Source organism: Acidiferrobacterales bacterium, assembly GCA_028820695.1.
In the GTDB taxonomy this organism is placed as follows: domain Bacteria; phylum Pseudomonadota; class Gammaproteobacteria; order Arenicellales; family JAJDZL01; genus JAJDZL01.
The window spans coordinates 1-115,343 of sequence record JAPPIB010000045.1; the positions used below are offsets into that span (position 1 = coordinate 1).

94 protein-coding genes, 1 tRNA gene and 1 other RNA gene (1 of these 96 running past the window's edge) are annotated in these 115,343 nt (G+C 51.5%); 30 read left to right on the top strand and 66 right to left on the bottom strand.

Going from position 1 to position 115,343, the window contains the following annotated elements; genetic code table 11:
- Window positions 1–226 precede the first annotated feature (226 nt).
- The 3 genes from OXI60_06665 to OXI60_06675 all read right to left on the bottom strand — a co-directional run bounded on the left by OXI60_06665 (window position 227) and on the right by OXI60_06675 (window position 3,422).
- Window positions 227–1,012, bottom strand: coding sequence for an SDR family oxidoreductase (locus tag OXI60_06665; GenBank protein MDE0309499.1), 786 nt, complete (start codon window positions 1,010–1,012; stop codon window positions 227–229).
- Between the two features lie 16 nt (window positions 1,013–1,028).
- Window positions 1,029–2,219, bottom strand: coding sequence for a 2Fe-2S iron-sulfur cluster-binding protein (locus OXI60_06670; GenBank protein MDE0309500.1), 1,191 nt, complete (start codon window positions 2,217–2,219; stop codon window positions 1,029–1,031).
- A 111-nt stretch (window positions 2,220–2,330) separates the two neighbouring features.
- Window positions 2,331–3,422, bottom strand: a complete 1,092-nt coding sequence (locus OXI60_06675; GenBank protein ID MDE0309501.1) for an NADH:flavin oxidoreductase/NADH oxidase — start codon at window positions 3,420–3,422, stop codon at window positions 2,331–2,333.
- Window positions 3,423–3,541: 119 nt separating this feature from the next.
- On the opposite strand from OXI60_06675, the gene OXI60_06680 reads away from it, so the two are divergent.
- Window positions 3,542–4,351 carry a hypothetical protein gene (locus tag OXI60_06680; GenBank protein MDE0309502.1) on the top strand — a complete coding sequence of 270 codons (810 nt, stop codon included), beginning with the start codon at window positions 3,542–3,544 and terminating at the stop codon, window positions 4,349–4,351.
- Between the two features lie 50 nt (window positions 4,352–4,401).
- Here the strand turns inward: OXI60_06680 and OXI60_06685 are convergent, their stop codons facing one another.
- The 15 genes from OXI60_06685 to bmt form a co-directional block, all read right to left on the bottom strand.
- Window positions 4,402–5,358, bottom strand: coding sequence for a DMT family transporter (locus OXI60_06685; protein ID MDE0309503.1), 957 nt, complete (start codon window positions 5,356–5,358; stop codon window positions 4,402–4,404).
- A 62-nt stretch (window positions 5,359–5,420) separates the two neighbouring features.
- On the bottom strand, window positions 5,421–6,533 hold the full coding sequence (locus OXI60_06690; protein MDE0309504.1) for a dimethylsulfoniopropionate demethylase: 1,113 nt from the start codon (window positions 6,531–6,533) through the stop codon (window positions 5,421–5,423).
- Complete coding sequence (locus OXI60_06695) at window positions 6,526–6,876, bottom strand: hydroxyisourate hydrolase (protein MDE0309505.1); 351 nt, start codon at window positions 6,874–6,876, stop codon at window positions 6,526–6,528. Before OXI60_06695 ends, OXI60_06690 begins: the two co-directional genes overlap by 8 nt.
- Window positions 6,876–8,606, bottom strand: a complete 1,731-nt coding sequence (locus OXI60_06700) for a thiamine pyrophosphate-binding protein (GenBank protein MDE0309506.1) — start codon at window positions 8,604–8,606, stop codon at window positions 6,876–6,878. The genes OXI60_06695 and OXI60_06700 overlap by 1 nt, the downstream gene beginning before the upstream one ends.
- Window positions 8,607–8,624: 18 nt before the next feature.
- Window positions 8,625–9,761, bottom strand: a complete 1,137-nt coding sequence (locus tag OXI60_06705) for an alpha-hydroxy acid oxidase (protein MDE0309507.1) — start codon at window positions 9,759–9,761, stop codon at window positions 8,625–8,627.
- A gap of 228 nt (window positions 9,762–9,989) precedes the next feature.
- On the bottom strand, window positions 9,990–10,532 hold the full coding sequence (locus tag OXI60_06710; GenBank protein MDE0309508.1) for a cache domain-containing protein: 543 nt from the start codon (window positions 10,530–10,532) through the stop codon (window positions 9,990–9,992).
- A 580-nt stretch (window positions 10,533–11,112) separates the two neighbouring features.
- The gene (locus OXI60_06715; protein ID MDE0309509.1) at window positions 11,113–12,261 is read right to left on the bottom strand and encodes an ATP-binding protein; all 1,149 of its coding nucleotides are present in this window, start codon (window positions 12,259–12,261) and stop codon (window positions 11,113–11,115) included.
- Window positions 12,262–12,825: 564 nt separating this feature from the next.
- Window positions 12,826–13,161, bottom strand: coding sequence for a helix-turn-helix domain-containing protein (locus tag OXI60_06720; protein ID MDE0309510.1), 336 nt, complete (start codon window positions 13,159–13,161; stop codon window positions 12,826–12,828).
- Entirely contained in the window at window positions 13,136–13,435 is a 300-nt protein-coding gene (locus OXI60_06725) for a BrnT family toxin (GenBank protein MDE0309511.1), read from the bottom strand. The genes OXI60_06720 and OXI60_06725 overlap by 26 nt, the downstream gene beginning before the upstream one ends.
- A gap of 2,514 nt (window positions 13,436–15,949) precedes the next feature.
- The gene (locus tag OXI60_06730; GenBank protein MDE0309512.1) at window positions 15,950–16,558 is read right to left on the bottom strand and encodes a hypothetical protein; all 609 of its coding nucleotides are present in this window, start codon (window positions 16,556–16,558) and stop codon (window positions 15,950–15,952) included.
- Window positions 16,559–16,946: 388 nt separating this feature from the next.
- Window positions 16,947–17,387 (bottom strand): hypothetical protein, encoded by a 441-nt coding sequence (locus OXI60_06735; protein MDE0309513.1) that lies wholly within the window; start codon window positions 17,385–17,387, stop codon window positions 16,947–16,949.
- A gap of 8 nt (window positions 17,388–17,395) precedes the next feature.
- The gene (locus OXI60_06740) at window positions 17,396–17,833 is read right to left on the bottom strand and encodes a DUF4065 domain-containing protein (protein MDE0309514.1); all 438 of its coding nucleotides are present in this window, start codon (window positions 17,831–17,833) and stop codon (window positions 17,396–17,398) included.
- Between the two features lie 109 nt (window positions 17,834–17,942).
- Window positions 17,943–18,305, bottom strand: a transfer-messenger RNA (tmRNA) gene (gene ssrA, locus OXI60_06745).
- A 121-nt stretch (window positions 18,306–18,426) separates the two neighbouring features.
- A complete protein-coding gene (smpB, locus tag OXI60_06750; protein ID MDE0309515.1) occupies window positions 18,427–18,906 on the bottom strand; it encodes an SsrA-binding protein SmpB in 480 nt (159 codons plus the stop codon).
- 14 nt (window positions 18,907–18,920) lie between these two features.
- A complete protein-coding gene (bmt, locus tag OXI60_06755; protein ID MDE0309516.1) occupies window positions 18,921–19,925 on the bottom strand; it encodes a betaine--homocysteine S-methyltransferase in 1,005 nt (334 codons plus the stop codon).
- Window positions 19,926–20,374: 449 nt separating this feature from the next.
- Here bmt and OXI60_06760 point away from each other — a divergent pair, with 449 nt between their 5' ends.
- From OXI60_06760 to OXI60_06770, 3 genes are all read left to right on the top strand, one after another.
- Window positions 20,375–20,800: a hypothetical protein gene (locus OXI60_06760; GenBank protein ID MDE0309517.1), complete on the top strand. Its 426-nt coding sequence runs from the start codon at window positions 20,375–20,377 to the stop codon at window positions 20,798–20,800.
- Between the two features lie 62 nt (window positions 20,801–20,862).
- Window positions 20,863–21,294 (top strand): type II toxin-antitoxin system RatA family toxin, encoded by a 432-nt coding sequence (locus OXI60_06765; protein MDE0309518.1) that lies wholly within the window; start codon window positions 20,863–20,865, stop codon window positions 21,292–21,294.
- Window position 21,295: 1 nt separating this feature from the next.
- On the top strand, window positions 21,296–21,571 hold the full coding sequence (locus OXI60_06770) for an RnfH family protein (GenBank protein ID MDE0309519.1): 276 nt from the start codon (window positions 21,296–21,298) through the stop codon (window positions 21,569–21,571).
- A gap of 6 nt (window positions 21,572–21,577) precedes the next feature.
- Here OXI60_06770 and OXI60_06775 read toward each other — a convergent pair whose 3' ends face one another.
- From OXI60_06775 to OXI60_06855, 17 genes are all read right to left on the bottom strand, one after another.
- Entirely contained in the window at window positions 21,578–23,221 is a 1,644-nt protein-coding gene (locus OXI60_06775; GenBank protein MDE0309520.1) for an AMP-binding protein, read from the bottom strand.
- The gene (locus OXI60_06780; protein ID MDE0309521.1) at window positions 23,222–24,529 is read right to left on the bottom strand and encodes an iron-containing alcohol dehydrogenase; all 1,308 of its coding nucleotides are present in this window, start codon (window positions 24,527–24,529) and stop codon (window positions 23,222–23,224) included.
- A gap of 42 nt (window positions 24,530–24,571) precedes the next feature.
- Window positions 24,572–25,867 carry an O-acetylhomoserine aminocarboxypropyltransferase/cysteine synthase gene (locus tag OXI60_06785; GenBank protein MDE0309522.1) on the bottom strand — a complete coding sequence of 432 codons (1,296 nt, stop codon included), beginning with the start codon at window positions 25,865–25,867 and terminating at the stop codon, window positions 24,572–24,574.
- Window positions 25,868–26,341, bottom strand: coding sequence for a CoA-binding protein (locus OXI60_06790; GenBank protein ID MDE0309523.1), 474 nt, complete (start codon window positions 26,339–26,341; stop codon window positions 25,868–25,870). It abuts the gene before it with no gap.
- Between the two features lie 31 nt (window positions 26,342–26,372).
- Window positions 26,373–26,933: a DUF1285 domain-containing protein gene (locus OXI60_06795; protein MDE0309524.1), complete on the bottom strand. Its 561-nt coding sequence runs from the start codon at window positions 26,931–26,933 to the stop codon at window positions 26,373–26,375.
- Window positions 26,926–27,321: an acyl-CoA thioesterase gene (locus OXI60_06800; protein ID MDE0309525.1), complete on the bottom strand. Its 396-nt coding sequence runs from the start codon at window positions 27,319–27,321 to the stop codon at window positions 26,926–26,928. The genes OXI60_06795 and OXI60_06800 overlap by 8 nt, the downstream gene beginning before the upstream one ends.
- Before the next feature lie 40 nt (window positions 27,322–27,361).
- Complete coding sequence (locus OXI60_06805) at window positions 27,362–28,600, bottom strand: AMP-binding protein (protein ID MDE0309526.1); 1,239 nt, start codon at window positions 28,598–28,600, stop codon at window positions 27,362–27,364.
- A 95-nt stretch (window positions 28,601–28,695) separates the two neighbouring features.
- Complete coding sequence (locus tag OXI60_06810) at window positions 28,696–29,532, bottom strand: ABC transporter ATP-binding protein (GenBank protein MDE0309527.1); 837 nt, start codon at window positions 29,530–29,532, stop codon at window positions 28,696–28,698.
- A gap of 31 nt (window positions 29,533–29,563) precedes the next feature.
- Window positions 29,564–30,910, bottom strand: coding sequence for an ABC transporter substrate-binding protein (locus OXI60_06815; protein MDE0309528.1), 1,347 nt, complete (start codon window positions 30,908–30,910; stop codon window positions 29,564–29,566).
- Between the two features lie 113 nt (window positions 30,911–31,023).
- A complete protein-coding gene (locus OXI60_06820; GenBank protein ID MDE0309529.1) occupies window positions 31,024–32,151 on the bottom strand; it encodes a branched-chain amino acid ABC transporter permease in 1,128 nt (375 codons plus the stop codon).
- An 18-nt stretch (window positions 32,152–32,169) separates the two neighbouring features.
- The gene (locus tag OXI60_06825) at window positions 32,170–33,393 is read right to left on the bottom strand and encodes a branched-chain amino acid ABC transporter permease (GenBank protein MDE0309530.1); all 1,224 of its coding nucleotides are present in this window, start codon (window positions 33,391–33,393) and stop codon (window positions 32,170–32,172) included.
- Window positions 33,394–33,405: 12 nt separating this feature from the next.
- A complete protein-coding gene (locus OXI60_06830; protein ID MDE0309531.1) occupies window positions 33,406–34,227 on the bottom strand; it encodes an ABC transporter ATP-binding protein in 822 nt (273 codons plus the stop codon).
- A gap of 11 nt (window positions 34,228–34,238) precedes the next feature.
- Window positions 34,239–36,146: an AMP-binding protein gene (locus OXI60_06835; protein MDE0309532.1), complete on the bottom strand. Its 1,908-nt coding sequence runs from the start codon at window positions 36,144–36,146 to the stop codon at window positions 34,239–34,241.
- 272 nt (window positions 36,147–36,418) lie between these two features.
- Entirely contained in the window at window positions 36,419–36,844 is a 426-nt protein-coding gene (locus OXI60_06840) for an HIT family protein (protein ID MDE0309533.1), read from the bottom strand.
- Window positions 36,845–36,882: 38 nt separating this feature from the next.
- Window positions 36,883–37,923, bottom strand: a complete 1,041-nt coding sequence (gene queA / locus OXI60_06845) for a tRNA preQ1(34) S-adenosylmethionine ribosyltransferase-isomerase QueA (GenBank protein ID MDE0309534.1) — start codon at window positions 37,921–37,923, stop codon at window positions 36,883–36,885.
- Between the two features lie 4 nt (window positions 37,924–37,927).
- Window positions 37,928–38,770 carry a sulfurtransferase gene (locus tag OXI60_06850; protein ID MDE0309535.1) on the bottom strand — a complete coding sequence of 281 codons (843 nt, stop codon included), beginning with the start codon at window positions 38,768–38,770 and terminating at the stop codon, window positions 37,928–37,930.
- 39 nt (window positions 38,771–38,809) lie between these two features.
- Entirely contained in the window at window positions 38,810–40,114 is a 1,305-nt protein-coding gene (locus tag OXI60_06855) for an MATE family efflux transporter (protein ID MDE0309536.1), read from the bottom strand.
- 144 nt (window positions 40,115–40,258) lie between these two features.
- Here OXI60_06855 and OXI60_06860 point away from each other — a divergent pair.
- Window positions 40,259–40,346 (top strand) — tRNA-Leu (locus OXI60_06860).
- Window positions 40,347–40,357: 11 nt separating this feature from the next.
- Here the strand turns inward: OXI60_06860 and OXI60_06865 are convergent.
- On the bottom strand, window positions 40,358–40,531 hold the full coding sequence (locus OXI60_06865; GenBank protein MDE0309537.1) for a hypothetical protein: 174 nt from the start codon (window positions 40,529–40,531) through the stop codon (window positions 40,358–40,360).
- Between the two features lie 567 nt (window positions 40,532–41,098).
- Here OXI60_06865 and OXI60_06870 point away from each other — a divergent pair.
- A complete protein-coding gene (locus OXI60_06870; GenBank protein ID MDE0309538.1) occupies window positions 41,099–41,686 on the top strand; it encodes a septation protein A in 588 nt (195 codons plus the stop codon).
- A 50-nt stretch (window positions 41,687–41,736) separates the two neighbouring features.
- Here OXI60_06870 and acnA read toward each other — a convergent pair whose 3' ends face one another.
- The 5 genes from acnA to OXI60_06895 form a co-directional block, all read right to left on the bottom strand.
- Window positions 41,737–44,427: an aconitate hydratase AcnA gene (gene acnA / locus OXI60_06875; GenBank protein MDE0309539.1), complete on the bottom strand. Its 2,691-nt coding sequence runs from the start codon at window positions 44,425–44,427 to the stop codon at window positions 41,737–41,739.
- A 533-nt stretch (window positions 44,428–44,960) separates the two neighbouring features.
- Complete coding sequence (ligA, locus tag OXI60_06880) at window positions 44,961–47,027, bottom strand: NAD-dependent DNA ligase LigA (GenBank protein ID MDE0309540.1); 2,067 nt, start codon at window positions 47,025–47,027, stop codon at window positions 44,961–44,963.
- Window positions 47,024–48,724 (bottom strand): hypothetical protein, encoded by a 1,701-nt coding sequence (locus tag OXI60_06885; protein MDE0309541.1) that lies wholly within the window; start codon window positions 48,722–48,724, stop codon window positions 47,024–47,026. The genes ligA and OXI60_06885 overlap by 4 nt, the downstream gene beginning before the upstream one ends.
- A complete protein-coding gene (gene smc, locus OXI60_06890; GenBank protein ID MDE0309542.1) occupies window positions 48,724–52,227 on the bottom strand; it encodes a chromosome segregation protein SMC in 3,504 nt (1,167 codons plus the stop codon). Before smc ends, OXI60_06885 begins: the two co-directional genes overlap by 1 nt.
- Window positions 52,228–52,334: 107 nt before the next feature.
- Complete coding sequence (locus tag OXI60_06895) at window positions 52,335–52,940, bottom strand: glutathione S-transferase N-terminal domain-containing protein (GenBank protein MDE0309543.1); 606 nt, start codon at window positions 52,938–52,940, stop codon at window positions 52,335–52,337.
- A gap of 159 nt (window positions 52,941–53,099) precedes the next feature.
- Here OXI60_06895 and dksA point away from each other — a divergent pair, with 159 nt between their 5' ends.
- Entirely contained in the window at window positions 53,100–53,546 is a 447-nt protein-coding gene (gene dksA / locus OXI60_06900) for an RNA polymerase-binding protein DksA (GenBank protein ID MDE0309544.1), read from the top strand.
- 166 nt (window positions 53,547–53,712) lie between these two features.
- Window positions 53,713–55,038, top strand: a complete 1,326-nt coding sequence (locus tag OXI60_06905) for a dihydroorotase (protein MDE0309545.1) — start codon at window positions 53,713–53,715, stop codon at window positions 55,036–55,038.
- Window positions 55,039–55,069: 31 nt separating this feature from the next.
- On the opposite strand, the gene dtd is transcribed toward OXI60_06905, so the two are convergent.
- The 8 genes from dtd to OXI60_06945 form a co-directional block, all read right to left on the bottom strand.
- Window positions 55,070–55,519 carry a D-aminoacyl-tRNA deacylase gene (dtd, locus tag OXI60_06910; protein MDE0309546.1) on the bottom strand — a complete coding sequence of 150 codons (450 nt, stop codon included), beginning with the start codon at window positions 55,517–55,519 and terminating at the stop codon, window positions 55,070–55,072.
- Window positions 55,520–55,546: 27 nt separating this feature from the next.
- Window positions 55,547–57,643, bottom strand: a complete 2,097-nt coding sequence (pnp, locus tag OXI60_06915) for a polyribonucleotide nucleotidyltransferase (GenBank protein ID MDE0309547.1) — start codon at window positions 57,641–57,643, stop codon at window positions 55,547–55,549.
- Between the two features lie 31 nt (window positions 57,644–57,674).
- A complete protein-coding gene (gene rpsO, locus OXI60_06920) occupies window positions 57,675–57,944 on the bottom strand; it encodes a 30S ribosomal protein S15 (protein MDE0309548.1) in 270 nt (89 codons plus the stop codon).
- A 106-nt stretch (window positions 57,945–58,050) separates the two neighbouring features.
- The gene (gene truB, locus OXI60_06925) at window positions 58,051–58,965 is read right to left on the bottom strand and encodes a tRNA pseudouridine(55) synthase TruB (protein MDE0309549.1); all 915 of its coding nucleotides are present in this window, start codon (window positions 58,963–58,965) and stop codon (window positions 58,051–58,053) included.
- Window positions 58,962–59,327: a 30S ribosome-binding factor RbfA gene (gene rbfA / locus OXI60_06930; GenBank protein ID MDE0309550.1), complete on the bottom strand. Its 366-nt coding sequence runs from the start codon at window positions 59,325–59,327 to the stop codon at window positions 58,962–58,964. The genes truB and rbfA overlap by 4 nt, the downstream gene beginning before the upstream one ends.
- Window positions 59,328–59,354: 27 nt before the next feature.
- Complete coding sequence (gene infB / locus OXI60_06935; GenBank protein MDE0309551.1) at window positions 59,355–61,811, bottom strand: translation initiation factor IF-2; 2,457 nt, start codon at window positions 61,809–61,811, stop codon at window positions 59,355–59,357.
- Between the two features lie 8 nt (window positions 61,812–61,819).
- A complete protein-coding gene (gene nusA / locus OXI60_06940; GenBank protein ID MDE0309552.1) occupies window positions 61,820–63,328 on the bottom strand; it encodes a transcription termination factor NusA in 1,509 nt (502 codons plus the stop codon).
- A 15-nt stretch (window positions 63,329–63,343) separates the two neighbouring features.
- Window positions 63,344–63,820, bottom strand: coding sequence for a ribosome maturation factor RimP (locus tag OXI60_06945; protein MDE0309553.1), 477 nt, complete (start codon window positions 63,818–63,820; stop codon window positions 63,344–63,346).
- 913 nt (window positions 63,821–64,733) lie between these two features.
- Between OXI60_06945 and OXI60_06950 the strand changes: the two genes are divergently transcribed.
- A complete protein-coding gene (locus OXI60_06950; protein MDE0309554.1) occupies window positions 64,734–64,967 on the top strand; it encodes an NHLP leader peptide family RiPP precursor in 234 nt (77 codons plus the stop codon).
- 171 nt (window positions 64,968–65,138) lie between these two features.
- Here the strand turns inward: OXI60_06950 and OXI60_06955 are convergent, their stop codons facing one another.
- From OXI60_06955 to OXI60_06975, 5 genes are all read right to left on the bottom strand, one after another.
- Entirely contained in the window at window positions 65,139–66,440 is a 1,302-nt protein-coding gene (locus OXI60_06955; protein MDE0309555.1) for a hypothetical protein, read from the bottom strand.
- A gap of 37 nt (window positions 66,441–66,477) precedes the next feature.
- Entirely contained in the window at window positions 66,478–69,420 is a 2,943-nt protein-coding gene (locus OXI60_06960; GenBank protein MDE0309556.1) for an ATP-binding cassette domain-containing protein, read from the bottom strand.
- On the bottom strand, window positions 69,420–71,579 hold the full coding sequence (locus OXI60_06965; GenBank protein MDE0309557.1) for a cysteine peptidase family C39 domain-containing protein: 2,160 nt from the start codon (window positions 71,577–71,579) through the stop codon (window positions 69,420–69,422). Before OXI60_06965 ends, OXI60_06960 begins: the two co-directional genes overlap by 1 nt.
- A 325-nt stretch (window positions 71,580–71,904) precedes the next feature.
- A complete protein-coding gene (locus OXI60_06970) occupies window positions 71,905–72,534 on the bottom strand; it encodes a hypothetical protein (GenBank protein ID MDE0309558.1) in 630 nt (209 codons plus the stop codon).
- 398 nt (window positions 72,535–72,932) lie between these two features.
- Window positions 72,933–74,216 (bottom strand): tryptophan 7-halogenase, encoded by a 1,284-nt coding sequence (locus OXI60_06975; protein MDE0309559.1) that lies wholly within the window; start codon window positions 74,214–74,216, stop codon window positions 72,933–72,935.
- A gap of 480 nt (window positions 74,217–74,696) precedes the next feature.
- Here OXI60_06975 and OXI60_06980 point away from each other — a divergent pair, with 480 nt between their 5' ends.
- Both OXI60_06980 and OXI60_06985 read left to right on the top strand, forming a co-directional pair.
- Window positions 74,697–77,114 (top strand): fatty acid desaturase, encoded by a 2,418-nt coding sequence (locus OXI60_06980; GenBank protein MDE0309560.1) that lies wholly within the window; start codon window positions 74,697–74,699, stop codon window positions 77,112–77,114.
- Between the two features lie 206 nt (window positions 77,115–77,320).
- Window positions 77,321–79,636: a TOMM precursor leader peptide-binding protein gene (locus OXI60_06985; GenBank protein MDE0309561.1), complete on the top strand. Its 2,316-nt coding sequence runs from the start codon at window positions 77,321–77,323 to the stop codon at window positions 79,634–79,636.
- A gap of 123 nt (window positions 79,637–79,759) precedes the next feature.
- Here the strand turns inward: OXI60_06985 and OXI60_06990 are convergent, their stop codons facing one another.
- From OXI60_06990 to OXI60_07000, 3 genes are all read right to left on the bottom strand, one after another.
- Entirely contained in the window at window positions 79,760–80,896 is a 1,137-nt protein-coding gene (locus OXI60_06990; GenBank protein ID MDE0309562.1) for an amidohydrolase family protein, read from the bottom strand.
- A gap of 263 nt (window positions 80,897–81,159) precedes the next feature.
- Window positions 81,160–82,278, bottom strand: a complete 1,119-nt coding sequence (locus tag OXI60_06995; protein ID MDE0309563.1) for a hypothetical protein — start codon at window positions 82,276–82,278, stop codon at window positions 81,160–81,162.
- Between the two features lie 296 nt (window positions 82,279–82,574).
- On the bottom strand, window positions 82,575–83,270 hold the full coding sequence (locus OXI60_07000; GenBank protein ID MDE0309564.1) for a hypothetical protein: 696 nt from the start codon (window positions 83,268–83,270) through the stop codon (window positions 82,575–82,577).
- Between the two features lie 906 nt (window positions 83,271–84,176).
- Between OXI60_07000 and OXI60_07005 the strand changes: the two genes are divergently transcribed.
- Window positions 84,177–85,244: an agmatinase family protein gene (locus OXI60_07005; protein MDE0309565.1), complete on the top strand. Its 1,068-nt coding sequence runs from the start codon at window positions 84,177–84,179 to the stop codon at window positions 85,242–85,244.
- Between the two features lie 53 nt (window positions 85,245–85,297).
- Window positions 85,298–86,332, top strand: coding sequence for an agmatinase family protein (locus OXI60_07010; protein MDE0309566.1), 1,035 nt, complete (start codon window positions 85,298–85,300; stop codon window positions 86,330–86,332).
- Between the two features lie 144 nt (window positions 86,333–86,476).
- Here OXI60_07010 and OXI60_07015 read toward each other — a convergent pair whose 3' ends face one another.
- Window positions 86,477–87,379: a DMT family transporter gene (locus OXI60_07015; GenBank protein MDE0309567.1), complete on the bottom strand. Its 903-nt coding sequence runs from the start codon at window positions 87,377–87,379 to the stop codon at window positions 86,477–86,479.
- 88 nt (window positions 87,380–87,467) lie between these two features.
- Between OXI60_07015 and OXI60_07020 the strand changes: the two genes are divergently transcribed.
- The 9 genes from OXI60_07020 to OXI60_07060 all read left to right on the top strand — a co-directional run bounded on the left by OXI60_07020 (window position 87,468) and on the right by OXI60_07060 (window position 95,620).
- Complete coding sequence (locus OXI60_07020; GenBank protein ID MDE0309568.1) at window positions 87,468–87,641, top strand: hypothetical protein; 174 nt, start codon at window positions 87,468–87,470, stop codon at window positions 87,639–87,641.
- Between the two features lie 610 nt (window positions 87,642–88,251).
- Window positions 88,252–88,950: a hydrogenase nickel incorporation protein HypB gene (gene hypB, locus OXI60_07025; protein MDE0309569.1), complete on the top strand. Its 699-nt coding sequence runs from the start codon at window positions 88,252–88,254 to the stop codon at window positions 88,948–88,950.
- Window positions 88,943–89,338, top strand: coding sequence for a hydrogenase maturation nickel metallochaperone HypA (gene hypA, locus OXI60_07030; protein MDE0309570.1), 396 nt, complete (start codon window positions 88,943–88,945; stop codon window positions 89,336–89,338). The genes hypB and hypA overlap by 8 nt, the downstream gene beginning before the upstream one ends.
- A gap of 33 nt (window positions 89,339–89,371) precedes the next feature.
- On the top strand, window positions 89,372–90,451 hold the full coding sequence (locus OXI60_07035) for an agmatinase family protein (GenBank protein ID MDE0309571.1): 1,080 nt from the start codon (window positions 89,372–89,374) through the stop codon (window positions 90,449–90,451).
- A 90-nt stretch (window positions 90,452–90,541) separates the two neighbouring features.
- A complete protein-coding gene (locus tag OXI60_07040) occupies window positions 90,542–91,582 on the top strand; it encodes an agmatinase family protein (GenBank protein MDE0309572.1) in 1,041 nt (346 codons plus the stop codon).
- Between the two features lie 27 nt (window positions 91,583–91,609).
- Window positions 91,610–92,686, top strand: coding sequence for a spermidine/putrescine ABC transporter substrate-binding protein (locus OXI60_07045; GenBank protein MDE0309573.1), 1,077 nt, complete (start codon window positions 91,610–91,612; stop codon window positions 92,684–92,686).
- A gap of 188 nt (window positions 92,687–92,874) precedes the next feature.
- Window positions 92,875–93,756, top strand: a complete 882-nt coding sequence (locus tag OXI60_07050) for an ABC transporter permease (protein ID MDE0309574.1) — start codon at window positions 92,875–92,877, stop codon at window positions 93,754–93,756.
- Complete coding sequence (locus OXI60_07055) at window positions 93,756–94,544, top strand: ABC transporter permease (protein MDE0309575.1); 789 nt, start codon at window positions 93,756–93,758, stop codon at window positions 94,542–94,544. Before OXI60_07050 ends, OXI60_07055 begins: the two co-directional genes overlap by 1 nt.
- Window positions 94,544–95,620: an ABC transporter ATP-binding protein gene (locus OXI60_07060; protein MDE0309576.1), complete on the top strand. Its 1,077-nt coding sequence runs from the start codon at window positions 94,544–94,546 to the stop codon at window positions 95,618–95,620. Before OXI60_07055 ends, OXI60_07060 begins: the two co-directional genes overlap by 1 nt.
- Window positions 95,621–95,738: 118 nt before the next feature.
- On the opposite strand, the gene OXI60_07065 is transcribed toward OXI60_07060, so the two are convergent.
- From OXI60_07065 to OXI60_07080, 4 genes are read right to left on the bottom strand one after another with little or no spacing between them, the layout of a single operon-like run.
- Entirely contained in the window at window positions 95,739–97,109 is a 1,371-nt protein-coding gene (locus OXI60_07065; GenBank protein ID MDE0309577.1) for an amidase family protein, read from the bottom strand.
- Window positions 97,106–98,785 (bottom strand): choline dehydrogenase, encoded by a 1,680-nt coding sequence (gene betA, locus OXI60_07070; GenBank protein ID MDE0309578.1) that lies wholly within the window; start codon window positions 98,783–98,785, stop codon window positions 97,106–97,108. Before betA ends, OXI60_07065 begins: the two co-directional genes overlap by 4 nt.
- Window positions 98,786–98,830: 45 nt before the next feature.
- Window positions 98,831–99,943, bottom strand: a complete 1,113-nt coding sequence (locus OXI60_07075; GenBank protein ID MDE0309579.1) for a D-alanine--D-alanine ligase — start codon at window positions 99,941–99,943, stop codon at window positions 98,831–98,833.
- Between the two features lie 12 nt (window positions 99,944–99,955).
- Window positions 99,956–100,876, bottom strand: coding sequence for an aminotransferase class IV (locus tag OXI60_07080; GenBank protein ID MDE0309580.1), 921 nt, complete (start codon window positions 100,874–100,876; stop codon window positions 99,956–99,958).
- Window positions 100,877–101,010: 134 nt separating this feature from the next.
- Between OXI60_07080 and OXI60_07085 the strand changes: the two genes are divergently transcribed.
- Together OXI60_07085 and OXI60_07090 are read left to right on the top strand one after the other, a co-directional pair.
- Entirely contained in the window at window positions 101,011–102,009 is a 999-nt protein-coding gene (locus OXI60_07085) for a DUF1611 domain-containing protein (GenBank protein MDE0309581.1), read from the top strand.
- A 51-nt stretch (window positions 102,010–102,060) separates the two neighbouring features.
- The gene (locus OXI60_07090) at window positions 102,061–103,038 is read left to right on the top strand and encodes a dipeptide epimerase (GenBank protein MDE0309582.1); all 978 of its coding nucleotides are present in this window, start codon (window positions 102,061–102,063) and stop codon (window positions 103,036–103,038) included.
- A gap of 124 nt (window positions 103,039–103,162) precedes the next feature.
- On the opposite strand, the gene OXI60_07095 is transcribed toward OXI60_07090, so the two are convergent.
- Entirely contained in the window at window positions 103,163–104,560 is a 1,398-nt protein-coding gene (locus OXI60_07095; GenBank protein MDE0309583.1) for a sodium:alanine symporter family protein, read from the bottom strand.
- 553 nt (window positions 104,561–105,113) lie between these two features.
- On the opposite strand from OXI60_07095, the gene OXI60_07100 reads away from it, so the two are divergent.
- From OXI60_07100 to OXI60_07125, 6 genes are all read left to right on the top strand, one after another.
- Complete coding sequence (locus tag OXI60_07100) at window positions 105,114–106,190, top strand: extracellular solute-binding protein (GenBank protein MDE0309584.1); 1,077 nt, start codon at window positions 105,114–105,116, stop codon at window positions 106,188–106,190.
- A gap of 92 nt (window positions 106,191–106,282) precedes the next feature.
- Window positions 106,283–107,404 carry an ABC transporter ATP-binding protein gene (locus tag OXI60_07105; GenBank protein MDE0309585.1) on the top strand — a complete coding sequence of 374 codons (1,122 nt, stop codon included), beginning with the start codon at window positions 106,283–106,285 and terminating at the stop codon, window positions 107,402–107,404.
- A gap of 9 nt (window positions 107,405–107,413) precedes the next feature.
- The gene (locus tag OXI60_07110) at window positions 107,414–108,289 is read left to right on the top strand and encodes an ABC transporter permease (protein ID MDE0309586.1); all 876 of its coding nucleotides are present in this window, start codon (window positions 107,414–107,416) and stop codon (window positions 108,287–108,289) included.
- Complete coding sequence (locus OXI60_07115) at window positions 108,286–109,143, top strand: ABC transporter permease (protein ID MDE0309587.1); 858 nt, start codon at window positions 108,286–108,288, stop codon at window positions 109,141–109,143. The genes OXI60_07110 and OXI60_07115 overlap by 4 nt, the downstream gene beginning before the upstream one ends.
- Window positions 109,144–109,689: 546 nt before the next feature.
- Window positions 109,690–111,081, top strand: coding sequence for an amidase (locus OXI60_07120; GenBank protein MDE0309588.1), 1,392 nt, complete (start codon window positions 109,690–109,692; stop codon window positions 111,079–111,081).
- Entirely contained in the window at window positions 111,081–111,578 is a 498-nt protein-coding gene (locus OXI60_07125) for a thioesterase family protein (protein MDE0309589.1), read from the top strand. The genes OXI60_07120 and OXI60_07125 overlap by 1 nt, the downstream gene beginning before the upstream one ends.
- Before the next feature lie 10 nt (window positions 111,579–111,588).
- On the opposite strand, the gene OXI60_07130 is transcribed toward OXI60_07125, so the two are convergent.
- The 3 genes from OXI60_07130 to nuoL all read right to left on the bottom strand — a co-directional run.
- A complete protein-coding gene (locus tag OXI60_07130) occupies window positions 111,589–112,557 on the bottom strand; it encodes an arginine deiminase family protein (GenBank protein MDE0309590.1) in 969 nt (322 codons plus the stop codon).
- A 200-nt stretch (window positions 112,558–112,757) separates the two neighbouring features.
- A complete protein-coding gene (locus OXI60_07135) occupies window positions 112,758–114,242 on the bottom strand; it encodes an NADH-quinone oxidoreductase subunit M (GenBank protein ID MDE0309591.1) in 1,485 nt (494 codons plus the stop codon).
- An 18-nt stretch (window positions 114,243–114,260) separates the two neighbouring features.
- Window positions 114,261–115,343 carry the 3' portion of an NADH-quinone oxidoreductase subunit L gene (gene nuoL, locus OXI60_07140; GenBank protein MDE0309592.1) on the bottom strand. The gene runs 912 nt beyond the window's last position, so only the last 1,083 of its 1,995 coding nucleotides appear in the window; its start codon lies beyond the right edge, outside the window — the gene reads right to left on this strand; it ends in the stop codon at window positions 114,261–114,263.

The window sequence follows — 115,343 nt, forward strand, 5'->3', positions numbered from 1 at the left end:
AAATACTGGCCGGATTATACGATAAACAATATGGGCAATCAAGTATATAATCCCCTAAATGTTGATATCAACATTTGAACGACAGTTGTCGGGCGGGATTGGCACCCGCCAGATTAAGGTACCTTTGCCTAGGCTTTTAGTGACTTGCAATCAAGAATATGTGAAACACGGCTTGATTTCTTTGTCTGCATTTCAGCCCGAAAAACCCGCTGCAACCTGTGTCACATCAGTCGATCAACGAAAGCGATTCGGTATTTCCATCGACTGACAACGCCTGTCCGCTGATCTTCGCACCTCGCTTCGAACAGATGAAAAGGGCCATCTGTGCAATGTCCTCGGCCTCTACAAAACTCTTCAACGAAATCTGACTGACAAACTGTTCGCGGACTTTGCTCTGATCGACTCCTCTGGTTTTGGCCTCATCGTCAATCACACGATCCATTCTCGCACCTGACACGGGGCCCGGACAGATGGCGTTGACCCGAATTCCATATCCGCCGACTTCCATTGCCAGAGATTTGGTCAATCCAATGATGCCCCACTTTGCAGATGCATAAGGTGTCCGTAAAGGATACCCGTGGGTGCCGGCGGTCGAGGACAAATTGACAATCGAACCGCTGCGTCGTTCCTTCATTGCCGGCAAAGCCTGACGACAGCACAGGAATGTGCTGATCAGATTGACTCGCAAAGTGTCCAGCCACGACTGCAATGGCAAAGTTTCCAGAGGCCCGTTCGGACCGGATATCCCGGCATTGTTGATGAGAATATCCAGCTTGCCGTCAGTTTCGTTCCGGAGCGCAACGAAGAGGTCATCAACTTCCTGTTCAGAACCTGCATCGGCGACTTGGCCGCGAATTTTGCGACCACTTGCATTCAATTCGTCAATTCGGTCCCTGTCAATGTCGCACACCCATACCATCGCGCCTGCAGCTTCGAATGCATGTGCAATCGTATAGCCGATACCTGAGCCACCCCCGGTAACCAATACGTTTTTCCCTTCCAGGCTGTTCATCGGTTTCCCCTATCTCCTAGATGTCGAGTATCAGTCGATCCTCTCCCGCCGCAGCGCGGGATATACATACCATCATCAGACTGTCATGAGATTTTTCAGTTTCTGTCAGTACTGAATCACGATGCTCCACATTTCCAAACAAGACCTTGGTGCGGCAAGTTCCGCACAGTCCTTCGGTACAGGAAAAATCGGTTGTAATATCCTGCGCCCGCAGTGCGTCAAGTATGCTTTGGTCCTGCATTACCCTGATTGTTGTCTGCCGCCTGGCCAACACCACCTCAAACTCACTGTTCACCCAGTCGTCTGACGGTGCCTGTCGAAACTTCTCAGTATGGACGGAATCATCAGGCCAGGTCTTTGCCGCTGATCTCGCATCCGCCATCAATTGACTCGGTCCGCAGATGTATAAGTGCGCTCCCTCGGGTCGTTTTGACAGAACATCTTCCAATGGAATGCCCTGCTGTGGATCGCCGTCGTCGTAGTGAACTGTCAGACAGTCTCTGGCAACGTTCTGAATCTCATCGATGAATGCAGCCTCGAGCCGATTGCGCTCACAATAATGAACCTCATACGCGGCCCCGATTGAATTGAGTCGATGACACATGCTCAGGATCGGTGCGACACCAATCCCACCTGCAATCAACAGATGATACGGTGCGGATTCATTCAGGCTGAAGTTGTTCTTCGGATAGCCGGACTCGATGCTGGCACCAGGGCGAACAGTTTCATGAATCCACTCGGAGCCGCCGCGGCTGTTGCTGTCCCTCAGCACTCCAATCACATACCGATGTCGTTCAGAAGGATCATTGATCATCGAATAGGATCGCCGCTCGTCTCCTGCACCGACTATCAGGTCGATATGCGAACCTGCGATAAACTCCGGAAGTTCCCTTCCCTGCTCACCTTGCAGTTCAATTCTCAATGTGTCTTCGGTAGTTGGCTCGATACTCGACACTTTCAGTTTCAACCGTTGAAAACCAACCGAGTCCGGGAACTTCTGCCCATCTCTCAACATCAATCGGCTGACCGGCTGACCATGAACGATGTGACTGTCAAGTATCTCATCAATATCCGACTCACTTTCGTAGTGGTACCAAACGCCGTCAGGATAGATCACCATCGTGGGACCGAGTTCACAACGCTCGAGACAGCCGGAATTGTTGACACGGACATCATCAATACCGAGTTGCTTTGCGCGTCGTTTCATATATTCGCGCAACTCGACCGAGCCTCGTGCTTTGCAACAACTCCTCGGATGATCCGCTACGCGCTCGTTAACGCAGCAAAAAATGTGTTTTCTGTAGTGCAATCTGACCTCTTACTGATATGAAATGGGTTTGCATCTGAGATATTGGCTTGGATATCCAATATCTACGCCCAACCGGTCCGCCGCATGCCAGGGCCAACGTGGATTGTAGAGCATGCCTCTTGCCAGCGCGACGATATCCGCATCGCCATTCGCAATGATTGAGTTGGCGTGTTCGGCTTCCGTGATCAAGCCCACAGCAATCGTGGCAATTCCCGCACGTTGTCGAACCGCACGCGACAGATGCACCTGATAACCGGGCCCGGATGTAATGTCTTGATGCAACGATATGCCACCACTTGAAACATCGATCCAGTCGCAGCCGAGATCTTTCAGTTTCCTTGCAAATTCTACCGTATCGTCTAAACTCCAGCCGCCTTCAATCCAATCGGTAGCGGATACTCTTACACCGATAGGCTTGTCATTCGGCCACACATGCCGCACCGATTCGAACACACTCAGTGGAAATCGCATACGGTTTTGAACAGAACCACCATAACGATCCTTTCGCAAATTTGACACAGGCGACAGAAACTGGTGAAGAAGGTACCCGTGTGCGGCGTGCAACTCGATCGCATCAAATCCAATTCGCTGGGCGCGCTCGGCCGAACTGGCAAAGGCCTCAATCAAAACCGTCACTTCTGCTTGGGAGAGCGCCTCGGGCTGATGTGCGGTCTCATCGGCCGCAATTGCTGACGGGCCTACCGGTTGCCAACCGCCCTGCTCGGGAGGTACGTAGTGCCGGCCCTCCCAAGGAGGCCCGGTCGAAGCCTTTCTACCCGCATGGGCAAGTTGTACACCGATGGGAACATCGCCGTAGTTTGTGCAGAAATCCACCACTTTGCGCAACGCCTTCTCATTGTCATCACTGTAAAGGCCCACACAGTGGGGGCTGATTCTGCCACGCGCCTCGACGTTTGTCATTTCAGTAAACATAAGGCCGGCACCACTGATGGAAAACTGTCCCAAGTGCATCATATGCCAGTCTGATACGCAACCATCAACGGACGAATATTGACACATGGGCGAAACCATGATGCGGTTGCCCAGTTCGAGCTGACGAAAGGAGATGGGGGAAAACAGCGCGGGTAAAGACTTGCTCAACGGAACATCCTTGATATTTTCGTTGCTGATTCAGCGTACAATGCGCGGTCTGATTCCTGTATACGAACACGGATAATCAATACGGATTATATTTGTATTGGATTGTCTCAGGCTTGCCCATGAACGACACTGCCGCCCCAGACCACGCCCAATTGGCCGAGATGATTGATTTTGCGCAGTCTCTTGCAGATGGGGCTCGGGCTATAGCGTTGCGCTACCATCGGAAGGAACCGAAAAACTGGGTGAAATCCGATCATACCGACGTCACCGAAGTTGATTTGAGCATCGAAGAATTTATCCGGGAGAAGATCACTGCCGCCTATCCGAGTCATGGAATTTACGCAGAGGAACTCGGCGATTCTGATTACTCATTTTTCAAGTGGTGCATTGACCCGATCGACGGAACTGAACCTTTCATCTTCGGGCTTCCCACTTTTGGCGTGCTGATTGCCCTCACCTGTGATCTCATTCCGATTCTGGGCATCATCGAATCACCCGCAATGCAACAACGGTGGGTCGGAGCGGCAGGCTTTGGAACGACATTTCAGGGCGAGCCATGCAATACCAACGCAGAAGGCGTGCTAGCGCAAGCAGCCGTATTTTCAACATCGATTGACATGTTTACCGAAAGTGAGCGCGAAGTGTTCAATCGGGTTACTGCGAATGCGCGAAAGAGACGATTTGGTGCAGACTGTTATGCATATGGATTGCTTGCTTCCGGTCACATTGATGTCGTAATGGAATCCGATATGAAACCCTACGACATGATGGCTCTGGTTCCTGTCGTAACCGGCGCCGGCGGTGTGGTAACGGATTGGGACGGTCATCCAATCAACATCAAGTCGGGCAGCAGGATTCTGGCATCATCCAATGAAAGGATTCACGAACAATGTCTTGAACTCATCAGGGCAAGCGCAAATTCGTCGTGACTCGAGATATCAGCAATTCGGAAAACCGACAAAACAAGCCCGAATGAGTCTCATACCTTAAACGCCATCTGTCGGCGAATTCGTTCCCGCCATGCAGTCAGGACGCCAGCAGTCGCGATCAGAGTCATCCCGATGACACCATTGGTTGTGGGCAATGTATCAAATAGAGCCTTACCCCAGAATGCGGCAAACAGAAGGTAACTGAAATCCAGTGGGACGAGCCAGCTGCTTTCAGCCGTCTGGTACGCCCTGCTCAGACATATGTTGCCGATCAGATTGAGTACCGACGTGACGACTGCCAATCCTAACACGACCATTGCCAGTGTCGGCCATCCGGTAAATACGAAAGGTGCACGTTGCTGCAATGTCACAGGCAGGGGGAATATTGAAAGCAGCACACTGCCGAGTATTCCGGAGACCAGAAAGGCAACTGCAACGGCGAAAACCATCGCCAACGTGTTTTCCCACCTGCAGGCGCGACGTATGGTGAGAATGTTCAAGGCGTAGAAAAAACCCGCAAGGACTGGAAGGCATTGCACGAGTGTGAATCCCTCTTCCCAGGGAGAGAGCGCAAGAGCCGTGCCACCAAATCCGAGAACGACGGCACCGAATCGCCAGCGTCCTACCTGCTCGCCCAGCACTGGTCCCGCCAAGATGGATACAAACAGAGGATAGGTATACAAGCCAGCTGCCATCTGGGTCAGGGTCAGATAAGGCGCGCCGCCAAAGAAACAGAACATGCAAAAGGTCATCAATAAGGCACGAAAGTAGACTGCGCCTGCTCTTCGAGGAATCAGCAGGTACAATCCACCACCTCCCAATGCCAATAGGACGGCGAAGGTGAAATTGCCGGCGGCTCTCAGCGCTTGGAACTGCCAGTATGATGTCTGAGATGAGATGTCCTTGAACAACGCATCTTGCAAGGCAAGAACAAAAACACCAATGAGCAGCAGCGAAAGTGCTGTGATTGGACGGTCACGCGTTGGATGGCCAAAAAGTGAACGCATAAGGCTTGGATTGATCCATGCGGAATTATGCGAGACTTGCTTCCGGTCTGGGAGGCAGTTCTTCAGGCGAAGGGTAGAGCCGAAACCTCGCCCTTACGAGCGACGCCATCTGTGCTGTGCACGATCACCTTCTGTCCTGTACTCCAGAATTCCCTTTCAATCAGCGACAGGCCGACATTTCTTTCAAGACGCGGAGACCACACAGCACTTGTGATCTGGCCGATCTGACGAGTGCCTGCATGAACCGGCCACGGCTCGGTACAGGTGGGACAGGGACCACCATCAAAAAGGATGCCGCGGATCTGACGCTCTATGTCATGCTCGCAGAGCATTTGCAAGGCATCGCGACTGAGACAATCCACAGTGCCGTTCAGATTGCAAAGCCTGCCCATTCCGAATTCAAAAGGATTGTGTTCACGAGTCATCTCATTTCCATATGACAGAAATCCGCCCTCAATGCGATCGATCAGGTTGGGGTAACCCGGTGCGATCGCATAGGGCTGCCCCGCCTGCCAGACGGCGTCCCAAAGGGCGGAGCCCAAACGACTGTCATTCAGGAATATCTCGAAGCCGCCCTGCCTGGAATATCCGGTGCGAGCGATCAATTGCTGTGTACCGCTGAAGTCGACCCACCCGAATCTGAAAAACCCGATGTCGCGGATGTGGTCCCCGAACAGGTCGCAGACCAAAGACTCGGCCTTGGGTCCCTGCACCGCCAAAGGTGACACATCCGGCTCGCTGACTGTCACGTCAAACTTCCGTCCCAGCGCAAGCCCTTTTGCGAAAAGCAGCAGGTCGGAGTCCGCAACCGATAGCCAGAACCGGTCATCTGAAAGTTTCAGCAAAATCGGATCATTGATCATACCGCCCGTCTCATCGGTTATTGGAAGATAGAGACAATCGCCGGTCTTTGCGTGTGAGATGTCACGCGGAGTCATCCACTGAACAAGTTTCTCGGCATCGCGTCCTGTGATCTGCACCTGACGCTGGCAGGCGACGTCCCAGATTTGCACGTGCTCGCGCAGGTGCCAGTAGTCCTCTTCGATCGTACGGCCATATGAAGTGGGCAAAAGCATGTGGTTGACGACGGAAAAGGCAGTGACGCCAGCAGCCTCGACCGAAGCTGTATATGGCGTGCGGCGCAATCGGCGGGAAAACCTAAGCCCCTCAGCCATGCTCGGTGGAACTCCACAGGGAATAACCGTGCGGCGACAGGATCAGCGGAATGTGATAGTACCCATCAGGATCGGGCATGGTGAAACGGACGACAATCTCGTCCACGATACGCGCACCGCAGGTGCCTGCACTGCGACCCTCCCAATAGACTCCGGTCAAAAAAACCAGTTCGTAGCGAGCTTTCGGATCAGGCACTCCAATCTTCTGCTTCAGACGTCCGCTGTCGTCCATCCTGGTGTCAAATATGATCTGCCCCGAATCAAGATTGACCAGCCGTATCGGGATTCCGCCCGCGTGACTGCCGTCGACACCATTGAGTGTATGGGAGGAGACAACCGCCATCACTCAATCGATGCCTTGTCGCGTTTGTCCGATGTTGCCGCTACAATGGGAGAAATCACCCCGCGGCACTTGACGTTCACACAAGCCGTCTTGCCTGATGCCATTGCTCGCCGCAATGCAGGACCAAGTTCCGCACGGCTGTTTACCAATTCGCCATGTCCACCGAGCCCCTCGAACATGGAGTGAAAGGGAATATCACGGAAATCGGTGGCAAAGTGACTGCCATTGTCAAAGAGGCGTTCCTGTTGCTGACTGATGCAGTCGAGCCCGCCGTTGTTGTCGATGACAACAGTGATCGGCAGCCCTTCCTGAAATGCAGTCTCGATTGACAGTCCCCCAGACAGGTATGCGCCATCGCCGGAGATCACCACAACATTGCTGTCTGGGTGTGTGATCTTGGCTGTAATGCCGAAACTGACTCCGACACCCAGTAGCGAATAGTTGCCCGGGTGCATTATTCCGCCAAGTTTCTTCCCGCGCCAGCCGGCCATGTTCACGGCAATTTCGCTCCAGAAGTGCGTATTGCCACCGTCGAAAATCAACCAATCGTCTGCGGACAGTTCTGACTGCACATCGAGGGCGAGCTGCAGCGGATGCATCTTTCCGCCCGCAGTTTCATCATTGGCACTTTCTTCAGCGATATGCGTCTCCCAATCGGCAACCCACGAGGAGCGGCGCTCGGTCTGAAGGTCGAACCAGGGTTTGAAGGTTCGACCAATGCCGGAGAGGGCATCCAAAAACGTACCGGGGTCCGACAGCAGTACCTCATCCGCAGCATAGTTGTTATCGAGTTCTTCTGACGAGCCGTTCACGCAGATCAGCCTGGTTTCCTTGCGAAAAAAAGGCGGATTGCCAAAGTTCATCTGGTTGTCGAGCCGTCCACCGACCATCACTACAACATCCGCTTCGTGGATTGCGGGCTTCGATGGGTGGTACTGATGAAAGTCAGCAAGTCCCATGTAGGGTATGCTGCCCTCGTCGAGAAGCTTGGTGTGGTAGGGTACGTTGAATATCGGCATCTGCAAAACTTGCCCCATGAAGTCAAGTTTGTCCTCTGCGCCAGACCACCAGACTCCATGACCGCCGATCACAATCGGCCGTTCAGCGTTGCGGATGATGCCTAAGAGGCGATCGAGTTCGGTCGGATTGGGCCAAGCGCGCGGAGTTGGGCGCACACCGCGAATCCACGGCCGGTCGTCACAGCCCGCGTTCTCATCAAACGACGAGAACATGATGTCGACCGGCAAGCTGACGTGTACCGGCCCTGGATACCCGGTCGTCGCAGCCTGCCATGCACGATCGACAAATTCCCTGATGCGTTCGCCGTCAGTAATCTGAACGGAATACTTCACCAGCGGTGCGGCAATTGCAACATCGTCAATTTCCTTGAAACCACCCGCACCCTGCCGCTTGAGTGTTGACGATCCGGTGACAAATATCACTGGCGAACGTTCGCCGCCCGCCTCCAGCATAGCGGGTACGGCATTTGCAAATCCCTCGGGTCCAACCAGGCACACTGACGGCTTTCGGGTAATGCGTGTGTATCCGTCAGCCAGATGCCCCGCAACCTGTTCGTGGGGACAGTTGATCACCGGGATTCGGCATTCCATGAATCCCTCAAGGGCCGGATTGCAAAAGCCGCCTGCGAGAGTAAATACCTGATCCACCCCCTTGTCAGTCAGCGCACGGGCTAGCAACGCGCCGCCGCGAATCTGCCTGTCCTGTCTCATGCCGAGGCTAATCTATCTTCAATTTCTGATCGCCACTGCGAGCGGGCGCGACTGATCTGGTTTCCCATCACTCGTGTCGCGGTCAGGTTCAAATACGACGCCTGACCATAGTTCACCCGTCGAGCTAACCCCAAGCTGAGCGATTGCGGAGTCCAGGTCCTTGGTAAAACAATCGAAGAGCGACGAAAGACCGTTTGCGCCAGCGGCTCCCAAGGCGAACAGAATCGGGCGTCCGAGCATGACAAAATCCGCACCGAGTGCAAGAGCCTTGACCACGTCCTCACCGTTGCGGACACCGCTGTCAAAAAGCAGCGGTATATCGGTGCCAAGGGCATCACGAACTCTTGGAAGAAGATCGATTGACGCCGGCACACTATCCAATTGCCGGCCCCCATGATTTGAAACATACACGGCATCGACACCCCCGTCCCGGGCGCGAATCGCATCCCACGGACCGGTAATCCCCTTGACGATGAGGTGTCCCTTCCATTTTCTTCGCAACTTGGCGAGGAATTCCCAATCTGCTCCTGCCCGGCTGGCATCGCGAACAAAACTGTCGCCTGGGCCGATGTTTTTCGGAGAGGGGATGCCCGCTACGAGGGTAGACAGAGTCCAGCGCGGGTGTGACGCAAAATCAAGGAAGGATGTCACGGTCAGATGAAAGGGTACATTGAATCCATTTCGCTGATCGCGAACTCGTCGCGATACCTGCGGAACATCGACAGTCACCACCAAGGTATCGTAACCGGCACTGGCAGCACGATCCACTGCAGCCAGCGTTGACTCCTCGGATTGTCCGAAGTACAGTTGAAACCAAGCGCAGGACCCGGCCCACTCGCGCATCTCTTCGAGTGTACTTGACGCAGCGGAAGACACGCATACCGGCATGGAAATACGTGAGGCCGTCTCGGCGAGAATTCGATCTGCACCCGGACAGACCAGATTGCACATTCCCATCGGTGCGATTCCGAACGGAACGCCGAACTTCTGTCCCAGGAACTGTGTCACCAGACTGCGGGAAGCGACATTCTCCATGACACGCGGCTGCAGGCAGATATCGTCAAACCGCGCCTCATTTCGTTGCATTCCAACCTCTCTGCCTGCGGCGCCATCGATAAAATCGAACACCAGACGCGGCAATCTTTGTTTCGCCATTCGGCGCGCATCTTCGGTTGAATACAATCTGGTTCGAGTCGTCGACATAGGACGGTGAGTTTCGCAGGACTTACAGGTGTGGCGAATCAGACAGTTGTGACAATCGCAATATCAGGAATCAGGCTTGTTGAAAGGTAAAAAGTTTACAAATGTGTCTGATACAGATGGATTGCATGGGTGTTCGGATCGCGCTGAGCAGCGCTCATCCGGTGGAAAATTCGAACCCATTCACTGCGGATGTATTCCACAGCCGAAAATATACCCGTCATGCAGGACTGCCCAAGTCGATTTCGCTACGATTTCACCGGATGCTGGATCTATAGCCTGGTAGTCTGCCCAGGCACCGCCAGGATTGGCGGCATCAATAAGAACCTGGCCGACGTTTACTCCGGCCGGGTCAATGATCTCACGGATATCCAAACCGACAAATGACGGCGCTAGCGCATGGGCGACCATTTTGCCATCGGCGGCATCCATAACAAATATGAATAGATCCCAGTATCTGTAATCCGGTGCCGGCTCCTGATTAAACCGCTCAAATGCCGCGGCTGCACCCTTTAGGTCGTAAAGAACAATGGCTTGCGCAACCATAACCTTAGCTTGCGCCCGTGTACCTCGTTCTTTACCAGTCTCGGCAGCTGACGCTGGCGACGCTAACAGTAAAATGCACGCGATAAAGGCAACATAAGCCGCAGCCGCACGTCCCTTGTTGAGAATTTCTCTGCGCTTTGAACTGCTTTCGTTGTTAAATGGTATTGAATGACCTGTCACGTTGTTCTCCCCCTCTTCGGTCGTTGAATGTCTTTAATTTCAGCAACTGAACACCAAATAAATTATACAGTTCCTGAGAATGCTCATATAAAGCAATCCGTAATTCGGGATGCTTATGCACGATTGTTGTGGGAGTTGCAGATACCGGAATTGATATCGACAGGTGGTTTAATTGACGTAGAACATGCGTTTATTTCAGACAGGGATATGCAACCAGCGTTATACCGTCGCTCAAAGCCCAATCGATACGATCACCCTGCTCGAAAAAAAATCGTCTGAAACGGATGCGGACGATGGTTCGACTTCGTTACGCTGGCAGGTTTGAACGGTAAGAATTCGAGATCATGACGGATTAACGATTGTCAGTTTCTCAATGATTTGACCATTTGCAAGTCGTCGCTAAACAGGGTTCTACATTCAGCTAAAAGTGCAACAGCCGATTTTTACGAAAGGCGAGCCCTCCAACCGAAATTCATCCCATTTCCCACGTGCGGCCTCAAATTACGGTGATTGTGCAATGAGGCAGATAATTTTTCCCAATTGCAACCTTCGGTCGCTTCAATTTTCTAACGTGCTCATTTCAGAGGTCTTCCAGAATTCTGCATGCCGAAACAGCCCGAATTTGCTCACTCAGCGGGAATGACTTCTCCCCCGGATAGATCACATCAATTTGACTTAATTGAAGATCGTTGAGAGCGGAGCGCATGGACGGAGTAATCGCAGGTGCAGAAGTGCGTTTTACATCAAATCCTCGGAGTCTGCCCCCCTGCTCTACCAATAGATCAATTTCAGCGCCTCTATTCGTTGCCCAGAAATAACTCTCGCAGTCTCCAACCTGCAATATCTGTATTATGCTGTCAATGATGAAACCTTCCCAGGAAGCACCGATTTTCGGGTGATTTTTCAATTCTTCCATGCTTTTTAAATTCAATAACGTGTGCAGTAAACCTGGATCACGAAAATAAACCTTTGGAGATTTTACTTGCCGTTTAGCGATATTGGCAGTCCACGGCTTAAGGCAGCGTAACATAAATGTTGATTCCATCACATCGAGATATCGACGAACAGAAGTGTGTGACACGCCGAATGCCCGTGACAGCTCGGCACCATTCCAAATCTGTGCGTGATAGTGTGCCACCATCGTCCAGAACCGCCTCAGCGTTGAACTTGCAATTCCGATTCCAAGTTGAGGAATATCGCGTTCTAGAAAGTTTCGAATAAACTGGATTCTCCAACGAAAACTCTCTTCATCAGTGGCCGCCGTCAGTGAAAGCGGAAATCCACCGCGAGACCACAGCATATCGAACTGTCTGCGGTTTACTTCAGACATGGAAATCCCGGGCAGTTCATAGTATGCCAGTCGTCCGGCCAGCGATTCACTGCCTTGTTTCAACAAAGATGGTGCAGCACTTCCCAGAATAAGAAAGCTCGCTGGACGGTCTTTGCGATCAGCTAAGACTCTAAGAATCGGAAATACTTCGGGTAACCTTTGAATCTCGTCAAGGACAACTAGCCCTCGCAGTGGTGACAGAGTGAGCATCGGATCGGAAACTTGCGCCACATCCAAGGGCGATTCGAGGTCAAAAAAATGACTCTGTTCGTGCCATTGCCGCATCAGCATCTGAGCAAGTGTAGTCTTGCCAACCTGACGAGCCCCAATCAGTGCGACAACGGGAAATTGTCTGATCAGGCTTTTTATGTTTGCCAAGTGATTTTCGCGTTCAATCACCTGTTTTTTCCATATAGCTGCAATTCAAAGCGAATCGAGTCGGAGAACAGCTTCCGACTTTGATTCTCCACTCTACCCACCCCCATCCGCGATGGTGCTGTACATTCATCAATACAGTCAAAAGCGAACAATTCAAATGTAGTAATATGTACATATAATGTTCATATTACAACGTACGAAAGAAAGATCTGTGTTGATTATTTACGCATTTTTATGCTTTTAAAGCATGTTTCCAGATCGAATATCAGACTTTGTAAATTGATTGTTCTGCATCGGTAGAATCGCATTTACCGCGGAAAAAACCGAGCAAGCGCATAGTGAACTGAAATCTGAACTGAGTATTCGCATGATCAGTGAGGAAATTCAACCGGTATCGACAACCAAAACGTTCCTTCAACTTTGTCTTCAAATTCAAGTGAGCAATCGCATGATACTTGGACATCGATTCGATTCAAAATTGTTTGGTCACCGCCCCAGCAGATGACGACTGTACCGGTCAGTTCGTTGTAAGCAAAATCACATTCAAATTTCCTGTGAATATACTCATTGCAGATTGCTGGTGTTTCAGGTCAGCACACGAAGTGCTGTTTCCGGTGCTTTGTCGAGTATTCGTAACAAGGCGCGAGCGGCACCTGCCGGATAGCGCTTGCCCTGTTCCCAATTGCGGATTGTTTCCGGAGACACGTCGATACGCCGTGCCATTTCTATCTGACTGAGGCCCATCCGTCGTCGGATGCGGCGCGTATAACGCGCCATGTTCTGCAAATCCTCAATCTCATCTTCCTGTTCCTGCAATGTGATTTGCGCTTCCGTGGTCGCGTCTACCATCGCAAAGTCAATTTGTCCTTTGGGAATTGTCGAAGGATCGCCTGGATCAATCTTGATACGTATTGTGCTCATAGCATATAACCTCCTTTCGACTGGCCTTACGGGCCGAGATGATGCGAATAACTGGTCCGCGCACCGTGTAAACGACAACATAGGTCTGTTCGTCAATCATGTCGAGCAACCGGTAGCGACTTTCACCATAATCACGCCGCTCATCTTGAACAACAACTCGATGAGGATCGAAGAAAGCGCGTACAGCATAGGCGAAGCCGAAGCCGCGACGCTCGACACAGATATTGCTTTTTGTACCGTCCCATTCAAACTCCATTCTTAAAGCATAGGCCAATGGCCTATACTTGTCAAATTGTGATTTCCGGATTGATGTGAGCTTGAATGAACTCGATTGGCCACCGGCAGGATTCCTCAGCGCAGCCAGATTGCCCGGCCTAGTTAATGCCAGAGGGTACGCGGTGAGGCCATGAATTTGCTGATCACAAGACCAGCAAGGAGCTGAACTGGTCCGTGAAGACCGGTGCCTAGCGAACTTTATTGAATTCATTGCCGATGGTGCAAAAGCAATGCTGTGAGTAAAGCGTTGGAAGATACAGAAAAACGAGTCAACGCACTCCAAGTGGGATTGGAGGGTTTACGAAACGCCAGAAATAGACTCTTTGAAACCCCACCAAGGGAATGAATTGAGGCGAAATTCGAGAATGTAAAAAGTCTGTAAAAAAGGCAATTCTTCTCAAGCAGGTGAAGCACTGAGAGAGTTCTTGGGGCCGGCCAACCCTTGAAGCAATATATCCAGATATTGGCAAACCATACTTTGTTGCCAGGAGTTCAATCAATACAATCGCCCATCTCCAAAAAGCGTCGCATGGAAGAGATGCGGACGAAGGTTCGACTACGTTACGTTGGTGGACCTGGACGGTAAGAATCCGTACCATTATCGCAATTCCTATCCAATGTGCAGTCATTGGTACCAGACAAGCTCCGATTTACCAACATATTGCCAAGAAAGCTCTCCATCTTAAAGAACTCGGATTGAGTAACAGCAAAATTGCCAAACACCTTAATGTCAATGACAAAATCATTGCCAAAGCATTGAATTGCATCAACGAATGAGCCAAGTCAAAAAATTCATCGGCGATATCTTAAGCGGATACATTTCACGCTGCATTTTTGCGCGCAATAGCCAAATCGTAATTTGCCTGCCGTCGCATCCAAAATTCCGCGTTACTCCAGCCGATTCGTTCCAACGCCAAAGCCAAATTGGCCGTAATGGGCTGACGACCGGACAATACACGGTACAAAGTAGTTCTTGATATCCTTAGCTTGCGCGCCGTGTCCGTTACTGTCATTTCAGAATCACTTATACAATCGCGCAATGTTCCTCCGGGATGAGTTGGATAGTACGCACTCATAATTTCTTCGTCCCCCTTCAAATACTAGTGATAGTCAATTAGGTCCACATCTACAGCCTCTTCATCTTCAAATCGAAAAATCAACCGCCAGTTTCCAGATACTCGAATGCTCCAGTACCCCGTAAGAGTTCCTTTCAGAGGATGTAGTTGGTATCCGGGAAGATTAAGATCGCGCGGATTATTTGCCGTAGCCAAATCATCAAGTCGACGGGATAAACGATTAATCAAGATAACCGATATACCTCTATGATCCCCTGTCAAGTAAAACCGTCGCAGTTCTTTGTTCTTTATTCTCACCTCTATAGTTGTATCACATTATGATACATATGTATACATACGATTTACAATTATGGTTAAACTGATAATAAAGTGATAAATCCGATTGTCGGTCAACAACTGGGAATTGAGATTAAGTAAATGTTCTGAAGCAAACGAAGAGTTAAGAAACCCGTAGGCTCAGTTATTCTGAAGGCAGTTTATTCAGATTTTGGTAAACTTTATTTCGTTGCCAAAACCTCAATCAATACAATCGCACTTCTCGACAACACACCCTCTGGAAAAGATGCGGACAAAGGTTGGACTACATTGCGTTGGTGGAGGTGGTCGCAATGTATTCGAACCCTGTCTGTACTAAATTTTGAGTTCACTCTATTAGATACGGTAACCCAACCTCTCTACCAAGAAATTTCGGCTAAAGCAATCCATTAAAACTTCGGTTTTGTAAAGCAAATCGTTAACAGTTGCTATTCATCATCTGATTCAGTCGAATCTTGCAAATTCACGAGTTTTTGGAATAATTCAGCTGACTCACGCTGCTTTGTCAATCGGATTGAGCTGGCTGGGTGAATATTCAGTTTGACTGTTCAGCATTGCTACCGCAACACACAGCAACCGGTCAGCAACGCCACGTAAAGCGCGCATGGCGCTACATACAGCAGATTATCTCATTCATCGCAACAAAGGATTCGGAATCAGTCGAATTTGCTGATGATTTGAGTACCGTAGCCAGCCGATACGACAAAATTTCGGTGTTTAGTGCCGTGTCCTAAACGGTCACGATCGGTCTCAATCACCCCCCTTACAATGAAAACTGTTTTCAAGGTAAAAATTATTGAATAGTTATGTGTAGCAAGAGCACTTCGAACCCCTACCACGTTATCGGTTATCTCCTAAACAGATTTAACCCACACCAGCGGTCTGTAGGATCCACGCACATCGTCGTGCCGGTTGTTCGTAGAAGTATTTCGGCATCTGTTTGCGTTCAATGCCTGCAGGTAACTGTTTTTTCGATAAATTATCCCCTTTTACCTTTCCTTAGCAACTCTACGAGTAGTTTTCCGGTGAACTTGTAAGGTAATCGAATTCTTGACCATGCGATTATCACCAAAGTTTCAATCGATTAGATGCTTCGAAAATGTCCCATTACTTTCAGGAAGTCAGTTTTGGAATTGAGCACAAAGGTATTCTAGTGTTTCGAATTTCGTATTTTTAAGGTGTGGTTCCAGCATCTCCACCTTGATTTCACGAATTCGGACACCCGAGGTACGGAGGCTCTTTACCGCTTTGAGTATGTCCGGCAAGCAACTACGAACTAACTGTTCTGCGTTCGCATAGGCCGGAGAGAGTTCGTTGTTTTTGGCGATAAACTTTCGAATATGTTCGTCATGGTAGCATGGCTCATTCTGAAACCATGTCGCCAGGCCCTCCTCAAGAACATTGACTGTGCCAAACTTTCCGGGGTCCAAAAGATGGACACATTCGTGTGCGATTTGCCAAGGTCCCAAATCCTTGCGGCAATTTTCCCATGAATTTTTTGATATACAGATGTCTATCCGGCAATCACCATTCAAATGGAAACATTCTGGAAAGAATGTGTACGGACCATCGACCGCGTAACAAATGGAATTAAATTTGAACCTTTGGTCACGCGGCCCGAAGATCAAATCGAGAGTTTCAGAATACTTTGTCACGTACGTTTCTAGGTCTTTGATGTACCAGCATCGTTTATCAATAGATGTATTCGTGGGATTAGTTTCTTCCTTCATTTTTAGATTACCGATGAAAAGCCCAATACCCTAATACTTAAAATACCAAATTTTGATGAGAAATGGAAAAATCAAACTACTAACATTCCATTTAATTGATGCACAGTTACTGACAGCTAAATTGTAGAGTTTCCGAAGCCTTTTCGTTGGAGCGTTTTCTAACGCTCCGCACGGAAGATTATCTCACCCATCGCAGCAAAGAATGCGGAATCAGTGGATTTGTTGGCGATTCGGGCTTGTCCACGCAACGCCTCAAGCAAAGTCTCAGAGTTAGATTGATGAGATTTCTGCTTCATTTCGGTTCTTTTGGATGTTCAGTAAGTGCTTGAGAGTTAATAGACATGAAAGTGATGCAATTTTTTTATCAATTAATCGAATTTTATTTCCATTATTTGGTCACTGGACAAACTTCATGATTAGGATCCCACCACAGTACTTTCATAACTCCTTTCGATTGTTGCTGTTGAATGCACCAAACCCTCTCTTTCCCACTCAACCTAAACGACATTAATTGGTCTATATCATCTAATTCTATTTCTTGAAGCCGGTTCCTAGCGGGCTTTACTAATTTTCCGACGAGAATCGGGTGACTTCCGCTACTGATGATTTCATTCCAGTTTTTCTTCTCAAACTCTTGGAGTTTTTCGATGACTTGTTTATGCTTAACAGGATCTTCCAAATTCACCCAAGCCCAATTTCCGCCGCGGTCACAATTACTAAATTTCCAAGAAATTGAGAAGTGAGGAGCATCTGCGTGCCGAGCTCTTGGTTTTTTTTGAGGGTTAGGCAGCTCGTTGATTCTCGGCTTTTTCCTCCTACTCTTTGCCATAAAGATTCCTATAGACTTGAATAGTATTCAGCCATTGCAGCCTCTGAAATAATTGCCTGACCACGTTCACCGTCAGTAAGACCTGCTTTATATCGAGCTTCTTTCCAGGGTGTCTCCATATGGCTTAAGTCACTTAACCATTGGGAAGATTGCTCTCCATAAAACTCAAGAACTGCGTCAACGGTCTCTCGCTGCGTATCGTCAAGCAAATTTGAATCACCTTCTGGAATCTCAGTCACTATAAATTGCCCACGTAGTTTTTTATAGAGACTACGAACTACCGGGCCATTTGCCCAAGCTTCAATTCGATCTTGAAAGAGCGGTTTGTCATCCCAAACAAGGGACCATGCTTGTGAGTAATAGATGAGCTTTTGAAGCTTCATTGCAGGCATATCTCCCTGCTTCTGCAGGACATAAGCTGCAACATCAATTGCACTTACGCACATAGACCGTCTCCTCCTTGTTTACACCTTGTGGGCTAGTTCCCGACTTTCCTAGAATTGGCAACCTGCGTCAGTCAACACTTTTACGTGTTTTACTTTCGATTCAGATAGTTGGTGGAGGTGGCGGGGATCGAACCCGCGTCCGTGAGCCCTCTACTCGCTGGCGACTACATGCTTAGTCTATCCCTGATTCAACCACATCCAGTCAGGACAGACAATACGGAATGCGGTGGTTTCGTCTGCCGAAGCAGCAACTTCATATGCAAGTATACGAAACACTCCCTGCACACTAGTCCGAAATTATTGACCCTGATTCACACCTTTCAGACGAAGTGATCACAGGGCTCAGCGGTCAAGCCGCTAAGGCGTAGTTGTCGTCGTTGGCAACTAATTTTTTGCAGACGGTTTTACGAGGTACCTGCACCTCGACATGCTCCAACGGCTTTGCAACCCGCGTCGAAACCGAGTCACCCCCAATAGTAGCTACGTCCTACTATATAAGCCCTACGACCGGTTTTGCAACTTCAGTTGACACAAAATGACAATAAATCGATAAATACTGCAATTTGGTTGCATTTTTGCGATATTTCAGGTCGTCAACCAAGATTTGACGACTCGCGGGCTTGCTCCCGTTCAATGTCCCGCGCCTTGATCGAAGCCCGCTTGTCATATTGTTTTTTTCCCCTGGCAAGCGCAAATGCCAGCTTGACTTTGCCATTGCTCCAATAAAGCTGGGTCGGAATCAACGTGTACCCCTTGCGCTCTACCGCGCCTATCAGTCGATTGATCTCCAACCGATGGAGCAATAGTTTGCGATTTCGCGTCGGATTGACCGCTACATGCGTGGAGGTGGTCTTACCGGGCGAAACATGCGCTCCGACCAGAAAAAGCTCACCTCCTTTCGCTGTGATATGACTTTCTTTCAGATTTGCCCGATTCTCTCTCATGCTTTTGACTTCCCAGCCATCGAGCACAATCCCTGCTTCGTATCGATCCTCCAGGTTATATTCATAGGAAGCCTTCCTGTTGGTCGCAATGACGTTAGCGGACTCCTTGGATTTTTTCTTACGGGCCATATCTGATTTCTACGTCAGGAACGTCTTCTTGACCTGCGTCTCCGACTCGATTTTTTTTCAGCAGTATCGAACACCTCCCCCAGGTGTTCTGTCACATCAGTAATTGTCGGACGAACACCAGGTCGATATCCATCGATAACCTCGCGCATACGCCTGACGTGCTCGACACGTGTTCCACAACAACCCCCGACAATGCTGGCTCCAGCATCGCAGGCAATTCTCACATAATCAGACATCTGCTCCGGCGTCGCTGTATATCGGATTTTTGCACCCTCCCATACAGGAACACCGCAATTTGCCTTGGCAACATAAGCAAATCTTCCAGGCAGGGCTTCGACCATTTCCATGGCGGCAACAACCGTCTGGGCAGGCCCTATCCCACAATTCGACCCTACAGCAAACGGTCGGCGAAACTCAAGCTGCGCGCACACTTCGGCGAATCGAGCCGGTGTTACTCCCATCATTGTGCGCCCGTTGGTGTCAAAACTGCCCGTACAGGCGTACGGCAGGTTCGTACGGCACGCACCTTGTGCTGCTGCTTGCAACTCCTCCTCCGAAGAAAGAGTCTCAATCCATAAAATATCACAACCTGCCCTCTCGAGGGCCAGTGCCTGGTCGGTGAAAGCATTTACCGCTTCCTCTATACCAAGTGACCCCACCGGTTCAATCAGTTCACCCAGAGGCCCCATTGAACCTGCAACGAACACATTGCGTTCCGCCTTGCTGGCGGCCCGTCTCGCGATTTCTACCGCTTTTTCGTTCAGTTCGGAAACCCGGAACTCACTGGCGTGAAGTTTCAGACGCATCGCATTCGCCCCGAAGGTATTGGTCAGAACGACATCCGACCCCGCCTCAACAAACCCGAAGTTCAGTTCAAATATCCGTTCCGGATATTCGTCATTCCATAATTCTGGTGCGTCTCCCGATACCAGTCCCATATCAAAGAGATTGGTGCCCGTGGCACCATCCATCAGGAGAGGTCGCTCGCTTAAAGCTTTTTCAAATAAACTGTCGCTCATACTCACTTTCGCAGTCATCCCCGCAGCATCGCATACGGACATCAGGTCTCGGGGTAATCAGTTTTCGAAATTGGGTGATAAATAACGTGGAATATAATCCAACCTTGCTGGTACATAATAATGTCGAATCGGCATGTCGCAATAACTTTTCGCATTCTGCCGCCAAGGCCTGTCATATGGTTATGGTTATCCTGAACTGCAGGGAACGGATCACAGATACCAAGCACATACCGGATGATCGCTTGATGACCCTCAGGGCTGCGGCAGGACCGAATTGTGTCGATATTTCAACATTTTCATCTTGATGGCGATTTACGCGGAGCATGAAGTGAGAGAGAAATGCGCCGCGCAATCTCTGCGCTGCCGAATGCGGAACAGGGCAGGACAAGGGGAGTTTCCCGATCAGGGAAATATTTGTACGCTTGCCAGGTTACAACGATAGATATTCCATGACGACCACAATTTACAAATTTGGGGGAGCGGTCGTCTTCATCTTGACGCTTGCCTGCTCGTCGTTTGTTCCTGCATTTTCTGCCGATTCAGAAAGTAGACTGGTGATGTTTGATGATGAGTATTGCAGTTGGTGCAGGCAGTGGGACGAAGAAATCGGAGTGATCTATCGCTTCACACCAGAACACTGCCAGGCGCCACTGAAGAAGATTGAGTTGGGTGAAACCCTCCCCGATTCAATTGCACTTAGGGAGCCCGTCACCTACACACCGACGTTCGTGTTGGTTGTTCAAGGAAAGGAGGTTGACCGCATAGTTGGCTATCCGGGTGAGGATTTTTTCTGGTCGATGTTGGACGACATGATCAGTAACGGCATTCCAGAAAATATTCGAGAGGAGTTGGCCGTCAGATGCGAAAATGGTTAAAGCCGCTCGCTGATCACAACACTATACACAACCGGGACTGTATGCCTAATGTTCAAAAATCGATGATTACAGGTTACACACGTGAGCAGATGTATTCACTCGTAACCGATGTCAGATCATACCCGCAATTTATCAAATCGTGTACCGCCAGCCGCGTCAATCAGATCCATGAGGATGGATATACAGCCACACTGGAATTCTCATACTCCGGAATAAAGAAAAGATTTGCCACCCGAAACACGGTCGTTCCGCACTCGGAAATTTCAATGTCTTTGGTTTCCGGACCATTCAGGGAATTGTATGGCTGCTGGAAATTCACCGATCTTGGAGAAAACGCATGTAAGGTGGAATTTGAAATCACATACGATTTTGAGTCTTCCATGGTGGAAAAACTCAGCGCACCCTTGATGAAACATATCTCTGAGACTATGGTCCGCTCGTTTCATGAAGAAGCAAAACGAAAATACGGCGAACAAGCGGCAAATCAGAATTGAAGTGGCATTCGCAACTGCGACGCGTCAGGAAGTTGTCTTGCTGGATGTGAATGAGAGAACAACCGTCCGACAGGCAGTCAATCTCTCTGGGGTGGCGAAGTTGTTTCCTGATTACGATTTTTCAAGTTCGACACTCGGAGTGTTCGGCAAGACAGTTCCCGATGACCATATTCCCAGCGAACATGATCGGGTGGAGATATACCGACCCTTGCGTCAGTCTCCAACCGACGCGCGTCGCCAAAGAGTCAAGTCCGCACAAAAGCGAAACAGTCGATAGCCCCAGCTATGAATCGCTGCGGCTCTCCCTCGCACGCAGTTCGTTCCGCTTGACCTTGCCTGTCGTCGTAAGCGGAAGATCGTCAATGTACTCGATGATTCTAGGATACTCATAGGCAGCCAGCTGCCTGCGCACCGAGCTGCGGATATTCTCGGTCAATTCCCCCGAAGCCTGTTCACCCGGCTTGAGGACCACAAATGCCTTGACGATTTCCCCGCGCATCTCGTCCGGCACCCCGATCACCGCAACTTGTGCGATCGCAGGATGCTTGAGCAGGCAATCCTCAATCTCACCGGGACCAATCCGATATCCCGCACTTGAGATTACATCGTCCTTCCGACCGACAAACCAGATATATCCATTTTCGTCCTTGTAGCCGGTATCGCCTGTCACCCACCATTTGCCGACATATTTTTCCTGCGTAGCAGCCTCATTTTTCCAGTAACCGGAAACCATCACAGGATCATCCCGGTCGGCAGCCAATTCACCGATCGCGCCGACCTCGACTGCATTGCCCTCCTCATCAATGGGCTCAACTGTATGACCGGGATAACTCTTTCCGATAGAACCGGGGCACACAGGCATGATCGCAGAGCAGTTTCCACAGATGTAGTTGAACTCAGTCTGTGCCCACATTTCGTTGATATTGACACCAAATGCCTCTTGTCCCCAATGGTAGAGTTCCGACCCCAACGACTCGCCAGCCGACATGATTGATCGCATGTCGATGTCATAACCCTCTCGGATACCAGGTACCTGTCGCAACATTTTCAGGGCCGTCGGAGGAATGAATGCATTTCGAACCCGATATTTCTCCAGCAAGTGACAGATTTTTTCCGGATCAAACTTCCCCCCATCATACCCTAGGACGGGAACTGCGTAATACAGCGACGGAATCAACGCATCCAGCAGGCCGCCTGTCCAAGCCCAGTCTGCCGGAGTCCAGAAAAGGTCATGCTCCTGCGGGAAAAAGTTGTGAGACATCTCAAAGCCGGGAAGATTGCCGATCAGACATCGGTGAGGTGCCAGCGCACCTTTCGGAGGTCCTGTAGTGCCCGACGTATAGACCAGATAAGCTGGATCTTCAGACTTTGTATTGACCATCTCAAACTCATCGCTTGCCTTGTCCAACGCCGACCAGAAACCATTGTCGGCGTCGCAGTCAATGATGGTTTCCAACCCGGGCAACTGATCACGCATCGATTCGAGAAGTTCAAGATGCTCGGTGTCTGTGATGACAACCTTCGTTCCACTGTTGTTCAATCGGTAACCCACCGCCTCCGGCCCGAATAGAACCGACAGCGGCAGTGCAATTGCACCGAGTTTATAGATACCCATATGCGAAATCACAGTCTCCGACCTCTGGGGGAGAATGATTCCCACCCGATCGCCCTTTTCGACACCATGACCGCGCAACACATTGGCCAGACAATTGGACAGGCGCTTGAGCTGCCTAAAGGAATATTGCCTCTCGCTGCCGTCCTTGTTCTCACAGTAAATGGCGATTCTGTCCCCGTCGGCCTGCGCGTGACGATCGCATGCCACATAGGCAATATTGAAAAACTCAGGGACATTCCACGCAAAGCGCTCTCGAATGGCATCCCAGTCGCCCCATTCAGGACGAATCAGTCTCAAATGATCAGTCTTCATCTACCAATACCGAATTGCGTCACGATACATCTGTCGCAAGTTTTCGTGTGTGACCTCGCAAGGTGCGTTTCCGAGCAGGCGCTGTTGCATAAACGCACCATCCGCCAGATTGCCGATGTCGGAACTATCATAGCCGACTTGAGAAATGCCATTCGGCATGCCGGTCACTCTCATCATATTCTCCAAGTGCGCTGACAGCGCTTCGCCGGCCTCGGCAGGACCTGCATCGCCGATATCCGCTCCCATTAACCCACCTGCTTCCAGATGCCGTTCATGATTTGCAGGCCCCGTGAACCGAAAAGCCGCAGGCGCGTTGACAATCACAGAAATTCCGTGAGGAACCAAAGGATGTCCAGCCGGATAGCCATCCGGACAGTAGTCCCTGACCAGTCCGGCAACAGAATAGGACATCCCGTGAGGAATGTGAACACCGCTGTTACCGAATGCGATCCCCGCCAAGGTCGCCGCCAGCATCATACCGTGTCGCGCCTCGTCATCCCGCTCGTCGCTGACTGCACGAACCAGGTACTCACCCGTAAGGCGAATTGCCTCCCGGCATCCCATATCACTATACGGATTGGAGCCCTGACTCAAAGGACGGATACCAGCTTCGGAACGGGGACGTTGCGTATACGGCATCGCCGTATAAGACTCGAGGGCATGACATAACACGTCGAATCCGCTTGCCGCAACCACAGTGGCCGGCAATGACGCAGTGACCCGAGGATCAATGACGGCTCTCGCCGGTTTGAGTCGGGCAGAAGCGATTCCGGTTTTCACCTGCCTTGAAAGAAGATCGAAAACTGCAATTCCAGTGCATTCGCTGCCTGTTCCGGATGTTGTCGGACAGGCGATATGAGGTTTCAATTCACCGGGAATCGGGATTCCCTCCCCCACAGGTGCATTGACATAGTCCAGAAATTCTGCCGGATGGGTACTGTACAGATTGGCCGCTTTACAGGTATCGATAACCGAACCTCCGCCAATTGACACAAACCCATCAAACGGTCCCTCCTCTGTCGCAAACCGCGCCGCGGCGAGAAACGACTGGTCCGTCGGCTCGATACTGACCTCATCGTAAATCTCGAAGTCAAGTCGGGCCGCTTGCAATAACCGTATTGCGTCTTGAACCGGTTCCAGATTCCTGACAATCGAATCCGTAAACAATGCGACTCGCGACAGGCCAAGAAATCCGACTTCGAATGGGAGTTCCTCCAGTGCACCAGGTCCGTACTTGATCGGGTTGAAATCCACCGTAAAGATGGATTCGTTTCCCTCAGATAACAGATAGTGATGGCAGCATCCCATTTCGTCTGGCCTGACTTCGTTATTGAAGTATGTCGAAAACGGCTATTTCTGTGACACAGCCAAGGCCTGATCCAAGTCCCAGAGAATATCGTCAATCGTTTCAAGTCCGACCGAGATCCGGATCATGTTCGGTTGCACGCCAGCGGCAATCTGCGCTTCCTCGTCCAACTGCCGGTGCGTCGTCGAAGCCGGATGCACGACTAATGTCTTGGCATCCCCCAAATTGGCAAGATGACTCAGGAACTGGACAGACTCAACGAACTTGACACAGGCCTCGTTCCCACCCCTGATCCCAAAACTCAGGATTCCGCTAGCACCCTTGGGCAGGTACTTCTTGGCCAACGCGTAATACCGACTGGACTCAAGACCCGGGTAATTCACCCATTCAACACTCTTGTGATCCTCAAGAAATCTGGCAACTGCCATGGCATTGCTGCAGTGGCGGTCCATTCGCACAGGCAGGGTCTCTATGCCCTGCAAAAACAAAAACGAGTTGAACGGACTGAGTGTCGGACCGAAAGTACGCAGAATCTCACAGCGAGCCTTCATCGTGTATCCAAAATCACCGAACGTCTCATAAAAACGAATCCCGTGATACCCTTCGGAAGGCTCCATCATCGCAGGAAACTTTCCGTTGTCCCAGGGAAACTTGCCGGACTCGACCAGAACGCCCCCGATCGATGTTCCGTGACCACATATGAACTTGGTTGCCGAATGTACTGTAATGTCCGCGCCGTGTTCAAATGGCCGGCAAAGATAAGGCGTGGCAAACGTATTGTCAACGACAAAGGGAATGCCGTTGGCTTTGGCGATTTCAGAAACCGCCACAAAGTCCACTACGTTATTGGCTGGATTGCCGATGGACTCGGCGTAGAGGCATTTGGTCTGCGGCGTAATCGCCTTCTGGAAATTGTCCGGGTCATCCGCATCGACAAACTGGGTCTTGATGCCAAGTTTGCGAAAATTGAACGCGAACTGTGTGTGAGTTCCACCATAAAGCGTGTTGGAGGAGACAATCTCGTCGCCAGCCTCCAGGATTGTCAACAGCGCAACCATCTGCGCCGCCATGCCGGACGATACCGCCACGGCAGCACGACCGTTTTCCAATGCCGCCATGCGTTGTTCGAATACGGCATTAGTAGGGTTCATCAGCCGCGAATAGATGTTTCCGAATGTCTGTAAATTGAAAAGACTGGCAGCGTGGTCCGCTGAATCGAAGACATAGGCTGCCGTCTGATAGATCGGTGCAGCCCGCGATCCGGTGACCGGATCAGGCAGCTGACCGGCATGCAGACACAGGGTCTCGAAACCATATTCCCGATCTTGCTTGATGTTCACTTACACAATCCAGCGCGGGCGTTCCGATGAGATGACTTTTGTATCCACACCGATGAAATTCAAACCGCCAAACAGTCGTGCATGCTCAATCTTGATGCAACGATTGGCCACCACGTCCATCCCCGCCTCTATCGCCACTTTGACAGCCTCCTCATTATAGATACCCAGTTGCATCCACAGCACACTGGCATTCAATGCGACTGCAGAATGTGCGAACGGCAATACCGCATCGGAACGTTGAAACACATCCACTACATCGATTGACTCCGGAATATCCTCGAGTGAGGCATAGCATTTCTCACCGAGAATCTCATCGTAGTTGGGATTGACCGGAATGATGCGATAACCGTACTCCTGCATATACTTTGCGGCGAAGAAGCTCGGTCGATACCAGTTGGCCGACAGCCCGACGACCGCGATTGTCTGGTTCTGACTGAGAATTCTTCTCAGTGACTGAATGTCGTCACACAGCATGACTGATTGATCTCATTTCGTAACACTTCGCTCAGCTGACAGCTCCCAGCAGAAAAAATTCTCCACTGCTCCACACGCCGAATTCCCGATTGCCGCCAAACTGACGCTCCTCACCAAGCTCAACAAGCTGGTAGTACACATTCCTCGCAATCAATCCCCGCAAGCCATCGCGAACCTCGATATACGGTGAGGGCTCTCCGTCATTCGCCACCTCCACCCAAATCGGATGGTCATGATCAGCAAGCACGACATCGTCGTTCTTGGTCCTGAAATACAACACCTGCTCCTTGCCCGAACCTTTCTCCTCGACCTGCACAATCACGAATGGAGCATCTTCCACATTGATACGAAGTTTCTCAACAGGCGTGACCAGGTAATGCTCTCCGTCTGCATCCTTTCGCAACACGGTTGAAAAAAGATTCACCAGCCGCTTTCTTCCGATGGGGGAACCCATGTAAAACCATGTTCCATCCCGGGCAATCCGAATGTCAATATCACCACACAGCTCCGGATTCCATTTGTGTACAGGTGGCAGGTTCCTGTCGGAAATCTGGGCAACCAGACTCAAAGGATCAGAAGTTGAACTAGCCATCGGAAGTTCTCGCTACTGATCGCGGCCGCCCATTCTCGTCAATGGCGACAAACGTGAAAAGACCCTCGGTCACCTTCTCGTAGTCTTCGGATTTCCTTCGTCGTACCCAAGTCTCCACCATCACTGCAATAGACGTATTTCCAATTCTGACTGTCTCACAGTAACACGAAACAACATCGCCGACGTAAACCGGAAGGTGGAAAGTCATTGCATCGACCGCAACGGTCGCGACACGTCCTCCCGCCACCTCGTACGCATGAATCCCCCCTGCAATATCCATCTGCGACATGATCCAGCCACCGAATATGTCGCCACTTGGATTGGCATTGGCGGGCATCGCCACCGTCCGGAGCGATGCGGGTTTTGAATTGAGTGGTATCGCGTTCAATGATGCTGTCAGATTTGATCTCAACAACCCCTTGATACCGTCAGTCGTAGGTACGCACGTCCTCGATGACGATGCCATCATTGGCCAAAGCACCAAGCTCCTCAAGCACGACCTGTGCCCGAAGCTTGCAGACTTCCCGTGTACATGAGGCAATCTGATCGATCAGTCCGTCCGGCCTGTCGGCGACCTCGCAATGCAACACCATGCTATCCTGATGGTCCTTGCTTGACACAACCAGTCGAGCCTTGTCCACTTCGGAAATGCGACCGACAATCTGGGCGATCTGGGATGGATGTACAAACATACCCCGCACTTTCGTGGTCTGGTCGGCCCGTCCCATCCAGCCCTTGATACGGGCATTGGTTCTTCCGCAAGGGCTCTGTCCGGACATGATCGCCGACATATCACCGGTTGCGAACCGTACCAGCGGATAATCAGGATTGAGTACTGTGACAACCACCTCGCCGACTTCCCCTTCGGGCACGGGATCACCGGTACCAGGCCGAACAATCTCAACAATCGCGCCCTCATCCACGATCAACCCCTCCATTGCGTCAGACTCGTAGGCGATCAGGCCGACATCTGCCGTCGCATAGGCCTGCTTTACCGCCACTCCGTAGCCGTCAAGTTCCGATCGAAGAGACGGCGGCAGCGCCTCACCGGAAACCAGTCCGATCTCTAACGACGATACATCCGCACCAGTAGATTCGGCTGCTTGGAGAATGATTTTCAGAAAAGACGGCGTGCCAGTATATCCTTGCGGCCTCAATCTCTCGATCGTCTGTACCTGCAATTCGGTCTGCCCCACGCCAGCAGGAAAGACCGCCCCGCCGAGTGTGCCGATTCCACTCTCAAGCATCGCTCCCGCAGGGGAGAAGTGATAGGAAAACGTATTGTGTACAAGCATTCCCTTCCGGAATCCGGCATTGAAAAGTGCCCGCGACATCCGCCACGGATCTTCACGGGTAGTCTGCGGTTCGAAAATCGGTCCGGGAGATGCAAATATCCTGACCAACGTACTCGGATCGAAAGCCGCCATGCCGCCAAATGGCGGCGAACTTTTCTGCAATTCAGTCAGTTCCGACTTTCGGACAACATTCAGTTGTGCAAGTGCGGTGCGCGAATCAATTGAGTCAACGTCGACATCTTTCAGTTGCTGGCGCAGAAATGATGATCTTGCGGCCGCTTGTTCCAGGTGTTTTGGGAGCGCCGCGAAAAGTTCTCGATCGCGAACTTCAGGATTACGGGTTTCCAGGGAGTCGTAGAATTCGCAGACCACTGATTACTCCCCACAAATTAGATCGAACGCGGGTGTCCTTTGCACAACACTGATAGACATGGGCGGGGGCAGGACGACAAGATTGCAGGTCTGTCCTATGTCAGCCAGCGTTTGCGTCGTCGATAGTGCTTGACGTTGCGAAAACTTCTTCGGTTCTCGCCACTCACGCCGAGATAGAATTCCTTTACGTCTTCATTTCGCAACAACTCTGAAGCTTCCCCATCCATCACGACACGGCCATTTTCCAGAATGTATCCATATTGGGAGTAGCGAAGTGCCATGTTGGTGTTCTGCTCAGCCAGCAGAATCGTGACTTGCTCATTTTCGTTGAGCCGCTTGATGATCTCGAATATCTCTTCGACCAATGTAGGCGCCAGCCCCATTGACGGCTCATCAAGCAGAATAACCGATGGTTTCGCCATCAGTGCCCGTCCGACTGCGGTCATCTGCTGCTCTCCACCGGAGATATAACCGGCTACTCCGGTGCGTCTTTCTTTCAGTCTCGGAAAATAACTGTAGACCAATTCAAGATCCGCTTGAATAGCGCCGCGCCCATCGCGACGGGTGTAGGCGCCTGTCAGCAGATTCTCCTCAACTGTAAGATGTTCGAAACAATGTCGGCCTTCCATGACCTGGGTTACACCGCGCACAACCAGGTCTGAGGGTGTGAGTGCGTCGACGCGCTCACCGCGGTAAATGATCGATCCCTTGGTGACTTCACCGCGCTCGGCCCGCAATAAATTCGATATGGCTTTGAGTGTGGTGGTCTTTCCGGCGCCATTGGCACCGAGAAGGGCAATGATGCCCTTCTCGGGTACCTCAAGCGATACACCTTTCAGAACGAGAATAACCCGGTCGTAAATAACCTCAATGTTATTGACACTGATAATCGCCTCGCCATTCACGGCCGGCGTCTGGGACATCTCGTTCATATCAGGATCATATAGCGATCAAACGCGGGGATTAACCGCAGTCCGAGCCCATGCTCATGCCGCTACGCGGCGTAATGCCTTTTTCCGTCGCATAAGCCATTGAGCTATCCATGATCATTGGGTCAACAAGGGACTTGTCGGTTGTGATCCAGTCTGTGACCTCAACCCAAGATGAGCCATCCCAGCGGCTGAACTTCACCGGACCGCCGCCTTCGTGGTCGGCGCATGTGATTGTCAACGGAGCCATCAGTCCATCTGCACCAAGTTCCTTGATACGTTCGGCGGAGATGTTGAGGTTCTCAAGTCCCCATCGCATCTCTTCACCTGACAAAACCTTGTTGCCGAACTTGCCCTGCGCGGTTCGAATCGCCTCTACAGTCACGATACCGGCCACCAGACCACGGTTGTAGTAGATGGTTCCGACGCGTTGCGGAGAGATATTTCCCTGCGCCGCACCATGAACAACATCCAGAATGCCCTCGATCAGCGGAAAGTCCTTGCCAGAAGGATGGAACCCGGCCGCAACGTATCCGACCGCAGCATCGCCGGCGGGAATCACATCTTCTTCCGCTCCGCTCCACCAGACACCAACAATTCGATCAGCCGAGTATCCGACTCTTGCAGCTTCCTTCAGCGCGGTTGGGTTCATGACGCCCCAGCCTCTGAGAATCACCCAGTCAGGCTTGTAGCGACGGGCAATGTCAAGCCATGCGGCTTTCTGATCAAGTCCCGGATGCGCCACCGGATAATGCTTCACCTCAAAACCGTATTTTTCAGCCTGCACTTCCAGAATCGGCACGGTTTCCTTGCCGTAACTGCTCTCGTGGTGAAGATTAGCGATCTTCTTGCCCTTCAGGGCATCCATTCCGCCTTCCTGCATTCCGATGTACTTGATCTTTGCTGTGTTTTGGCTCCAGTAATTGGTAATCAGCGGGAACACCCACGGAAATACCTTGCCATTAGTTGCGTCTGTTCGACCATAACCCATTGAGATCAGTGGGATCTTGTCGGCAGTTGCCCGCTCAATCAGTCTATAGGTAATTCCGGTACTGAGTGGATGCACAACTGTCGCACCGTGCTCACCCTTGTTTTTCAGACGCTCGTAGCACTCAACGCCGCGATCGGAGTTGTATGCAGTCTCGCATTCTTCCCAGACCAGCTTGACGCCATTGACTCCGCCGTCGGACAGATTCAAATAAGCCATATAGTCCTCGAATCCGCCGAAGAAGCCGGATCCGCCAGCAGCATAAGGGCCGGTCCGATAGACCAGTGCCGGAACAAACTGCTCCATGTCCTGGGCTTGTGAAACCGAGAACGGAAGCACAGCCACAATTGCGGCTACCCAAGACAGCACGATGGTTTTTAACTTTATTTTCATAATATTTACCTCCCACATATGTGGAAACAATTGAGATTGAAAATAGATTTATATATTAGCATCCGGTTGTCCTGAATGTAATTCAAATTGAAAATTCATACATTGGACAGGGTTCAATAGGGAAACGGCCACTGGCGAAGTTTCTCCTTGACGATCTGCCACATCCGCGCGAACCCAAGCGGCTCAACAGCCAGGAAGAACACAATCGTGCCGCCATAGACAATCAGCTCCAGATTGGCCAGAGCTGCCCCGGACAGCGTCCCTTCGCCGAGATTGGATGCCACAATATTCAGAAACGGTGGCAACAGGACGATAAACGCGGCACCGAGAAACGAACCCATGATCGAACCCAGCCCGCCAATGATAATCATGAACAGAATTGTAAATGAACGGATCAGGTCAAACGCTTCGGTGTCTGCATTGCCGACATACGTAAAGACATACAGGGCACCGGCAACACCACAGTAAAACGAACTGATCGCAAAAGCCAGGAGTTTTGTCCTCAATGGACGGATGCCGATGATCTCAGCAGCGATGTCGAAGTCGCGAATCGCCATCCACGCCCGGCCGGTCATGCCGCGAACCAGATTCTTGGCCAACAGCGCAAGTACAACAACCACAGCCAATGTCAGCACATATTTTGTCTCAGGCGTGGCGTTCGGCCCGGACACGACAACATCAATCGGCGCCAGGAATTCCAACGCCCTGCCCTCACTTGTCAGCGCACCGAAAAAAGTCTGGGTTGGCGCTGATGCAACACCTGCCGGGTCAAAATTGGTGAACCAGCCAACATGGTCGAATATCCAAAGCAGAAAAAACTGTGAGGCCAGTGTCGCCACCGCCAGGTAAAATCCCTTGATCCGAAGCGACGGAATGCCAAACAGCACCCCAACCGCCGCCGCCATCATACCGGCCAGAATAAAATCAATGACAATTGGTATTTCAGGCAGTCGCAGGACAAGGTTGTAGCAGCCGAAAGCGCCAACCGCCATGAAGCCACCGGTACCCAGCGATACCTGCCCGGCATAGCCAGTCAGAAGATTCAGGCCCAGTGCGGCGAGTCCAAACACCAAAAGTTGTGTCAATATCGGTCCCATCAGGTACTGACTTCCTGACAGCGGTGGCCAGATGAACGCAATGAGCAGTATGACCATGACACCAATTCGGTCATTGGTAATCGGAAATATTGCCTGGTCGGCAGGATAACTGGATTTGTACTGTCCGACTTCCCTATAAATCATTTGTTGCGCCTCCGAATCCTAGACTCGTTCAATGATCTTTTCGCCGAACAGTCCCTGCGGACGGAACATCAAAAATATCATGCCCAGCATGTAGGGAGTCCAGTTCTCCGTTCCTCCGCCAAAGTACGGAAGACCAACAAACACCTCAAACAACTTTTCTGTAGCGCCGACTATCAATCCACCGACAATGGCACCGGGTATGGACGTGAATCCTCCGATGATAATGACTGGCAGAGCCTTGAATGCCAGCAGCGAAATGCTGAACTGCACACCGAGTTTCGACCCCCACATGAGTCCGGCGACCAGCGCTACGATGCCGGCCGCGGCCCAGACTACCGCCCAGATGTTTTTCAATGGGATCCCAACGCTTAAGGCTGCCTGATGATCATCTGCCACTGCGCGAAGAGCTCGGCCAACCCGCGTTTTCTGGAAAAATATCGCAAGTGCTGTGACTAGAATCGCTGCGATCAGTCCCGCATAAAGATCAAACTGGCTCAGGTAGACTCCACCCACATCGAACGGAATGTCCGGAATCCCGATGTCCAGTGCGTGAACATCCGCATCCCAGACTCCTTGCGCGACCCCTTCGATGACATAGTTCAAACCAATCGTGGCCATGAACAGTATGATCGGTTCCTGATTGACCATGGGGCGCAATACGATTCTTTCGATTGCCATCGCAAGACCGATCACCACAACCAACGTGACTGCAAATGCCCGATAGGTGACGGCACCATCGGTGATCAGTGCAACCACCGCCAGACCCAGCAGAACGCCGATTGCCCACTTGGGGGATTGAACTGCAGTGGTCAGCATCAGGAACAGGAGCATGGTGACGAATACCGCTCGCCACATGTTCTGCCCGCCATCTACGAACAATGCCAATACCAGCAGCAATACCGCCGCAACGAAAAGCGGAACCCGTTTCAGGTATTTGTCAGCAAACTGCTTGATGTTGCTATGCTCCTTCTGTTGCGCGGTGTACAGGAAGTACATGACTGCCGAGGCGCCTGCCAGGACGATCGCGAGCCAACCGGTCCACATCCAGAAGTCACCCGCAACCTCAGTCAGCAGAACAAAGGTCAATGCACCGAACAGTACCAGGGCGCCTTGGGCAAAATTGAATATCGATGATGCCTTGAAAATCAAGACAAGGCCGAGCGCGACCAGCGAATACATGATTCCGGAAAGCAGTCCGCCTACCAAAACTTCAACAAAAAATAAAAAATCAACTAATTCCATACCGACTCACACTCATTGTTCACCCAGATACGCGCGGATGACGTCCTTGTTGTTTCTGACCTCATCCGGTTCCCCATAGGCAATTCTCTCCCCATGATCAAGGACCACTACGTGATCCGATATATCCATCACCACGCCCATATCGTGCTCGATCAGCACAACGGTGGTTCCAAACTCATCGTTCACATCCAGAACGAATCTCGCCATGTCCTCTTTCTCCTCAAGATTCATTCCAGCCATCGGTTCATCCAGAAGAAGAATCTTGGGATCCATCGCCAGCGCACGTCCCAGTTCAACTCTTTTTTGCAATCCGTATGGCAACTTTCCGACCGGTGTCTTCCGGATGCTCTGAATCTCGAGAAAATCAATAATCCTTTCCACATATTCGCGCTGTTCGACTTCCTGAGCCACCGCCGGAAAGTACAACGCTTCCTTCAGAAAATTGCTCTTTACCTTGACGATTCTTCCGGTCATGATATTGTCGAGTGTGGACATGCCCTTGAACAGGGCGATATTCTGAAACGTTCTTGCGAAACCCATGCGGGCAACCTGTTCGGGACTTGCCTGTGTCCGATCATTGCCCTGATATGAAATCGTACCTGCGTTGGCCTTGTAAAACCCGCTGATTACGTTCAGCATCGAAGTCTTGCCAGCTCCATTCGGACCGATGATCGAGAATATCTCACTTTCGAATATGGAGAATGACACATCCTGCAACGCCTTCACGCCGCCGAAACTGACAAAAATTCCGTCAACCTCAAGAATCAGCTTGGTAAATTCCCGGACTCGCTCGGTCTCGTAGGACTGGATGTCTGGGGTTGTCGCTGTATCCATAACTGAATCCGTCAACTTGCCATTTTCATGTGATCAAATGTGGTGACATCCTGGATCTCCAGGTCGGCGATCATCGTGCCCTTGCGCCCATCCTCAAACATGACAACATTCTCGATGTGCCCGCGTTTCGAATCGGAATATAGCGCATCAATCAGGCTATCGAACCGTTCATTGATGATCCTGCGTCGAACCTTCCGTGTTCGGGTAAGTTCACCGTCATCCGCATCCAGTTCCTTGTGAAGGATCAGGAATCGTTTGATCTGTGATCCGGAAATTTCCGAATCGGCGGAAAGATCCTGATTGGTCTTTTCGATGCATTTGCTGATCATCTCGTAGACCTGGGGATTGGCAGCAAGCTCCTGATAGCTCGCGTATGAGACATTGTGTCGTTCGGCCCAATTGCCAACCGCCTCGAGATCAACATTGATAAACGCGCTGACATAATCCCTGCCATCCCCGAACGTCACGGCCTCGCGGATTTGCGGAAAAAACTTCAGTTTGTTCTCAAGAAATTTCGGTGCGAAAAGCGTGCCATCGTTCAACCGACCCACATCCTTGACACGGTCGATGATTTTCAGATGACCGTCATCGTCAAAATATCCGGCATCACCGGTAAACACCCAGCCATCACCGGTCCGGGCAGCGAGTGTGGCTTCCGGATTTTTGTAATAGCTCTTGAAGACGCCCGGACTTTTGTACAAAATTTCACCGGAGTCGGATATCCTCACCTCGACTCCCGGAAACGGCGGGCCGCAGGTGTCCGGCTTGACCTTGTCGTCAGTCTGAACAGTGATGTAAACCGAAGCTTCCGTCTGACCGTATAGCTGCTTGATATTGATGCCCAGGGAACGGAAAAATTCAAAAATCTCCGGTCCGATCGCCTCACCTGCGGTATAGGCCAGGCGCATGCGACTGAATCCCATCGTATTCTTGAGCGGTCCGTACACGATGACCTTGCCGATCAGGTAGAGCAACCGATCAAATGGGTTGACGGAACGCTTCTCCAGAATATCGACGCCACAGCGTTTGGCTACGTTCATGAAGTAGTCAAACATCTTGCGCTTGATCCAGCTGGCGTCTTCCATTCGCACCAGCACGTTCGTCAGGATATTCTCAAAAATTCTCGGCGGACTGAAAAAGTATGTGGGACCGATTTCCTGCATGTCATGCAGGACCGTCTCCCCGCTCTCAGGGCAGCTTACGCAAAACCCGGCCACATAGGACTGGGCATAGGAGAAAATATGATCTCCAACCCACGCCATCGGCAAATAGGCCAGACATTCTTCCTTTTCCGTCAGCGAGTCGAATTCAATCGAACTCATCACCGTAGAGAGAATATTGTGATAGGTCAGAATTACACCTTTGGGGAATCCGGTTGTTCCCGATGTGTAGAGAATCACAGAGATATCGGATTTCGAGCCTTTGGCAATCTCGCGGTCCAGAAAATCCGGATGTTCGGCGTCAAGCTTGATGCCGTTTTCAACCAGGGATTCGTAATCGTGCAGGTTCTTGGGTGTGTAGTGCGCCAGACCTCTTGGGTCATCATAGTAGATCTGTTCCAGCTTGGGACAATTCGGAGCTAGCTCCAGAATCTTGTCAACCTGTTCCTGATCCTCGACCAACGCGAATCGAACGTCAGCGTGATTGATGACGTATTCCATCTCCTGGACGACAGAGTCCTGATAGAGTGGTACCGGCACACCGCCTAGACACTGCGCAGCAGCCATGCCCCAATACAGGCGAGGCCGGTTGTCGCCGACGATTGCGAGTTTATCACCGCGCCTGAATCCTGCTGCCGCCAGTCCACAGGCGAGCTTGCGAACCTCATCACATACCTGTACCCAACTCCAAGTCTGCCAGATTCCAAAATCCTTCTCGCGCATCGCTGGCCGGTCCGGCGACAGAATCTTGCGATTCATCAGCAATTTTGGAAACGTGTCTAATTTTGGGTCAACATTCATACTTAACGTGTTTAATCGAACTGCTGCGTGGGATGGATTTGAACTGTAATTTTGTCCAACATTCAAAGCGAATAAATATACAGCAAAAAAATGCCACGTCTAAATTTTTGTGGATTCTATGACTGGACCACACGACAAGGCTTTGTTTTCAGGCCAGACTGACCGGCAAGATTGCCCGGATTCGCTGCTCCCAATTGCGCCCGACACGAGCCAGTGTGATCGACTCGTCATCATGGTTCCAGTTGCTGTCTAATCCTGCTCGCAACCGCACCGATAGCATCCATGTCGCCCGCAACAAGTTCCCAGTTGATCTTCAGTTCATCGCCCATCGTCCGCGCAACGATGTGAACGTGATAATGCAGGACAGATTGCGCAGCACCCTTGCCGTTGGCCTGGGTAATGCTGATTCCATCCGGATTCAAAACGGTCTTGACTGCCTGCGCGACCTTCCTGACCGCTGCCGCGACCAACCCGAGCTGTTCATCGGGCATGTCAAACAGATCACGCCAATGTCCCTTCGGGATGACAAGCACATGTCCGGTTGACACCGGGTTGATGTCCATGAAAGCCAGCACCTGCGCATTCTCGTATATCTTGATACTGGGTATCTGTCCAGCAACAATCCCGCAAAAAATGCAATTTGCGTCTTCGGGCATACCAGATTCCTCCTGATTCCAAACTTTGGTTGGCTGATTTATGCCGGTTCGATGAACATTGCGTCACCGTAGCTATAAAATCGAAAGTCATTGTCAATCGCATAACGATAGGCACTTCTCAGTCGCTCTGTGCCCCCGAATGCACAGACCAGCATCATCAAGGTCGACCGGGGAAGGTGGAAATTGGTGATCAGGGCCTGTACAACCCGAAAATCGAATCCTGGCTTGATGAAAATGCTGGTCTCCCCCTCACGCGGGCGAATATCGGAGTCAATCGCTGCGGCGGTCTCCAAGACACGCATCGAAGTGGTTCCGACAGCGACAACGCGACCGCCTGCGTTGCGCGTCGTTCTGATGGCTTCGCAGGTCGCGGCCGCAATCCGATAACGTTCACTGTGCAGTGTGTGTCTGTTCATGTCATCATCCCGAATCGGTGCGAAAGTTCCGCTACCGACATGCAGAGTGACAAATGCAGTCTTGATTCCGACATGATGCAGCCGCTCAATGAGCGGTTGGTCGAAGTGCAATCCGGCAGTCGGTGCGGCCACCGAACCGGCATGCTTTGCATAGACCGTCTGATATCTTGAGGCATCGTCAAGTTCAGCCGGCCGTTGAATATATGGTGGCAATGGTACACTTCCACAGCTGTTGATGACCTCTGCGACCTCAATCCCTTCGCGGACAGCAAGAACGAACAAGTCCCGAATCCGACCTCGGACAACAAACGCAAATCGATCGTCTACGATGATTGAAGTGCCAATCCTGCACGGACGTCGAGATCTCATTTGCGCCCAGACGCAGTGATCGTCAACGATTCTCTCGATCAGAATCTCGACTCGTCCGCCAGTGGTCTTGCGACCCTCAAGCCTCGCCGTAATGACCTTGCTGTCGTTACAGACAAGAAGATCTCCTGGTTGCAAGACCTTTTCCAGCTGGGAAAACGGGATTTCCCGCTGACGGTCACTGACGACCAGCAATCGGCTTTCGCTGCGACTTGCTGCCGGATATTGGGCAATGCGATCAGCCGGCAGATCGAAGTCAAACTGGTTCGCACACCCTGCCCCGTCAGACACTCCCATCAGTTCATCCGCTTTGTATGGGACTGTCAGGATGCAGCGCCCACTCCGTCCATGAACCGTCGTAGAGTCGCAGATTCTGCTGCTGAAACTGAAAGATTGCCAGCAGGAGGATTGCGGCGGTAACCCCTGAACCACAGGTCGTTACGAGCGTTTGTTGCGGGCTGACCGAACGCGATAGCAGCAGGTCGGCGACTTCGTTGGCTGACTTCAGGTAGCCCTCTGAATCCATAACATCGCCATAGTACAGATTCATACTTCCCGGAATATGTCCGCCTCGAAGTCCGGGGCGCGGTTCCGGCTCGCTCCCACTGAAGCGCCCATGCGAACGCGCATCCAAAATAGCTGTGAATTCATCGTCCAGGCGGGCGGCCACTTCGTCTCTCAAAATCACGGATTCATTGGCTGGCAAGCCGACATAGGTGGCTCGGGCGATCTCAGTTGGCTGGTCGTCGGTCAGACCGCCTGCCCGCTTCCAGGCGTTGAGTCCGCCATTGAGCACTCGTACTTCGCGGTGCCCGAATGAATGAAACATCCACCATGCACGGGCGGAAGCCACAAACTTCGACCGATCGTATACGATTACGCGGTCGGATTCGGAAATGCCGAGGTTTCCGACACGCTCGGAAAACGTCTTCAGTGACGGGAAAACATGCGGCAGATCGCTTCCAGGCTCCGCAACCTCATCGATGTCAAAATAAACCGAGCCCGGAATGTGATCCTCCTGATAGGCCTCAAAGGCATTGCTCGGGACATTGGGAAGATACCAGGTGGCATCGACAAATCGAACGTCTGGTTCGCCCGACATGGACAGTGCCTCATTCGCGCTGATTAAGGGATATTCAACCATTTTTTCACTCCACAAATTGGCTTGCGTTACATAAACTGACTATTTTACTTGCCCAACACTGACTTCAATGCGGCGAAACCAAAGGCCCAGTGTCAATCCGCGAACGACCATGAACACCATCAGTGCGAGCCAAAGTCCGTGATTGTCGAATGCCCTGGTTGTAAAGTACGCCACCAGGAAAAATACCAGCATTGAAATGATCATGAAATTTCTCATTTCAACTGTTCTCGTCATTCCGATATAGACCCCGTCATAAAGGAATGGCCAGACGCAGAATATCGGCGCGATCACCAGCCAGAACAGGTATTTATCCGCCCCTTGACGGACCTCTTCAATTCCCGTGAGGAGCGCGATGATGAAATTTCCGCCGATCCAGTAGACCACACAGAAAAATACGGCAACCACCACCGACCAAATCAGCGCAACCGACACAGTATTACGCAATCTCACTCTGTCCTTTGCGCCATATGCGGCACCGGCGAGCGCTTCCGCAGCATGGGCGAAGCCGTCAAGACCAAACGCCAGAAAGTGCAGCAGATGAAGCAGAATTGCATTGGCGGCGAGGATGACATCGCCGCTGCTTGAGCTCTTCCACATAAAGTAGATCAGCACGACCTCCAGACAGAGCGTCCTGATCATGATGTTGACATTGACCTTTGTCAGCTCAATCAGCTTCTGCCGATCGAAAATGTGAAGTTCTCTGGGTATTGGAAGATTGACACCCAGAATATTCGCGCATACTGCTAGACCGACAACCGCAGTCACAATCTCGCTGATCATGGTGGCGGCCGCCACACCGAGTACCGCCCAGCCGAATCCAAGCACGAAAATCAGATCCAGCACGATATTCATGCCATTCAGAAGCAATTGCAGCAGCAAAGCGGTACGCATTCGCTGCAAACCGAACAGTACGCCTAAAACGACGAGATTGAACATCATGAAAATCACGCTCCAGATTCGGACTCCGTAATAATCCAATGCAAACATCTCAACCTCGGGTGAAGCATCGAAAAACCAAAACACAACGCTTCCAATCGGCACCTGAAACACGATCATCACCCCGCCGAGCACCGAGGCGATTGCAAGCCCGCGAAGAAATGTTGCTGTCACCTGCGCAAGATCACCGGCTCCCACACTCTGTGCAACAAATCCGGTCGTTCCCATGCGAAGGAAGCCAACCAGCCAGAACAGCGAACTGAAGACCAGTGCACCGAGTGCGACCGCACCGATGTAGACCGGATCTGGCAGATGTCCGACCACCGCGGTGTCGACCGCACCTGCAAGCGGCAGACTCAGGTTGGCGATGATGACCGGCCAGGTCAGACTCAGGACCCTTTTGTGCAAAGGTCCGAGTCTTCTCGCAAAAATGGAATCTGAATTTGTTTTCGATCCAATCAACTTTTCAGTTCACTGCGAAATTCCCGCGCTGTGTGCGACAACGGTCGAATTTCAGTTGTTGTAAAATAGCCGGTCTTGAATGATACATCCGCCGGGATGGCGAAATTTGGCAGACGCGCCGGACTCAAAATCCGGTGGTGGAAACACCGTGAGAGTTCGAGTCTCTCTCCCGGCACCATTTGTTTTCTTTCATCTTGCAGCAACTCTCCATCGATTCCGTCCGCTCGTCGGAACAGCACCGAGTCTCAGCAAACTTGCGCCCTCCAGAGCTCCGGTGACACCGACCCGGCACTCAGGCGCTTGCATCACCAGGATATTTTCCTCCGCACTGAGGATCAGCTTACAGGTCGATATGCTCAGCATTGATTTGCACTATTTCCATACAGGATGACTTTTCCATTGTTCAGGCATTCCCATAGCAATGCGCCATCTGTCTTCATTCGCGATGGGTTCAAGTAACCTTCCAACTCTTTGTTTCCACTCGTTGCCTGCATTATCTACTGAAAGCAGATGTCGAAGAATCACGAATTCCGAGCGGGCATTGCCAGGCACGCCACAGTGCAGTTATACGAATTACTCGACCATCCGCAGCTGAACCGGCGCAGCGGGCGCCTGTCGTTGGCGAAACGGTGCGTTAACTGGCTCGGCAGTGGATTCGCGGTTTGGCAACACGGTCATGCTGAGACTTTCAATTGAGTGCGGTATGACAGGCCTATTGCGCATGCAAAGCGGCAAGCTGAAGTCTCGGGCATTTTATTGTCAAATTTGTCCTGCCCGACAATGTAAAATTCAACTCTGACTCTCGAATTTGCAGTGCAAGAAACAACCATGCAGCGCTCTGACTGAACATCGCCTGATTTCACCCGTGCATGGCTGCAAATTGGACAATACGGTTCAGCCAAAAGGGTAATTTCTCATCGTACTATTCATATGAAGCTTCTATTTGATCTTTTCCCGCTAATCCTGTTCTTTGCGGCATACAAGTTCTACGACATCTATGTTGCAACGGGCGTGGCGATCGCTGCGGCGTTTGTCCAAGTGGTTGTATTCTGGCTGAAACACCGGCGCTTCGAAAAGATGCACGTCATAACATTGGCTGCACTTGCAGTCTTCGGCGGACTGACAATACTGCTGCGCGATCCTGTTTTCATCAAATGGAAAACAACAATCGTCTATTGGATCATGGGCTCAATCATCCTTTTTTCTCAGTTTGTTACGAAGCGCACTGTGATAGAAGCGCTGATCGGCGATAAATTACAACTGCCAAGGAATGCAGTGCGCATGTTCAATTTGCACTGGGCGGTATTCGCGTATGCGGTGGGCGCGCTCAACATCTACGTCGCCTTCTATTACGGTCTGGATCTGGACGAAAGTCGCCGGGAAGAAATATGGGTGAATTTCAAGGTATTCGGCGTGCTTGTCCTCACGGTCGTGTTCATGGTGGTGGAAATTTTCCTGATGGCACGGATGGCCGCCAAAAACGATCAGGTTGTTTCGGCTTCCGAAACCGACCGATGATTCAGGTCCACACCTGACTCGCGCAGGTCGGAATCTCTGACTGGTGTCAGCTATACAACTTCCCTGACCTGCGGCCGATTGGTGAGCCGTTTCAGGACGTAGCGCAAAATGCCCTGACTTTGGTAGTATTCCCATTCCCGCGGGGTATCTATCCTCACGATCGCGCTGAACTTCTCGTGAGAACCATCAGCTCTGGTTGCGACGACCTCAATTTCCGTCACTCCTTTTTCGAGACCTTTGATGTGAAAAACTTCCTCACCGGTCAGGTTCAGTGCTTGTCTCGATTCGCCTTCACAGAACTGTAGCGGAAGAATTCCCATACCTGCCAGATTGGAGCGGTGAATTCTCTCGTAGGTTTCCACTATCACTGCCTTGACACCGAGCAGCAGCGGACCCTTGGCGGCCCAATCCCTGGAGGAACCTGATCCATACTCCTTGCCGCCGATGATAATCAACGGTGTTCTTTGCTCGCGGTAGCGTACCGAAGCATCGTAGATGGTCATCGTCTCCCCGGATGGCATGTGCCGTGTCCATCCGCCTTCTGTTCCCGGCGCCAGTTCATTTCTCAGACGAACGTTGGCGAAAGTTCCTCTCATCATGACTTCGTGATTGCCTCGCCGCGAACCGTAGGAATTGAAGTCGGACACAGGTACCCCGCTTTGGATCAGATACTGTCCTGCCGGACTCGCGGGCATGATTGCGCCTGCTGGAGAAATGTGATCCGTCGTGACACTGTCGCCGAGCATCGCGAGCACACGCGCACCAAGAATATCGTCGATGCGCTCGCTCGCATTCGCAACGTTTCCGATGTAAGGGGCTTTACGGATATAGGTCGAGGAATCATCCCACTTATACTGACCGGATTGCACCACGGGAATCTCAGCCCATTTGTCGTCACCTCGGAAAACATTCGCGTATTTGGTTCGGAACAGCTGATTGTTCACAAAGCCATCGATCACTTCATTGATCTCGGAATTCGTCGGCCAAATGTCCTTCAGATAGACCTTGTTGCCGCCCGTACCGACACCAATTGAGTCGCTGCTCAAGTCGACGTTCATCGATCCAGCAAGCGCGTACGCGACCACCAGCGGCGGAGAAGCGAGAAAGTTCATTTTGACTGCCGCATGAACCCGTCCTTCAAAGTTCCGATTGCCCGACAGCACTGAACTGACGACGAGCTCGCCTTCCTTGATTCCCTTTGCTACACCTTCCGGCAGTGGACCGCTGTTCCCGATGCAGGTTGTACATCCGTATCCGACAATCGAGAACCCGAGTCTTTGCAGGGACTCCATCAAACCCGACTGTTCAAGATATTCGCTCACAACCTGAGAACCGGGAGCGAGTGATGTCTTCACCCAGGGCTTCACAGACAACCCTGCATCAACTGCTTTTTTGGCCAACAGGCCTGCTGCAACGACTACAGCCGGATTGGACGTGTTGGTGCAACTTGTGATTGCCGCGACCACAACGTCCCCATCGGACAGGGTCACCGACTGATCATCGATATCGACATCGATACTCTGCACACCGGATTGGCTGGAGCGAATGGCGCTGAGGCTCTTTTCGACTGTTTGTTTTGCGTCTCGCAGCAGTACCCGGTCCTGAGGTCGCTTCGGACCGGCAAGGCTGGGCTCCACTTCGGACAGGTCCAATTCAACCAGCTCGTTGTAGCGTGCCGGACCGGACTGCCCAGGCTCCTTGAACATTCCCTGATGTCTGGCGTAGGCCTCCACCAGCGCAACCGCACTTTCGTTGCGACCTGTCAATCGCAGGTATTTGAGGGTATTCTCGTCGATTGGGAAAACACCACAGGTCGCACCATACTCTGGAGCCATATTGGATATGGTTGCCTGATCGGATACTGAAAGATGATCCAGTCCATCGCCAAAAAATTCTACGAACTTGCCAACTACTCCATGATTCCGCAGCAGTTCCACTACAGTCAGCACAAGGTCGGTGGCAGTCGCACCTTCCGGCAGGGAACCATGGAGCCGACAGCCGACAACCCGCGGCAATAGCATGGCGATCGACTCGCCCAGCATGGCCGCCTCCGCTTCGATACCACCAACTCCCCAGCCCAGAACTCCGATTCCATTGATCATGGTGGTATGAGAATCGGTTCCCACGACAGTATCAGGAAAGGCATACAGTTTGCTGTCAACCTGCTTTTCGCTGATGACTGTGGCCAAAAACTCAAGGTTCACCTGGTGAACAATACCAGTCGAGGGAGGGACCACACTGAACTGGTTGAATGAATTCTGTCCCCACCTCAAAAAAGTGTACCGCTCCGCGTTTCTCTTGTACTCCAGCACCGCGTTGAGATCGATGGCATTATTGGTTCCAAAATGATCCACCATGACTGAATGGTCAATGACAAGATCTGTTCGCACGACTGGATTGACAGCTCTCGGGTCGTAACCCATCTCGGCCAGTGAATCTCTCATGGACGCCAAATCGACTATCGCTGGGACACCGGTGAAGTCCTGCATCAGTACACGTGCAGGGGAAAATCCGATTTCAGTCTGTGGCGGATTGTTCTCATCCCAATTGGCGATCGAGAGAATCTGCTCCTGCGTGACGTCGGTTCCATTCTCGCATCGAAGAAGATTCTCGAGCAGAATCTTCAACGAGTAAGGAAGCGACATGACATCGTAGCTGTCGCTCAAGCGTTGGAGGGAGTGAATTTCGTAAGAACGGCGATTGACCTCCAGAGTCGTTCGCGTGTTGAAACTATTGGACATTAGACGTTGGATTCCTCTGGGTTTTGAAGCTTATGGCGCTGAAATTTCGTGCGCTGATTGAACGGCGAGTGTGTTTCAGATTAACGAACCCGCCCTGCATTCGAATGAGTTTCCAATTCAGGGGGCGGGAAGCGATGGATGGATTGTTCACAATCTTGGACCGAACTGTCCAAAATATGGTACTGGCAGGTTTGGCACTCAAGCCGTGTACAGGATATTCCTGAAACACGGCTGGGAAATGGTTGTCGGTCAGTTCTTCGGTCAACGCTGATCGAATTTGGTTGATGTTCGGACAAATTGGCAGTCAGTCAATCTCCCGGCAAGATATCGCCATCTCATCATCTGATGCGGACTCGATAATTGCGCCACAACCGCCATGTTTCTCATGGTTGAATTATAAGTGAATCCACTTCTGCATTCGGTACATTTCCACCTGCAGCGGCCGTTTTTTCGCGACTTTTTTTCTTGCGGGATTCGATGGTTGCAATCTAAGTTATGGGGACATGAATTCCGCATCACAAGGACGGAGCGAGTCAGCCTTGTTCAGTTGTCACCGGCAAATTCCCGGAAAGCAGATTTTCGAATTCAGATTCGGTCAATATCGGAACATTCAGTTCTCGAGCCTTGTCCGCCTTGCCTCCAGGATTGTCCCCCACGATGACGTAATCGGTATTACCCGACACACCGGAGACCACTTTGGCTCCAAGCCGTTGCAAGCGTTTTTTGGCCTCTGATCGCGTCATTGATGTCAATGTGCCGGTCAAGACAATTTTCTTTTCGCTCAAAGGCCTTGATGGCGTGCCTCCTGCATCGGTGGCCGCATCCATGTCACTCGGTGCGACCTGAACCCCGAGTTCAATCAGTTGTCTGACGATGCCCTGATTGTGATCGTTTCGAAAAAAGTCCGAAATGCTCTCGGCAACGATGGGACCGACATCCTGAACTGCCTCCAGCAGGTCAGCATCAGCCGACATGACCTCGTCAAGGGTCCCGAACCTCTTCGCCAGCGACACTGCTGTCGACTCACCCACATGCGCAATACCCAACGCAACCAAAAACTTGGCTAAAGTCGTTTGTTTGCTCTTTTCGATCGCCGCTATGAGATTCTGGGCTGACTTATCACCCATTCGCTCCAGGTTTGCGATCTGTTTTTGGGTTAACTTGTATATGTCCGCTACATTGTGAATCAGCGAACTATTCACCAACAGCTCCACTATACCGGTGCCGAGCCCTTCGATGTCCATCGCGGATCGCGAGGCAAAATACTCGATTCCCCGTTTAATCTGTGCTGAACAGACCAAGCTACCTGTACAACGATTCACTGCTGCGCCAGGGTCGCGCACCACATCCGACCCACACACCGGGCATTGCGAAGGAAATCTGAACCGCTCCCCGCGATCTTCCTTCTGCAGCGATAGTACGGAGACAATCTCAGGAATCACGTCGCCCGCACGGCGGATGACAACGGTATCGCCGACTCTGACGTCAAGCCTGTTGATCTCGTCCTCGTTGTGCAAGGTCGCGTTGGACACCTTGACGCCGGCAACCTCGACCTGACGCAATCTTGCAATCGGTGAAACCGCACCGGTGCGGCCGATCTGGACCTCAATCCCCACGACTTCCGTAGTCGTCTCCTGAGCCGGGAACTTATGTGCGACCGCCCATCTTGGAGCACGAGTCACGTAGCCGAGCAATTCCTGCATTTCAACCTGATTGACCTTGTACACGACCCCATCTATTTCATAGTCCAGTTGTTCGCGTCCGGCAAGCAGTCTTTCTTTCACTTCAAGGCAAGCATCGATTCCCGAAGCAACCACTGATTCACTGCAGACCTTGAACCCGTATTCGCCAAGACGCTCAATCTGTTCGGACTGAGATGTCGGCATTGGCTGGCCCTCACATCGGACAATCGAATAAAACATCGCATCCAACGGACGGGTGGTGGTGATCTGAGGATCAATCTGTCTCAGTGAACCCGCCGCCGCATTACGTGGATTCATGTATTTTTTTGCGCCAGACTCCTTTTGACGTCGATTGAGTTCCTGAAAGCCTGATCGGCTCATGTATACCTCGCCGCGAACCTCAAGCAGGGTTGGGGCATACTCTGATCTCAAGACCAGGGGTATGCTGCGAATGGTTCGGACATTGCCCGTTACATTCTCGCCGATCTCACCATCGCCTCTGGTACTGCCCAGAGCCAGTGCGCCCCGCTCATAAACCACACTGACGGCCAGCCCGTCGATCTTTGGCTCAACAAAATACTCGATCTGATCGACGTCAGCCTGATCCCGGATCCGGCGATCAAAATCGGCAGCTTCACAGATGCTGAATACATTATTCAGCGAAAGCATCGGGACCGCGTGTCGAACCTCGGCGAATGAATTGTCTAATTTTGCGCCGACTCGACGGGTAGGTGAGCTGTCTGATTCAAACTCCGGATTTTGTTCCTCGAGTTGCCGAAGTTCCCGAAACAGCTTGTCGTACTGCTGATCGGAGACTTGAGGATCATCCAGTACGAAGTAATGGTGGTTATGCTGGTTTATCTGTTCGCGAAGTGATTCAATCCGTGTTCCGATCCGGTCTCTTTCGCTTGAGCTCATTTGGTGGGAATTAACGAAACAATGCCTTTTGATTCAGCCCAATTCTGAACCATCAGCGAAGAGTCGAACAACCGGATCGCTGAATCCCCGCCCGGCGGGATTCCATGACTGTTCATACGCTCAACAAATTCATCGATTTTGGTTCGAATTTGCGAGATTGAGTAATAATCAATTGGCTGATGGTTTTGATCGACCAGTTTGACGACAAGGCGGTCCTCAAGCTCCTTCGCAAGATCATACATCGTGTCAAACGCCCGCCGAGGATCAGGTACGCATGCCAAGTTGCTGAACAATATCATCGTACGCATATCCGGGTCCTGGCCTAACTCCTCCGCCAACTCGGTATTGGACTCGTTCACTGGCACAATACTGAATAGTGGAAACAGATCCGATTCGCTATCGAATCGGTCGAACACACTCATGCCAGGGCGTTCCAGCAGATCATACTCTCGTGCGAGATATCGAATACCTTTGTTCGAAAACCGACTTTCCTGACTCGTCCTGAGCAGGAGTATGGCTTGCAGGTCGAGACCTTCGATCTGCGAAGTCAGCAGACTCCCCTCCCGGATGACGGTGTCTGTTGTCATCGAGAAATGGAAATTGCGTGACAACGCAACGGCGATGTGACCTACCATTCGAGTGAATTTCCACCAGTTCTTTTCGCTGACCGCCTGACCATTGTGCGAAAGCTGCAAGGTCAAAATAAGATCTGAGTAGTCGGATACGACTTCAGTCATTTCCAAATTGTTCCACTGACGCTTGTCAACGTCAAAACCGATGATCGAATGTGGATGATCCAGCTGAAATTCGAGATTCTTATAGACGGTCAACACATCCATTCGCCTGATCACGTCGAGTTCGGCAGGCAGCCAACCGACAACATCGATTTCCCGGTCCTGGGAATTGCGATAGTCCGGAAAAACCACACTGACTTCAAGCTCCGTCTGAACCAGCTGATCAACGTCCGGATCATCCGACTGCGAGTCGTCTTCGGAATCAGGAAGTTTCAATTCCGTATGCCAAGATAGGTCTTCAACGTCATTTTCCAGGTGCTCAGCCTCGGTTTGAATGTTGAGATTCCCCCCGAAGTAAGGACCCGATTCCTCGACCACTGGAAGGACGGAACCAATCTCGGTTTCAGCATCTTCGTCATGATTCGAATCGTATCCTTCTTGGTGGTATCCGTCCGGTTCGTCCGCCGAATACTGCGATGCGTCAGTGTCTGTCATCGCGTCCAATTCATCCGAAGTCGCGAATTGCGGTTCGGAAATGTCTGCCGGATCAGACTCCGCGTCCAGATCGTGACTCCAAACTTTATCTTCTTCTGACTCCTCAGCCTCCGACAAGTTGGCATCATCTTGCCACAGCTCGTGGTCTGCCTCATTTTCCTCGATCGAATAAGATTCAGACTCGCGGGCATCGTTGACTGTCAGGTCAGACAACTCCGCGTCCAGATCGATCGTCTGTTCGTATTCACCATCCGGTTCCCTGTCGACCGATTGAACCGGCCCTAAATTCACGCTGCTGCTTGCAGATAGGAAATGACCATCCTGGGTATGCGATTGATTTTGTCTGCTTTCTGAATCCTTCACACCAATCATGGGCAACCTCAGTCCCGTAAGACGCATTCGCCTGGTGATCAGCCAGATCACACCGACCAGGCAAATCAGCGAAATCAGTACATAAACGAACTGCATTACGCAACAAACTCCTGGGCTTCCTGCAGGTCTACGGAGAGAATTCTCGAAACATTGGGTTCAGGCATCGTCACACCGATCAGTGAATCAACGGATTCCATGGTGATCTTGTTGTGCGTAATCAAAACCAGCTGGGTCGAATCCGCCAGGTCGCGCAGACTGTTGCACAGTCGATAAACGTTCTCGTCATCAAGCGGTGCATCGATCTCATCAAGCAGACAGACAGGAGAAGGATTGATCCTGAAAAAAGCCAGAATCATGGCGACCGCGGTCAACGATTTCTCCCCTCCGGACAATGCCTGGATGTTATGGACACGCTTGCCTTTCGGACGCGCATAGACCCGCAGGCCGGCATTTTCCGGATATTCACCAATCAGTTCAAGGTGACCGCTGCCGCCTCCGAATAGCAGTGGCAGCAGTCGCTGGTATTCGGAATTCACGGAATTGAACATTTCGGTGAATTGCTGCCGCGACTCCTGATCGATTTTCTGGATTGTGTCGCGAAGTGTTTCCACCGCCCGACTCAGATCGTCGTGCTGGCTGTCCATGTAGTCCCTGCGTTGCTTTTCCTGCTCATACTGTTCAACAGCAATCAGATTGACACCGCCAACACTCTCGATTCTCCGCAACAATCGTTCCAATTTGGCCTGATTCACCTCAGCGTCAAACTCATCGTCGAGTTGTTCCATTTCCAGCTCTGGTGTTGAATCGAGATCTATGACCTTCTGATTGATTTCTTCGACTTGTGCGGTCAACGCTGAACTGTTGACTTTCACATCCTGAATCCTGGTATTGACCTCTTCCACTGAGAGTTGATGCTTCAACCGCATCTCGTCCAGCTTTCGGTAGTTGGTTTCGGACTCCTGGGCATGATCGCGGGCTTCCGACAACTTTTCCTCACAAAGCCGACTTTCCACCAGATACTCATTCAGCCTGGCCTTGAGCGGGCCTACAGGATCATCACGATCCACAAGCCGTTTCTCAACTTCACGCTGCTCGGCTTCGATACTTCCCAAGCGTTGCTGATGGTCTGCAATGGATGCGCGGATCAGTTCGCGATCCGAATCAGATTTCTGGGCTTCAAGTTCAATGCGATGCTTGATGGCCATGGCTTCACTGACAGTATCCTGAAGCGTGTTCAACTCGAACTGCGTTTGCCTGAGCTGCTGCAGTTTACCGGACTTTCGAAGCTCGATCTCGGAGCAAGCGGCGGATTCAATATCAGCCTGACGCTGCAGTTCCTGTTGCTCGGACTGCAACCGGGTCGCAGTCTGCCTTAACTGCTCTGTCTGCGATTCGAGCTGAACCCTTCTTTCCGAAGACCTGATCCGACTGGTCCGCAGTTCTCCCAGTTCATCACTGGCTGAGTTGAGCTGCGCATTGGTATCAGTCAATTTCTGGCGCAGCAGCGCAATGCCGGATTCTAACTTGGCAATCGCCGTTCTGTTGTGTTCAAGCTGCTGGCGTCTGGTCTGCTGGTGAAGTTCATCACGTCTGACTTGAGATTCATACTTGCGAATCAATCGACTTGTTTCCATCACGCCGGCGCGTGCTTCATCGCCGACCGCGGGCGAATACCAGTTTGATCCGATCAGTGCACCCTGGGGTGTTACGATGCATTCTGTCGGACTCAAATGCGATCGAATGGCCAGCGCGTGTTCCAGACTGTCAGCGGCGTAGACACCGCCAAGCATACTCTCGACCACCTGATCCTTGCTTTTGACATGTCGCACCAGCAAAGGCGCCGCTCCGTCTGGGTGCACCATGTCTTTTGCAGCTTCTACAAAATACAGTTTGGCGTTGACCGGACTGCCGCTTGAATCGCGTGCCACCTGTTCGGTGTCGGTCACGACAACCGCACCGATCCTGTCGCCCATTACCCGGTCGAGCGCACGCTCCCAGCCCTCGGTCACCTCGATCTGCGATGACAGGGCAGGTGCCTGGTCAAAGCCATTGTCCGTCAACCATTTTTCGATTGCCTTTGTCGACTGCGCCTCGTGCAGGCCGCGTTCCAATGTCTTCAGCCGGACTTGCGCTTCCTGAGAACTTTCGCGCAACGAGTCCAATTCATCAATGAGACGATCGTATTCGGCTCGCTTGTCAGTCAGGGCATTTTCCGATTCAATGACTTCCCGGTTCAGACTCTCACTTGTCTGCGCCAGACCCTCAACTCTTGATTGCAGCGGTTCACTTGAATCTGTGTGGTCCTGTGAAGCCAGCCGATCCAACTCCTGCGCAAGAGATGTCTGCTGATTTTCCGCATCATTCATCCGACGTTGCACTTCGTCAACCGTCGCAAGAACGGACTCTCGGCGACGGATCCCATCAATCAGGTCCTGATCGATCTGCGCCGACTCGATTTGGGCCTGTTCGAACCTCGATGACATCTCATCTGTCGCCTGCGATTTGGATTGCAGATCCGCTTCAGCCTCAAGCAGCAGCTTGTGCTGCCGGCCGGAACTCTCAGCGACGCTTCGTTCCCGTTGTTCGAATTCCTCGATGGAATTTCTGAGTTGCGCCGATTCGGACTTCAGTCTCGACAGGTTCGTTTGGTCACGCTCAAGCTCTTCGCCACTTTCCTTGATCTGACGATCAAGATTGGAAATTTCCGCATTGACACGATAGTGTTCCATCTGCAGGGCGTTGAGTTTGGCCTGCTGATGCAATTGTCCCTTTCTGGATTTTTCCTGATCCGCCTCCGCTGCCCGCACCTGAGCGAGCCTTTTGTTTCTTTCGACGTCGAGTTCAGAAATCACCGACTCGGCCTGTTCTATTTGCTGCCGCAGACCAGTCCATTCGAACGTCAGCAGGCTTGCGCGCAGCTGGGCGGCCTTTTCTTTCATTTTTGTATAGCGTCGCGCCTGATCTGCCTGATACTTGAGCTTGCGCACGGTCGCTTCCACCTCGGCGCGCATGTCATCAAGCCTTTCCATATTTTCCTGTGTCCGATTGAGTTTCAATAAAGTTTCGTGACGCTTCTCCCGGAATCTTGACACGCCGGATGCCTCTTCAATGAAGGAACTGAGTTCCTCGGGCTTGCCTTCCACAATTCGGCTGATCATCCCCTGCTCAATGATCGAATAGGACCGGGGACCGAAACCTGTTCCCAGAAACAGCTCCTTTACATCGCGCCTGCGGGTTCGGGTGTTGTTGATGAAATACTCAGAAATACCATCCCGTGTCACGGTCCGACGAACGGAGATTTCGGCATACTTGGCCCACTGTGCGGGACAACGGCTCATTGAGTTGTCGAACAGAAGTTCCACACTTGACCTGGCCGCGGGCTTACGCTGTTCCGAGCCATTGAAGATCACGTCATCCAGCGTCTCCCCACGCAGACTCTTTGCCGAGGATTCGCCGACAACCCAGCGCATCGCATCGATAATATTGGATTTCCCCGAGCCATTGGGCCCTACAATTCCAGCGATCTTTCTTGGCATGTGGAGGGTAACCGGATCAGCAAACGACTTGAATCCGGCAATCTTGATTTGCTTGAGTTGCATAGGTCAGTTCCTACTTGCAGTCATTCATGCTCAGCGGCTTTATGGCCCGAAGATAACCAAAACTATTTACGGATGATTGTGATTGGCGATGGCAGCGGGAAGACCGATCACTCGTGTGGAACGGTCTGCATGAGTGAAGGTCGGGATGAAACCGACTCATGCCATTTCGTCAATCCCGGCCGCCCTGCCCGCCAGTCATCCGCAGAAAATCGAAAATCCAGATACCCCAGCGCAACTCCGACTGTAATCTGCCCGATCGTAAAACCATCGGACAGCTCATCCACTTTGCCTTCCAGCGTATCCAGCGAACGTTCGATGGCTTTGGCAAATCGATCAGCCACCGTCTGTGACTGCAGTTCCGGCGGTCTTCGCCCTTCCAGCAGACGTCCGATTGCCGCGTCCAGAATCCCATCGCCCAATGCCTGTTGCTGCAAGGCGTTCCAACGTGCCTCTCCGTCTTGTGGAAACAATCTCGGGGTTGAACACAGACTGTCTAGAAACTCACAGATGACCGGGGAGTCAAACAGTACTTTTCCGCTTTCGGTCGTGAGTGCGGGAACTTTGCCAAGAGGATTCGTAATTGGTAAGTCGGTATCGGGTGCCCAAGGATTCGTCAACTGACGTTCGACTTGATGTTCGAGTCCGCATTCATGAATGGTTGCGGTGACTTTGCGGACGTATGGTGACGTTGTGGAATAGCGCAGTTTCAGCATATAGAAATACTCACTTTTTGTAGAGAGAGGTTGGGCTGGGGTAATCGGCTGGCACCGATTTCCTTTGAAATTCTTTGGCCAATATGGTATATAAGCCGTTTTTCAAACTTGCTGTCCGAAATAAGGAATGGAAGCATTTTGGGTTCTTGAAATTTTACCATAAATGTAGGAATAACTTCAAACTTGGAAACTATCGCAAAATCACTGAATTTCGAGCCGTACCAGGCGAAAAGCAACGAAAAGTACATGAATGAGAAGCAGCGAAAGCACTTCTTGGAAATTCTTACGACCTGGAAGGAGGAGCTGTTGGGAGAATCGTCGCGAACCGTCGTCAACCTGCAGGACGAAACCATCAACCATCCGGATCAGATTGATCGGGCGAGTCAGGAAACTGACATGTCAATTGAGCTGCGCAATCGGGATCGGGAACGGCGACTAATCCGTAAAATTGAAGAGTCTATCGTCAGACTTGAGACCGGCGGATATGGATACTGCGAATCGTGTGGGATTGAAATCGGTCTCGGCAGGCTGGAAGCGCGGCCTACAGCAATTCTCTGCCTGGACTGCAAGGTGCTCGATGAGATTAAAGAGCGTCGACGGCACTGAATCACCAATTTCGAGATACATGATCAACTTGGAACTTCACGTCAGGCAGAGCGATTGAATCTGCGCCGACCGAATCAGTTATGTCTGAAATTCGCCATAATACCCGGTGGGAAACTGATGCCCCTGTCGATCATGTGCCAACCACCTGAAATTCACCGGATCAAACATGAAAGATTGTGACCTGATCGTCAGAGACGGATTGGTTGCCGCACACGACGGCACTATCGCCCAAGCTGACGTTGCATGCACGGATGGCCGTATCGTGTCCATTGCACCGTCTTTGAAACTCGCCTGCAACATCGAAATTTCCGCACAGGGACTGTTGGTCCTGCCAGGAGTGATAGACGCCCAGGTTCATTTCCGAGATCCGGGAAACACCCACAAGGAAGATCTGGCGAGCGGCTCGCGAGCGGCTGTCCGCGGCGGTGTTACCAGCTTTCTTGAGATGCCCAATACCAACCCGCCTACCATCAACCAGCAGGAACTGGACAAGAAATTAGCGAGAGCGGCTCAAGTTTGTGTCGCCAACTACGGTTTCTTCATCGGTGCCACACCAGATAATCTCGACGATATCAATTCAGCGGGACCCGTATGCGGCATCAAGATATTCATGGGTTCGAGTACGGGTACACTCCTGGTACACGCCGAAAGTGATTTGGAAAGAATTTTTGCCGGCGGCTCGCGTCTGATCGCGGTACATGCTGAGGATGAGGAACGACTGCGCAGCCGAATGCAGGCGTTTCTCGGTGACGGAACACAGCCGATCGATGTCGCCGTTCACTCGCAGATTCGTGACGATGAGTCAGCACTGCTGGCAACCCGAAGAGCGGTAGAACTGTCCCGGAAGTTCAACCGGCGTCTGCATGTCCTGCACCTGACTTCGGCGGTCGAAGTTGACTATCTCAGAGACAACAAGACCGACTTGATCAGCGTCGAATGCACTCCAAACCACCTGTTTCTCACCGAAAACGATTACGCGCAGCTGGGCAGTTTCGCACAGATGAATCCTCCCCTGCGTACCATTCGTGATCAGCAGGCCTTGTGGGCGGGCCTGAAAGACGGCACAATCGACTTCATCGCAACCGATCACGCACCTCACACGAAAGACGAGAAAGCCAAAGCATACCCGGAAAGCCCCTCCGGCATGCCCGGAGTGGAAACATCTTTGCCACTGATACTGACTGCCTGGAAAGACGGTCACTGCACCTTGGAGCAGTTACTGAAATGGCTTTGCCGCGGACCTGCGGAAATTTATGGAATGGTCGGCAAGGGACGACTCGAACCGGGATTTGATGCGGACTTGACCATCGTTGACATCGACCACTACAGAACCGTTCGTGACGATGATATGCTTACCAAAGTCAGATGGAGCCCATTTCGGGGAAGAAAGCTCACGGGCTGGCCCTTGTGGACCATAGTTGGAGGAAAGATCGCTTACGCCGACAACACGATTCAGGAGGGCGTGAGAGGGTCACCGGTGCGATTCGGTTAAGGGCAGGTCCGATAATCGCCAACGATCGTCTCTAAGTCGGATCCCTTTGCAACGTTATTGTAAAAGGACCGTCATTGACCAGCGAAACTTTCATATCCATCCCGAATCTGCCTCTGGCAATCGGGATTTTCAGTAACTCGTCAAGTGTCCGGGCAAACTCATCAAACAGATCACTCGCTCCTTGTGGTTCCATCGCCTGTGTAAAGTCCGGCCGGCGGCCGCGATCAGTCGATGCATAGAGCGTGAACTGGGGGACTGCCAGGACGGCGCCACCGGATTCAAGAACAGAATGCTGCAGACGCCGTTCGGCGTCCTCGAAGATTCTCAGATTGACAACCTTGTTTGCGAGTTCCCGAACAATGCCTGAATTGTCGTTATGGGTGAACCCGACAAACAGCAACAGTCCCCTGCCAATCTCCCCTGCCGTTTCACCGGATATAACTACGGAAGCGCCGAGTACCCGCTGTGCCAGCACCCTCATCAGACTGTCAAGGCGACCTTCAGTTGATCAAGCTGCTTCCTCTATGGCTTTCATGCTCAGTCGGATTCGACCCTGCTTGTCGACTTCAAGCACCTTGACCTTGACTTCATCACCTTCTTTGAGGACGTCGGACACCTGATTGACTCTCCTTTGCGAAATCTGGGAGATATGAACCAGCCCGTCTCGGCCTGGAAGAATATTGACAAATGCACCGAAGTCCATCAACTTGACAACTGTTCCATCGTAGACCTTTCCAACCTCTACATCCGAGGTGATCAGCTTGATTCGCTCCATAGCCATTTCGCCCCCGGACTTGTCCACTGAGGCAATCATGACCACACCGTCATCAGAAACGTCGATGGTGGCGCCAGACTCCTCGGAAAGCGAGCGAATGGTCGCGCCTCCCTTGCCGATCACATCGCGAATCTTGCTGGTGCTGATTTTCATCGTGAGAATACGCGGCGCGAACTCGGACATTTCCTGACGCGCGGCCGGCAACGCCTTGTCCATCTCTGACAATACGTGCAACCTGGCATCTCTCGCCCGATCCAATGCCTCGCGCATGATTTCCTCATTGATGCCCTGAATCTTGATATCCATCTGCAATGCAGTGACACCGTCCTTGGTTCCTGCCACCTTGAAGTCCATATCGCCCAGATGATCCTCGTCGCCAAGTATGTCAGTGAGAATCTTGAAGTTCGATTCCCCCTTGATCAATCCCATCGCAACGCCGGACACTGGTGCGGAAATTTTCACTCCGGCATCCATCAGCGACAGACTTGTCCCACATACAGTGGCCATGGAACTGGATCCATTGGACTCGGTGATTTCCGAAACCACACGAATGACATAAGGGCAGTCGTCTCGTTCTGGAAGGACTGCAGCAATTGCCCTTTTCGCCAGTCGTCCGTGACCGATTTCGCGACGCTTCGGTGATCCGATTCTTCCGGTTTCACCGACACAGAATGGAGGGAAATTGTAATGCAGCAGAAATGGGTCTCGATGCTCGCCTTCAAGAGCATCGATGATTTGGGCGTCCCGCTCTGTTCCCAGCGTCGTAATCACCAGCGCCTGGGTCTCGCCCCGGGTAAACACGGCAGAGCCGTGAGTCCGCGGAAATACCCGTGTCTGGATGTCAATCGGACGGACTGTGTTCAGATCGCGGCCGTCGATTCGGGGCTTGCCGTCCAGGATCCTGCCGCGGACAATTTCGGACTCGAGTCGATTGATCATGTCGCCGACGGCTGAAATCTGATCGTCCTCCAATTCGCTGTCTTGCGAGATCTGCTCGATGACGTCGGAACGAACATTCGAAATCATTTCCCGTCGCGTCTTCTTCACGTCGATGTCGTAGGCCTGCTCAAGCCGAGCCCGCGCACATTGGTCAACCTGCTGTGCAAGCGCCTCGTCAGTTTGCGGCGGGTCCCAATCCCAAGCCGGTTTGCCAGCCCGCTCGGCCAGATCGTTGATCGCGTCGATCGCAGTCTGTATCTCTCGATGTCCGAACATCACCGCACCAAGCATCTGCTCTTCGGATAGAACGTTTGCCTCCGATTCCACCATCAATACCGCTTCGCTGGTACCGGCGACGACCAGATCGAGTTTGGATTCGCTCTGCAGGATGTCATTGTGGGGGTTGAGGACATATTCACCATTAATGAATCCAACCCTGGTACCACCAAGCGTTCCGTTGAATGGCACACCTGAAATCTTGATTGCAGCCGAAGCTCCAAGCATGGCAATAATGTCCGGATCAATTTTCGGGTCAACTGACATGATTGTTGCGACAACCTGCACTTCGTTGCAAAATCCCTTGGGAAAGAGCGGTCGCAATGGCCGATCAATCAGTCGACAGGTCAATACCGCCTTTTCCGACGGTCGTCCCTCACGCTTAAAAAAGCCGCCAGGAATTCGTCCGGCGGCATAGGTTCTTTCTTCATATTCAACTGTCAGTGGCAGAAAATTGAATTTCTTAGGCTCGGTTTCCGCCACTATAGTGACCAATACCGAAGTATCGCCCATACTGGCAACAACCGCACCGGTTGCCTGTCTAGCTATTCGCCCTGTTTCCAGTCGTACAGTTTCGCTGCCGTACTGAAACGACACTTCCGCATAACCATTCATCTAGGTTGTTCTCCTCTTGTATTCCAGCCTGTTATTTCCTAATTCCCAATCGCGCAATAAGTTCCCTGTATCGCTCCTGGTCTTTGGACTTGAGGTAATCCAGTAATTTACGCCTGCGATTCACCATCCGCAACAAGCCCTGCCGCGAGTGATGGTCATGCTTGTGTTCCTTGAAATGATCAGTCAGCCCGCGTATTCTTTCAGTCAGCAAGGCGACCTGCACTTCCGGTGAACCCGTATCATTTTCGTTACGGCGATAGTCGTCGACTATCTTCGTCTTTTCAGCTACCGATAAAGCCATTTTCCTATTCCAATCCAAAAAAGTATCCGCAAACACATCTCATTGCCTTGTTTGCGGACAAACCAAATATCACCGTGGTACAACGACGTGCCTATCATACAAGAGATTAGGCATTCGTGTGGTGAAAAAGTCGTTTGGGTGCAACTCTTCCATCACCCAAGGACGTACCAATCCCTAAAAAACCGACAGAATCCTCGTACAATCTCACCACTCCTTCGGGTGGGAGATTCCCCGCACGAACCGCCTGGCCACGGCACAGGTAGTATGCTGCGTCAGAGGAAAGATCGACTTTAGGCAAATGTGTCAAAGTCTGGTCACACGGGATCAACAACTCACGCCGCTGTTCAACTGACTCGATCTGCTCGATCTCGTCGCGGCTATAACTGTCATTGACATGCAGAATACCGACGCCAATCCGTCTCAACGACTCGACATGAGCCCCGCACCCTAGCCTCTCGCCGATCTGGTGTGCAAGAACCCGCACATAATACCCGCTTGAGCACGTCAGTTCAATTTCAATTTTCGAATCGTCGAGATTCAGCAACTTGATCCGGTAGACCCTCACGCGTCGGGTCTTGCGCTGGATTTCAATGCCTTGCCGAGCATACTTGTATAACGGCTCCCCATTTATCTTTACCGCTGAGTACATGGGTGGGAGCTGATCGTATTCTCCGACAAACTCGTCGAGTATCCTGAGGATTTTCTGTTTCGTCAGCATCACCGGACGACGTTCGATGACGTCACCCTCGCGATCCCCCGTTGTGGTGGATTCACCAAATTTCACTACAGTCCTATAGCATTTGTCGGCGTCCAGGAAAAACCCGGCTGCCTTGGTCGCCTCACCGATGCATATCGGCAAAAGACCTGTCGCAATCGGATCCAGATTTCCGGTATGTCCCGCCTTGCGGACATGCAACAGTGACTTCACCTCCTTCAACGCAGCGTTAGAGGAGATTGCGGAAGGCTTGTCGAAAAGGAGAATTCCTGAAACCGCAGCTGGTTCTTTATGTCGTACGTTCATGATTCCGAGTTGGCGATATTGTCAATCAGGCCAATCACATGTCTGCTCCTTTCCGGCACCTCATCTTTCAGAAACGAAACTGCGGGTGTGTACTTCATATCCAGATTCGCACTCAGCTGGTGGCGGATATACGACTTTGCCCGATTGAGACTGTGGAGTGTCCTTTCCATATTGTCAGGCGCTTCACTGCTGGTGACATAGACTTTCGCGTGTTTCAGATCCCTTGACATGGAGACTTCGGTAATCGTTATCTGTCCAATTCTGGGATCGGCGAGCCTGTTTTGCAAAATAGAACTCAATTCGCGATGCACTACAGAACCGACTTTCCTGCAGCGACTGGTTCTTGTACCGTCGTCGAACATTCTAAAGCCTGAAACGACCAGACTCCGTCAGGAGTGACTGACCTCCTTGGACTGATAGATTTCCAACTGATCGTCGGTATGAATGTCATGATAGTTGCGGACCTGAATGCCGCATTCCATTCCTGCCTTCACTTCAGGCACATCGTTCTTGAACCTTCTCAAGGAATCGATCACCCCATTGTGAATCATAATGTTGTTGCGCAATACACGTACCGGAAGGTGATTTCGGACGGTACCCTCGCTGACATAACAGCCTGCAATAGTCCCGACCTTTGGAAACTTGAACACTTCGCGCACCTCAACCTGCGCAATGATCTCCTCCACAGTCACCGGTTTCATGTTGCTTGCAATTAATTCCTTCATTGCGTCGATCGCATCGTAAATCACACCGCAGTAAATGACCTTGATGTTGTTGCTGTCAATCTCCTGCTTGGCGGTCGCTTCGGCTCGAACATTGAACGCGATAATTATCGCATCTGCCGGCGTGGCAAGATTGACATCGGATTTGCTGATACCGCCGACCATGCTATGGATTACTCTTATCTCAACTTCCTCGTTGGAGAGATTGGCGATCGCTGTCGACAGGGCTTCTGCCGAACCGCGAACATCAGCCTTGATCACTATATTGAGGATTTTCGGGCTGTCCGAGTCACCGAAAGTGAGCTCAATCGGCCCGGGGCCGGGCTTGCTTGCACCGGCATTGCGATAATCGATCAGCTGCTGTGCGGTCTTATCATCCTGAACGCAAATGAAAGATTCGCCAACTGCAGGAATTTCCTGAAATCCAATGATCTCAACCGGTGTCGATGGACCTGCCGACTTGACTTTCGTGCCGCGGTCGTTTCGAAGTGTTCGCACGCGCGCCTTCTGAACGCCGGCGACCACATGATTTCCGATCATGAGATTGCCTTTCTGCACCAGCACCGTCACGACCGCCCCCAGACCCCGATCGACCCTGGCCTCGATAACGACTCCACTGGCTATGCCTTCGGTAGGAGCCGTAAGGTCCAGAACCTCGGACTGAAGCTCGACCATTTCAAGCAACTCATTGACGCCCGTACCTCTGAGCGCGGAGACCGGCGAATAAAGAACATCTCCGCCAAAGTCCTCCACGATGACATCATGTTCGGTAAGCTCCCGGAGCACCTTGTCGGGACTGGACTTATCCTTGTCAATCTTGTTGATGGCAACGATAACAGGCACATTCGCGCTGCGTGCGTGATTGATCGCTTCCACTGTCTGGGGTTTGACCCCGTCATCCGCAGCAACCACCAGAATCACGATATCTGTCGCCTTTGCTCCGCGAACCCTCATTTCCGAAAACGCTTCGTGTCCCGGGGTGTCGAAGAATGTGATGCTGCCTTTGGTCGTCTTGACCACATAGGCGCCGATGTGCTGTGTAATCCCACCTTTTTCGCCCTCAGCAACTTTGGTTGAGCGAATATGGTCCAGCAAGGTTGTCTTGCCATGGTCGACGTGTCCCATGACCGCAACGACTGGCGAACGCGGATGCATCTCACGGTCGTCGGCTTCAAGATTGATCAGGGTGGCCTCAAGGTCTTGCGAATCCGCCTCTGTCGGCCGGTGCCCCATTTCCTCAACCAGATAATTGGCTGTGTCCTTGTCTATGGTATCGTTGATTGTTACAATCTGACTGACTTCAAACAGTTTCTTGATCAGTTCGGGCGCCTTGACGGACATTGCTTTGGCCAACTCCGTAATCTTATTGGAATCAGAAACCGCCACTTCCACAACAATCGGGTCGACCGGCTGGGTAAACCTGTGTTTTTTCTGATGGTCGTCGCTGAGCGGTGCCTTACTGCGACGGACGCGATCCCGCGATGGCTTTTTCCGGCCTCTGGCGATGTGCAACTGCTCACGTCGGGCGGTATCTTCCTTTGCGGCGGATTTTCGCTTTCCCTTGGCCTTCTTGGGTGTTTTCCTGCCACTGCCCGGCTCTTTCTTTTCAATTATGGGCTGGGGCACTTCCACAGGTTGCTGCACGTCGGCTTGCGCGGCCTCTTCAGGGGCTTCATCTGTTTCAGGCTTCACCTGCTCGCCAGCTGTCGGTTCTGTGGCCTCATCGGGTGCTGCAACCGCTTCCTGATCCTCTGTCTGCGCTCCCTGCGGAGGTTGCTCCTCCGCTTCAGCCGTCGTTTCTTCTTCTTTCTCTTTGGGTGTATCTGGCACATCAACCAAAGGTGCTGGAATGCCCCTTGGCACGATCACAGATCCGTCGACCACCTCGATCTTGACTTCCCGTTTGGCGCCGGTCCGTCCCTGTGATTCGACTGACTGGCTCGGCTTTTTGGTCTTGATCTGCACGCGGCCCGTCTGCATCGACTTGACCAGCTTGATCTTCTGCATGGGCGTAATATTGCTGTCTCCGGTGATGCCTGCCACACCGGCCTCCTCAAACAGCATGATCAGCCGATCCTCGGAAATTTCGAATGATTCGGCGAGATTTTTAAGCGATTCCGTCATGCAGCCTCTTACCCTTCTTCGTTCTCCAGTTCTTCAAGCATCGGCGCCCGTGCGCTCATAATCAGTTCACCGGCCAATTCAATGTCCATATTTGGAATGACGTCCAATAAATCGTATGTGGAGCAATCAGCCAATTCCTCGCGGCTCAGGATGTCGTTTGCCGCCAGCAAACCGGCCATGGCCTCGTCCACGCCCTCGACCTCAAAAAGCGATGGCTCGGGTTTGTTGTGCTCTGCCTTGACCACACCGGCAATCTCGTCCTTGAGGATCGCGTCAGTGGCCCGGTTCTGGATCTCTGCGACAAGGCTTTCGTCAAACTGCTCGATGTCCGCCAGAACCTCGGCTTCTGCGTAGGCGATGTCCAGCATCGTGCGATACTCGTTCTGAACCAGGACCATCGCCACGTCCTCATCAACGTCCAGTTGTTCCATCAGTTTCTCAATTTCCGCCCGATCTTCCTTGAAGCGTTTTTCCTGGGCTGCCTCGTAGTTCATGATGTTCAACGTCCAACCTGTCAGCTGGGAGGCCAGTCTCACGTTCTGTCCACTGCGTCCGATTGCCTGTGATAACTGTGATTCCGCAACAACAACATCCATGCTGTGTGTCTGATTGTTAATGGCAATCGATTCGACCTCCGCCGGAGCCAGGGCATTGATCACAAACTGCGGTGCATTCGGGGACCATTGGACAATATCCACACGCTCACCGGCGATTTCATTGGAAACGCTCTGTACCCGGGTACCGCGCACACCGACACAGGCACCGATCGGATCAATTTTCGAATCAGGAGAGAAAACGGCGATTTTCGCTCTTTCCCCTGGATCTCGGGCTGCGCTTTTGATTTCAACCAGACCTTCCCGTGTTTCCGGCACCTCGAGCTTGAACAGTTCAATCAACAGTTCAGGAGAGGTGCGATCAAGAATCAGCTGCGGGCCTCGGGAATCGCTGCGCACATCTTTCAAGATCCCTCTAATGCGGTCGCCCTTGCGCAGACCGTCTTTGGGTATGGAGCAACTCCTTGGCAGAAGCGCCTCGACACTGTCGACATCGACGACTGAGTCGAGACGTTCGGCGCGCCGTACCGAACCGAACAGCATTGTCCCAATAAGCGGCGTGTATTGTTCATAGATCTGGCGACGTTCCGCCTCACGGACTTTCTGCAAGATAACCTGGCGGGTCGTCTGAGCAGCGATGCGTCCTAACGCGCTTGAGGGGATCTGTTCCTCAATGAACTGCCCGGCTTCCGCGTCCGGTTGCGTCTGCTTGATCTTGGCCAGCAATATATGGCGATCCTCACTGAAATTCTCGTCTTCCTCCTCCACGATCTCCCATCTGCGGAACGTATCGAAGCCGCCGGTTTCCCGATTGATCGATACTCTGGCATCAATATCGAGAATATTCTGTCTTTTTGCAGCGGCCGCCAACGCGTCCTCGACCGCCTCGAAGATAACCTCGGTATCCAGATTCCGCTCGTCGGAAAGGGCTTGCACAATAGTTGGTATGTTTGACTTATCCATTATTCATGCGCTCCTTCAAGCCAATCCTCCCATATCCGGTTTCAAACGGGCTCGACGAATGCCAGTGATATCAATGCTGTAATTATCACCATCCGCGAGCACCACAATGTCATTGTCCCTTACCTCAAGCAATTGTCCCAGAAAATTCTTTCTGCCTTTACACTGCACCCAGGTTGAAACATCGATCCACTGCCCGACCGCCTGGACGAAGTGTTCGCGCTTGGCCAGCGGCCGTTCAATTCCAGGCGATGAGACTTCCAGATTGTACGGACCCGTGATTGGATCTTCCACATCGAGCAGCCTGCCCACCTGTCTGCTGACGAATGCGCAGTCATCTAAGTCCACGCCGCCGGGAGCATCGATATACAGGCGAAGTACTCGGGACCTCCCGCGACCGATCAATTCGATGTGCACCAGTTCATACCCATAGCCTTCCACGGCCTCGTCAAGCATGCCCTGCCAGTCGTGCTGTGTCTGTATCAGGTTCGACAATTCTCCCAGAACTCCAGTTTTTTGGATCCGAACAATCAAAAACCTCGCATTAGCGAGGTTTTCTTGAGTCTATTCCTCCGTTTCAGTCAGTTTGGTTCAGAACAATCTCAACGTGTCACTGATCAATCAACACCAATCCACTGACTGAAAGCTTTCTTGGTGTGAAAGTATACCATAAGTCAGCCGTTGATATCAGCGTCAAATTCCAAACGACACCGCGGGTTTTTCAGGCGTTGACATCGGCTACCCGATAAAAATCCATGTAGTTTTGGGCATTGTGTTTCAAAACGAGAACTCAGTGGCGTGTGAATCAGGGTGCCTGCAGTGACAAATCGCACCCGCCGAAAGTTCATTTGCGGCTTTCGAGAATACCAGCGCGACTGCAACATCACCGACCCCATCAATCACCTGGTCAACTCACTCCGAGGGAAAACCATAATCACCGCATAAGTGCGGTGATCTTCACTGTCGCTGTCCGGAAACAGGAACTATCCGGCAGATGCATCACCGGGGACCTGAGAAAGAGCGCGGCACGCTGAAGTGGATGTGTCCGGAGGCTGTGTTTATCTCGACTGATGAAAGTAACGGTTGCAAAGTTGTCGGGATGGAAGACTCTGACTTTGCCCAGCTGTGAAGGCAGTGACTGCTGTTCCGTCTTCATAGGCTTGATGGTATTCATTATTCATGATCGGTCCAGATTCCAGCCGCGAGGTGGAAGTATCAGATGGCAACGTCCAATACTGCCCGACTGCAGGAAAAAATATCGGTCATCGCCTGACCAGACTATTGTCAGATTGCTGATACACTCCCAATCGTCAGAAAGTTTTTTACTTGTACGTAAATTTTTTTATAATATCTGGCACGAACTGAAATTTGGAGGCAAAAACAAAAAACTATGCGAACTGGAGATCAAATGCTCAACCATGTTATCGATAAATCCGCTACGGATTCCGATTTCAGGATGAAACTGGTTTCAGACCCAAAAGCTACGATCAGTGAGGAATTGGATATTACCGTACCCGACTCCATGACAATCGTAGTGCATGAGAGTGATATGCAGACCGTTCATATCGCTCTGCCACCGGACCCCAACATGACCGAAGAACAGCTTGAAGCTGTGTCAGCTGGTCTTTGTTGCTGCTGGTAAGTCTTTTTAGGAGCATTACCAGCCAAGATCCCGAGCCATTTGGTTCCGATCTTGTAAACAAGTTGGAATGAAAAACCCCTTGTCGATGTATCGACAAGGGGTTTTTTGGTGGTAAGCGCCAAAAATCCAATCTGCTCCTGATCGCACCAGGAGTCAGGTGGCAAGATTGCTTCAGTTCTTCAGGAAATCCACAAGATTTTCCAGAGCCTCAATACAGAATGCAGACGTCACAGACTCAGACCCGTGTCCCTGCTGCCCCCACGTGCCCCACTTCAGCGACTGATCACCAAAAGCCAGAAGTTCAGGCCAACTGCCATCCTCACCTTGCATATCAATGATCCGTTCGGCCTGTCTCTTTGCATCAATGCGTTCAAGGCATCCTATGTTATGCAACGCTGAAACTGCCTGAGCAGTCTGAAGGACATCGCCAAAATCGCCCATGCCATCGCACAACCCTGCGATACGGTCCGCCAGTACGGGTCGTAATTGGTCAAGCGCCGGTCGCACCCTGATCATGGCACGCGCGGCGGCATAGCATATTGCCACTGGATCGGGGTACCACTTCGATGTGCCGGCAAGATCACTGTCCGCAATGAGACTTTCCAACCATCGCAGGGCGCGTTCGGTTTCCGGACGGTCGCCCAGATAAGCGATTACGTTCGCATTGACTACCGGATCGGCTTCAATACGAAACATCTTCACAACATCCGGCTCATCTCCCTCGAGAATCCAGGTCATAAATCGACCGTACTCGTCGCGATTCGCCAGAATTTGCGGTATGTTCCTTCCCAACATGACCCACGGATGGTTCCCAGCGACAAGCGAACACAGAGCGGTACTGTCCAGATCCTGGGGAAGGTGACGGTAGTATCTCCACAACCCTGGATATTCAATGGTCTTGACGAGGTAAGTCCTGGCCGCGTCGCACATCACCTTGGCACGCCGATCATCAGAACTTTCCAAGGCAAGTACACAATAGGCGGAGATGAAGGGAGGCCTTTCGAAATGTCGGGGTATGTCCGGGTCTGAGACATTGAAGCGAATGCAGTGCAATGCCCCGTCTTCATTGACAGTGGAACTCAGGAAATCAAGCCCCAGGCTGATACTCTCCCTGCCCGCTTTCGCAAGTTCCTCACAGGTCAAATTATCCTTTGGGTCTCGCGGTCTCTCAGGGCGCGGTGGACGGACGGGCGGCGCCGGATCGTAAAGTGTCGCCCGAAGAAACTCAAGTGATGTACCACCGGTCTTGGCCGCCTGCCGTTCGGCTTCGGTGAACTTGTCTTGGGGTGGAAGCACCAGATGCGTCTCGGTGTAGGACTCTTCGTGAACATGGATTTTGTGGTCTGCATCCAATTTCACGTCAAGTTCGCGTTCGATCATCGCTTTCGGGTCGGCGAGAAGACTCCTGCGAAACTCGCCATCCTCACGAGCTTTCGATTCAATCTTCCCAGCTGCGTCAACCGATCTTTTCACCAAAGATACCCAATTCCGGTCATTGAGTCGATTCGATTCAGAGAGTCTGTCTTCTCACCAACTCTTTGAACACTCCATCGACTGCCATGAGATTCTGGAAAGAACCTTTTTGTATGACCTTTCCCGATTTCATCACGTAAATCTGATCTGCTTGCGCCAGCTCGGACAGTCGGTGGGCGATGACAACCCGGGTGGAGGTCAGAGCTGCGAGGTTCTGCATCACCCGAGCCTGACTTTCATTGTCCAGCCAATTGGTTGCCTCGTCAAGCATTATGATTCTGGGGTTGCGAACAACTGAACGCGCAATTGTGACGCGCTGACTCTCTCCTCCGGACAGAACACTCCCACTAGCGCCCACCATAGTCATCATACCCATAGGCATGGCCTTGATCAGCTCGTCAATCTCAGCGGTCCGGGCAGCCCGCCATATTTCTTCACTGGTCACGTTCTCGTGATGACTTACCACGTTATCCCAGATGTCATTGGGATGAAGCGCCACTGACTGCGGCACTGTACCAATTTCCCGACGCAGTTGCTTCAGGTTCAATTGGTTCACATCACGCCCGTCGAAATACACGGCGCCAGCTGTTGGCTGCTCAATTCCAAGTGCGAGTCGCAATAGCGTACTCTTGCCTGCGCCAGATTCCCCGGCGATGGCAACAAATTCACCGGGACGGATATGAATCGTGACATCATCGAGTATCAGCGGACCGTCCGGGCCGTAACGGAAAGAAACTTGATCGAACAGAATCTCACCACCTAGTTTAGGAACCGGGTTTCCCTCTGACTCGACTTCCGGAACTGCGGCAAGCATCGGACGAATCTGCTTAAACGCTGGCAGCAAGGACGCGATGGTGCCTATGGACTCGCCGAGTCTGGAGATTGCAGACTGGAGCACGAGAAATGCAGTGTAAACGATGAGAAAACTGCCAATCGCGACATGCCCGCTGTTCTGAATCGCGGTCGCGAAAAGCAAAACGCCACCTGCAAGAAATGGGAGCGCAGCTGCGAAAGCCCGTAAATGTCCTTCGAGCGAACCCAGTTCGATCTCCGCGTTCTTTTGCTGGCGATACTCCTGCGCCCAGATCGCATACGCCGACCCTTCTGCGTTTTCCACCCGCAGCTTGACTATGCCGTCCACGATCTGAAACAGCCGTCCCGCTACACGACGGGCTGCGCCGAGCATTCGCCCATAAGGCAATATCTGACGCAATCCAAATATCACGGTTATCAACAGCGAAAAAAGACTGAATACAAGGGCAACAACCCCAAGAAACGTATCGTAGAAGAAAATGACTGCAAAAATGGGGAGCAGGAAAATGACGGAGAGCAGGCTATCCGAAACCACCCCCTGAAAGCCATCGCGCAAGTTCTGGAATGTCATCCCCGACATGGCAAGATTGCCAACCGGATACTGATGCAAGATTTTTGATGGCAGCCGCATGAGCCGATCCCAATATGCAGCTTCAATTCGCGAGGCTGTACGTCCTTCGATTCGCATCATTGTTGTGCTTTGCAGTATGTGCAACAGTGCGCCCGCCACACCAAATCCTGCGATCATCGCTGCAAAAATCCACAACTCGTCCAAAGTTCCATCGGACGTTACCTCGGTTGCGACATAACCAAGTGCAAGAGCGGGCACCAACTTAATCAACCCGAACAGAGTCCCGACGATAACCAGCCATGTCAGGTCCGCAAGTGAACCGGACAAGCCAATTTTCAACATATCTGCCAGATTCATCTTGCCCGTCGGCAGTGGTTGATAGAACACCCAGGCGTCTTCGGCCAATGTGCCGGCACTGTCAGATGTCACCCGGGTCTTGCGCTTGGTTACCGGATCATATTCCCGATAACCTCCGAACGTACCCGGCAACAGTGCCACAGGCTGGTCATTCTCGGAGCGGAACGCGAGCAATGCGTTGCTGTCGCTCCGCCACCACTTCTCATCTGAATTCAGACGCACGCGACGGGCGCGAATGCCTGACGCGGTCAGGACATCAAAAAGGCGCAGTGGAGTGGTGCCCAGTGCAGATCGCGATGGAATCGTGAAATTGATCCCTTCACGATGTCCGATTGTTTTCAGCGCGTCCACCAAACCTGTGTCTCCAGCACTGACATCCTGATCAACTGGCAATTCATACAAATTGAATAGACGGTGTCGGGCGACTTTCTCAACCATACGTCGGCTAGATGACAGTGCGACTTCCAAATTTACCTCATCCACCACCGCCAACCGACGATTCAGTCGTTCCAAGTCGAATGCAACGGTATGGAAGTAAGCCAGTGCCGGCATCAACGTTCCTTCCCGCGCCAGGGTTTCGGTCGATTTGCCCGATACTGTAGTTTCCGCATTCAAGTTAAGCCAACTGTACGGCGTCATCGGTAATATGGTCTGAAGTGAGCTGTCCATCCGGGAAAGTTCCGCCTGCTCGATAATATCCATGAACAGGCACCCGCTTTGTGGCAGCTCGGTCACCCACACGACACCTCCCAGAGCAGATAACGTACCTGGCGCCACGCTCTGCATTTGATCAGGCTTCGCGTACGCTGTCATCCGTGGAAGTGGGTTTACAAATCGCGATAAAGTTGCGGTTATCTGGGTGAGCCATGTATCAATCTGTTCAGCCGTTTCTGCTGGATCAACCTCGGATAACAACGAAACTGGCAGGCGTTTCAAAAGGGAATCGGGCGTGCCTTTGGCGACTAAATGCAATGTAGTGCCCGTTTTGTCATCTCGCCGATCTGGCGCTACACCCGGCAGTAACCGGCCCGACTCGCTGCTCAGCAAGTGCTGCGGTGCCTGCATCACTCCTTCAATGTATTCGATGATGAAAAGATTGACAGCGCCTCGATCGATGTACCAGATATGATCCGGATCATCGAGATCAACCGGCAGATTGGCGGCGCATGGAACTGATGTACCGCTACGGGCAGCAAGTTCGGCCAGTGATGTGTACCCGCCGGGTGTGGAATCGTTCATCAGTGCGACATGACAAGTTTGAAATACGGACCGTCCCGATCCTCGATCAACTCAGAGTGAGTACCTCGCTGTACCGTAACTCCTTTGTCGAGCACTATGATCTCGTCGCTGTCTCTCACGGTGCTCAGCCGATGTGCTATGATCAGGCAGGAGACTCCGCGACGCCGTAAGGCTGCATCGACACGTTGCTCGGTCTTGGCATCGAGGTTGCTGGTTGCTTCGTCCAGAACGAGCAGCGTCGGATTGCTTACAAGTGCCCGTGCGATCTCCAGCCGCTGTCTTTGGCCACCACTGAAATTCGCTCCACCTTCTTCAACATATGTTGAGTATCCCTTCGGCCTGAGCAGTATCTCGTCATGAAGCTGAGCATCTCGCATGGCAGCAAAAACAGCTTCATCTGGAACCGCTGAGTTCCAAAAGGTAATGTTGTCGCGTAGCGGTCCGGAAAAGACAACCATTTCCTGATTTACCATCGAAATAGACTGCTGAAGCACCTGCTCTGGAATCTCGTCGCGACGAAAACCTTCAAACAGAATATCGCCCGACCATGGTTGATAGATGCCTGATACAAGACCCGCCAAAGTCGATTTTCCAGAACCACTCGGTCCAACGATGGCAACTCTCTGCCCTGGTTTGATTTCAAGGTTGAAATTCTCGATTACTGGCGGACGGGCAATGTTGTAACCGAAAGTGACACCTCGCAACTCAAGATGACCCGAAAGCTGGAGTCGGCCCTTAAATGTCTTTATCGACTCTGAGTCGGGTTTGCGGCGCCTGAATTCGGGGGCGGGCTCAGTTTTGGATATATCTTCAAGTCGCTGCAAGTCAATTTTGAGCGCCTGATGCATGTCGGTGAATTCCATGAACCGTCCGACAGGGGACAAAAACATCTGCGCCAGGATAAAAAATCCAACCAAGGCACCCAAAGTCATTTCCCCATTGATGACCATCATTCCGCCGACAGTACAGATCACCGCGCTGCGAAAAATATCAATCATGTCTGGTAATGCGATACTGACCGCACTCGCTTCGGAATATAGCTGGCAGGCCTGTAATTCTTTCGCTTGCTGGCCACACCAACGGGAAAAAAACCGGTCATCTGACCCGGTCATACGCAGGTTCTCCGCATGGTTGAGCATCTGCATACCGTAGTTGATCAGCATTCCCTGCTCGCGCCGCATCGTCTGGCTTCGGACGGCACGAATCGCGTTGAGAGACCGCGCCAGAACCACATGGAGAATACCCAACAATAGAACGATCAGCGAAAGCAGGACATCATAGGCAACCATCGCGATTAGAAAAAACACGCTCATCGCCATATCGATAAGAAGAATAAGATACTGGCTTGTCAGATTTTTCGCGATCCTGTCTATGGACGAGATCCGATCCACCACATCGCCTGTAAGTCGGTTCTGAAAAAATTCCATCGGCAACCGCAAAAGCCGCGACATGCCCCGGCTATACCAGATCACCGACATCCGAACCGCAAGCCGCTTCAAGAATCGGTGTTTGAACAATGTCAGGATGTATGCGAGGATACCGCCACCAAACAAAGCTCCTGCCAATCCGCCCCAGGATTCATGGCCGCCCAGCACATCGTCCACAAAAGTACCGAGAATTGCAGGGACAATGATTGCCAACAATGTAAGCATGAGTGTGCACACAATCACACCGACAAGCATGCGCTTGGATCCCGACAGATACAAGCCTAGCTGATCCCATACACTGGGCTGTTCCCCGCCGGGTTTGAAATTCTCATTGCGCGTGACCTGCAACGCAACACCACTGTATGCTTTGTTGAACTCCTCAGCGGAAACCTTGCGACGTCCGGTCGATGGATCATTGAGATAGAAGTTGTGGTCATCGAACCCCTCAAGAACCATAAAATGGCTGAATTGCCAGAACAGAATAAGCGGCAGTTTCAAGTTCTTCAGCTTATCGCCGCTAATGCTCAAACCCTTGCACTCGAGACCATAGTGCCTGGCAGCGCGCACGATGCTGGCAGCATTGCTGCCGTCTCGGCTCACCTCACACTTCTCGCGCAGTTCGGCCAGAGACACCCAGCGTCCGAAGTAGCCGAGCACAATTCCAAGGCAGGCCGCGCCACATTCCGATGCGTGCATCTGCAGCACAACCGGTGTGGTTATCTTTTGTTTCATTGAGTCTGAGCTCATGAAAGTGATGCCCTAAATCCGCATTAGAGATAAAAAAACAACAAAAGCCCTGCCAGTATAAAGGGTTGAAACAAAACTCCGTTTCACCTTATGGGACAGAAAAATCATACCTCAAGGCGAGACTGATAAAAATTGTACCACACCGATGCGAGTTTCACCTCCCGTAGCGGGCCGGCAGCCAATCGCTGAATTCATGAGCCGGTTGAGGCTCGGTGCGAGAAGCGATCCGTTGTTTCCGCCTTGCGGTCAGGCTCCGCGAATGGTGACACCAAAATTGTCCTTACGCAGATTCAGGGTGATTCAGGGATATCTACGATTGTCTGTTTCGGAATAGCGCGATCGGTAACCGCGTGCCAAGTTGAATCGTAACCCGGCAATTCGTATCTGTGTAAGAGCTAAGGTCAAACTGTTCGTCCGGTATGACATCAACCCTGTGAACTGATATCGGCAGTTGTGCCTCAAACCTCGCCAGTTCCCCGGATATGGGTTCAGAAGAGATTTTCGCTATCTTTCCGTTGAATTCCAGATTGTTGTCATCAGTTTCGCCGAGTTGTATCTTTATCGGCAATTTGGAATGGATATCGCGCACACTGCCGGAATTGACCCAAATGAGTACCTGCACTGACCGGTTGGTCTCAGATGGGTTATCAACAGAGCCGACAAAAATTCCGTCGGCAGTAAAACTACGGGTCATGCTTCCAAAAAACAGCCATCCGGTGAAGATCACCAGCAGCGAGACGGTGACGGCTAGAACAAGACGCTCTCGAGGCGTGGAAACTATCAGCAATCGATCGAGTTGCTCGCGATCGTGCTTAGCCTCAGCGACGGTATCGTGAAATGATTGAAACGGATTGCCGAACACAGCCTTAGCTCTTATGTTGGGAAAGTTGGAACCAATGAATGAGGTTGCCCTTTCGAGTCTGGAAATCGAATCGTTCACAAACTATCTGTTCAACTTCCCATCGGTCGGTTCTCATCTTCGAATTCTCCGTTTCTTTCCGATTGAATTGTGCAGCCGGTATATTAGCACCGCTATCAGATTGGAGTCAATTTCCTGCCCTCGTTCACCACAGATGCGGCAACCCGACGGGGTTCTGACGAGCGGGCAATCACCCGACAACCGATATGCCATTGTCCTTTGCCAGAAAGAACATTCAGGCGCAATGCAGGTGCATGGCGGTGGGCTGTCCCCCAATGTCAGTCGACCTTGATCGATTCGCAAAACAGTTTATTCACTCCTGCGTCATCTTTGGATAGGTGTTGCAACCGTGTTTTTCCATTTCTGCCAGATCGCGTATCGCGGATAATCTCTGACATCCCATCCAACCCGAGCGTTCATCACTTCGGTGAGCAACCGAGGCCCTGAGACATCTGGAGATAACTCGTACAAGGAACCCCACACATGCGATTCCAGTCAACCTCGTCGATAGTCGGCTGACTTATCAATTCGACCATATCGTCAAACCTGTCCAGGGCGTCGCAGTCGACCAGGCCGGGAGCTGCCGCCTTACGATGTTTCGGCCAGATATGTTCACGCGCATGACGCCAGAATTCGCTGTCGTGTACAGAACCGCGACTATAGTGCCAGCCAACAAAAAGGCCATAACACAGCATGGTCTTGATGAGAAATCGATTGACCACCGGTGCGTCTCGCTCAAGGTGATCAATCGAACGGTGAAGTCGAGTATGAATCACCATTCCAATCTGCAACTGAGCCGATACTATGGCTGTCGCTTCAAGAGGCTCCATGAAAGCTCCGGCATTGCCAATGCGAGCCACTGCGCCGTCATAAATTCGTCGATGAATGAAATTAGGAAACTGAATGACTGCGCGCTGCTCGAATTCTGACACGCCCTCGGCTTGAAGCAACTCATCAAAGTCCGACTCCACTTCAGTGATATCGGACAGATCGCGGTTGAAGATATATCCATATGACGTGTGTGCAGTAAGTGGGATCACAAACACCCAACCATGGGGACGGGCGACTGCTCGGGTATAGGTATGATGCAATGCTGCTCCATCTTGCCCGTCATTGATGATCGACGGGCAACGACGGATGACAGCTGTATTCGTCGGAATGAAAGAGATATCAATGTGTTGCTCGGGGTTGAGTTGTGGAGGAAAGCCGCGGGCGTCAAACACCAAGTCGTAACGTTCCGACTGCCGGTGCTCAAATTGCACTTCAGCCCCGCCGGCCACTCGGGTGATTTTCAGCACTTTCGCGTTGATATGACTGGCCTGCGAACTTTCGGTCAGCATCTCACCCATCAGATCCGCTGACAAATGGTATGCGTAGGATTCATCACGCGGCATGAAATAGTGTATGAATTGCCGGTTTTTCAGCCCCCATCCCTCAAATGCCACACCGTACTTTCGGGTTCCCTTGATACGCTGTTGAACTGTTAACTGAGGCATCCCTGTCAGTTGGCTCAATTCCTGAACCAGACTTGGCCAACTGCCTTCACCCACTCCGATTGTGGGGATGTCGGGGTCATATATGTGGTGCAGCTCGTAATCACTATGAGGGAGAAGACGCGTGATGGAGGCAGCCGCCAGGCACCCAGCTGTTCCCCGTCCGATGACTGCAATTTTGCGTAATGATTCGCGACCTGGCTGTATCATCCGGCACTGACCCCGGCAAAATAATCAAGCAATTCTTCTGGAATGTTCGGGACTGCTGCCTGTGCAACAACTTGTTCGGAACATTATACCATCAGCACTCATATGGACTTTGGGGCACGAAAGCCATGCATTCCCGCCAAGTTGAGAGTTCAAGCGCCAAGTTTGCACCGAGTCCGAACCGTTGAATCAGCATGGCATGCGAATGCAAAGTCCGTTCGGATTCAGTTCGACGATACAAACCGTGACTCTCATTGGTCATGCCGTATAATGCGCCTATCGGGCTGAGACAGCTCGGTGAGGACACAATCCTTGGTTGTCTTTTCGGCACACAAAGGGAAATCGTGCTCAAATGAAGTTTCCGGCTTGCGTGGTTTGTATGGACTTTTCATCTAGTGGAACCGTTGATGCTCACCTTGAGTCTGGCGTAATCAACAGTGCGAACCCGAAGCCTCCATCGCGAAGTGCGGTAGGATATCGAAAATGAGTTTCGAAACAGCGAGCGACGGACGGTTTGTCGTTCCAAGTTTCTGGAATGCGATTCCGCATTTTTCACAGCTTGCAGTCTTCCCTTTACTGATCATTGCTGCAGTGAACGGCGGGTGGTGGATTGCGGGGCCGGTCGCATACTTCATCATCGCCGATTTTTTCGAGCCCCTATTCGGGCACGACAGCAAGAACATCGATCCCAAGAACACTCCGGACAGCCAACTGTTGCTGTATAAGCTGGCGGCGTGGATGTGGGCAATTCTGTGGCCACCTACTTTGGTATTCATACTATGGCAGGTCCTGTTCGGCAATCACCTCAACTTGATTGAAACCATATTGATTGTGGCGCTGACCGTCGGAGTGGCACAATCGATCTTTATCATCGGACACGAGATGATCCATCGCCAGACTTCGTGGGAACGACTTTTAGGTGAGTTCCTTCTGGCATCGGCCTCCTATCCACAATACGCAACCGAGCATGTTTACCTGCACCATCGGTTTGCCTGCACACCATTTGACTGCAGTTTCGCACCCAAGGGCAGAAGTTTCTGGCAGAGTTTCCCGAACGATCTCCGAGACAGCTTGATTGGAGCTTGGCGTTGTGAGCAATCTCGGCTTCAACGTCGACGAAAGCCTGGCTGGCATTTGTCCAATCCGTTCTGGCGATATGTCGCCGAGACCGGATTCTGGTGGCTGCTGGTTTATGTGATGGGCGGCATCTGGGTATTGCTGCTGTATCTCATTATCTGTTTTACAGTGATCATTTCGATGAAAATCATCAACTACGCCCAGCACTATGGCCTGCATCGAATTCGCCTTCCAAATGGCCGCTTCGAACGCGTCAAGCCGCGACATTCATGGAGTGCCAACTACAGAATTTCAAAATGGTTCTACTACAACATGCAACGCCATGCGGACCATCATATCGCCGCTTACCGAAGATACCCGCTGCTGCAGCACTACGACGAGGATGAGTCGCCCAAACTGCCGGGAAGTTATATGCAGATCGGCAGCAAGGTTCTGAACTCGAAAAAGTGGTTCAAATTGATGGATCCTTTGGTCGATGAGTGGCGTGCGAAACATTACCCTGAAATCGATGATTGGACAATCTATGATTCAAAAGCTTTCCGTCTGCGGCCGAAGGCGTTTGACGCCATCACCGAAATCTACCATGTCTTGCCTGGTCTGTACCGCTGGATAGATCAATTTCCTGAGTTGCTCGACGGGCTCAACGAAAAGGAATTCACGGATATTGACGTTCCACCAGGATCCGGACAGGATCTGGAGTTCGAAACAATCGCCCGTCGAGGTCTTGCCCGTGTTTATTGGACGCTTGAGCTTGGTATCGAAGAGATGCAGGCGCAGATTCTCGAAATTCCCGCACAAACCACGAACGAAGTCGTGGAAAACGCTCGCAATTGGACCAATGAGAAAATTGTGCAGATCTGCATGCATGTAATTCGAGGCAGCCTGTCGCCTTCAGAAGCCGGAATCGCGATGTCACGAGTCGGGGCGGCTGCAATCAATTCTGTCCTTTGGAAAGTTGGTGAGAACTTCACCGAAAAATACGGCTCGCTGACCGATGGAGGAGTCATTGCCGTGCTTGGCGGTGACCTTGCCAGTGAACCCGACACGACGATCGGATCGCCGCTCGACATCTATCTTGTCTATAGCAGCGGCAATGAACAACACTTTGAGGCGTTGTGTGGACAGTTTCTCGAAGAAATCCAATCGTATCTGCATGACAATATTCTGTACGCTGCGCATGTTGCGGGAGATCGGCACGATGCGATTCATGCGCTCGTGTCATTCGCTGAACTGCATAGGTCTGGCAGTCCCGAAAGTATCCGCAAACTGATCATGTCGCGCTGTATATTCAGTTTCGGCAAATCTGATATCGAATCTCGATTCAATCGACTGCGGCATGAAATCCTAAGCCATCTGGACGAATCACACGCTAAAGCCATCACAATACCCGCGAGTGACTCTCGGGGTGCAGTCGATGCGTGGCTGACTGCAAGACAATGCGAAAGAATCCCTATTGAAAATATTGAACACGCTGCAACAGTTCTGCAACTCAAGCATGCGAGAAACTCATCACAACCGCCGAATCCTGATGCAATTGTCGCATTTCAGTTGGCCGTCGAGGATGATTTGATTTCCAAGGACGCAAGTGAGCGACTGATCGATGCAACGACAATGTGGCGGAATCTGGCAGGTATTGTGAATCTTGTCACTGACAGGAATCCATCCCATGAGACGGCGAGCTCGACAGTCAAATCAGTTATCGCCGGAGCATGTGGATTGGAGGATTTTGACGAGCTATATGCCGCGATTTCCGAAATGGCAGTCGCTTCCAAGGCAGCGCTTGAGAATCTGGAAGTTCCCGACGCGAGTGACGAAGGCGCTTGATCGGCACGAGTTGCCAAACACCGACAGTGCCTGAAACAATCGCGTATCTTCCCAGCATTTGATGCCAGTCCGACGTGTGTGGAACTGACGAAGTGGCAATGAGTTCACCTTTCGAATGCAAACGTCCCGGATCAATCCCGTCGGACGAGAATTGATTAGACGTGCCCACGCCAGATTCCACTAACAATTCATCAGGCCAACATCAGGTGAAAGTGGATTCCGGCAGCAGTATCCTGCGAAAGTTCACTGTGCAGGACACGGGTCTCGTCGATGTGCCGCTGCTCTCCCCCCACATTGAGTTCCATTGCATTGACGGGGATCGGACACTTCTGGTTTCCGAGACTTTCAACACTCTGCTCAATGGAGTGATTGTATCCAATCTGCTGCCGTTGCTGGATGGACGGCGGACACGTCAAGAGATCTGTAACAAACTTGACGGTCGGTTTTCCGAATCGGAGATACACAAAACCCTGACTGCCCTGTCGGCCCGAGGTTACATCGTTTCAGGCGAACATACCCTGGATAGTGCTGTCGCGGCATTCTGGACTTCATTGGGAGCGTCCCCCCGATGGGTGCAAACGTCTCTCAGCACCTTTGAAGTTTCAGTTCACGGAGACAATGACGGAAATCTGGCGCAACAGTTGCAATCCATGGGAATTCCCGTGAAGCCCCATGGTCGGACACTCGCTATTCATATGTGTACAGACTATCTTGACACCAGTATCGTTGAGATCAACCGCAGCAATCTGCAATCCCGCATACCGTGGATCCTGATCAAGCCCAACGGCATTGTTCCCCTGTTTGGCCCGGTATTTCATCCCGGGGATAACAGACCTTGCTGGGCGTGTATCGCCTATCGCCTTCAAGGCCATGAGGAAGTTCATAATTTTCTTAGAAACGTGACGGGAAGTCAGTCCGTATTCGTGCCTCGCGCGGCTCAGCAACCGATCTCAGCCGCGATCGTCGGCCTCGCCGTCGCTGAAATAGCCAAGTGGCGGGTATTTGACGGAGCGACATCACTGGATGATCATGTCATCTCAATAAATTCGGCACGTCTGCAAATCGAACGACATAGGGCCATGCACCGTCCCCAATGTTCCGAGTGCGGCCTCCCGAATCTGTCTGACCCGGCTCGCCAACCGCTTCCTGTCAAGCTGAAGCCGAGTCCCAAACTAGTGAACAACAGTGGTGGTACGCGTTCAGTTTCACCGCAGCGAACTCTGGAAAGGTACCGCCATCTTGTCAGTCCCGTCAGCGGAGTTGTCACCTGGCTCAAGACAAACACTAATGAACCAGACTCATGGCTTCACGTTCATACATCCGGCAGCAACTTCGCGTTGAAAAGCAGGAAGCTGAGTTCGTTGCGTCGAAGCCTCCGAAGCAAAACTGTCGGCAAAGGCAGCACAAAAGAACAATCTGAGGCGAGTGCGCTGTGCGAAGCGATCGAGCGATATTCGTGCGCATATCACGGTGATGAGATCAGATGTCGCAAAAGCCTTTCTGAACTTACGGACTCGGAGGAGATGTCAGCGATCCATCCAAATGAAGTGCAACTTTTCAGTGACGATCAGATCGACCACGCCGATGAAATCAATGCCCGCAATCATCCATACAACATTATCCCCGACAGATTTGACGATCAATTGGTCATCGATTGGTCGCCCATATGGTCGCTGACCCGGAAACGGCATCGATACTTGCCGACCTGCGTTATGTATTCAATGCTTCCCGAACAGCGGGAGCTGACAAATCTGGCGGCGGACTCGAATGGCTGCGCCGCCGGCAATACTCTGGAGGAGGCAATCTTTCAGGGGTTTCTCGAACTGGTCGAGCGCGACGCATTTGCGATCTGGTGGTACAACCGACTGCGGATGCCTGAAGTCAGCCTGGATAGTTTTCACAATGAATATCTCTCGCAGGCGAAAGATTACTACGAGTGTCGCAACCGGAATCTATGGGTGTTGGATGTAACCAATGATATCGGGATTCCTGTGTTTGTCGCCATCTCCCAAAGGACAGACAAGGAGTCGGAAGATATCATCTATGCCGCAGGGGCACATACCGACCCCCAGGTTGCCGCGTTGAGGGCGGTGTGTGAACTGAACCAGTTCTTGAACCTCGTGGAGCCGCAAGGACCCTGCGCAAGCGGTTATCGGGTTGACGACCCGATGAGTCTTTGGTGGTTCAAAAATGCGAAGATAGCTACCCAGTCGTATCTTGCGCCGTCTTCGGAACTGCCTTCACGTACCCGATGCGATTATCGGACTCCTGACACTGAGGATCTTCTTGACGATTTGGAATACTGCCGAAGCATTATCGAATCCAAAGGAATGGAGTTTTTGGTGTTGGACAATACCCGACCGGATATTGGAATGCCTGTCGTGCGTGTTGTCGTACCGGGACTACGGCATTTCTGGGAAAGATTCGCGCCCGGACGCCTGTACGATGTCCCGGTTGATATGGCTTGGCGCGATAGTCCGCTTGAAGAGTCGCAACTGAATCCGATTCCGGTTATTGCATGATCTTTGGCATCAATCGGATCAGCTATCGAGTGGAATCGGTTGAATTGATTCCAATTCTCGGGTTTTTGGTCACAGTTGCTTTCCAAATGCGACGCGTTTGCCATGTCCTGAGCGCACTTTCGCTCAAACCGTCGCAATCGGAAGCTGGAAGAGCTCCCGCACATTGTCTCGCAGGATTGCGTTGCGTTCAGCCGGTGTCAGACCAACAGCATGTTCCGCCAGCAGTTTTTGGGAACGGGGCCAGGTGGAATCTGGGTGTGGAAAGTCATTGGCCCAGAGCAACTGCTTGTAATTCATAAGATCCTTGGTGGCAAAAGCTACCCAGTCATCCTGAAAGGTGGTGAAGACGTTCGAAAACAGGTACTCACTTGGCAACTTGGACAACCCGTCGACGATTCCGTCGTTTGTCTCGTTGTATGCCGCATGATCCAGTCGATAAGCCCAATGTGGGACCCAGCCCGCATCTGCCTCGGCACTGACCATTTTCAGATTCGGGTGGCGCTCGAACACACCGCCCAATAACATCTCGACAATGACGTCCTGGACGTCGCGGACAATCTGCATGAAACGAGACATGCGCTTGCCCCTGACCTGCTTTTTCAAAATGGATTCCGCACTGCGATGACCTTTTCCAGTGAGTATATGAAAGCACACCGGCATCTGAAGATCGACCGCACATTGCCACAGCGCGTCCCAGTCGGGATGATCATAGCTCTCGAACTGTGGGCTCGCGGGCAACATCATTCCAACAAAACCCCGTTCTTTCGCCCTTGTAAAATCGTCTATAGCCGCGTCGATAGATCGCATCGATGTCATCGCCAGACCAAACAGTCTTTCCGGCAGACCGGCGCAGAATCCCTCAAGCCAACGGTTGTATGCGTCGATGCACGCATCCTTGTAATCAATGTCGGCATGGCTCATAACGATGAGACCGACGGTGGGGTAAATGACTTCCGCCGCGATACCATCACGTTCCTGATCGGCTAGACGGGCTTGCGGATCCCAGGCACTTCGTCTGCAAGTCTCAAAAGTGGCATTGAGAATATGAGTTGTACGCATTGACGGCGGCATACCCGCACAGTCAATCGTGCCGATCGGAATGCGAGTGGTCAGCCCATCGATTACATAGACATGTCGATTCCATTCATCAAGCTCGATGCGGGGCGCTCGCTCCCGAAACTGAGGGGACATGAACTTGTCGAAGCATGCCGGCGGCTCCAACACATGTGAATCGGCCGAAATTGCTCCTTCAAAAAACATGGCGTCCCTCCTCCTCACTGTCAAGAATGTGCGCGAAATTACGGGAATATTCCGGATAGAAATTACTGCCGAAATCCGTTGTGCCGGTCAGAATTTATTTTATTTGATGTGTCCGTTAACTGCAAAAAATGTCCTCGTTCGCTGCCTGTGAGCCTTTTCAGGCAGACAGTATCAACTTGTATTTCCCAGTAATTTACTGCAACAGAACCTGAAGTCTTTTCGTAGCGGAACAACGGCTCGGCCGCATAGGCTTTCAGTTTATGTCAATACTGAACCGTCCCTGAAAGGACAAAAAATACGTAAGCCTTCACGCCTTTCAACTGATTTTCCGAAATGACCAGCTTAATGTGATGAATGCCCCGCAGCAACACAAACTGCCCGGACTTCGAAAACAGTGTGACTGGCTTCGAAACCCAGTTGCCAAGTTCTGCAAGTTTCTCACGCGACACCAGATCTTCAAGCCCGAGAGCTTGAAGAAAAGGATCCCAATCGGTCATGCCATCTAGCCAATAGCGTGATTCTTTCGTATATCTCTGTCTGACAATGAGTGTCAATCCGAGATCGGGACTGAGACCGTTTTCCTGCACATCAAGATACACGCCGGTTCTGACCACTTTAACCCGTTCCATGAAGCGAGAAAGTATCCGATCAACATCTGACAACTCACCCGGCCAATTCGTTGTCTCGAGGTAACGATGGATGTCCGGCCGCGACTTGAAGCCCATGATTGCCAGCCGTATAGATCGTGAGCGAGAGGGGAAAATCCCGAACGCGTCGAGACGTGTATCTTCCGGTTGCGCCAAATAAACGTCCCGGAGCGTCTTTCTTTGGCCATCCTGCAGTTCCCAGCCGACACTGGAAACGAGTGCATCAGCCACCGCAATGACGTCATTTGTCTGATCACAGGCACCAACAATCGGACGTTCTCCCGGCCTCATGAACATTCCCGGACGCGGGCACTCGTCAACCTGTGCTGAACCGATGTCATATTCCAACATCATCTTTTGGCCGACAATTTCACGCAGTTGTGAGCGCTCAGCATTAATCAGGTCAAACAGCCGCAATACGGCTTTGGCGGTTTCATCCGTCCCGTCCACTCTAGCCCGTTCCGCGAATGACTGCTGAATCGCACTTTCGGCCGACAGCGATACGCCTAAATCCGCAATAGGCTGGCTTTCATGCAGTGGCAGTTCAAAGCCGAATGGAAGAGCGCCGACGATAATGGGGAAGTCCCCGGCAGTTTGCAATATGCGTTCCCATTGATGATCTCCGATAAGAACCGGTGAAATCATGCTGCGAAAGCGCGCAAGCAGGTCTCCCATGGTACCGCCCTCTTGCGCAAGTTTATCCTGAGTTAACTTGACTGCTTGGTCAGTATCCATGTCTTCCCTCAGACGATTGAGTTGTTTCAGTTTCGCGCAACAGCCACTTCAAGTCACCGCTGCCGAATCCTGACTGCCGATCAGATAAACGGAAGCTGTGATTCGCTCTAGCGGATTTGACATGCCTGTATTCGGATACCCGGGCGTGGCCGTATCAAATAGCGACGGAATACCATGATAAATGAAGGCTGGCATGCTGTCCATGCGCGTGTCGCAGGACTGGACGTTCACAAGATGAGTGTCAGCACAGTCGACTTCGACATTAGCTGGTCATAAATCCGTGTGACTGCATGGAATCAGAAGTTCACAGCGTAGTTCAAGACCAGACTGGCTCCAAATAACACCGTTACCGTACCGACAGCCGTCTTCAGACGGTGCTGCCAGGAGTTATGACCGCGCAGACGGTTGAAAGGCACGGCGATTGCCACAGACAGCGCTGCCATCCCCATAATCGACCCCAATCCGAATAGCACAATGTAGGCTATGCCAAGTACAAACGACTGGACAGTCTGCAAAGTCAGTAAGATTAGTGCCGCGGAGCCGGCTAGACCGTGGATGAACCCGACAACCAAGGTTCTTATGGGAATTTCACCAAAATGAACATGGTCGTGATCGTCCCGCATACTGTCAAGCCTTCGATCATGCGCATGCAGATGAATATGCCTGACTCCTGCCGAATGTCTGTGCGCGTGAATATGAAAATGACGTCCGGCTGAACGACGAAAAACATCAACGCCAAGAACAATGAGCATCACGCCAACGCCAAATTCCAGGAAATCTGCAACCTGATGTGGGACCGGCGCATCCATGCTCAGGAATATCACACCGACCACCAAAAGTGTGAATGTGTGTCCGATTCCCCATACAACTCCCTGAACGACCGCTTTGGTTTGACGGGAGTGGCTTAGAACCAAGACTGCCACCAGATGATCGGCTTCAAGCGCATGCCTGAAACCCATCAGAATACCCAATAGCAGAATACTGATTAACATGACCGATGTGGAAGTTGATCTTCGTCAATCGGAACAAGCTTTCGTTCGACAATAGCCGAACGGCTTTTATCTGTCATTAGATTTCATCGACAGATCTGTCTTGATTTCGCCTGGTTGACAAGCAAAGAAAATGAATCGGCCAACCAGAAAAATCGCTTCCTGAATATCGTGCGTAACGAAAAATAATAGTTTTACTCTCTGTTTCGATTGTCTCGATTGCCATCTCCTCAATTCCCCATGAAACCGCAATCATCTTGCGCGTAGAGTATAGAATCTGAGAAACTGCGGCGGCAAAACCCGCCTGCTGTTGGATTTATCGATGTGCCAGATTGATAAAGCAAACCCATGAACAGACACTGGAAAATTAAGATGTTCCTCGAAGCGCCATTGCTATCCGGACCATCTGACTTCCACTCGATGGCGGAAACCGTTACATCACCCCAAGGGGCTTACGATGCCGATGGACAGTTTACAGGAAAAAAATCGAAGTCGCCAAATACTTCAACATCCCCAACAAAGAGCTTTCGACTTGACCCAAGAATCTGCACATCAGCTGACCTGCACTGCGCCAAGTTGTGAAGTACGGCCACCGGATGTCGAATTTACGATTCCAATAGCCCATGTTGGGTGTCCTGACTGAATTATTCGATGTATACTTTTTTCGGCGGCGCTAAGCGAGCGACACAGGATTGAATGATCAGTACGCACGGCTGCAAGTTGCCACGGAATTTTGCAGGTTGTGCCAGTTCGACTGGCACGTCTGCACCAACCATTGTTACAGACACATAAGATGCAACACGTCTGCTTTAAGGTTGAACATCCGGCTGCGACACTGCACCAAGACGGCGGATTACATTTTCAGCTTGTGTTTTCGCGTCAGAAACCTATTGTTTATATGGAGCCTTTATGAGTACAGATAGTTTGAATGTGTGGGAATTCGTACCTCATCAGCATCAAGGTCCAGCTGCGCAAAACGGAAAGGATGATCACATATTTTCACCGCGCAATCACAACGGTGTGTTTAAGTCACGCGGGCTGTCCACATTTATGGGCGCACCGTATTGTCCCCCGGACCGCAATGCGATTCGCGAAATGGGAGCCAAGATCTGTTTTTTGGGGGTTCCCTGGGATCAGGGACAAATGGTCAGGGCAGGCACTTCCCAGGGTCCGTCTGGAATTCGGGAGGCATCAACACAGTATTCTCCGTATATGTTTGAGTTCGATGTCGATCTGATGTCTTTTTTCCGCCCGGTCGACTGTGGAGATGTACCGATTGTTCCAGGTAACAACGAACGCAGTCACGAGTATATCTACCAATATGTCACCGAATGCCTGGAAGGTGGTGCCAAAGTCATCCTTTGCGGCGGAGACCATTCGGTTCCGATTCCCGGCTCGCGCGCATTATCCGATTTTCATAAGAACGGTAAGATCGGCTATTTGCATGTCGATTGTCATCTGGACTCAGCACCTGACTGGGAGGGGACTCCGTTTACCAATTGCTCCGGTCCGGCACGCGCGTTTGATTTGCCCAACTGCTCTGGTGAAAACATGGCGCATATGTGCTCGAGAAATGGACTAAACCCAAAAGACTGGGTCGACTTCTGGGTTGACAACGCAGTGCGCATGATACCGATGCAGGAGGTCGTGGACCGCGGAATCGAAGCCTGCAGCAAGGAAATATTTGAAATCGCTTGGCGCGGTACAGACGGAATCTACTGGTCGTGGGATACAGATTCGCTGGATGCCAGCTGTATGCCGGGCACGACTGCGCCAGAGACGTTTGGGCTGAAACCTCGCGAAGCGATCAAACACGCGCGCATCGCAGGCACATACGGGGCCGACATATTTGAAATTTCTGAACTGACACCGCATTTCGATGTCAGCGACATGAGCATCAAACTGGCCTGCTGTCTGGTATATCAGTATCTCGGCAGTCGAGCAAAGACTCTGCGCGACCAGGGAAAATCTGCCTGAAAGATGCAGTTTACCCGTTCCATTTCAATATCTGATTATTGTGAGATAGATTTATGAATCCCGCCAAGAATTTTGAACATTTATTTTCACCGCTGGGCGATCCGGAAAATTTCAAGTCGCTCGGCGTGGTCACCTTCATGCGCTCAGCGCAAGTCGATATGGAGACTGATGCGCTGAAAAATAGCGGGGCCCGCTTTGCTTTTGTCGGCATTCCCTACGATGAGGGCAACGTCGGCAAACCCGGGTCCGAAGACGGACCTCAGGCATTTCGCATCGCCAGCCACGAATATTTCCCTTACTGGTTTGAATATCGTGTCGATCTGACGGGCACCTGCGTTGACTGTGGAAATGTGCGTGTGCCGAAAGTCAGGCCGGAACTGGCGCACGACCGAATCTATCAGGCCATTCGGGAAGTGCTTGCAGCCAACATCACACCCGTGATTTGTGGCGGCGATCGATCTATTTCAATCTCAGCTGCAAAAGCTTTGTCCGATCATATTGGCCATGAAAGGAAGATGGGCTATATGCACTTCGGCGCACATTTGCAAACTGCTGACACCTGGGCTGGCGAAAAAATGGCCAGTCCGTGCACTCTGGCTCGAGTGAGTGAACTTGCAAATGTGGACACCGCCAATATCGCCCATGTCGGCGCTCGCAATTCAATGAACCCCCGGGATCACATTGATTTGGCCAAATCACGCGGGATTCGGTTCCACTCGATGGATGAAGTGGTCGAACGCGGTGTGAAATCTGTCGTCAATGAAGCTGCAGACCAAGTTTGGAACGGAACCAGCGCACAATACCTCAGTTTCAACATGAATATTCTGGACGCTTCGGCTGCGCCAGGCGTTACCGCACCGGAACCTGGTGGGTTCGAGTCGCGGGAGATGATGCAGACTGCCACTTTGCTTGGCGAGCGCGGTTGTGTCAATCTGATTGAAGTATCCGAGTTGGCACCGGTTTTCGATGTCAGTGGCACGACATCGAAATTAGCCGCTTGCATTGTCCTGCGCCTGATGGCGGCAATGGCGCGACAACGGGGTGAGCTTGTTGATCAGGACATCCGGCGTGAGGACTTGCGAAGTTAGATCAAGGCCCATGCGGTGTAGATTCCAGCAAAGAAATTACGGCAATCTGCGCCGACAATACCAAGGTGCCAGCCACGACAATCGCTTATCCGGCTAGGAATATGATTCTGAAAGCTTGAAGTCGGCTTGTTGGCCCTTGGTTGGTCATTTGACAGTTTTGAAGCTCGACCTCCAGATGCGATCAAATACATCGATTATCGCAGCTGATACTATGAGGACAACTCCAATAACCTGAGTCCAGCCAAAAGGTTCACCCGCCAATATTGCAGCGGACACCACACCGCAAACGACATCGGTCATCAATAACAGTCCCACTCTTGCCGGACTGAGTCTCTGCGCTCCCCAGAACACCAGAAATATCGCTGACACAAATACCACTAAAAAAATAACAATCCAGAGAAGGGAATTGGTCACTGCACTCAGTGTCGGCGGTTTCTCCAAGCCCTGAAATGGAAATATTATGAACAACAGAGCAACGAGCGCACCACCGATATAAAATGCGCCTACCTGTTCCCAGACCCGGACTTCAGGACGTTTTCGTATCCCGATTGTCGCGAGCGACCAAAGTACTCCAGCGCTAAGCGCAATCAAGTCCCCGGCATTGGATATTCTGAATTCGCCGTTCAGAACCTCCAGAATTACGATCATGCCGGCAAGGCCGCAGACGATTGCCGCGATTCGATACGGCGTGATCTTCTCGTTGAGCATGAATCTGCCCAGTATGATGCTCCAGATCGGCGTCAGGTAAATCAGCAGAATGGTTTTGACAACTTCCGTGAGAACGAATCCAATGGCGTAAAAGACGATGCTGCAGCCGCCAATGAGTCCGGTAATGAACACGTTCCACGGAACACGGCCGGTTTTTCTAAACTGGAGGAAAAAGACAAACAGGAATAGCAAACCGGCAATTCCAAAGGTAATCAATGAAGTCCATGCAGCCGAAATACCCCCAGCATCCAGCTGCCGAATCGGAATCCAGAACAGTCCCCAAATCGCGCCACTGATGGCAACAACGAGACTGGGTACTAAAACGGAATTCTGCTTCATCGAATCAGGATGTGGATATTTGCCTCAACCGGCAGTGAATTTTACATCCCAAGCGACGCTGCGAAACCCAAATCGGCAAGACAAAACGATGAAAACGCAAGCAGACAGTCGAACTCCGCGATCCGACATTCTCCCGCACTGTCGATTCTCGTCGTTGTCCGGTCACTACGCTGATGTCGACCGAAAAGTCACGAACTGCACGAACACACGGCTGTCGCGCATCTCGTCCCTGACCGTCAATCCGCAGTCCACACCGCATTGACGCGGAAATTACGGCTCAGTGGCAACTGATGGCAAAATCGCTTTGCAGCCCCGGCGCAAACCATTCGGCAGATTCGGCACACGTCCGATCCTCAGCGAGGTGTCGCTGCCTGGAAGATCGGACTTTGCGGCACCTGGCCGGCTCATGTCTTGAGCGAATGCTGTCGGCCCGGCACGGGAGGTGAAACTCGTATTGGCTGATTCGCGTAGGTGTGCTCAATTTTTTTAAGCCTTGCCTGTGCAGTGGTGATGTCTCACCCGCTGGATGAAACGGGTTTTTGTTCCAACTCATTCTACTGGCAGGGCTTTTCTTGTCTTTTCCATCTTCAATGCGGATTTTTGGCGCCGGAAAGATTTTTTTGACTTCCAGTTTGTATGGTAAAATTTTTTCAAAAAATAAACTGAATAAACGCTTACGAAGCCTCGGAGGTGTAGTTTTGTGTAACGTATGCGGATGTGGGTCAAGCGATATTCACCATCATCATCATGATCATGATCACCACACCGGTCATCATCATTCTCACCAACATGATGAACAGGAAGACGCGAATCACTTCCATTTCGGCTCAAATGACGCTGGAGTCTCGGTAGCCGGATTCAGCCCCAAGCAATTGGTCACTATCGAAAGAAACATTCTCGACAAAAATCAGGCTTTTGCCGACTCGAATAGATTGCATTTCCAGCAAAACGGCGTTTTGGCGATCAACTTGCTCTCCAGCCCCGGTGCAGGTAAAACCAGCTTGCTGGTGCAGACGATAGAAAATCTCAAGGAAAACGTTCCAATTTTTGTGATCGAGGGAGATCAGGAAACAGAAAACGATGCGCAACGCATTAGAGCGACTGGGTCTCAAGCGGTCCAGATCAACACCGGAAAGGGTTGCCATCTGGATGCTCATATGGTTGGCCACGCACTTGAAAGTCTTCAATTTTCATCTGACAGCCTGCTCATGATTGAAAACGTAGGGAATCTTGTATGTCCTGCGTCGTTTGATCTTGGCGAGTCCTATAAAGTCGTGATTTTGTCTGTCACTGAAGGCGAGGACAAGCCGATCAAGTATCCCGACATGTTTGCCGCATCGGACCTGATGATTGTGAACAAGATCGATTTGCTGCCGTATCTGAAGTTTGACGTCGACAAGGCAATCGAATATGCGAGACGGGTCAATCCGAGTATTGAGATCATTCAGTTATCTGTTGAGACAGGACAAGGCATGAAGTTGTGGACTCAATGGCTGTTATCGCATATGCAATCGGCCCCAGTCGATTTTCTGCGTGATTCTGAAACAACCGAGTCGGCCTCCCATGCATGAACTGGCACTTGCCCGAAGTCTTGTTGAGTTGGTTGAAGACTACGCGTCTGAGCATGACGCAGTCAAGGTAAGGCAGGTGAACCTGCGTTTGGGTGAAATGTCGGCGATGGCGAGAGCGCTTCATTTCTGCTTCGATTCGGTCGCACGCAACACCGTCTGTGAAGGAGCCCGATTGCGCATAGAGGAAGTGCCCCTGACTGTCCATTGCGACTGCTGCGACGAGGTCAAGCAGCCGTCTGGCCGCTACAACTTCAGATGCCCGGACTGTGGCATGCCGACACCGAAATTGGTTTCCGGCAGGGAGATGCAACTGGTTTCAATTGAATTGATGGAAAATCATGAATCTGCGTGCGCGAGGAAACGTGAGACGCTTTATCAAACTGCCTGAATGCTGGTGTGATATTCGCAAAGGAGTAGCCGGATGACATCCCAAAATGACAATGCCTGGAATTTTGTGCCGCACCAGCACCAGGGACCTCATCAGGAAGCAGAATTCGACGCCCATATCAGATCGCCGAAAAATCACAACGCAGCTTTCAAGGCGGAAGGAATCCTCACATTCATGGGAGCTCCATACTGTCCGCCAGACCGAAAATCAGTTCGCGAGGCAGGTGCCAGGATCTGTTTTCTCGGAGCGCCATGGGACCAAGGCACAATTGTGCGTACAGGTACTTCCAGCGGCCCGCATGGAATCCGTGAGGCGTCTTCGCAGTATTTCTCATATATGTTCGAATACGATGTTGATCTGTTGACATTCTTCCGGGTGGTGGACTGCGGTGATATCCCGATTGTGCCGGGTAATAATGCACTGTCGCAGCAATATATGTGTGATTACGTTACAGAGTGTTTGGAAGGTGGCGCCAAGGTCATTCTGGTAGGAGGAGACCATTCTGTTCCCATACCCGGCGCTCGCGCCTTGTCCCAATATCTGGGACGGCATAATTCCGACGGGAAAATGGGCTATCTGCACGTCGATTGCCACCTTGATGCTGCGGTCGACTGGGCTGGAATTGAAATCACCAACGCATCAGGTCCGACAGAAACATACAAGCTACCCAATGTAAATGCCCAGAACATGGCGCACATGGGGTCCCGAAACGGACTCAATCCCAAAGACTGGATGGATTTCTGGGTTGACAACGATATGCCGATCTACTCGATGGCTCAGGTAGTGGAACGGGGAGTTGAAGTCTGTGGTCGTGAGATTCTTGAGCGTGCATGGAACGGAACCGACGCGGTCTATCTTTCTTGGGATACCGATTCGATCGACTGCAGCTGCATGCCGGGAACGAGCTGTCCGGAAAGTTATGGCCTGACCGCACGCGAGGCATTGGCATTCGCTCGCCTTGCGGGGCAATTCGGGGTGGACGTGCTTGAACTTGCAGAGCTGTCTCCGGTTTTCGATGTAAGCAAGATGAGTGCCAAATTGGCCTGCAATTTGATTTATCACTATCTGGGCAGTCGCGCACAGACTATGAGGAATCTCGGTCAGCAACCGTGAGATGCAATATTTGAATCTTCAATTTCATTTGATGAGAATCGTATAAGACAGAAATCGAATCTATTTGTTTAACCCTTGTTGGTACAGCATATGAATCCAGTTAAAGCGTATTCACACCTGTTTTCTCCACTTGGAGGCAAGAAAGCGGACAACTACCGTACTCCGGGACAAATTTCGTTTTTGCGATCGAAATTCATGTCCCTGAACGATGGGGACCTGCCGGGTACCGATGCGCCCTACGTCTTCATCGGAGTCCCATTTGACGAGGGCAATGTCGGCAAGCCGGGCAGCGAGGACGGACCGCGTGAATTCAGGGTCGCATCATTGGATTATTTTCCGTTTTGGTTTGAGTTCAACGTTGACTTGCATGGCAGCGCAATTGACTGTGGCGATGTATCGATGCCAAGGGTAAGTCCCGATGTTGCTCACGAACGCATCCACGGTGCAGTGCTTGCAGCGTTGAGAGCGGGCAAAACGCCAATTATCTGCGGTGGGGACCGTTCCATTTCCATTCCCGCAACGAGAGCGTTGTCAGACTACTTGGGCTCCGACAGGAAAATGGGATATCTTCATCTTGGAGCCCATCTCGATATGTCAGACAGCTGGGCCGGTGAACGAAACCTCAGCACCTGCACGATGGCGAGAATAACGGAACTTGAAAATCTGAACATCGAGAACGTGGCCCATATTGGAGCTCGTAACTCTTTCAATCCAAAAGATCAGGTTGATTTGGCCAAGGAGCGAAATCTGCGGTTCAATCCCATGTTCGAAGTGCTTGAACGCGGAATAGACGATGTCATTGATGAGGCTGTGACACGCGTGTGGGACAACACCGATGGACAGTACCTCAGTTTTAACTTCAATGTGCTGGATTCTTCGGCTGCGCCAGGTGTGACAGCCACTGAGCCCGGAGGGCTTGAATCGCGCGAAATCATGCGTGTCGCATCGCGCATCAGCAAACAAAAAGGAGTCAGCGTGATTGACGTTACGGAACTGTGTCCCATGTTTGATGTCAGCGGGTCCACTTCACGAACGGCGGTTTGCGTCGTTCTTCGGATTATGGCTGAAATCGCAAACCTGAAAGGACAGACCCTGGATGATTCGATTCGCCGTCCAGGGTGGCAGTATTAGATTGATTTTTGAACTTGGAGGTAAGATATGAAAATCTTGAAATTATGGTGGCGCAAATGGACTGTCTCACTATTGACGGTATTTGCATTTGTGGGCGTTTCGCTTCCCACAGGCGTATCCGCGGCGGATGACTTGAATGTCCTTGTCTGGTGTGATCACGCCGACGATAAACTGATCAAGCCGTTCGAGGAAATGCACGGAGTGAATGTCAATGTAAAGACGTATGAGGGAACCGGGACAGCATTGTCGATTATCGAGCAGTCTTCTCCGGGGGACTGGGATGTTCTGGTCGTTGACGCACCCGATGCCCCGATGGTTGCAGGTCTCGGACTGCTGGAACCTCTTGATGAGTCTCAATTGCCTCTAGGAGACATCTTTGCGCCACTGACTGCCGCTGGCTTCAATTATGTAGACGGAAAACGCTACACAATTCCAGAGAAGTTCGGCTATTACGGTGTCGTGTACAACAAGGACAAAGTCGACCCTGAAGATATGAAAACCGTTCAGGTCATGTGGAACGAAAAGTACAAGGGCAGAGTTGCTGTTTATGACTATTACTTCCCGACAATGCAGTTGATAGCGATATCAATGGGTATGCATCCAGATGAAATCACAATGGACTCATTGCCCGAGCTGCGCGAGCGGCTGCTTGCGATGAGACCCAACGTAAAGATGATTGGTGATATCGTCAGTGTGCAGAATGCACTGGTCAACGGTGATGTTGACATCATTCTCAATGCTGCGGAATTCGCGGTTTCGAATCTGATGCCCTCGTTACCAAATTTGGATTGGACAATTTTTGAAGAAGGCGGACTGATGTGGGTTCAGGGCCTCAGCATCATGAAAGACTCACAGAAAAAGGACCTTGCAGCCGAGTTCGTCAAGTATATCGTCAGTCCTGAAGGACAGGGACGACTGGCAACCTCAGAATGTTACTGGGCAATGCCGGCGAACTCGATGACGGAGCTGTCTGCTGATGAAAAGCAAATTCTGAGGTGGGACCAACAGGACGGGTTCCTGAGCCGTTCGGTTCCATCAACAATCAGTCAAGCGGATATTGATGCTGAAATGCTTGACATATGGACAGAATTTCTACAAAACTAAGTCTCATTCCTTCGACCTTCGGTATGGTGGCAACAGCAGACGGGTACAGTAAATTTACGTCTGTAAGTTGACCATGGCGATAGCGGCTGAAGAGTTGGGTTCTACAATTGCCGAAGCAGTGTCGAATTGTTTTGAATGACCCTGTTCGTTCGATACTGCTTCGCATTTCATGTGTCAGGTGAGTTCGCATGAAGTCACGTCCACCTGATTTGTCCGGATCACCGAAACCGTTTCGAGTTGAACTGTCAAGGTGGGCGGTACATCCCGCCTTGTGGTTCACTGTATTCCTGTCTCTCTCGCCATTGGTGGTCATGCTTGCTGTAAGTTTTTGGCAACGTCTATACGGGAAACTCACAGCAACTTGGAATTTCACGAATTACGAAAAATTCTTCGGCCGGGAATACCTGCTGGATTCACTGTTCAATTCCATTGAAGTCACCGTGCTGACCACGGTTTTGAGCATTGTGCTTGCATATCCGCTGGCCTACGTTCTTGCGTATAAGGTTCCTGCGAAATATCAGCGAATCATCCTGCTGCTGGCGGTGATGCCTTTCTGGACTGCTTATGTGGTGCGCTCGTACAGCTGGCTGCTGGTGATTTCCGAAAACGGTATCATCAATGTATTTCTCAGCAGTATCGGACTGCTCGACCAGCCGTTGGAGATGGCTTACACCCGAGGTGCGACAGTACTTGGCTTTGTCCATTTTTTCACGATGCTGCTGACCTTGACGATCTACGCGAATTTGGTTCTGATCAAACCTTCGTACCGAAAGGCAGCTGCTGACCTCGGAGCCAGTCGATTGCAGGTTTTTCTGAGAATTACGCTTCCACTCAGTATTCCGGGGGTGGTTGTTGGCGCCTTCATCACATTCGTCATAACGATTGGAGACTACATTACCCCGCAGATTCTGGGCGGCGGGACAGAAGTACTGGTTCCGCAGGCAATAATGCTTCAAATCAGTCGTGCGGCGAACTTTCCTATGGCATCCGCAATGAGTGTGACACTCATGGTCGTTGTGGTGATTGTTTACCTTATTTCTGCGAAGTACATGAAAGTGGATAGAATCTGATGAAGGGTTGGATAAGCAATTCTCCGGCGTACGCGTATCTGATACTGGCACTTGGCTTCATCTATCTGCCGGTAATCGTATTGGTGGTATTCTCGTTCCAGGACGGGCTGTTGCCGGTACCGCCATTCAATGGCCCGAGTCTGCAGTGGTACGAAAAGATGTTCGAGAATGAGCGGTTGGTGGATTCGCTGTTCAACTCCGTTGTCGTGGCCGTACTTTCGTCTTTGGTGACAACCGTTCTCGGGTTCCTTGCTGCATATGGCATGTCAAAGCGCAACTATCGGTTCGCTGGAGCTATCCGGTTTACGCTGATGGCACCGTTGACGGTGTCTTATTTGATCATTGGCATCGGTTTGCTGATCACACTGAATCTTTTAGGAGTATCAAAGTCTTTATTTGCGGTAGGCATAGGACATGCAGTCATCAATCTCCCACTTTGTTTCGCAATCATCTATTCCCAGTTCGGTGATCATCTAAAGAATATTGACGCAGCTGCCCGCGATCTGGGAGCAAGCGACCTGCAGACCGTGTTAAGGGTGATCGCACCGATCATGAAGCCATCTTTAATTGCTGCATTCTGTCTGTCAGCGACATTGTCCTGGGACGAATTCATCGTTGCGTTTCTGCTGAGCCGGTTTGACGTTACGCTGCCCGTCATCATTTTTGAGATGTTGCGAGCCGGACTGACCCCCGAAGTCAATGCGGCTGGAACCGTCGTGTTTGCGATTTCTTTTGCCGTGGTGACATTGGCAGCTGGTGCTGTATTGATGGGAACAAGGACTAAATAATGAGTAGCCAACATCTTGTCAAACTTGAGAATTTGAGCAAACACTATGGTGAAGTAGTCGCCGTAGATGACATAAGCTTGAGCATTGAAAAAGGAGAATTCCTTGTTTTGCTCGGTCCTTCGGGGAGCGGAAAGACAACAATACTGTCAATGCTCGGAGGATTTACGAATCCGTCATCCGGAAAGGTTTTCATAGCCGGTGAAGACGTTACCCGTGTTCCTCCTGCACACCGTCCGACAGTGACGGTTTTTCAGGATTACGCGCTGTTTCCTCATATGAGCGTGCGAGACAATGTTGGTTTCGGCTTGGCAATGCGAAAAGTGTCAAAGCCCGAACGGACAAAGCGCGTCGACGAATCCCTGAACAAGGTTGGACTGGAAGGCTTTGGAGACCGAGGGGTGCACCAGCTTTCCGGCGGTCAGCGCCAGAGAGTTGCATTGGCGCGCGCAATTGCTGTAGAACCCGCGGTTTTGCTGCTGGACGAGCCTCTGGGAGCACTGGACCTGAAAATCCGGCATCAGATGCAGACTGAGCTTGTGCACTTGCAGAAAACCTTGAACGCAACCTTTGTTCATGTCACGCATGATCAGGAGGAGGCTTTGAGAATTGCAGACAAGATTGCTCTGATCAACCACGGAATCATCGAAGACTACGGTTCTCCTGAACGGGTATACCTTCGGCCTTCCACATTGTTTTCCGCCAAATTCATGGGAGAAAGCAATGTGATCAAAGCTGAAGTTAAAGGCAAGGACACGGACCGCGTTACTGTATCCACTCCACTCGGCCAGTTTAATCTCCCGTGTGAGACGCAGCTCGATCGTATGTGCAACATCGTATTGAGACCGGAACAAATCAGATTGGGTGGAACAATAGATCCCAAAGAGTGCATATCTTTGGGCGAAGGCAGAGTCACCGAGATTGAGTTTCAGGGCACCCATAGACTCTGCCGCGTGCGTTTTGAAGTTCAGGAGGATATTGACTATCTGGTCAGAATTCCGCCAGATTATGGAGTTTCAACAGGTGATCGATTGGCTCTGCATGCACGCGAGTCAGACGCCGTAGTCCTATCGGATTGATTCCAGTCAGTGTGAAACGAGGTTTGCGGGCAGTCGGCTCATTTCCGCAACTGCCCGAACGGTTTGGAGTTTGTCGGTTAAACTGAACTCGGAACTCAGGTGCGATGATCGTGACAGACTACAGTTCATGCATCAACCTGGCGCAAACAGACAATACCAGATCGTCATTTCCAAGTCTTGACATCACTTGCAAAGCAACCGGCAGACCCTGATCATTCATGATTCCCGGCATGATTGCAGTCGGAAATCCGCTCAATGCACCAAATGAGCAAACCGAAGCGTAGTCAACCCAGCTCACTTCACTTCCGGCACCAGCCTCCAGATTGGATGGCGTTGTGCCATATGCAAATGGGACACAACCGACTGCGGACGTGATCAGAACATCGCATTGTTCGAAAAAATTGTTGAGAGCAAGTCGAAAGCGCAAGATTTTCTTCTCAGCAGCAATATAGCTTGAAGTGGTGACACTTTGTGCTCGATTCAGCCAGCCTTGCGCCACCTCTCCGAATAAATCCGGATGATCTCGATAACTGCCGCCATGGTCTGCCTGCAGATTGGCGCAGTAGATTGTCTCCCAGGCATCGGTTACCTGGTCTACAGCCGGCTGTGCCCGATCAACCCGGCAACCTGCTGCAAGAAGCCTCGTCACCGCATCTGCAACTGCAGATTGACTATCGTCGTCATAAGGGGCGTCCCACAATGAGCTTGAATACACAATCCGCAGTGAGCGGATTGGACGTTGCATCGCTGCAATCAAATCCTGAGCCTGGAACTTCGTGCTGATCGGATCAGTGTCGCTGTATCCGCACAAAACGTTCATCAGCAAGGCGCAGTCCCTCACGCCTGAAGTAATGATGCTGACGCTTGGAAAAACCAATCCTCCCGAAAATACCGGTGTATGTGCGATTCTTCCCAGCGACGGCCGCATGGCGAACACACCACTGTATGCGGCAGGCAGCATTACGTTGCCGCCGATGTCCATTGCCAAACCTGCAGCGGCAAAATTGTTCGCTTGGGCAACCGACACACCGGATGCGCCACCACCACTCACAAATTCCTCGCCCCAGGGAGAGCGGGCAATAAACTGCTCCTGGGATTCCTGAACAATCGCACCCAGTTCGCTGGTAGTCGTCTTGCCGATGATGATTGCCCCGGCCTCGCGCAGTTTAAGCACTGACATTGAATCGCAATCAGGCACGTGATTCGAATACGCCTGGCAACCATAACTTGTGCGCATACCTGCCACATCGATAAGGTCATCGACCAGAATCGGAATCCCGTGCAACGCACCAACGTTCGCACCATCTGCCAATTCCCGGTCCGCCGTATCCGCCAATGTGCGGACGGCTTGTTCCGAAAACACTGAGATGGCATCGCAATAAGCATTGTGAGCTTGAATTTGCGTCAGGTACTGTTCCAGAAGTTCTGATACGGACGTTTCCCGTGCCAGAATCAGCTCTCGCAGTGAGTGGATCGTGCCGTCAATCATCCAACCGGTCGGTCCGGATCACATTCTCGCTGACGCTCCTGCCAGGATTCGACTAAAAAAGATGGCGCGTCGGAAGGTTTGAGTGGATCGCGTCCGCGTATCGTGTCTGCCAACTTCTCGGCGAGCATGATCGTCGGCGCATTCAGGTTGCCGCTGACAATGCTGGGCATGACGGATGCATCGACAACTCTCAGGTTTTCCGTACCATGTACCCGGCCATGGGAGTCTACCACAGCCATCTCGTCAACCCCCATCTTGCAAGTACAGGAAGGATGGTAGGCGCTTTCTGACTTGGCGCGTACAAACGCATCAAGATCTGCGTCGGTTTGCGCATCCGGTCCCGGGGCCAATTCCTCAGCACGATATGCATCAAAGGATTCCTGTGCGAAGATCTCCCTTGTCAGCCGTATTCCATCGCGTATTTCGCGGCGATCGTTCTCCGTCTCCATATAATTGAACCGAATCTGCGGATGTTGTCTGGGATCCGTGGATACGGTTCGAACATAACCGCGACTGGTCGGTCGCATAGGCCCGACATGCGCCTGAAAGCCGTGATCTTTTGCCGGAGCCCGACCATCGTAGTTCGCGGCAACCGGAAAAAAGTGATATTGAAGATCCGGATGCCTGACACCGGCACGGCTGCGAATAAAGCCACCTGCTTCAAAATGGTTTGAGGCGCCCCAACCCTTTTTGCTGACCATCCACTGCAACAATACTCTGGCCTGGGTTGTAAACTTGAGAGCCGGATAGAGTGAAACGGGCAGCTTGCAACGATGCTGCACATAAACTTCAAGATGATCCTGCAGATTTTCTCCGACTCCTGGCAAATCGACGATACAGGGCACACCCAATTTCTCAAGATGGCCAGCGCGACCGATTCCGGACAGGCTGAGCAGTTGCGGTGAGTTGATCGCTCCTCCACATACGATCACCTCCCTGCTACACCGGATCGACTCGAGGTTCCGACCCTTTATGAGTTCGACACCAACTGCCTTGTTCCCCTCAAAGATTACGCTGTTCACCAAGGTACGCTGGACAATCTCAAGGTTTCTTCTCGATCGTACCGGGTCAAGGTAGGCTTTGGCCGTGCTCCATCGAACGCCCATGTTCACTGTCATGTCCATGGCACAGAATCCTTCCTGTCGAAAGCCGTTCAAATCCTGCGTCCGACCATATCCGGCCTGAACACCCGCTTCAATAAACGCCTGATACAAGGGGTTTTCGGCGGATCCTGTCGTAACGATGAGCGGACCGTCGCCTCCGTGATAGTCATCTGCGCCAGCCAAGCGTGTATTGGACTTCCTGAAGTAAGGCAGGCAGTGTGCATAGGACCACTCAGGATCACCGGTTTCGACAGACCAACGGTTGTAATCTTCCGCATGACCGCGGATGTAACACATCCCGTTGATTGATGATGAGCCGCCAAGCACACGACCGCGAGGACAGTCCATAATCCGATTGTCCATATATGGCTCAGGCAAAGTTCGATAAGCCCAGTTAAACCGATCGCTCAACAGCGGTCGGGAAAACGCTGCTGGCATCTGAATCATCCAGCTTCGGTCGGGCGGTCCGGTCTCAATCAGACACACACGCACTTCCCTGTCTTCAGTCAATCGGTTTGCCAGTACGCACCCTGCCGATCCGGCACCAACAATGATGTAATCTACTTCCTGCACTGCTATCGTCCCTCTTGATTCAGAATCTGCATCCCATCCGTCGAGTTACAAAGTGATTTGTTTTTGCTTGCGTTGCTCGTGACGCTCAAGTGCCAGCTCGATCAGCCGATCCAGCAACTGCGAATACCCTAAACCACTGACCTCCCATAGCTTCGGATACATGCTGATCGGAGTAAAACCTGGCATAGTATTGATTTCATTGATATAAACACTGAAATCGTCCTTGCTGACGAAAAAGTCGACGCGCGCCAGTCCAGCTGCGGCAATGGCAGTAAATACCCTTTTGGCATAATCCTGTACTGTTCGGCAAGCCTCGTCCGGCAGGTTCGCGGGAATCTCGACTCTGGAAAGATTGTCGATGTACTTATCGTTGTAATCGTAGAAATCCCCGCCCGGGATAATTTCGCCGACAACCGATGCCTCGGGGTTGTCATTGCCGAGCACCGCCACCTCAATTTCGTGGCAGTTCGTGAACCCTTCCTCCACAATAACCTTCAAGTCGTATTTCACTGCGAGATCCATCGCGGATCTCAGTTCGGTGGTCGCAGTGGCCCTGCTGATTCCGACACTCGACCCCAGATTGGCGGGCTTGACAAAAATCGGGTAGGACAGTTCAGCCTCAATTTGCTGCACGACAGTTTCACGTTCAGCTTGCCATCGACTTTTCAGCAATACCAGATATTTTGCCTGCGGTATCCCTTCTGCGGCGCAAACCGCCTTCGAAACCGCCTTGTCCATCCCGACCGCTGATCCAGTGACACCGGATCCGACATAGGCGACGTCTGCAAGCTCGAATAGTCCCTGAACCGTGCCATCCTCACCGAAGGGTCCGTGCAGGATCGGAAATATCACATCCAATGAAGTGATTGCTTGAGAAACATTGTGATCAGTCGAGCGCGGTACGATCCGGCCGGGTTCATGGTAGTCCAGCATGACCGAAGTCTGGCCTTCAGGCTGGACAACCTGCGCATCCAACACCGGCATACTGGCATCTGCCAGCAACCATTGACCGGATTTGGATATTCCCAGCAGGCTGACTTCGTATTTTCGCGGGTCGAGTGCCTGATAGACGCAACGGGCCGATGTCACAGACACCTCATGTTCACATGAGCGACCGCCGTAGAGCAAACCCAGTCGGATTTTTCGATCTGCAGTCATTGCTGCGAATGACTAATTCAGCAAACTATCGGCAGCATGCATTTCGAGGTAGCGATCAACGACTTCACGATAGATCGACTGAATTTGCCGGGTGCGCTCTCCACCACCTCTTGGGAAGTCGACCAGATGGCCCTCGGACAGCTCGAGACAGTAAACCGGCATCACCTCGCGCGTTGCACTGGTTACAAAGCACTCGGTGGCATCAACCAACTCATCGCAGTGCACATCTCGCTCCACTGTATTGACACCTCTGTCCGCACAACCGCTGAGAATTGCAGCTTTGGTCAGACCCTTGAGATTCCCGGTCTTCGGCGTCACTATCTCTGCGTTGATTACAAACCAGACATTGCTGTTGGATGCTTCTGTGACATATCCATCAGAGCCCAATATAAGACTCTCGTCAGCACCTCGTTTTCTGGCCTGCATGACTGCAATTACATTATTGAGATAATTGCCTCCCTTGATGTTGGGATCCAGTGCATCGACAGGGTTTCGCCGCACGTCCGGAATAGCCATGGACATTCCGATGGAATAGTGTTTGGGATTCCACGGACGAAGTGGCGCGACAATGATGACGAATCGGGTCGGAAGGGTCGAATCAGGGTGAAGATCGATCGGACCCTCACCTCTGGTAATCTGATATCGGACGTAGACATCCTCTTCGACGTTTGCGCCTGCGGCAACAACTGTTTTTCGTATTTCTTCGGTGAGTTCCTGTCGCGACTGGGTAATTTCCATGCCGACCAGTTGAGCTGAGTTTTCCAGCCGATCAAAATGCTCGCGCATAAACAGCGGAATCCCGCGATAGGTGCGGAACACCTCATAGATTGAATCGCCGTAAAGAAAACCGCGATCCATGACAGGTATCGCGGCCTTGTCGGTAGGCATGATCTTTCCGTCAATGTTTGTTGTACTCTTGACGCTGTCGCTCATGGAAGGACTCCGGTTTCGTGTCAGCAGTAATCCAAAACCAAGGTGGAAATCAGATACTTTGTTGCATAATGATTGATATCGCGTGCGGTACAAATATAAACTAATTATTGTGAATTCTGACTGATATTTATTCAATGAAATTGGAAAAACCCTATCTTCTTTTTGTCGGCAATGCACACGATGAGCTCGCTGCGAAAACCGCGATCGGTGTTCTGGACTGGTGTCCCGAAGACTGCATTGGACAGTTCAGATTACCTGATTGCGTACCCGATCTGAATCTACCGTCGCTGACCATGAAACAGGCCGCTGAGCAAGGTGCCAGGACAGTCCTGATCGGAGTCGCTGTACGCGGCGGGGAAATCCCCGACAGCTGGACACCGCATCTGGTCGAGGCACTGGCAAACGACATGTCGATTGCCAATGGCCTGCACACGACTTTGGATTCCATACCTGAGGTCCGCAAGGCGGCCGAGTTCAGTCGCGGCGAGTTGCATGAAATTCGCAAGCCAAGCGGTAACTTGCGGGTTGCCAGCGGCAGTCGCCGCAGCGGCCGCAGGCTGCTGACTGTAGGAACCGACTGCTCAGTCGGCAAAATGTACACGTCATTGGCAATCGCGCGCGAGATGCAAGCACGCCACATTGACGCAGACTTTCGTGCCACCGGCCAAACCGGTATCTTTATTGAAGGGTCGGGCGTGCCGGTCGATGCGGTTGTCGCGGACTTTATCTCCGGTTCGGTTGAAGACCTGTGCCCGGCAGCCGACGACGATCACTGGGACCTCATTGAGGGACAGGGTTCATTGCACCATCCTTCATTTGCCGGCGTGAGTCTTGGATTGTTGCACGGAGCACAGCCCGACTCACTGATTCTTTGTCATGAACCCACGCGATCCCATATGAGAGGCCTCCCTGACCGACCGCTTCCTTCACTTGAGGATGCGATGGCGATCAATCTGGAAAATGGCCGAACTGTGCAACAAGATTTGCGTTTTGCAGGCATATCGGTCAATACCAAGTATCTGGATGAATCGGAAAGCCAACGCTATCTGGCTGGGCTCATGGATTTGCACCAGCTGCCGTGCGTCGATCCGTTTCGGACCGGGGTCGGTACCATTGTTGACAACCTGGTTTGATCTCGATCACGACAAGACCCCTGTCGAACATCGACGCAGCTTCTGAGTGTTATGAAAATCGAGGCTTTTCACGAGCAATGGAAACTCAGATCGCCGTTTTCGATCTCCAGAGGTTCGAAATCTTTCGTGGAAGTCGTCAAGGTCATTATTACAAGAAACGACCTTGCCGGCACCGGTGAATGCGTACCCTATGCTAGATATGAGCAGGATATCGCCAACACCCTTCAGACCATTTCGAGTATTGAACAGACATGCAAGGGCAAGCTTGACCGGAATATTCTCAACAGGAATTTCTGTTCCAGTTCAGCGCGCAATGCTCTTGACTGTGCGCTTTGGCAACTGGAATCCATTGAATCAGGTCTGCCAGTGTGGCAACTCGCAAGTCTGCCGCAACCAAAGTCGGTACCAGGCGTATATTCGCTGAGCCTGGAGCCGCCGCAAGGTCTTGCGAAGTCAGCACATGCTCGCAAGAACTTCCCGTTGCTGAAAATCAAGCTCGGCAATAACCAGGTGGTTGAGTCTGTCGAAGCGGTACGGGAGGTCTGCCCGGATCACCGAATCATCGTTGATGCAAACGAAGCATGGGATTTCAGATCCCTCAACTCCTACCTGCCAAGGCTAGCCGATTTGGGTGTCGAGATGATCGAGCAACCCCTGCATGCGAGTGCAGATCATCATCTTGAACATTTCGACAGTGAAATCCCCCTGTGCGCAGACGAATCGTTTCACACAACGACAGATCTTGACAGACTGTTCGGTCGCTATGACATTTTCAACGTCAAGCTTGACAAGTCCGGCGGTCTCACCGAAGCAATCAAGACTGTAGAGAAAGTCAGATCAGCGGGCAAGTCGGTCATGATCGGCAGCATGATGTCCACCTCATACAGCCTTGCTCCGGCAATGCTTCTCGCACAGGATGCCGCCTATGTCGACTTGGATTCTTCAGTATGGCTTGAAGAAGATCATCCGGGTGGCATCGAATTCATTGATGGGGTACTGCACCCAGCCAAATCTTCCCTTTGGGGATAGAGATCATCGCGACTGACCGCTGCTGTCAAGTCACAACTGACCGCTCGCAGGATCTCACAAAGAAAAATCCTCAGCGGCCCGACATTGAATTCGGGCCGCTGAGGATGAAAGTTATGTTGAGATCTTACTTGCTGAGCATCGTCTTGGTCAATGGAGTACCTTCTTTTTCGAAGTATTCTCGAGTGACCTTAAAGACCATTGGTGCCAGCAACAACAGACCAATCAGGTTCGGAACTGCCATCAGGCCATTCAGCGTGTCTGACAGATTCCAAACGAAGTCCACCTTGAAGTTGGCAAAAGCCAATGCCGCCAACACCCAGATGGCGCGGTAGATCAATACGCTTTTTTCCTTGAACAGGTATTGCCAGCAGCGCTCACCATAATAGGACCAGCCCAAAATGGTGGTAAACGCAAATACGACCAGCGCAATGGTAACGATGTACTGTCCGCCGCCAATACTGACGTCAAATGCCTGCGACGTAAGCACGGCGCCAGTGTAACCTCCGCCTTCCGGAGCCAGCATCGTCCACGCCCCTGAGGTGAGGATGACGAGTGCCGTCATCGTGCAAACAACGAGGGTATCGATGAAGGTTCCCAGCATGGCAATGATGCCCTGTCTGACCGGATTGTTGGTTCGGGCCGCTGCATGTGCGATTGCAGCAGATCCAAGACCTGATTCATTGGAAAAGACACCTCTTGCAACACCAAACCGAATTGCTGCCGCAACTGCCGCACCAGCGAAACCGCCGGTCGCCGCTGCCGGGTTGAACGCATAATTGAAAATCATGGCAAACGCATTTGGAACCTCAGAGATGTTGATCAGGATGATGATCAACGACGCACCGACGTACAGCACGATCATTGTCGGCACAAGTTTACCTGCAACATCACCGATTCGACGTATTCCACCGAGAATGACGAAACCGACAAGTGCCGCGACGACAATTCCGGTAATCCAGGTCGGCAGGCTGAAACTGTTGTCCAGTGCCGCGGCCATCGAATTCACTTGTACCGCATTACCGATACCGAATGCAGCGACCGCACCGAAAATCGCAAACGCCAAACCGAGGTATTTCCCCAGTTCAGGGGCGAACTCCCCCACACCGTTGCGAAGGTAATACATGGGACCGCCGACGAACTTGCCTTCGGCGTCAACTTCTCTGTATTTGACTGCACAAACCGCTTCGGCATACTTGGTTGCCATACCGAACAGCGCAATAATCCACATATAGAAAATCGCACCCGGTCCACCTAGGGCGATTGCAGTTGCGACGCCGGCAATGTTTCCAGTTCCGACTGTCGCCGACAGTGCGGTCATCAAGGCATTGAACGGCTTGACCTCACCCTCGCCGCCGGAATCGTCTTTGGCAAATAACAGTTTGAAACCATAGACCACTTTTCGCCATGGCATGAATACCAATCCCAACGTAAGCAAAAGTCCGGTGACACCCAACATGCCAAGCATGGGTGGTCCCCAGGCAAACGCGTTGATCGAGTTGATAATAGAATTTAATTGATCCATATCCAATCCTCCATTCTTATTCCGACAGATCATGCCGATTCATCAGCATGACCTGAATGACGATGATTATATGAACTTGAATCAATGCAAAAGGAATAGTTGCGGGTGCCTGCCATGGAAATTTCTGTTCTATGGATTTTCGATAATCAGCATAGAAAATCACTCGCACGGGAAACTGCTATTTCGCTCATAATCGAACAGTTTCAGTCAAGGACGTCCGTATTGGTTGCGGACAGGCCGATCTGTATCGTTTTGAACAAAAGTCGCCGATATTTTGTGGCACGCGGCGCCGATCATGGTCAGTGGAAGCATGACATCAGGACGGTGAGCGCATTGCGTTGAACACTTCCTTGCAGTTCAGGTTGAAACCGCATTGAGCATGGGGCACTGAGTCGAACAGACCATAACGATATCTTTAACTCCATATCGAATCGTTATCGCTCGCAGATTCCAACTGATGCGAAGGTTTCCAAGGTGATCCAAAATTTCTGAAATCAGGAAAGAAAACGAATATTATGGCAACCTACTTTAAATATTCTTTGGAGGACTATAAATGCGATTAATCTCAAAGATGACGGCATTGGTATTCTTGCTTGCAGGATTTGCAGTGACCAACGCTCAAGCTGAAACACTACGACTGTTGACGTGGGGATCTTACGCCCCCGATGGACTGGTGCAAAAATTCGAAGAGCGTTATCCTGATATCAAGGTCGAGGTGACATTTTCAAACAATGAGGAAATGATCGCCAAACTACGTGCGACTGGCGGAGCCGGATACGACCTGGCACAACCTAGCCATGATCGAATTCACGCCGCGCAACTGGAGTACAACATCTATAAGCCGATGGATCTTTCCCAGATCAATACTGATCTGATGGAAACCAAGCTATTGGACGGGGTTAAAGCCAATACCACAATTGATGGAGAAGTCTATGCCGTTCCTCATCAGTGGGGCACGTCCGGTCTGATGGCCGACAAGTCAATGGCGCCAGACCTCAAGAGCTGGGCGGATCTTTGTGATCCGAAATATAAGGGAAAGACCTCTATGCGACTGAAGCGCACCATTCTTTTGGGCACAGCATTCGCAATGGGTGAAGATCCTTTTGCGGCCTATGCGGACCTGGACAAATACCAGCAAATCCTGGATCAGGCAGTCGAAAAACTGATCGCCTGCAAAGACAATATCAAAGCTTACTGGAAAGGTGGCGATGACTTGTCCGCAATGATGCTGTCGGGAGAGATTGTCGCCTCTGAAACATGGGACTCAACTGCATATCGATTGTTCGGGCAAAACCAGAACATCGTATTTGTCCCGCCTGAAACGGGCGCACTGGCATGGATCGATACCTTTGCGCTGCCTCGAAAGGGTGAGGCTGATGGCGCCGCGTACAAATGGATAAATTTTGTACTCGAGCCAGAAAACGTCACAGCCATGGCTGCAAGTTCCGGTGCGATTCCTTCAGTCAAGGGCGGTATGGACCTGTTGCCAGCTGATAAGGCTGCCGCAGTGAATGCAGCATTCACGGCAGACGATATTGCCAATCTTCAGTTCTTCGCCAACATTCCTCCTGGAATCGAAGACATGGAAGGAAAAGCTCTCGAGAAAATCAAGGCCGCAACAGGCAATTAGACAGTCTTAAATCCAGAACGCACCGTATAGACAATCTTGCCGTGCGGTGCGTTTTGTTCACCACAACTTGATAGCACACAAATCCGCTTGTTATGGTGAATGACACTGCATACGATCTGGAATGTATTGATATTTCCAAAAACTTTGGAGATATCCAGGCAGTAAAAGAAGTTTCATTCCGGATTCCTTCCGGTTCGTTCTTTTCTATCCTCGGCCCTTCGGGCTGCGGCAAAACCACAATCATGCGAATGGTTGCCGGGTTCGAAACGCCATCGTCAGGTGACATCAGGATCCGAGGCGCATCTGTTCTTCACGTGCCCGCGAACAAGAGAAATGTAAAGATGGTATTTCAACATCTGGCACTTTTCCCAATGATGAATGTTTACGAAAACATCGCTTACGGACTAAGGTGTACAGGTGCGAACAAGAATGAGATTGAACAAAAAGTCAACGACGTGTTGAGGCGGGTTGCGCTTCCCGATGTCGGGCAGCGGGAGATTCATGAATTATCCGGAGGACAGAAGCAGCGAATCGCGATTGCTCGCTGCATGGTGTTAGATCCGGACGTCTTGCTGTTGGACGAACCTTTAGGCGCACTGGACCTGAAATTGAGAGAAGCGATGAAAATCGAACTCAAACTGCTTCAACATCAGTTCAATACCACATTCGTCTACATCACACACGACCAAGGCGAAGCACTGGTGATGTCGGACCATGTGGCGGTAATGAAAGACGGAGCGTTTGAACAGGTCGGTGTTCCGCAAGACTTGTACCACAATCCGAAGACCGCATTTGTCGCTGGATTCGTTGGCGACAGCAATCGCTGGTCGGGCCGCATCCTCGCTTTCTCAGACAACACTGTCAAGGTTGAAACTGATAGCGGGCTGGAAATGATCTGCAATGCTTCGAATGCCTCGACCATGGAGATTGGCGCGAGGGTGGAAGTGTTCACAAGACCGGAATACATCTTGACTGAGAGACATGCGTCATCAACCGAACTGTCAAGCGACGCAGGAAATGTTTGCATTGGGAAAGTTGACAGTGTCCTGTTCAACGGTGCAAACAGCAGAATCCTGGTTCGTGATTCAGACCACCAACTGATCGAGGCTTCTGCCACATTGACCGGAGGCACAGATGACCTGAAAGCCGACGATAAGGTGAGACTGATCTGGCCGGTTGACAATACCATGTGCTTTCGTTCGACCAGTACCTGAGCGGACCTGATGCGTCAAGACATCAAGCGACTCACCCTACTTCTGCTCTTCCTTCCCTTTACACTTTGGATCAGCCTGCTGATCCTGATACCGCACGTCGGGATGGCGATACTCTCGCTACGGGAAAAGGTGGCACCCCGTGTATACGAATTCGGCTTTGGAAACTATATCGACTTCATCAATGAGCCGATATATTGGAACACGTTGCTCCGGACCGGCTCAATATCATTGCTGGTCACGTTTCTTGCGCTAATTCTCGGTTTTCCGATCGCCTATTACATCGCAAAAATTGCCGGATTCAGGACACGCGGCGCACTTTTCCTATTCTGCCTGATTCCGCTTTGGGTCAGTGACCTTATTCGCGCCTTCGGATGGATTCTGCTACTCAGGGAGACCGGTGTCGTTTCGGGCGTCTTACAGTGGTTGGGAGTTGTACCAGGGCCGGTGGAATTCCTGTACAACGATGCAACAGTGATCGTCGGTTTGATATACACCGTGATCCTGTTCATGATCGTCCCGATCACCTCAACGCTGGACGGCATGGACAATGCAATGATTGAAGCGGGTTACAACCTCGGCGGCAATCACTTCACGGTGGTGCGCAAAATCATCTTACCGTATGCGATGCCAGGCATATCCGCAGGCTGCATCGTCGTATTCATGCTGACTGCCGGCAGCTATCTGACACCGATATTGCTGGGCGGTAAAAATTCGAGTTGGTTTACCGAACAGATATACGAACAGTTCATTACTCGCTATAACTGGGAATCCGGTGCCGCCTTTGGATTTCTCCTGCTTGCATTTACATCGGTTGCGGTCTGGTTGGGCCTGAAACTGACAGGCCAGACGCTATCGAGCAGCGTGGGTGAGGAGAAAGCATCGTGATTGCGCGCAGACACAACCCACTGATCTGGGCTTATCGAGCTTATGTGTTGGCTTTCCTCATCTTTCTCACTGCTCCACTGGTTGCCGCCAGTATCTTTGCATTCAACGATTCACTGTTCCCAGCATTGCCATGGCAGGGATTTACCTGGAATTGGTTCTTCAACGATACCGAACCACAACTGGGAATGTTTCACGATCGAAGACTGCTCAGGGGACTTTATTACTCATTTGTCATCGCAACGATTGTTTCCACGTTGTGCGTTTTCATTGGCACGTGCAACGCTTTTCTGTTCGAACGCGGGCAATTCCCAGCCAAGAACTTCTTCTACGTCCTCATGGTCATTCCGTTGGTCATTCCCGGGGTCATCCTTGGAATATCGATTCTGGTATTGGCCAGCTCAATTGCGAACGGTCTGGAAGACAATTTCAACCTGGATATTGGATTTCTCAGGCCTGGCATTGTTCTGGTTGTTCTTGGTCAGATTTCCTTCACTACAACAATCACCACTTTGGTCATATCGGCACGGCTGAAGAAGTTTGATATTGTGATGGAAGAGGCGGCTTTGAACTTGGGTGCCAACTGGAAAAGGGTTATGTTTACGGTTACCCTGCCCTTTCTTCGTCCGGCAATGATCGCATCCGGCATCGTTGCGTTTCTCGTTTCGTTTGAGAACTTCAATACGACGTTATTCCTTGTCGGATCTGAAGCACCGCTCACAATTACCATGTATGACCGCATGGCCAAAGTGGGTTCGACACCAGTCCTGAATGCTGTTTCATTTTTATTGATTATCGGTTCAGGCCTGCTCGCACTCCTATCTATTGTTGTCCAGCGAGGCAAGTCTTCGAATTGACTTGGGGCTGCCAATAGATTGCGCAATCTACCGTCTCAAGAGAAGACCGTCCAGTTCGCCAAGCGCATGCCTGGGCGAGAGTTTGTGGAAAATTCAGCTCCAGCGACGGTGTCTTTGCCTGTACGGTTTTACAAACCGGTCCACTTTCCTGATTAATGCGTATTCGCTGGTAAATGAACGCGATTCGCAAGCTCGTGTGATAAGGCTTGTCACTTCCGATTGTTTTCCCTATAGGGTTGCGGAACGCATCTGAGTTCAAAAATGGCACGTTTGGGATGTTCAATCGTAAGTGATGCCCCCGGAAAGGCCGATCTATTCGACCTTGTGGTGCACAGCGCCCGTGGCTGTGCGGGCCCTGATGAAATCCGCGGACTGGCTCCCTATTGAGACCGCAACCCAATTTGTTCGTTGATTTGCACTTTCAACTTGCAATCAGAGAGAAATCCACCTAGGAACTGCCGGTATCGAATTGAAAAAGAAATTGGTGTCAACCCGTATATATAATCCCCAAATCCGTTCAATATCTTCAGTCTGTCCAGCAAACTCGTGACAATTGACCCCGCAAAACACTCGTTGCAGGAAATTTCCGACGTATTGACCAACCGCAATCTTAGCAGCGTCGAACTGACTGAATACTCAATCAGTCGCAAAGAACTGGATTCGTACTCCAACGCGTACAAATACTGGTGTCCTGAATCAGGACTGATGACTGCCAAGGAAGCAGACGACGCATATGATTCAGGCAAGATGCCCTCGCCACTTCAAGGCATCCCCGTTTCCCTGAAAGACATCTACGGACATCCCAAGTTTCCGATTTTTGCCGGCAGCTATCGTGAACTGCCGCACAAGTGGCGCAAGCCCGGGCCGATTGTCCACTCACTGATGTCTCAGCTGAGTGTGTTTTGCGGCAAGACCCACACAGTTGAATTCGCGTATGGAGGATTGGGTGTCAACAGTCATTGGGAAACACCGAGAAATCCCTGGTGCAAGGATGCCCATCGTGTTCCCGGCGGCTCAAGTTCCGGTGCCGGCATCAGCATCCATCAGGGATCAGCCCTCGTGGCGCTGGGAACAGACACCGCAGGTTCGGTGAGAATCCCAGCGAGCTGTGCCGGCGTTGTCGGACTCAAGACAAGTCACAGATTATGGTCTACCCGGGGAATTGTGCCATTGAGTCCCTTACTTGATACCGCCGGTGTTCTGACTAGAACAGCCCGTGACTGCGCTTATGCATTCCATGCAATCAGCCACCCGGACGAATCGCTTTCCCAGCATCGTGCGCGTCTTGACCGGACAAATCATATGCAGTCAGAGAATTTTCGAATTGGAGTCGCCGATTCGGGAATTATGTGGGATTGCCAGGATGACATTTCCGAAATCTGCATGGCAGCCGTTCACGCCTTGGAAGGCGACGGTTGCAGCATTGTGCCGATTGAGTTCCCCAATGCTGAGACAGCAATTGAAATCAGGGACAAGGGAGGCACCACCTCAGTCGAACTGATCGAGTTTCTTGGCAGTGAACTGCCTCAATGGCTGGATAACCTGGACCCTGTCATCAGTGAAAGGATCAAGATCGGCGGTGATATCTCCGCAATTGAATATCTGACCCGCATACGACAGATTCGACAGGCACGAATTGAAGTGCAAAACAGGTTTGAGAACTATGATGTCATCGCAGCCCCGACCGTACCGATCACACCACCCTTGCTTGACGAGGCCCGTTCGGATGAAGATTACATGCCATTGAACCTGCTCACGCTTCGAAATACCGGAGTCGGCAGCTACCTTGATCTTTGCGCCATCTCAATCCCAGTTGGCTTGGATCGCTCGAATATGCCGGTCGGAATCCAACTCATGGCTCCGGCTGGAAAAGAACATTTGCTGCTCGCAATAGGCCAGAGACTTGAATCCATCATTCCAAGACCTGCACTGATCTGATGGCCAAATCCGAAAAGTTCGATTTCAGCCAACCTCTCATTCTGCATCAGGATTCAGTGAAGCCGCAATGGGTCGACGAATACGATCACATGAACCTGGCGTACTATGTGCTGGTATGCGACGAGGCGACTTACGAATTCTGGAATCTAGTCAACAACTATAAATCCCTCGAAGAACGCAACGCAATGGAATACGCGGTTGTTGAGACTCATGTCAACTATATTCGTGAAGTCAGGTTGGGTGACCCTTTGACAGTCAGCACTCAATTGCTTGGACACGACGAAAAGAGATTCCACATTTTTCATACTCTTTCGCACGCTGAGGATGCATTTGTTGCAGCTACAAACGAAGTGATGGCACTTGGCTTCAATCTGGACCGTCGAGGAATTCAGCCATTCGCGGAGTCGGTACAGGCAAATATTCGCCAACTGTTCGCAGGGCATGGGCGGCTGGCGAGACCATCCAACGCCGGACGCTCAATTGGAATCAGATCCTGACAATCTGCGCTCAGACGCGATCCCTTCGAAGCGGCTGCGCCATGCAGTGCACCCCACCACCGGCATTCGTATACATGGACAAGTCCGGATCATAGACCTCAAATCCCATCGCCCGCAACTTGCTGTTGAGGCTGTTCGCCGCGGCTGTGGATACGATCCGATCATTGCCCAAGGCAACAACATTGCAGGCGAGGTTCATCGTATCCCGAAAACCTACTGGAATCATCTCCACTTTCTTGTCTCTGAGCCACTTGAGCACATCGTCACTGGTGATTTCCAAGCAAACCGCCGCACATTTCTCCGCCACCATGCATACCATGAGGTCGATGTGGACGTAGAACTCGTCGATCGGCGCATACTTGACCTCCCAGCCCTCTTTCTCCATCCATCCGCCCACCTGCCTGGCCGCACGATCTTCACTTCGGTGATCGGTATAGCCGACGAGAACCGCACCAGGCTCGATGATATCGAAATCTCCGCCTTCAAAATTGCCGGCGCTGACCATGTCGTAAATCGGAATGTCATTGGCAACACAGAATCTGAGTATCTCGGCATATTCGCCACGCCGTCTCGGATTCGCCAACTGGCACACAACGATGCCGAAAGGAGTCATGAAGTTGGAATCACGTGTATAGATCTGATAAGGCGTGTACTCGTCGGGTTGCAGCTGATGGACCTTCACACCCGCAGATTCATAAGCCGATACAAGTTCCCGATGCTGGCGTATTGCGACATCGCTGTCAAATTCCAGGCCCAATCGATCGGATGTCCGGCAAATTGAACTGTATGCCAAATTTTCCTCGCCCATCCAACGGAAACACTCAGGCGATCCAAGCAAAACATCCCTGAGTACACCATATTCGGAGTTCACACCCCAATTTTCGGATTCTGAGGTACCGCCATCAGGGTTCCTCGTGCACAGACCTGATCCTTCATTCGCCATCGCGACTGACACATACCCTGGAATTGACTTGTTCATGACTTCGACACTACCTGATGTTGCAACCTGAAGTCCCCGAGAACAACCGGACTGCACAGATTCGATATTCGAACACCGACTGCGATTCACATTTCGAGGAACAGATTGAGATTATACAGGGCATGTGCCAGGCTCAGGCCGAATCGCCTGATTCGATTGCCTGCGGCTGTCGGACACCGTCGGGCGGCATCCATTCAATATCACGACATTTTGGTGCTTGCAGCTTGAGAGACAAGCAACTCGACCGACGGATGCATCACTTCCAGCAATGGGAACGGCCACACACCAAGCAACACCACCAGCACAGCCAGCAAACCGAGCGCAATGACTTCCTGGCGCTCAAGATCCTTCAATGCGGCAACGGCTTCATTGGTTATCTTACCGTATATGACACGCTTGTACATGCGCAAGGTATACGCCGCGCCCAGTATGAGTGTCAGTGCCGCAATCCCTGCGTAAACCGCATTTTCCTCAAATGTACCGATAATGACCAGAAGTTCGCCGACAAATCCGGAAGTACCCGGCAAACCAACATTCGCAAGCGTAAAGATCATCATCAAGGCCGCGAACATCGGCATCGAATGGGCGACACCGCCGTAGGTCTCAAGCTTACGGGAATGAAGCCGATCATACAGGACACCGACACATAGAAACAATGCACCGGAAACAAATCCATGAGAGATCATCTGCACAATCGCACCCTCGATTCCATGCACGTTGAAGATGAAAAATCCAAGCGTCACAAACCCCATATGAGAAATTGACGAATACGCGATCAGTTTCTTCATGTCAGTCTGCGCCAATGCCACCAAAGCGATATACACGATCGCAATCAACGACAAGGCGATCATCACACCCGACAACGCTTGCGAGGCATCAGGCAGGATCGGCAGGCTGAATCGAAGAAAGCCATACGCACCCATCTTCAGCATGACAGCTGCAAGAATGACCGAGCCACCGGTTGGCGCCTCAACATGTGCATCCGGCAACCATGTGTGGACCGGCACCATCGGGACCTTGACAGCAAAGGCGGCAAAAAAGGCAATGAACAAAGGAGTCTGATAGTACAGCACATCCAATTGATGCCAGTTGCGGATATCAAAGGAAGAACCGCTGACGTTGTATAGGTATAGGAACGCCACAAGCATGAGCAACGAACCCAGCAATGTATACAAAAAGAACTTGATTGTTGCATAAATTCGGTTGACTCCGCCCCAGATTCCGATGATCAGAAACATCGGTATCAGCATCCCTTCCCAGAAAATGTAGAACAGGATCGCATCCAGCGCCGAGAACACTCCAATCATCAGCCCTTCCAGAATCAGGAATGCGGCCATATAGTGAGCCACGCGATACTCGACAACCTTCCATCCGGCAATGACAACCAGTACAGTCAGAAATGTCGTCAGCAATATCAGCGGCAAGGAAATCCCATCAATTCCGATGGAATAATTGATATTGAACGCCGGTACCCACTCGACGTGTTCGACGAATTGAAATTCAGCTGTCGACTTGTCGAATCCGATATAAAGCGGCAAACTCAACAGAAAGGTTCCAACAGAAAAGCCGAGCGCAATCTTCCTGGCAATTTCGCGTCGCTGGTTTCCAGCCGCCAGCACCAGTATCGCACCGATGATGGGCAACCAGATCACCAAGCTCAGCTGATCAACTTGACCAATTGACAAATTCATGGCTCCAAGCGGTCACCCTGCAGCAAACAATGTGATCAACAGGAAAAGTCCTATGATCATCGCGAATGCATAGTGATAGACAAAGCCTGACTGGACAGTACGCAACCGGGCCGAGATCTGCTTGATCTTCAATGCCATGCCGTTGACAATATAGCCGTCAATCAGCAGATCATCCACAAGTTGCCACAGAACGTATCCGCTGACACGGACTGTACGGGCAATGACAAGTTCGTTGAATTCATCGAATCCGTACTTACGGTGCAAAATAAACCAAAGTACATTCAATCGCTTCTGAATCAGTTCGGGCCAATGCGGACAACGGATATAGAGCAGCCAAGCAGCAACGATGCCTGAAACCGCTAGCCAGAAAGGTAAAGTGAGAAATCCATGAGTGAACATCTGCAGCGCAACTCCGATTCCCTCCCCGCTGAACCCACTTGCAACCTTGGCCAGAGTATCATGCTCGGGCATCACAAAAATAGAACCGGAATAAAACTCGCCAAACAGCATCGGGTCAACATAGATCACACCGAATATGACTGAGGGGATAGCCAGGAGAATCAGCGGCAGTGTGATCACCCAGGGGGACTCCTTGACATGATCAGCTTCCTCTTTCGACATTCTCGGCTTTCCGTGAAACACGACAAACAGCATTCGGAATGAATAAAGTGCGGTGACAAAGACACCCACTGTGACCGCGAACAGCGCAAACCCGCTGCCAGGCAGGCTGCTGGCATGGACAGCCTCAATGATGGCATCCTTGGAGAAGAACCCTGCGAAAGGCGGCACTCCGGCCAATGCCAAAGACCCCACCAGTGCAGTCCAATAGGTAATCGGCATATACTTGCGCAACCCACCCATGTGTCGGATGTCCTGCTGATGATGAAGGGCAACGATTACAGACCCTGCAGCGAGAAAGAGCAGTGCCTTGAAAAACGCATGCGTCGTCAGGTGAAACATTCCGGCAGCGTAGGCCGACGCGCCCAGCGCAACCGTCATATATCCGAGTTGTGACAGTGTGGAATACGCCACAATTCGCTTGATGTCGTTCTGTACCAAGCCGATCATGGCCATGAACAAGGCCGTGATCGATCC

Bases quoted from the DNA above. Each gene is read 5' to 3' on its own strand.
- OXI60_06995 (MDE0309563.1), bottom strand. From the start codon at position 82,278: ATGGATACTGACCAAGCAGTCAAGTTAACTCAGGATAAACTTGCGCAA.
- OXI60_06830 (MDE0309531.1), bottom strand. From the start codon at position 34,227: ATGGATACAGCGACAACCCCAGACATCCAGTCCTACGAGACCGAGCGA.
- OXI60_07080 (MDE0309580.1), bottom strand. From the start codon at position 100,876: ATGAGCGACAGCGTCAAGAGTACAACAAACATTGACGGAAAGATCATG.
- OXI60_07065 (MDE0309577.1), bottom strand. From the start codon at position 97,109: ATGATTGACGGCACGATCCACTCACTGCGAGAGCTGATTCTGGCACGG.
- pnp (MDE0309547.1), bottom strand. From the start codon at position 57,643: ATGAATGGTTATGCGGAAGTGTCGTTTCAGTACGGCAGCGAAACTGTA.
- OXI60_06815 (MDE0309528.1), bottom strand. From the start codon at position 30,910: ATGAAAATAAAGTTAAAAACCATCGTGCTGTCTTGGGTAGCCGCAATT.
- rbfA (MDE0309550.1), bottom strand. From the start codon at position 59,327: ATGTTCGACGACGGTACAAGAACCAGTCGCTGCAGGAAAGTCGGTTCT.
- acnA (MDE0309539.1), bottom strand. From the start codon at position 44,427: ATGTCCAATAGTTTCAACACGCGAACGACTCTGGAGGTCAATCGCCGT.
- OXI60_06790 (MDE0309523.1), bottom strand. From the start codon at position 26,341: ATGCTGTGTGACGACATTCAGTCACTGAGAAGAATTCTCAGTCAGAAC.
- OXI60_06895 (MDE0309543.1), bottom strand. From the start codon at position 52,940: ATGCTGAAACTGCGCTATTCCACAACGTCACCATACGTCCGCAAAGTC.
- OXI60_06905 (MDE0309545.1), top strand. From the start codon at position 53,713: ATGAAAGATTGTGACCTGATCGTCAGAGACGGATTGGTTGCCGCACAC.
- OXI60_06765 (MDE0309518.1), top strand. From the start codon at position 20,863: ATGATTACAGGTTACACACGTGAGCAGATGTATTCACTCGTAACCGAT.
- OXI60_06735 (MDE0309513.1), bottom strand. From the start codon at position 17,387: ATGGCAAAGAGTAGGAGGAAAAAGCCGAGAATCAACGAGCTGCCTAAC.
- smpB (MDE0309515.1), bottom strand. From the start codon at position 18,906: ATGGCCCGTAAGAAAAAATCCAAGGAGTCCGCTAACGTCATTGCGACC.
- ligA (MDE0309540.1), bottom strand. From the start codon at position 47,027: ATGAGCTCAAGCGAAAGAGACCGGATCGGAACACGGATTGAATCACTT.
- OXI60_06700 (MDE0309506.1), bottom strand. From the start codon at position 8,606: ATGAGACAGGACAGGCAGATTCGCGGCGGCGCGTTGCTAGCCCGTGCG.
- OXI60_06810 (MDE0309527.1), bottom strand. From the start codon at position 29,532: ATGAACGAGATGTCCCAGACGCCGGCCGTGAATGGCGAGGCGATTATC.
- OXI60_06775 (MDE0309520.1), bottom strand. From the start codon at position 23,221: ATGAAGACTGATCATTTGAGACTGATTCGTCCTGAATGGGGCGACTGG.
- OXI60_07105 (MDE0309585.1), top strand. From the start codon at position 106,283: ATGGTGAATGACACTGCATACGATCTGGAATGTATTGATATTTCCAAA.
- OXI60_07035 (MDE0309571.1), top strand. From the start codon at position 89,372: ATGACATCCCAAAATGACAATGCCTGGAATTTTGTGCCGCACCAGCAC.
- dtd (MDE0309546.1), bottom strand. From the start codon at position 55,519: ATGAGGGTGCTGGCACAGCGGGTACTCGGCGCTTCCGTAGTTATATCC.
- OXI60_06795 (MDE0309524.1), bottom strand. From the start codon at position 26,933: ATGGCTAGTTCAACTTCTGATCCTTTGAGTCTGGTTGCCCAGATTTCC.
- queA (MDE0309534.1), bottom strand. From the start codon at position 37,923: ATGGGAGTGTCTGACGGGGCAGGGTGTGCGAACCAGTTTGACTTCGAT.
- OXI60_06885 (MDE0309541.1), bottom strand. From the start codon at position 48,724: ATGCAGTTCGTTTATGTACTGATTTCGCTGATTTGCCTGGTCGGTGTG.
- OXI60_07020 (MDE0309568.1), top strand. From the start codon at position 87,468: ATGAAAACGCAAGCAGACAGTCGAACTCCGCGATCCGACATTCTCCCG.
- OXI60_06670 (MDE0309500.1), bottom strand. From the start codon at position 2,219: ATGAAACGACGCGCAAAGCAACTCGGTATTGATGATGTCCGTGTCAAC.
- OXI60_06835 (MDE0309532.1), bottom strand. From the start codon at position 36,146: ATGAATCGCAAGATTCTGTCGCCGGACCGGCCAGCGATGCGCGAGAAG.
- OXI60_07015 (MDE0309567.1), bottom strand. From the start codon at position 87,379: ATGAAGCAGAATTCCGTTTTAGTACCCAGTCTCGTTGTTGCCATCAGT.
- OXI60_06680 (MDE0309502.1), top strand. From the start codon at position 3,542: ATGAACGACACTGCCGCCCCAGACCACGCCCAATTGGCCGAGATGATT.
- OXI60_06840 (MDE0309533.1), bottom strand. From the start codon at position 36,844: ATGCCCGAAGACGCAAATTGCATTTTTTGCGGGATTGTTGCTGGACAG.
- smc (MDE0309542.1), bottom strand. From the start codon at position 52,227: ATGCAACTCAAGCAAATCAAGATTGCCGGATTCAAGTCGTTTGCTGAT.
- OXI60_06825 (MDE0309530.1), bottom strand. From the start codon at position 33,393: ATGGAATTAGTTGATTTTTTATTTTTTGTTGAAGTTTTGGTAGGCGGA.
- OXI60_07000 (MDE0309564.1), bottom strand. From the start codon at position 83,270: ATGTTAATCAGTATTCTGCTATTGGGTATTCTGATGGGTTTCAGGCAT.
- bmt (MDE0309516.1), bottom strand. From the start codon at position 19,925: ATGAGCGACAGTTTATTTGAAAAAGCTTTAAGCGAGCGACCTCTCCTG.
- OXI60_06850 (MDE0309535.1), bottom strand. From the start codon at position 38,770: ATGGTTGAATATCCCTTAATCAGCGCGAATGAGGCACTGTCCATGTCG.
- OXI60_06690 (MDE0309504.1), bottom strand. From the start codon at position 6,533: ATGGCTGAGGGGCTTAGGTTTTCCCGCCGATTGCGCCGCACGCCATAT.
- OXI60_06965 (MDE0309557.1), bottom strand. From the start codon at position 71,579: ATGAAACAAAAGATAACCACACCGGTTGTGCTGCAGATGCACGCATCG.
- OXI60_06760 (MDE0309517.1), top strand. From the start codon at position 20,375: ATGACGACCACAATTTACAAATTTGGGGGAGCGGTCGTCTTCATCTTG.
- OXI60_07060 (MDE0309576.1), top strand. From the start codon at position 94,544: ATGAGTAGCCAACATCTTGTCAAACTTGAGAATTTGAGCAAACACTAT.
- nusA (MDE0309552.1), bottom strand. From the start codon at position 63,328: ATGGATAAGTCAAACATACCAACTATTGTGCAAGCCCTTTCCGACGAG.
- OXI60_07055 (MDE0309575.1), top strand. From the start codon at position 93,756: ATGAAGGGTTGGATAAGCAATTCTCCGGCGTACGCGTATCTGATACTG.
- OXI60_07095 (MDE0309583.1), bottom strand. From the start codon at position 104,560: ATGGATCAATTAAATTCTATTATCAACTCGATCAACGCGTTTGCCTGG.
- OXI60_07045 (MDE0309573.1), top strand. From the start codon at position 91,610: ATGAAAATCTTGAAATTATGGTGGCGCAAATGGACTGTCTCACTATTG.
- OXI60_07130 (MDE0309590.1), bottom strand. From the start codon at position 112,557: ATGAACAAGTCAATTCCAGGGTATGTGTCAGTCGCGATGGCGAATGAA.
- rpsO (MDE0309548.1), bottom strand. From the start codon at position 57,944: ATGGCTTTATCGGTAGCTGAAAAGACGAAGATAGTCGACGACTATCGC.
- OXI60_06950 (MDE0309554.1), top strand. From the start codon at position 64,734: ATGCTCAACCATGTTATCGATAAATCCGCTACGGATTCCGATTTCAGG.
- OXI60_06980 (MDE0309560.1), top strand. From the start codon at position 74,697: ATGAGTTTCGAAACAGCGAGCGACGGACGGTTTGTCGTTCCAAGTTTC.
- OXI60_07110 (MDE0309586.1), top strand. From the start codon at position 107,414: ATGCGTCAAGACATCAAGCGACTCACCCTACTTCTGCTCTTCCTTCCC.
- OXI60_06730 (MDE0309512.1), bottom strand. From the start codon at position 16,558: ATGAAGGAAGAAACTAATCCCACGAATACATCTATTGATAAACGATGC.
- OXI60_06820 (MDE0309529.1), bottom strand. From the start codon at position 32,151: ATGATTTATAGGGAAGTCGGACAGTACAAATCCAGTTATCCTGCCGAC.
- OXI60_06990 (MDE0309562.1), bottom strand. From the start codon at position 80,896: ATGTTTTTTGAAGGAGCAATTTCGGCCGATTCACATGTGTTGGAGCCG.
- OXI60_06720 (MDE0309510.1), bottom strand. From the start codon at position 13,161: ATGAGCACAATACGTATCAAGATTGATCCAGGCGATCCTTCGACAATT.
- OXI60_07090 (MDE0309582.1), top strand. From the start codon at position 102,061: ATGAAAATCGAGGCTTTTCACGAGCAATGGAAACTCAGATCGCCGTTT.
- OXI60_07100 (MDE0309584.1), top strand. From the start codon at position 105,114: ATGCGATTAATCTCAAAGATGACGGCATTGGTATTCTTGCTTGCAGGA.
- OXI60_06695 (MDE0309505.1), bottom strand. From the start codon at position 6,876: ATGGCGGTTGTCTCCTCCCATACACTCAATGGTGTCGACGGCAGTCAC.
- OXI60_06780 (MDE0309521.1), bottom strand. From the start codon at position 24,529: ATGGGATGCTGCCATCACTATCTGTTATCTGAGGGAAACGAATCCATC.
- OXI60_07005 (MDE0309565.1), top strand. From the start codon at position 84,177: ATGAGTACAGATAGTTTGAATGTGTGGGAATTCGTACCTCATCAGCAT.
- OXI60_06865 (MDE0309537.1), bottom strand. From the start codon at position 40,531: ATGCTGAGCATATCGACCTGTAAGCTGATCCTCAGTGCGGAGGAAAAT.
- OXI60_06740 (MDE0309514.1), bottom strand. From the start codon at position 17,833: ATGTGCGTAAGTGCAATTGATGTTGCAGCTTATGTCCTGCAGAAGCAG.
- OXI60_06705 (MDE0309507.1), bottom strand. From the start codon at position 9,761: ATGGCGAAACAAAGATTGCCGCGTCTGGTGTTCGATTTTATCGATGGC.
- OXI60_07050 (MDE0309574.1), top strand. From the start codon at position 92,875: ATGAAGTCACGTCCACCTGATTTGTCCGGATCACCGAAACCGTTTCGA.
- truB (MDE0309549.1), bottom strand. From the start codon at position 58,965: ATGAACGTACGACATAAAGAACCAGCTGCGGTTTCAGGAATTCTCCTT.
- OXI60_07125 (MDE0309589.1), top strand. From the start codon at position 111,081: ATGGCCAAATCCGAAAAGTTCGATTTCAGCCAACCTCTCATTCTGCAT.
- OXI60_07040 (MDE0309572.1), top strand. From the start codon at position 90,542: ATGAATCCAGTTAAAGCGTATTCACACCTGTTTTCTCCACTTGGAGGC.
- OXI60_06665 (MDE0309499.1), bottom strand. From the start codon at position 1,012: ATGAACAGCCTGGAAGGGAAAAACGTATTGGTTACCGGGGGTGGCTCA.
- OXI60_06960 (MDE0309556.1), bottom strand. From the start codon at position 69,420: ATGAACGATTCCACACCCGGCGGGTACACATCACTGGCCGAACTTGCT.
- OXI60_07010 (MDE0309566.1), top strand. From the start codon at position 85,298: ATGAATCCCGCCAAGAATTTTGAACATTTATTTTCACCGCTGGGCGAT.
- infB (MDE0309551.1), bottom strand. From the start codon at position 61,811: ATGACGGAATCGCTTAAAAATCTCGCCGAATCATTCGAAATTTCCGAG.
- OXI60_07085 (MDE0309581.1), top strand. From the start codon at position 101,011: ATGAAATTGGAAAAACCCTATCTTCTTTTTGTCGGCAATGCACACGAT.
- OXI60_07075 (MDE0309579.1), bottom strand. From the start codon at position 99,943: ATGACTGCAGATCGAAAAATCCGACTGGGTTTGCTCTACGGCGGTCGC.
- OXI60_06870 (MDE0309538.1), top strand. From the start codon at position 41,099: ATGAAGCTTCTATTTGATCTTTTCCCGCTAATCCTGTTCTTTGCGGCA.
- hypA (MDE0309570.1), top strand. From the start codon at position 88,943: ATGCATGAACTGGCACTTGCCCGAAGTCTTGTTGAGTTGGTTGAAGAC.
- OXI60_06685 (MDE0309503.1), bottom strand. From the start codon at position 5,358: ATGCGTTCACTTTTTGGCCATCCAACGCGTGACCGTCCAATCACAGCA.
- OXI60_06975 (MDE0309559.1), bottom strand. From the start codon at position 74,216: ATGATACAGCCAGGTCGCGAATCATTACGCAAAATTGCAGTCATCGGA.